At 70.9% G+C, this 87,634-nt stretch carries 73 protein-coding genes, 1 pseudogene and 2 riboswitches (1 of these 76 running past the window's edge); of the genes and pseudogenes, 24 read left to right on the forward strand and 50 right to left on the reverse strand.

What is annotated here, in order from left to right; all coding sequences use genetic code 11:
* The 3 genes from ACZ67T_RS20850 to ACZ67T_RS20860 all read right to left on the reverse strand — a co-directional run.
* Nucleotides 1-216 carry the start of a helix-turn-helix transcriptional regulator gene (locus ACZ67T_RS20850; RefSeq protein ID WP_469985826.1) on the reverse strand. It extends 2,844 nt beyond the left edge of the window, so the window shows 216 of its 3,060 coding nt (coding positions 1-216); it begins with the start codon at nt 214-216; the stop codon falls past the left edge of the window.
* A gap of 200 nt (nt 217-416) precedes the next feature.
* Nucleotides 417-614, reverse strand: a complete 198-nt coding sequence (locus ACZ67T_RS20855) for a hypothetical protein (RefSeq protein WP_469985828.1) — start codon at nt 612-614, stop codon at nt 417-419.
* Nucleotides 615-817: 203 nt separating this feature from the next.
* Nucleotides 818-1,426 (reverse strand): hypothetical protein, encoded by a 609-nt coding sequence (locus ACZ67T_RS20860; RefSeq protein WP_469985830.1) that lies wholly within the window; start codon nt 1,424-1,426, stop codon nt 818-820.
* A 140-nt stretch (nt 1,427-1,566) separates the two neighbouring features.
* Between ACZ67T_RS20860 and ACZ67T_RS20865 the strand changes: the two genes are divergently transcribed.
* Genes ACZ67T_RS20865 through ACZ67T_RS20875 form a run of 3 tightly spaced genes read left to right on the forward strand, consistent with a single transcriptional unit; the run spans nt 1,567 to nt 5,849 of the window.
* On the forward strand, nt 1,567-3,999 hold the full coding sequence (locus ACZ67T_RS20865; protein WP_469985831.1) for an FHA domain-containing protein: 2,433 nt from the start codon (nt 1,567-1,569) through the stop codon (nt 3,997-3,999).
* Nucleotides 4,000-4,023: 24 nt separating this feature from the next.
* A complete protein-coding gene (locus tag ACZ67T_RS20870) occupies nt 4,024-4,848 on the forward strand; it encodes a hypothetical protein (protein WP_469985833.1) in 825 nt (274 codons plus the stop codon).
* Entirely contained in the window at nt 4,848-5,849 is a 1,002-nt protein-coding gene (locus ACZ67T_RS20875; protein WP_469985835.1) for a serine/threonine-protein kinase, read from the forward strand. Before ACZ67T_RS20870 ends, ACZ67T_RS20875 begins: the two co-directional genes overlap by 1 nt.
* Nucleotides 5,850-5,858: 9 nt before the next feature.
* Here the strand turns inward: ACZ67T_RS20875 and ACZ67T_RS20880 are convergent, their stop codons facing one another.
* Complete coding sequence (locus tag ACZ67T_RS20880) at nt 5,859-7,154, reverse strand: streptophobe family protein (RefSeq protein ID WP_469985837.1); 1,296 nt, start codon at nt 7,152-7,154, stop codon at nt 5,859-5,861.
* Between the two features lie 208 nt (nt 7,155-7,362).
* Between ACZ67T_RS20880 and ACZ67T_RS20885 the strand changes: the two genes are divergently transcribed.
* On the forward strand, nt 7,363-8,622 hold the full coding sequence (locus ACZ67T_RS20885) for a DUF6777 domain-containing protein (RefSeq protein WP_469985839.1): 1,260 nt from the start codon (nt 7,363-7,365) through the stop codon (nt 8,620-8,622).
* Between the two features lie 100 nt (nt 8,623-8,722).
* Here ACZ67T_RS20885 and ACZ67T_RS20890 read toward each other — a convergent pair whose 3' ends face one another.
* From ACZ67T_RS20890 to ACZ67T_RS20945, 12 genes are all read right to left on the reverse strand, one after another.
* A complete protein-coding gene (locus ACZ67T_RS20890; RefSeq protein ID WP_469985841.1) occupies nt 8,723-9,271 on the reverse strand; it encodes a GNAT family N-acetyltransferase in 549 nt (182 codons plus the stop codon).
* Nucleotides 9,249-11,522, reverse strand: a complete 2,274-nt coding sequence (locus ACZ67T_RS20895; RefSeq protein WP_469985842.1) for an MMPL family transporter — start codon at nt 11,520-11,522, stop codon at nt 9,249-9,251. The genes ACZ67T_RS20890 and ACZ67T_RS20895 overlap by 23 nt, the downstream gene beginning before the upstream one ends.
* Before the next feature lie 183 nt (nt 11,523-11,705).
* A complete protein-coding gene (locus ACZ67T_RS20900; protein WP_469985843.1) occupies nt 11,706-12,959 on the reverse strand; it encodes an SLC13 family permease in 1,254 nt (417 codons plus the stop codon).
* A 118-nt stretch (nt 12,960-13,077) separates the two neighbouring features.
* A complete protein-coding gene (gene gatB / locus ACZ67T_RS20905) occupies nt 13,078-14,589 on the reverse strand; it encodes an Asp-tRNA(Asn)/Glu-tRNA(Gln) amidotransferase subunit GatB (protein ID WP_469985844.1) in 1,512 nt (503 codons plus the stop codon).
* 16 nt (nt 14,590-14,605) lie between these two features.
* The gene (locus ACZ67T_RS20910) at nt 14,606-14,839 is read right to left on the reverse strand and encodes a hypothetical protein (RefSeq protein WP_469985949.1); all 234 of its coding nucleotides are present in this window, start codon (nt 14,837-14,839) and stop codon (nt 14,606-14,608) included.
* Between the two features lie 5 nt (nt 14,840-14,844).
* Nucleotides 14,845-16,350, reverse strand: a complete 1,506-nt coding sequence (gene gatA / locus ACZ67T_RS20915) for an Asp-tRNA(Asn)/Glu-tRNA(Gln) amidotransferase subunit GatA (RefSeq protein ID WP_469985950.1) — start codon at nt 16,348-16,350, stop codon at nt 14,845-14,847.
* Entirely contained in the window at nt 16,350-16,646 is a 297-nt protein-coding gene (gatC, locus tag ACZ67T_RS20920; RefSeq protein ID WP_016642027.1) for an Asp-tRNA(Asn)/Glu-tRNA(Gln) amidotransferase subunit GatC, read from the reverse strand. The genes gatA and gatC overlap by 1 nt, the downstream gene beginning before the upstream one ends.
* A gap of 274 nt (nt 16,647-16,920) precedes the next feature.
* A complete protein-coding gene (locus ACZ67T_RS20925) occupies nt 16,921-19,167 on the reverse strand; it encodes a putative bifunctional diguanylate cyclase/phosphodiesterase (RefSeq protein WP_469985952.1) in 2,247 nt (748 codons plus the stop codon).
* A 596-nt stretch (nt 19,168-19,763) separates the two neighbouring features.
* Nucleotides 19,764-21,971, reverse strand: coding sequence for an NAD-dependent DNA ligase LigA (gene ligA, locus ACZ67T_RS20930; protein ID WP_469985846.1), 2,208 nt, complete (start codon nt 21,969-21,971; stop codon nt 19,764-19,766).
* 41 nt (nt 21,972-22,012) lie between these two features.
* Complete coding sequence (locus ACZ67T_RS20935) at nt 22,013-23,017, reverse strand: methionine synthase (RefSeq protein ID WP_469985848.1); 1,005 nt, start codon at nt 23,015-23,017, stop codon at nt 22,013-22,015.
* Between the two features lie 65 nt (nt 23,018-23,082).
* Nucleotides 23,083-23,781, reverse strand: coding sequence for an SDR family oxidoreductase (locus ACZ67T_RS20940; RefSeq protein ID WP_469985850.1), 699 nt, complete (start codon nt 23,779-23,781; stop codon nt 23,083-23,085).
* 7 nt (nt 23,782-23,788) lie between these two features.
* Nucleotides 23,789-24,328, reverse strand: a complete 540-nt coding sequence (locus ACZ67T_RS20945; protein ID WP_469985852.1) for an LOG family protein — start codon at nt 24,326-24,328, stop codon at nt 23,789-23,791.
* A 53-nt stretch (nt 24,329-24,381) separates the two neighbouring features.
* On the opposite strand from ACZ67T_RS20945, the gene ACZ67T_RS20950 reads away from it, so the two are divergent.
* Together ACZ67T_RS20950 and ACZ67T_RS20955 are read left to right on the forward strand one after the other, a co-directional pair.
* Entirely contained in the window at nt 24,382-24,705 is a 324-nt protein-coding gene (locus ACZ67T_RS20950; RefSeq protein WP_469985854.1) for a DUF427 domain-containing protein, read from the forward strand.
* A 41-nt stretch (nt 24,706-24,746) separates the two neighbouring features.
* Nucleotides 24,747-25,526, forward strand: coding sequence for an alpha/beta fold hydrolase (locus ACZ67T_RS20955; RefSeq protein ID WP_469985856.1), 780 nt, complete (start codon nt 24,747-24,749; stop codon nt 25,524-25,526).
* 21 nt (nt 25,527-25,547) lie between these two features.
* Here ACZ67T_RS20955 and mnmA read toward each other — a convergent pair whose 3' ends face one another.
* A complete protein-coding gene (gene mnmA, locus ACZ67T_RS20960; protein WP_383090443.1) occupies nt 25,548-26,678 on the reverse strand; it encodes a tRNA 2-thiouridine(34) synthase MnmA in 1,131 nt (376 codons plus the stop codon).
* Nucleotides 26,679-26,762: 84 nt separating this feature from the next.
* On the opposite strand from mnmA, the gene ACZ67T_RS20965 reads away from it, so the two are divergent.
* Nucleotides 26,763-27,467, forward strand: coding sequence for an N-acetylmuramoyl-L-alanine amidase (locus ACZ67T_RS20965; RefSeq protein ID WP_469985858.1), 705 nt, complete (start codon nt 26,763-26,765; stop codon nt 27,465-27,467).
* 40 nt (nt 27,468-27,507) lie between these two features.
* On the opposite strand, the gene ACZ67T_RS20970 is transcribed toward ACZ67T_RS20965, so the two are convergent.
* From ACZ67T_RS20970 to ACZ67T_RS20980, 3 genes are all read right to left on the reverse strand, one after another.
* Entirely contained in the window at nt 27,508-28,677 is a 1,170-nt protein-coding gene (locus ACZ67T_RS20970; RefSeq protein ID WP_469985860.1) for a cysteine desulfurase family protein, read from the reverse strand.
* Between the two features lie 79 nt (nt 28,678-28,756).
* Complete coding sequence (locus ACZ67T_RS20975; RefSeq protein ID WP_469985862.1) at nt 28,757-29,083, reverse strand: DUF4190 domain-containing protein; 327 nt, start codon at nt 29,081-29,083, stop codon at nt 28,757-28,759.
* Between the two features lie 52 nt (nt 29,084-29,135).
* On the reverse strand, nt 29,136-29,297 hold the full coding sequence (locus ACZ67T_RS20980) for a hypothetical protein (RefSeq protein ID WP_165914619.1): 162 nt from the start codon (nt 29,295-29,297) through the stop codon (nt 29,136-29,138).
* Nucleotides 29,298-29,411: 114 nt separating this feature from the next.
* Between ACZ67T_RS20980 and ACZ67T_RS20985 the strand changes: the two genes are divergently transcribed.
* Together ACZ67T_RS20985 and ACZ67T_RS20990 are read left to right on the forward strand one after the other, a co-directional pair.
* Nucleotides 29,412-30,029 carry a TetR family transcriptional regulator gene (locus tag ACZ67T_RS20985; RefSeq protein WP_326773996.1) on the forward strand — a complete coding sequence of 206 codons (618 nt, stop codon included), beginning with the start codon at nt 29,412-29,414 and terminating at the stop codon, nt 30,027-30,029.
* A gap of 80 nt (nt 30,030-30,109) precedes the next feature.
* On the forward strand, nt 30,110-30,967 hold the full coding sequence (locus ACZ67T_RS20990) for an alpha/beta fold hydrolase (protein WP_469985863.1): 858 nt from the start codon (nt 30,110-30,112) through the stop codon (nt 30,965-30,967).
* Nucleotides 30,968-31,067: 100 nt separating this feature from the next.
* Here the strand turns inward: ACZ67T_RS20990 and ACZ67T_RS20995 are convergent, their stop codons facing one another.
* The 11 genes from ACZ67T_RS20995 to ACZ67T_RS21045 form a co-directional block, all read right to left on the reverse strand.
* Nucleotides 31,068-31,922: a thioesterase family protein gene (locus tag ACZ67T_RS20995; RefSeq protein ID WP_469985865.1), complete on the reverse strand. Its 855-nt coding sequence runs from the start codon at nt 31,920-31,922 to the stop codon at nt 31,068-31,070.
* Between the two features lie 66 nt (nt 31,923-31,988).
* The gene (locus ACZ67T_RS21000; protein ID WP_469985866.1) at nt 31,989-32,660 is read right to left on the reverse strand and encodes a trimeric intracellular cation channel family protein; all 672 of its coding nucleotides are present in this window, start codon (nt 32,658-32,660) and stop codon (nt 31,989-31,991) included.
* Nucleotides 32,661-32,713: 53 nt separating this feature from the next.
* Complete coding sequence (locus ACZ67T_RS21005; RefSeq protein WP_469985867.1) at nt 32,714-34,108, reverse strand: M1 family metallopeptidase; 1,395 nt, start codon at nt 34,106-34,108, stop codon at nt 32,714-32,716.
* 95 nt (nt 34,109-34,203) lie between these two features.
* Entirely contained in the window at nt 34,204-35,634 is a 1,431-nt protein-coding gene (locus tag ACZ67T_RS21010; protein WP_469985868.1) for an ABC transporter ATP-binding protein, read from the reverse strand.
* Nucleotides 35,635-35,642: 8 nt separating this feature from the next.
* The gene (locus ACZ67T_RS21015; RefSeq protein ID WP_469985869.1) at nt 35,643-36,743 is read right to left on the reverse strand and encodes an ABC transporter ATP-binding protein; all 1,101 of its coding nucleotides are present in this window, start codon (nt 36,741-36,743) and stop codon (nt 35,643-35,645) included.
* Nucleotides 36,740-37,747 carry an ABC transporter permease gene (locus ACZ67T_RS21020; RefSeq protein WP_469985870.1) on the reverse strand — a complete coding sequence of 336 codons (1,008 nt, stop codon included), beginning with the start codon at nt 37,745-37,747 and terminating at the stop codon, nt 36,740-36,742. Before ACZ67T_RS21020 ends, ACZ67T_RS21015 begins: the two co-directional genes overlap by 4 nt.
* 72 nt (nt 37,748-37,819) lie before the next feature.
* Nucleotides 37,820-39,571, reverse strand: a complete 1,752-nt coding sequence (locus ACZ67T_RS21025; RefSeq protein ID WP_469985871.1) for an ABC transporter substrate-binding protein — start codon at nt 39,569-39,571, stop codon at nt 37,820-37,822.
* A 57-nt stretch (nt 39,572-39,628) separates the two neighbouring features.
* Entirely contained in the window at nt 39,629-40,627 is a 999-nt protein-coding gene (locus ACZ67T_RS21030) for an ABC transporter permease (protein ID WP_469985873.1), read from the reverse strand.
* 432 nt (nt 40,628-41,059) lie between these two features.
* On the reverse strand, nt 41,060-41,860 hold the full coding sequence (locus ACZ67T_RS21035; protein ID WP_383986260.1) for an enhanced serine sensitivity protein SseB C-terminal domain-containing protein: 801 nt from the start codon (nt 41,858-41,860) through the stop codon (nt 41,060-41,062).
* 178 nt (nt 41,861-42,038) lie between these two features.
* Nucleotides 42,039-42,806, reverse strand: a complete 768-nt coding sequence (locus ACZ67T_RS21040) for an enhanced serine sensitivity protein SseB (protein ID WP_469985875.1) — start codon at nt 42,804-42,806, stop codon at nt 42,039-42,041.
* Between the two features lie 106 nt (nt 42,807-42,912).
* Complete coding sequence (locus ACZ67T_RS21045) at nt 42,913-43,530, reverse strand: AAA family ATPase (protein WP_406111111.1); 618 nt, start codon at nt 43,528-43,530, stop codon at nt 42,913-42,915.
* Nucleotides 43,531-43,728: 198 nt separating this feature from the next.
* Nucleotides 43,729-43,832: riboswitch (glycine riboswitch) on the forward strand.
* Nucleotides 43,833-43,944: riboswitch (glycine riboswitch) on the forward strand.
* Between the two features lie 47 nt (nt 43,945-43,991).
* Here ACZ67T_RS21045 and gcvT point away from each other — a divergent pair.
* The 4 genes from gcvT to ACZ67T_RS21065 all read left to right on the forward strand — a co-directional run bounded on the left by gcvT (nt 43,992) and on the right by ACZ67T_RS21065 (nt 48,384).
* On the forward strand, nt 43,992-45,128 hold the full coding sequence (gene gcvT, locus ACZ67T_RS21050; RefSeq protein WP_469985876.1) for a glycine cleavage system aminomethyltransferase GcvT: 1,137 nt from the start codon (nt 43,992-43,994) through the stop codon (nt 45,126-45,128).
* 91 nt (nt 45,129-45,219) lie between these two features.
* Nucleotides 45,220-45,603, forward strand: coding sequence for a glycine cleavage system protein GcvH (gene gcvH, locus ACZ67T_RS21055; protein ID WP_469985878.1), 384 nt, complete (start codon nt 45,220-45,222; stop codon nt 45,601-45,603).
* Between the two features lie 13 nt (nt 45,604-45,616).
* Nucleotides 45,617-46,876: a serine hydroxymethyltransferase gene (gene glyA / locus ACZ67T_RS21060; protein WP_469985880.1), complete on the forward strand. Its 1,260-nt coding sequence runs from the start codon at nt 45,617-45,619 to the stop codon at nt 46,874-46,876.
* A 137-nt stretch (nt 46,877-47,013) separates the two neighbouring features.
* Nucleotides 47,014-48,384, forward strand: coding sequence for an L-serine ammonia-lyase (locus ACZ67T_RS21065; protein ID WP_469985881.1), 1,371 nt, complete (start codon nt 47,014-47,016; stop codon nt 48,382-48,384).
* Nucleotides 48,385-48,412: 28 nt separating this feature from the next.
* Here ACZ67T_RS21065 and ACZ67T_RS21070 read toward each other — a convergent pair whose 3' ends face one another.
* Nucleotides 48,413-49,408: a L,D-transpeptidase gene (locus ACZ67T_RS21070; RefSeq protein WP_469985882.1), complete on the reverse strand. Its 996-nt coding sequence runs from the start codon at nt 49,406-49,408 to the stop codon at nt 48,413-48,415.
* Between the two features lie 244 nt (nt 49,409-49,652).
* On the opposite strand from ACZ67T_RS21070, the gene ACZ67T_RS21075 reads away from it, so the two are divergent.
* Nucleotides 49,653-50,204 (forward strand): glycoside hydrolase family 25 protein, encoded by a 552-nt coding sequence (locus ACZ67T_RS21075; protein ID WP_469985953.1) that lies wholly within the window; start codon nt 49,653-49,655, stop codon nt 50,202-50,204.
* A gap of 21 nt (nt 50,205-50,225) precedes the next feature.
* Here the strand turns inward: ACZ67T_RS21075 and ACZ67T_RS21080 are convergent, their stop codons facing one another.
* Both ACZ67T_RS21080 and ACZ67T_RS21085 read right to left on the reverse strand, forming a co-directional pair.
* Entirely contained in the window at nt 50,226-50,885 is a 660-nt protein-coding gene (locus ACZ67T_RS21080) for an NADPH-dependent F420 reductase (protein WP_469985884.1), read from the reverse strand.
* Between the two features lie 111 nt (nt 50,886-50,996).
* Complete coding sequence (locus ACZ67T_RS21085; RefSeq protein ID WP_469985955.1) at nt 50,997-51,689, reverse strand: FadR/GntR family transcriptional regulator; 693 nt, start codon at nt 51,687-51,689, stop codon at nt 50,997-50,999.
* A gap of 275 nt (nt 51,690-51,964) precedes the next feature.
* Here ACZ67T_RS21085 and ACZ67T_RS21090 point away from each other — a divergent pair, with 275 nt between their 5' ends.
* Nucleotides 51,965-53,689 carry a 2-isopropylmalate synthase gene (locus ACZ67T_RS21090; RefSeq protein ID WP_469985887.1) on the forward strand — a complete coding sequence of 575 codons (1,725 nt, stop codon included), beginning with the start codon at nt 51,965-51,967 and terminating at the stop codon, nt 53,687-53,689.
* 70 nt (nt 53,690-53,759) lie between these two features.
* On the opposite strand, the gene ACZ67T_RS21095 is transcribed toward ACZ67T_RS21090, so the two are convergent.
* The 4 genes from ACZ67T_RS21095 to ACZ67T_RS21110 all read right to left on the reverse strand — a co-directional run bounded on the left by ACZ67T_RS21095 (nt 53,760) and on the right by ACZ67T_RS21110 (nt 58,854).
* A complete protein-coding gene (locus tag ACZ67T_RS21095) occupies nt 53,760-56,444 on the reverse strand; it encodes a M4 family metallopeptidase (RefSeq protein WP_469985889.1) in 2,685 nt (894 codons plus the stop codon).
* 158 nt (nt 56,445-56,602) lie between these two features.
* Nucleotides 56,603-57,562: a helix-turn-helix transcriptional regulator gene (locus tag ACZ67T_RS21100; RefSeq protein ID WP_469985890.1), complete on the reverse strand. Its 960-nt coding sequence runs from the start codon at nt 57,560-57,562 to the stop codon at nt 56,603-56,605.
* Nucleotides 57,563-57,682: 120 nt separating this feature from the next.
* Nucleotides 57,683-57,898, reverse strand: coding sequence for an EF-hand domain-containing protein (locus tag ACZ67T_RS21105; protein WP_127831077.1), 216 nt, complete (start codon nt 57,896-57,898; stop codon nt 57,683-57,685).
* 41 nt (nt 57,899-57,939) lie between these two features.
* Nucleotides 57,940-58,854, reverse strand: a complete 915-nt coding sequence (locus ACZ67T_RS21110; protein WP_469985892.1) for a helix-turn-helix domain-containing protein — start codon at nt 58,852-58,854, stop codon at nt 57,940-57,942.
* A 56-nt stretch (nt 58,855-58,910) separates the two neighbouring features.
* Between ACZ67T_RS21110 and ACZ67T_RS21115 the strand changes: the two genes are divergently transcribed.
* A complete protein-coding gene (locus ACZ67T_RS21115; protein ID WP_469985894.1) occupies nt 58,911-59,561 on the forward strand; it encodes a GNAT family N-acetyltransferase in 651 nt (216 codons plus the stop codon).
* Here the strand turns inward: ACZ67T_RS21115 and ACZ67T_RS21120 are convergent.
* From ACZ67T_RS21120 to ACZ67T_RS21145, 6 genes are all read right to left on the reverse strand, one after another.
* Entirely contained in the window at nt 59,558-60,751 is a 1,194-nt protein-coding gene (locus tag ACZ67T_RS21120; RefSeq protein ID WP_469985896.1) for a YVTN family beta-propeller repeat protein, read from the reverse strand. The genes ACZ67T_RS21115 and ACZ67T_RS21120 overlap by 4 nt on opposite strands.
* Complete coding sequence (locus tag ACZ67T_RS21125) at nt 60,748-61,524, reverse strand: polysaccharide deacetylase family protein (RefSeq protein ID WP_469985897.1); 777 nt, start codon at nt 61,522-61,524, stop codon at nt 60,748-60,750. Before ACZ67T_RS21125 ends, ACZ67T_RS21120 begins: the two co-directional genes overlap by 4 nt.
* 309 nt (nt 61,525-61,833) lie before the next feature.
* Entirely contained in the window at nt 61,834-62,463 is a 630-nt protein-coding gene (locus ACZ67T_RS21130) for an ATP-binding protein (RefSeq protein WP_469985899.1), read from the reverse strand.
* Nucleotides 62,464-62,665: 202 nt separating this feature from the next.
* Entirely contained in the window at nt 62,666-63,433 is a 768-nt protein-coding gene (locus ACZ67T_RS21135; protein WP_469985901.1) for an enoyl-CoA hydratase/isomerase family protein, read from the reverse strand.
* A gap of 104 nt (nt 63,434-63,537) precedes the next feature.
* On the reverse strand, nt 63,538-64,740 hold the full coding sequence (locus ACZ67T_RS21140; RefSeq protein ID WP_469985902.1) for a L,D-transpeptidase: 1,203 nt from the start codon (nt 64,738-64,740) through the stop codon (nt 63,538-63,540).
* A 225-nt stretch (nt 64,741-64,965) separates the two neighbouring features.
* On the reverse strand, nt 64,966-66,159 hold the full coding sequence (locus ACZ67T_RS21145) for a L,D-transpeptidase (protein WP_469985903.1): 1,194 nt from the start codon (nt 66,157-66,159) through the stop codon (nt 64,966-64,968).
* Between the two features lie 175 nt (nt 66,160-66,334).
* On the opposite strand from ACZ67T_RS21145, the gene glgX reads away from it, so the two are divergent.
* A complete protein-coding gene (glgX, locus tag ACZ67T_RS21150; protein ID WP_469985905.1) occupies nt 66,335-68,632 on the forward strand; it encodes a glycogen debranching protein GlgX in 2,298 nt (765 codons plus the stop codon).
* A 4-nt stretch (nt 68,633-68,636) separates the two neighbouring features.
* Here glgX and ACZ67T_RS21155 read toward each other — a convergent pair whose 3' ends face one another.
* Genes ACZ67T_RS21155 through ACZ67T_RS21170 form a run of 4 tightly spaced genes read right to left on the reverse strand, consistent with a single transcriptional unit; the run spans nt 68,637 to nt 72,264 of the window.
* Complete coding sequence (locus ACZ67T_RS21155; protein ID WP_469985906.1) at nt 68,637-69,281, reverse strand: response regulator; 645 nt, start codon at nt 69,279-69,281, stop codon at nt 68,637-68,639.
* Nucleotides 69,271-70,548 carry a histidine kinase gene (locus ACZ67T_RS21160; RefSeq protein ID WP_469985908.1) on the reverse strand — a complete coding sequence of 426 codons (1,278 nt, stop codon included), beginning with the start codon at nt 70,546-70,548 and terminating at the stop codon, nt 69,271-69,273. Before ACZ67T_RS21160 ends, ACZ67T_RS21155 begins: the two co-directional genes overlap by 11 nt.
* A 16-nt stretch (nt 70,549-70,564) precedes the next feature.
* Entirely contained in the window at nt 70,565-71,329 is a 765-nt protein-coding gene (locus ACZ67T_RS21165; RefSeq protein ID WP_469985909.1) for an ABC transporter permease, read from the reverse strand.
* Complete coding sequence (locus ACZ67T_RS21170) at nt 71,326-72,264, reverse strand: ABC transporter ATP-binding protein (RefSeq protein WP_469985910.1); 939 nt, start codon at nt 72,262-72,264, stop codon at nt 71,326-71,328. The genes ACZ67T_RS21165 and ACZ67T_RS21170 overlap by 4 nt, the downstream gene beginning before the upstream one ends.
* 174 nt (nt 72,265-72,438) lie before the next feature.
* Here ACZ67T_RS21170 and ACZ67T_RS21175 point away from each other — a divergent pair, with 174 nt between their 5' ends.
* From ACZ67T_RS21175 to ACZ67T_RS21190, 4 genes are all read left to right on the forward strand, one after another.
* On the forward strand, nt 72,439-74,349 hold the full coding sequence (locus ACZ67T_RS21175; protein ID WP_469985912.1) for an ABC transporter ATP-binding protein: 1,911 nt from the start codon (nt 72,439-72,441) through the stop codon (nt 74,347-74,349).
* Nucleotides 74,346-76,220: an ABC transporter ATP-binding protein gene (locus ACZ67T_RS21180; protein ID WP_469985913.1), complete on the forward strand. Its 1,875-nt coding sequence runs from the start codon at nt 74,346-74,348 to the stop codon at nt 76,218-76,220. Before ACZ67T_RS21175 ends, ACZ67T_RS21180 begins: the two co-directional genes overlap by 4 nt.
* A 365-nt stretch (nt 76,221-76,585) precedes the next feature.
* On the forward strand, nt 76,586-78,643 hold the full coding sequence (locus ACZ67T_RS21185) for a M4 family metallopeptidase (RefSeq protein ID WP_469985914.1): 2,058 nt from the start codon (nt 76,586-76,588) through the stop codon (nt 78,641-78,643).
* 308 nt (nt 78,644-78,951) lie between these two features.
* A complete protein-coding gene (locus ACZ67T_RS21190; RefSeq protein ID WP_469985916.1) occupies nt 78,952-80,535 on the forward strand; it encodes a M4 family metallopeptidase in 1,584 nt (527 codons plus the stop codon).
* Between the two features lie 54 nt (nt 80,536-80,589).
* Here ACZ67T_RS21190 and ACZ67T_RS21195 read toward each other — a convergent pair whose 3' ends face one another.
* Nucleotides 80,590-81,111: a GNAT family N-acetyltransferase gene (locus ACZ67T_RS21195; protein WP_469985917.1), complete on the reverse strand. Its 522-nt coding sequence runs from the start codon at nt 81,109-81,111 to the stop codon at nt 80,590-80,592.
* A gap of 114 nt (nt 81,112-81,225) precedes the next feature.
* Nucleotides 81,226-83,844 (reverse strand): alpha-glucan family phosphorylase, encoded by a 2,619-nt coding sequence (gene glgP / locus ACZ67T_RS21200; RefSeq protein WP_469985919.1) that lies wholly within the window; start codon nt 83,842-83,844, stop codon nt 81,226-81,228.
* 320 nt (nt 83,845-84,164) lie between these two features.
* On the opposite strand from glgP, the pseudogene ACZ67T_RS21205 reads away from it, so the two are divergent.
* The 3 genes and pseudogenes from ACZ67T_RS21205 to ACZ67T_RS21215 all read left to right on the forward strand — a co-directional run.
* Nucleotides 84,165-84,762: pseudogene (locus ACZ67T_RS21205) on the forward strand (S8 family peptidase); the annotation flags it as partial.
* 194 nt (nt 84,763-84,956) lie between these two features.
* Complete coding sequence (locus tag ACZ67T_RS21210) at nt 84,957-87,083, forward strand: alpha-1,4-glucan--maltose-1-phosphate maltosyltransferase (protein WP_469985921.1); 2,127 nt, start codon at nt 84,957-84,959, stop codon at nt 87,081-87,083.
* A partial coding sequence (locus ACZ67T_RS21215) for an alpha-amylase family glycosyl hydrolase (RefSeq protein ID WP_469985922.1) occupies nt 87,080-87,634 on the forward strand: 555 nt, incomplete at its 3' end. The genes ACZ67T_RS21210 and ACZ67T_RS21215, both read left to right, overlap by 4 nt.

Consider the following 87,634-nt stretch of genomic DNA (forward strand, 5'->3'; position numbering starts at 1 on the left):
GCAGCCGCCGAGCGCGACGACGGCGCCCTCGCGGCGTGCGGCGAGCGCGAACTCCTCGACGAGACGGGTCTTGCCGACCCCCGCCTCCCCGCCGAGCAGCATGGCCTGCGGCTCCCCCGTGGTGGCACGGGCGAGCGCCTTGTTGAGTACGCCCAGTTCGCCGGCGCGACCGACGAACACCGGGCTGACGCACCTGGTCTCCACAGGGGGGAGCATCGCACAGGGGTCCGACACCGCGGCACCCGTTATCTCCGCGGGCGGAGTCGGGCGCGGGGCAGTTGCGTCGATATGCCTGTCGGCCGCGTTGAAGTCGGTATGCCTGTCGGCCGCGTTGAAGTCGGTATGCCTGTCGGCCGCGTTGAAGTGGAAAGGGAGGACCACACCCGTGTGGCCCTCCCCCGGCTCCGCCTTCATCGTCAGGCCGCGCGTGCGAAACGGGAGCGGCCTGAGCGCGGACTGTTCACCCGCCCCTCCGTGTCCTGGCCGGCAGAGGCGGCGCGGCGCTCCGCGCGCCGGTTGCGCCGGGCTTCGCGGGCCTCGCGGACCAGGCGGTTGTGCTCGGCCTGGCGGACCAGTTCGGCGGCGCGGATCTGGTGGATCTCGTACTCGTACATCTGGTGCTCCCCGGTGGCGAGTGGGTTTCGGCTTCGCTTTCTGCGATGCCTCAACACTCGTCTCCCAGGGGGGTCCGCCACATCGGGAGAGTGCCGCATGTTCCGGGTGCGGGGTGCCTTAGACGTGACTCTGAGGTCCTCAGAGGTCCTCAGGGGTCCTCGGACCGGCCTGAGGCGGCTCTGAGGTACCCCCGAGGAACGGGTCAGGAAGAGGCCGAAGGGAGCGCCATCAGGATGTCGGTGTACTTCGCCACGGCGAGAAGGAGACCGAGGATGCCGAGGGAGACGCCCGCCCAGGCGACCGACTTGATCCACACGGCCTGCGGCTTGCCCGGGGCGCCGAACGCGGGCCTGGCCAGGACGACCGCGCCGACGATCAGCGCGAGGAGCGCGAAGATTCCGCCGACCAGGGCGGTGGCGTGCCACGCGTCGCCGTAGACCTCGGAGACCTGCTTGGCGACGCTCGCGCTCTGCGAGGTCTGGAGCTGGCCGATCAGGGACTCGCGGGCCGAGGCGACGGTCGCGACCCAGCTGCCGCTGAGCGCGACGACGCCGAGTGCGGCGGAGACGACGGCGCCGGCGCCCTGCCCCGCACCGGAGGAGTCCTCCACGGGCGCGGCGGTCGCGAACAGCTCGTCGTCGAGATCAGCGTCTGTGTCCCCGTCAGTGCCCTCGGCCGCCTCTACGGCAGCGGTGGCTTCAGCCTCCTTGGTGACCTCAATGTCCTCAGGGGTCTCGGAAGCAGCCTCAGCGGCCTCGGCGGTGGTGGCCTCAGCGGTCTCGGCCGTCTCGTCATCAGTCTTCGTAACCATGCTCCGCACCGTACGGACGGAGTCTGAGAGCTCTCTTAACGAGCTGAGTCCGGGCTGAGACCGGGCTGTGCCGGGCCTGTGTGCGGCGGGGGCACTCGCCCGATCAGGCGCACAGCAGTGCACATCGATAGAATTCGGACATGGCAGAGCGGCCAGTCTCGCCGACCGCTCCCGAGCTTGTGCTCGAAACCGAATCCGGACCCACGGTGATGAGCCCGAGCCGGGACTACCACGTCGGCCGCGACCCCCTGAGCGACATCGTCCTCGACGACGTCCGCGTCTCGTGGCACCACGCGGTCCTCCGGCCCGTCGGCGGCCACTGGTCCGTGGAGGACAAGGACAGTACGAACGGGACGTACACCGACGGCAGGCGCGTCCACGAGTCGGGGGTGGGGCCCGGCACGGTCATCCGGTTCGGTCACCCCGCGGACGGACCGCGGGTCGTGCTGGTCGGCCACGAACCACCGCCGCCGGCCAAGCCCGTGACGGAACACCTGGCGGATCACGTACCGGACCGTATCCCGGACCACGTACTGGATTCGGTGGCAGCGGCGCCCCGCGCCGCCGAACGGCCCTCGTCCGTCTCCATGCCGGGCGCGACCGGCACGTTCCGGCAGCCGACGACGGTGCGGCCGCTGCCCGCCCGCACCGTGCGCATCGGCCGCAACGCCGACAACGACCTCGTCGTGGACGACCTGATCGTCTCCCGGCGCCACGCGGAGCTGCGGGCCCAGCCCGACGGCACGTACGAGATCGTGGACCTCGGCTCGCACAACGGCACCTACCTCAACGGCGCGCCGGTCTCCCGCGCCCGGGTCTCGCCCGGGGACATCGTGGGCATCGGCCACTCCGCGTTCTGCCTGGTCGGCGACACGCTGCAGGAGTTCGTCGACACCGGCGAGGTCTCGCTCGACGTCCAGGGCCTTGCGGTCACCGTGGACCGGGGCCGCAAGACCCTGCTGGATCACGTCTCGTTCCCGGTCGGCGAGAAGTGTCTGCTCGGCGTCGTGGGCCCGAGCGGCGCGGGCAAGTCCACACTGCTCAACGCGCTGACCGGGCTGCGCCCCGCCGACGAGGGCACGGTCCTCTACGACGGCCGCGACCTGTACCGCGACTACGCCGAGCTGCGCCAGCGCATCGGGCTCGTGCCGCAGGACGACATCCTGCACTCCCAGCTGACCGTGCGCCGGGCCCTCGGTTACGCGGCCGAACTCCGCTTCCCGCAGGACACCGCACGGTCCGAGCGGCGCGACCGCGTCGACGAGGTCGTCCGCGAGCTGGGCCTCGCACAGCGGGCAGCCCAGCCCATCCACAGCCTCTCCGGCGGTCAGCGCAAGCGCGTGAGCGTAGCCCTCGAACTGCTCACGAAGCCGTCACTGCTCTTCCTCGACGAGCCGACGTCCGGGCTGGACCCGGGCATGGACCGCTCGGTGATGAACATGCTGCGCGGCCTCGCCGACGACGGGCGGACCGTCATCGTCGTCACCCACAGCGTCCTCAGTCTGGAGGTGTGCGACCGGCTGCTGGTCCTCGCACCCGGAGGGAAGATCGCGTTCTACGGGCCGCCGGGGGACGCGCTCGGGTTCTTCGGTTTCGAGGAGTGGCCGGAGGCGTTCGAGGCCTTCGAGAACGACCGGGACCGCAGCTGGGCGGAGGACTACAACGCGTCCCTGTTCCACCGTCAGTACATCGTGAACTCGACGGCGCAGCCCCGGCTGCCGAACGCTCCGTCGGCGGAGGTGGCCCCGCCGCCGAGGACGCGGAGCTGGGGCGCGCAGCTGCGGACGCTCGTACGCCGGTACGCGGCCGCGCTCAGCGCCGACCGGACGTTCCTCGCCATCATGATCGCGCTGCCGTTCGTGATGGGTGCGATGGTGCGTGCGCTGGCCGGCAGCCGCCTCACCCAGGAGTCCGCGATGAACGCGCTGCTCCTCCTGTGTGTGGGCGGTGTACTCACGGGCGCCGCCAACGCCGTGCGCGAGCTGGTGAAGGAGCGGGTGATCTACCAGCGGGAACGTGCCGTCGGGCTCTCCAGATCCGCGTATCTGATGTCCAAGGTCGTCGTCCTCGGCACCATCACGGTGCTCCAGGCCGTCGTCCTGACGCTGGTCGGGCTCGTCGGTGTCGATCTCAACGCGCCGGGCGGCATGGGGGTGCTGATGCCTCCGCTGGTGGAGATCACGCTGACCGTGGCCCTCCTGTCGTTCACGGCGATGATGCTCGGACTGCTCGTGTCCGCCCTGGTGCGCAAGGAGGAGGTCACCATGCCGCTCCTGGTGCTCATCGCGATCATCCAGGTCGTGTTCTGCGGTGCGCTGCTCAAGCTGCACGGGGTGCCCGGAATCGAGCAGTTGTCGTGGCTGGTCCCCTCGCGCTGGGCGCTGGGAGCGATGGCGGGCACGGTCGGCCTGTCCCGGATCGTGCGGGGCGAGCTGACCAGCGACCCCCTGTTCGAACACTCCACCGGGGTGTGGCTGCTCAACATGGGGATGCTGGTCGTGCTCTCGGTCGTCTTCGGAATCGCCGTCGCGCGGCTGCTGCGCCGGCACGAGCCCGCGATCATGCGGAAGTAGCGGAAAGACAGCGGAGAGGCGCCCATGGCGACACCGGAGTTCCGCCCCACCCATGTCGTGCCCCCGGACGGGATGCCCGCCTGGGAGGAGCCGGACGTCTCCCGGCCCACGCAGCCGCTCGACCCGCTGCTCCCGGTCGAACTGGTCGACCGGCGCGCGGACTGGGGCCGGATCGTGTGCGCCAACGGCTGGTCGGCGTGGGTCGACGGGCGCCTGCTCGTCGCTGTGCCGCGCGACCCGCCGGAGGCCGGAAAACCCATGGCCCGCACGGCGGATCCGCAGCCGCTGATGGTGCGCGTCGCGGAGGCGGCGAGCCAGTACCGGCGCGCCGCGCAGGAACTGGCCGAGGGGCGCATCGACGGGGAGACGTTCCGGCACCGCACGCAGGGACTGCGGGTCGGGATGGTCGTCGACGGCGAGGCGGTGTGGCTGTACGACGCCGAGCACGAGCGTTGGGCGTACTGCGACGGCACGCAGCTGAGTACGTACGCGGCGGGGGCGGGACCGGGGCGGCCGAGCGGGGCGACGTCGGCGCCGGCGCGGGCCGCGGATCCGGAACCCACGCGCGTCGTGGACCCGGCGGAGGCCGCCGGCTCGGGGCCGGCCGGGAACGTCGCCAGCACCGGCCCGGACGGCGGCACGACCGACTCCGGCCCGCGCGAGAACGCCACCGAAGCACCCCCGGCCCCCAACCCGACCCCCACCCCCGCCCGCGCCCCGGCCCCGCACCCACACGCCGCCGAGCCGACCCGGATCGTGGACCCGAAAGAGATCGAGGACCCGAAAGAGATGAACCGCCACGACCCCGCCGAACGCGAGCGCAGTGCCCGCACGCCGGGTGAGCCGTGATGGCGGACGATCCGCAGCTGCCCGTCGGCCGGCCCTCCGATCTGCTCGGGCGGCAGATCGCCGGATACCGCGTGGAGAGCGAGATCGGCCGGGGCGGCATGGCGGTCGTCTACCGGGCCTTGGATCTACGCCTCGACCGCACGGTCGCGCTCAAGCTGCTCGCCCCCGAACTCGCCCGTAACGACACCTTCCGCCGACGGTTCACGCACGAGTCGCGCGTCGCCGCCGCGATCGACCATCCCCACATCGTGCCGGTCTTCGAGGCCGGCGAGACCGAGGGCATCCTCTACATCGCCATGCGCTTCGTGGCGGGCCAGGACCTGCGCGCGCTCATCGACCGCGAGGGGCCGCTGCCCGTGGGGACGGCCGTACGGATCGCCTCGCAGGTCGCGTCCGCGCTCGACGCCGCCCATGACCACGACCTGGTGCACCGGGACGTGAAGCCCGGCAACATCCTCGTCGCGGCGGGAACGGACAGCGACCACCCCGAGCACGTCTACCTCACTGACTTCGGCCTGACGAAGAAGTCGCTTTCGCTGACCGGATTCACGTCCGTGGGCCAGTTCGTCGGCACGCTCGACTATGTGGCGCCCGAGCAGATCTCCGGCCGCCCGGTCGACGGCAGGTGCGACGTCTACAGCCTCGCCTGCGTCGTCCAGGAGACCCTGACCGGTCTGCCGCCGTTCCAGCGCGACGATGACATGGCGCTGCTGTGGGCCCACCAGTTCGACGCGCCCCCGCCGCCGACCGGGCTGCGCCCCGAACTCCCGGCGGCGATGAACGACGTACTGGCCAAGGCGCTGGCCAAGAGCCCGGACGACCGCTACGACTCGTGCCTCCAGTTCGTGGCGGCCCTGCGCGCGGCGGCGCGCCGCGGCGTCCGGGACAGCCACCCTCCGACCCAGGTGGACGGCCGCGTCAGCACGTGGTCCCCGACGGCCGAACCCCCGCCCGCCCCGCCGCGATGGGCGCTGCCGGTCTTCACGGGCCTCGCGCACTAGCCGCACGGCTCAACTCCGGTCCGGCTTCGGCGTCTCCACCTCCCCGCGCCGGTGGAGCCGGGACGCGAGGAGGCCGCCGAGGAACCCGGTGACCAGACCCCACAGGACCGCGAGGCCGAGCGCCGTCCACAGTTCCGGGCGCAGCGTCACCTCGCCGGCGAGCGCGCCGCCGATGTCGCCGATGCCGAGGAGCGACAGGCCGTAGTGCGCGGAGATACGGGCGAGAAGGCAGATGACGAGCACGGTCAGGACAAGGGCCACCGCCATGTGGAGGGCGTGCTGGCAGGCCCGCATCCGGGCGGGTGACCGCAGCGCCATGCAGAACGCGGCCGCCAGCGTCAGAATCGCGGCCACCACGACCGACCACCAGATCCGGCCGTCCTGTTCGGCGAGCGTGCAGACGTTGACCGTGGAGATGTCGGGCGTACGGAGCACGACGTCGAGGATGTGCGGCACGGGTAGGCCGAACGGGCCGTCGACCTTGCCGTCCCAGGACGCGCCGAGGCCGATGGTGTAGGCGAACCAGACGAGGTTGGGCAGACCGAGGAGGAGCACGGCGAATGTCTCGGCCGCGTGGCCACGGGTCGCGGCGACCACCAGCCCGATGACGACGCCCAGGGCCACGTACACGAGCAGCAGCGCGACCATCGCGTAGGCGGCAGGGCGCACCGACTCCTGGAAGCGGACGAGGCGGGCGGGGAGCGGGGCGCCGCGCGACACGAGGACGGCGAGGATCATGACGCCCGCGAGCCACAGCAGGCCGAAGAGCAGGGTGAGCGCCATGTCCGTCCGGAATCCGACCTCGGGTGCGCCGTCCAGGACGCCCTCGATGATGCCGCCGGTCGGGTCGGTGACGGGGATGGCGAAGTCCTTCCTGGCCAGGAGCGAGAGGACGATGAGCGCCACCACCCACGGCACGGCCACCCGCCCGGCCCAGCCGAGGAGTTCGCCGCTGCTCGCGATGGCCCGGTGGCGCAGGGGCCGCAGGAAGCCCGCGGCGATCACCAGTGCTCCGGCGAGGGTCACGGAGAGGGGCAGGACCGAGATGTCGGCGTGCGTCTGGGCGAGTTCTCCGGCGTTTCCGGCCAGGTCGACGGAGCCGCCGGCCGCCATCACCACTACGGCGGCGACCACTCGGGGGAAGGCGCTGCCGGGAAGGTCGGTCGCGCCCGCCGCCCACAGACCGAGGGCGGCCGTGACCACCATGGCCACGAGCCCGGCGAGCACGGCCACGAGGGCCGCGGCCCAGCCGTGTTTCGCGCTGCGCCTGGTGCCGGACCGCCTGTCTGATGCCTGTTCACTCACGGGGCCACGCTAGGCAGGCGCCCGGCGGTCCGCCCCTCGGGAGGGCCGACCGCGTCGCCTCGCGGACCGTACGGGTTCGGCTTGCGAGCCGTGCAAGTACGGAGCACACAATGTGGAGGTGACAGGACAAAGGGGACTGGACCGCCGGATCGAGAGGCAGGCCCTCCCCCGGCCCGCCCCATGCCTCCTACGGTGAGAAGAAGCGCCCGTGAGTGACCGACCGACGGAGCCCGGCCGCCCTACCGGCCCCCCATCCGGCCCACTCTCGGGCCCGACCCAGCCTGCGGCGCCCGTACCCCCGCCGCCGCCCGAGCACCCCTCGGAACCGCCGTCCGGCGAAGGCACGGGCTCCGGCCTCGGTTCCGGCTCTGGTTCCGGCTCCGGTTCTGGCTCCGGCGGCACGGGCGGCGGCCCCGGCGGCCCACCGCCCCCGGGCGACACCCCACCCCCGCACCGCCCGCACCCCGACCGTCCCTGGTGGCGGTTCACACCCAAGAAGCTCGCCGGGATCGGCGCTTTGATCGTCGCCGCTGTCGCCCTCGCCATCGTCCTCAGCAGCTCCGGCGGCGACGGTGGCGGCGGCGGAACCGCGGCCGGTGACGAACTCTTCCTCCAGAGCGCCGACTCGTCCGGCCCCGATCCGTTCACCGAGTCGAGCACCCGCAAGGGCGCCACCGCGACGACGCCCACCGCGCTGCCGAGCGCGTCCGGGGAGACCTCTTCACAGAACGCGAACGTGGTCCGGGGCGTCGAGGGTTCCGCCCCCGGTCTGTACGGCGGCACCCGCAACGTCTCCAGCTGCGACGTGGAGAAGCAGGTCCGCGCGCTGGGTGCGGAGCCGGACAAGAACAAGGCGTTCGCCTCGGTACTCGGCATCGATCCGTCGGGTGTCCCCGCCTATCTGCGCTCGCTGACGCCGGTTCAGCTCCGCCTCGACACCCGGGTCACGAATCACGGCTTCCGCGGCGGCGCCCCGACGAAGTTCCAGTCCGTGCTCCAGTCGGGCACGGCCGTGCTCGTGAACGACCGCGGCGAGCCCCGCGTGCGGTGCTCGTGCGGGAATCCGCTGCTCGCGCCGGTGCCTCTGCAGGGCTCGGTGAAGCGTCAGGGCACGGCCTGGTCCGGGTACAAGTCGTCGGACGTGGTGGTCGTTTCGCCGGCGCCGCAGCCGGTGAGCCGTTTCGTGATGTACGACCCGCAGACCAAGGGCTGGTTCACCCGAACCGCGGGCAGCACGGGCGGCAGCGACCAGAAGACGACGGCGCGCACCCCACCCGGGGTCTCCTCCCCGGAAGCCTCGGCCTCCTCGACAACCCCGTCGTCCGAGACCTCTCGGTCCACCGAGCCGTCCCCGTCGTCCGCGTCTTCACAGCCACCGTCGTCCAAGGCCCCCGAAAAGCCGTCGGCCCCGCCGTCGAGCGCGGAGTCCGCCGCCCCCGAGTCACCCGCCTCACAACCGGCGGGCTGAGGCCCTCGGTTCGGACGCCTCAGATACGCGTGCCAGACCCCGCGAGCCCAGCCTGATCCGAACGAGAGGCCCTGGCTGCGGCCCGGCCCGGACAGACGGCCTAACGCGCGCGCCACTCCGGCGCGAGCACCGACCACACCTCGAGATCCTGCTTGACGCCCTGGCGCGAGCCCGCCTCGCGCAGCACCCCGTCGCGCCGCATGCCGAGCCGCCGCGCCACGTTCAGGCTGGGCTCGTTCGCGGAGGAGGCGACCCACTCCACGCGGTGGATGCCGCGTTCGAGGACCGCCCAGTCGATCAGGACGCGCGCGCCGCGCGTGACGAGGCCGCGTCCGGCGGCGGCGGGCTCGAGCCAGCAGCCGATCTCGCAGTTGCCGCCCTGCGCGTCGAAGATCCGGAAGAGCAGGCCGCCGACGAGCGTCCCGTCCAGCCAGAGCCCGTGCAGGCTCCCGCTGTCGGCGGCGCGCTTGTCGGCGTAGGACCTGAGCAGGTCCCGGGCGGAGTCGACGTCCTTGACGTTCGAGCCGAACCCGATGTGCTGCCCGATGAACTCGCGCCCGCGGTCCAGATGGGCGAGGAACTGCTCGGCGTGCCACGTCTCGAGCGGCCGCAGCTCCGCGCCGTCGTCACCCAGGGAGATCGTGTACATCGCGTTCGCGCTCCTCGGCTTCGGCCTTCGCCAGTACGTCCAGCAGCGCGCCGTCCTCGGTCGGGCGCTGTGCAGGCATACTCGCATGCGCCTCGCCGCACTCGGGCGGCTCGATGCTGATGCGGGGCAGCCGGCGGTCGAGCCACTTCGGCAGCCACCAGTTGGCGCCGCCGAGCATGTGCATCAGGGCGGGCACGAGGAGCGTGCGCAGGACGAACGCGTCGAGGGCGACGGCGGCGGCCAGGGCGATGCCGAACATCGCGATGACGCGGTCGCCGCTGAGGACGAAGGCCAGGAAGACCGAAATCATGATCACGGCCGCGGAGTTGATGACGCGGCTGGTCTCGGCGAGCCCGACGCGGACGGCCCGCCGGTTGTCGCGGGTCTCCAGCCACTCCTCGTACATGCGGCTGACCAGGAACACCTGGTAGTCCATGGAGAGTCCGAACAGGACCGACACCATGATCACGGGGAGGAAGGGCTCGATCGGGCCCGCTCTGCCGAGGCCGAGCATCTCGCTGCCCCAGCCCCACTGGAAGATCGCGACGACGACGCCGAAGGCGCTGGCGACGGCCGCGACGTTCATCGCGGCGGCCTTGAGGGGGATGCCGATCGAGCGGAAGGCCAGGAGCAGCAGGACGCAGCCGAGCCCGATGACGACGCCCACGAACAGCGGCAGTTTGCCGACGATGACGTCGGCGAAGTCGTCGTAGCTGGCGGTCACTCCGCCGAGCTGCACGTCGAGGGACGTGCCCTTCTCGGCCGCGGGGATGACGTCACTGCGCAGTCGGTCGACGAGCTCGCTGGTCCTCTGGGACTGCGGCGCGGACTTCGGTACGACGGTCAGGAAGGCGGCGGTGCCGCTGCCGTTGTACGTCGCCGGGGTCACCGATGAGACGCCCTCGGCGGAGCCGATCAGGGACTCCAGGCGGCTCACGGCGACCTGGTCGCCGGCGCCGTCTATGGGTGTGACAAGGGTCAGCGGCCCGTTCACGCCGGGCCCGAATCCGTCGGCCAGGAGGTCGTAGGCCTGCCTGGTCGTGGACGACGACGCGTTGTTGCCCTGGTCGGACGTGCCCAGGTGCAGGAAGAGCGTGGGCACCGAGAGCACCGTGATCACGCCGAGCGCGAGGGCGCCGAGGAGCCGGGGGTGCCGCTCCACGAAGACGGCCCAGCGGGCGGCGAACCCGGTCGGCCGCTCCGGCTCGGGCCCGTGTTCGGCGAGTCTGCGCCGCTGGCGCCTGCTGAGCGCGCGCATGCCGATGAACGACAGGAGCGCGGGCAGCAGTGTGACGGACGCGGCGACGGTGAGGAGCACGGTCAGGGAGGCGGCGATCGCGACGCCGTTGAGGAAGCTGAGGCGCAGGATCAGCATGCCGAGGAGCGCGATGCAGACGGTGGCGCCGGCGAAGACGACCGCGCGCCCGGTGGTGGCGACGGCGCGCTCCGCGGCCTCGTTCACGGGCAGGCCCTGTTTCAGGCCGCGCCGGTGCCGGGTCACGATGAACAGCGCGTAGTCGATGCCGACGCCGAGGCCGACGAGCATGCCGAGCATCGGGGCGAAGTCGGCGACGGTCATCACATGGCCGAGGAGCACGATGCCGGAGGCTGCGGTGCCCACGCTGACCAGGGCCGTGGCGATGGGCAGGGCGCTGGCCGCGAGGGAGCCGAAGGCGAGCAGGAGGACGACGGCGGCGACCACGACGCCGACGATCTCGGCGGCATGTCCCTGGGCGGACTCGGTCAGGGCGACGGCGCTGCCGCCGAGTTCGACCCGCAGTCCGTCGGGGGCGTTCTTCTCGGCGGCCTTGGCCGTGTCCACGAGGCGCTGGGCGTCCGCCTTCGCGATGTCGCCGGACTGCTGGTCGAAGGTGACCGTGGCGTAGGCGGTGCGTCCGTCGGCGCTTATCCGACTCGTGCCCTGCTGCTCGTACGGGCCGGTGACCGCGGCGATGCCGGGCAGGTGCTCGATCCTGTCGAGCGTGCGGGTCATGCGCTCTTTGACGTCGGCGGCGCGGACCATGCTGCCGTCCGTGTGCCAGACGACGGTGTCGCTGTCGCCACCGAGGCCGGGGAAACCGTCGTTGAGGAGCTGGGTGGCGCGCCCCGACTCGGTGCCCGGTGCCTCGTAGTCGTTCGAGTACGAGGAGCCCGCGACGGCCGCCGCGGCGCTCGTGGCACCGAGGGCGAGGAGCCAGAGCAGGACGACTACGAGTCGGTGCCGTGCACACCATCGTGCGAGAGCTGCCACGGACGTGCTCCCAGGGTTTGTGGATCTTCACCGGGAACAGCCCGCAAAGACACATGAGCAATGGCAAGCCACTCTTACAGCAAGAAGTGATCCTTTGTCGCTTTCGTGGCCTTAGTCACAAGATCGCGCGGGAATTCATGGTCACCTTCCGGTCCGATGACGCTGCTCGCCTTCTGTGACCCGTCAGCCGAGGAATTGAAGTCCCGCCCAGAGCGTCACCGTTGACACGACGAGCGTCGCCGGGACCGTGAGCACGCCGAGTCGCGTGAAGTCACCGAGCCCGGGATACACATCGTGGGCGTGGACGATGCGTCGCCACAGGAGCGTGGCCAGTGAGCCCACATAGGTGAGGTTGGGGCCGAGATTGACGCCGATGAGGACGGCGAGGACCGGCCCGGGACCCGCGGGTCCCGCCACGGGGAGCAGCGCGAGAACGGCCGGAAGGTTGTTGATCAGGTTGGCGAGCAGGGCCGCGACGCCGGCGACGGCGAGCAGCGCGGGCAGCGACGAGCCCTCGGGCAGCAGCCGGTCGATGCCGTCCCCGAGCCCGTTGTCGACGACCGCCTTGACCACGATCCCGAGCGCGAGAACGAAGAGGCAGAAGTACGGGTGCGCCGACTTCACCAGGGCGAGCGGGGTCGTGCGCCGCTGCCCGAGCGCCCGTGCCGCGAGGACGGCCGTGCCGACGATCGCCGCCCACAGCGGGTCGATCCCGGCGAACGAGGTGACGACGAAGCCCACGAGGGTCAGGGCAAGGACGGTGAGGGTGAACACCGGCACGCCCGGCGGCTCCTCCGCGTCCGGCTCGTGCGCGGGCGCCGCCAGATCATCGGCGAAGTACCGCCGGAACACCACGTACTCGACGGCGATCGCGCCCAGCCACGGCAGAGCCATGAGCCCCGCGAACCGGGCGAAGGTGAGTCCGCTCGCGGTGAAGGCGAGCAGGTTGGTGAGGTTCGAGACCGGCAGGAGCAGCGAGGCGGAGTTGGCGAGGTGGGCGCTCGCGTAGACGTGCGGGCGCGGCCTCGCGCCGATCCGGCGGGCCGTGGCGAGGACGACCGGCGTGAGCAGCACGACGGTGGCGTCGAGGCTCAGTACGGCCGTGATCACGGCTGCCGCGGCGAAGACCCCGCCGAGCATGCGGCGTGGACTGCCCTTGCAGGCCCGCGCGATCGCGTCGCCCGCGGCCTTGAACAGGCCCTCGTCGGCGCACAGCTGCGCCAGGACCAGGACGGCGGCGAGGAATCCGACGACCGGCAGCAGCTCCCGCGTCTCGGCCCACGCGTGCGCGGGCGACACGGCGCCGACCGCCACGACGATCGCCGCCGCGGGCACGGCGACGACGGCTTCCGGCAACTGCCGGGGACGCACCACGGCGAAGCCGAGAATGAGCAGGAGGAGGGTGACGGAGAGGAGTTCGGCGGGGATGGTGCTCAACGTGCGGCTCCAAGAATTCGTACCCCCAAGGCAAACGCCGGTCGGGCATCTCTACCCGGCCGGCGCTTGAGGTCACAGGGACCGCGGGGTGCGGGGGCGGACCCCCGCAAGAACCGCCTCAGCCCTCGGAGACGCCCAGCTTCTCCAGGATCAGTTCCTTGACGCGCGCCGCGTCGGCCTGACCCCGGGTCGCCTTCATGACGGCACCCACGAGCGCGCCGACGGCGGCGACCTTGCCTCCACGGATCTTGTCGGCGATCCCGGCGTTGCCCGCGATGGCCTCGTCGACGGCCGCGCCGAGCGCGCCCTCGTCCGAGACGACCTTCAGGCCGCGCTTCTCGACGACCGTGTCCGGGTCGCCCTCGCCCGCGAGGACAGCCTCGATGACCTGGCGCGCCAGCTTGTCGTTGAGGTCGCCGGCGGAGACGAGCGCCGCCACCCGGGCCACCTGGGCCGGGGTGATGGGCAGCTCGTCGAGCGCCCTGCCCGACTCGTTGGCGTTACGGGCGAGTTCGCCCATCCACCACTTGCGGGCGGAGACGGAGTCGGCGCCGGCCTCGATCGTGGCGACGATCGGGTCGACCGCGCCCGCGTTGAGGATCGACTGCATGTCGTGCTCGGAGACGCCCCACTCCTCGCGCAGCCGGTTGCGGCGCACACGAGGCATCTCGGGCAGCTCCGAACGCAGCTCCTCCACCCAGGCGCGGGCTGGCGCCACCGGCACCAGGTCCGGCTCGGGGAAGTAGCGGTAGTCCTCGGCGTTGTCCTTGATGCGGCCCGACGTGGTGGAGCCGTCCTCCTCGTGGAAGTGACGGGTCTCCTGCACGATCGTGCCGCCGGACGACAGGACGGCGGCGTGGCGCTGGATCTCGTAACGGGCGGCGCGCTCGACGGAACGCAGCGAGTTGACGTTCTTCGTCTCCGAGCGGGTGCCGAAGGGCGCCTCGGGGCCGGTGCGCAGCGACAGGTTCACGTCGCAGCGCATCTGGCCCTTGTCCATGCGGGCCTCGGAGACGTCGAGCGCCTTGATGACCTCGCGCAGCTCGGCGACGTACGCCTTCGCGACCTCCGGCGCACGCTCCCCGGCGCCCTCGATCGGCTTGGTGACGATCTCGATGAGGGGGATGCCGGCGCGGTTGTAGTCGAGCAGGGAGTGCGAGGCGCCGTGGATACGGCCCGTCGCGCCACCGACGTGCAGCGACTTGCCGGTGTCCTCCTCCATGTGGGCGCGCTCGATCTCCACGCGGAAGATCTCGCCGTCCTCCAGCTGTACGTCGAGGTAGCCGTTGAAGGCGATGGGCTCGTCGTACTGGGAGGTCTGGAAGTTCTTCGGCATGTCCGGATAGAAGTAGTTCTTCCGGGCGAAGCGGCACCAGTCGGCGATCTCGCAGTTGAGCGCGAGGCCGATCTTGATGGCCGACTCGACGCCGATCGCGTTGACGACCGGGAGTGAGCCGGGCAGGCCGAGACAGGTGGGGCAGGTCTGCGAGTTGGGCTCGGCGCCCAGCTCGGTGGAGCACCCGCAGAACATCTTCGTCTTCGTACCCAGCTCGACATGGACCTCGAGGCCCATGACGGGGTCGTACGTCGCGAGTGCCGCGTCGTACGACATCAGTTCAGTGACGGTCACGGTGAGACTTTCCCTCTCAGCCCAGCAGGACGTCGTCGTCGCCCAGGCGCTTCAGCTCCCGGTACAGGATCGCCAGGCCGGTAACGATGGCGGCGGCGGACACCGCGGCGTCGATCAGCCGCAGCATGTCGTTGTCGTTACGAGCCATCCTGGCCTGCTTGGCGACGCTGATCGCGCCGAATGCGGTGGTCGCGATCGATACGTATGCGCCGGTCTTGGACTTCTTGAAGTTCTTGGCCTTCTTTGCCATGGCACTCACAGCGACGGAGCCTCCTCGAGCAGCGGGTGGCCCCACTTTTCCACGAAGGCGGCCTCGACTGCAGCGCCGACCTTGTACAGGCGGTCGTCCTTCATGGCGGGGGCGATGATCTGCAGCCCGACCGGGAGGCCGTCCTCCGGCGCGAGGCCGCACGGCAGGGACATGGCGGCGTTGCCCGCCATGTTGGTCGGGATCGTGCACACGTCGGCCAGGTACATCGCCATCGGGTCGTCGGCGCGCTCGCCGATCGGGAAGGCGGTGGTGGGCGTCGTCGGCGAGACGATCACGTCGACCTGCTCGAAGGCCCGCTCGAACTCCTGGGTGATCAGGGTGCGGACCTTCTGGGCGCTGCCGTAGTACGCGTCGTAGTAGCCGGAGCTGAGCGCGTACGTGCCGAGGATGACGCGGCGCTTGACCTCGTCGCCGAAGCCGGCCTCACGGGTGAGGGCGGTGACGTCCTCGGCCGACTTCGTGCCGTCGTCGCCGACCCGCAGGCCGTAGCGCATGGCGTCGAAGCGGGCCAGGTTGGACGAGCACTCGGACGGCGCGATCAGGTAGTACGCCGACAGGGCCAGGTCGAAGGTCGGGCAGTCCAGCTCGACGATCTCGGCGCCGAGCGACTTGAGCAGCTCGACCGACTCGTTGAAGCGCTGGACGACACCGGCCTGGTAGCCCTCGCCGGAGAACTGCTTGACGACGCCGACGCGCATGCCCCGGACCGAGCCGTTGCGGGCGGCCTCGACGACCGGCGGGACCGGCGCGTCGATGGACGTCGAGTCGAGCGGGTCGTGGCCGGCGATGACCTCGTGCAGGAGCGCCGCGTCCAGGACCGTACGGGCACAGGGGCCGCCCTGGTCGAGGGAGCTGGAGAACGCGACCATGCCGAAGCGCGAGACGCCGCCGTAGGTCGGCTTGACGCCGACGGTGCCGGTGACGGCCGCGGGCTGGCGGATCGAACCGCCGGTGTCCGTGCCGATGGCGAGCGGGGCCTCGTAGGCGGCGAGGGCCGCGGAGGAGCCGCCGCCGGAGCCGCCGGGGATGCGGGTGAGGTCCCACGGGTTGCCGGTCGGGCCGTAGGCGCTGTTCTCGGTGGAGGACCCCATGGCGAACTCGTCCATGTTGGTCTTGCCGAGGATGACGACGTCGGCTTCCTTGAGCTTGCGCGTCAGGGTGGCGTCGTACGGCGGGATCCAGCCTTCGAGGATCTTCGAACCGACCGTGGTCGGGATGCCCTCGGTGGTGAAGATGTCCTTCAGCGCGAGCGGTACGCCGGCCAGCGGGCCGAGCTTCTCGCCCGCGGCGCGCTTGGCGTCGACGGCGCGGGCCTGCGCGAGCGCGCCCTCACGGTCGACGTGCAGGAAGGCGTGCACCTTCTCGTCGACGGCCTCGATCCGCGCCAAGTGGGCCTCGGTGACCTCGACGGCCGTGAGCTCGCCGGCGGCGATCTTCGAGGCGATCTCGGCGGCGGTGAGCTTGATGATGTTGCTGTCCGTCATGGTGATTAGTCCTCCCCCAGGATCTGCGGCACCTTGAAACGCTGCTGCTCCTGGGCCGGGGCGCCGGAGAGCGCCTGCTCGGGGGTGAGCGACGGACGAACCTCGTCCGCCCGCATGACGTTCGTCAGCGGGAGCGGGTGGGAGGTCGGCGGTACGTCTTGGTCGGCGACCTCCGAGACGCGGGCGACCGCGCCGATGATGTCGTCGAGCTGTCCGGCGAAGTGGTCGAGCTCTTCGTCCTTCAGCTCCAGACGCGCCAGCCGTGCGAGGTGTGCGACCTCCTCGCGCGTGATGCCAGGCATGCAGCGATCCTCTGGGGTGAGTGAGTGTGGTTTGGGCCGGGGCCGGTCGTCCCCTTCCCGTCGTCCGCCCGGAGGGCGGGTCGTGCGTCACCCGGTGCGTGCGATCGCAAGGCGCCGGAGCGTCCTCGTGGCGGGGCCACGTGGACGATTCGGCAACGCGGCGAGCGTGCGTGCCGGGCGTCGCACGACAGACGGGAATGGGACGACTGCCCCCAATCCTATGGGGCGCGGTGCTGTGCCTGTTAAACGGTTTCCCGTTCCACCCCTGTACGGCTCAGTTGACCGTCTGTCCCGATGACTGGTCCTCGGCCTCGGCGGCGAGGACGGAGGGCCGCTGCCATCCGCGGGAGCCGCGTGCCCGCAGCCACGCCGTCGTCTCGTCCGGCGGCATCGCGGCGGCGACGAGCCAGCCCTGTACGGCGTCGCACCCGAGGTCGCGCAGGCGCTCCCAGGTCTCGTCGTCCTCGACGCCCTCGGCGACGACGAGCAGTCCGAGCGAATGCGCCAGGTCGACGGTGCAGCGGACGATCTCCGCGTCCTCGTTGTCCACGGCGAGGCGGGCCACGAACGAGCGGTCGATCTTCAGCTCGCTGACCGGGAGGCGACGCAGGTGGACGAGAGAGGAGTAGCCGGTGCCGAAGTCGTCGAGGGACATCTTCACGCCGTGCCCGGTGAGCCCGGCGAGGGTGTCGGCGGCACGCTGGGGGTCCTCCAGCAGGACGTGCTCGGTTATCTCCAGCTGCAGGGCGCCCGGGGGGACGCCGTGCCGGGCGAGCCGCGCGGCGACCGCACCGGCGAATCCCGGGGTGTGCACGTCCCTCGGCGACACGTTCACCGCGACCGGCACGCGCAGGCCCTGCGCCCGCCAGCGGGCGACCTGCGCGAGCGCCGTCTCCAGGACGTACTCGGTCAGATGGGGCATGAGTCCGGACGACTCGGCGATGGCGATGAACTCGTCCGGCGGGACCTTGCCCCGCTCGGGGTGCACCCAGCGCACCAGCGCCTCCAGGCCGGCGACCTGTCCGTCGAAGCGGACCTTCGGCTGGTAGTGCACCTCCACGTCGCCCGCGTCGAGCGCGCGGCGCAGATCGCCGAGCAGGCCGAGGCGGTCGGGGGTGTTGGAATCCCGCTTCGACTCGTAGACCTCGACGCCCGTACGGTCGCGCTTCGCCTGGTACATGGCGACGTCCGCGCGGCGCAGCAGCCCTTCGGCGTCGAGCGCGTGGTCGGGGAAGACGGCGAGTCCGGCGCTGGCCTCCAGGACCAGCGTGAGCCCGTCCAGGTCGAGCGGCGAGCCGAGGGCGGCGACCAGGGTGCGCGCCACTCGGGTGGCGGACGTCGTGGAGTCGGCCACGGGCAGGAGTACGGCGAACTCGTCGCCGCCGAGGCGTGCGGCCTCCGCCCCGCGGGGCAGGGCCATCCGGAGCCGGTCGGCTATCTGGAGCAGGAGCCGGTCGCCCGCGAGGTGGCCGAGGGTGTCGTTGACCGACCGGAAGCGGTCCAGGTCGATCAGCATGAGGGCGCTGCGCGCGCCGATCCGCTCGGCGTCGTCGAGCGCGGTCCACGTCCGCTCCAGGAGCCACTGCCGGTTGGGCAGCCCGGTGAGCGGGTCGCGCAGCTGCTCCTCGGCGCGGGCCCGGGCGATCCACAGCGTCGAGTCGAGCGCGATGAGCGGGACGGCGAACAGCGGCAGCAGCATGGGCAGCGCGATGGCGACCACACAGATCAGCGGGGCGATGCCGAGCAGCGCGACGCCGACGAGGCCCTGCCGGAGAAGGGCGGTGCGCGCGACGGTGGGCAGCCCGGAGGCACGCGGCGCGTGGACGTACCAGAGCAGGCTGCGGGTGACCGCGAGGTAGGCGGCCGCGACGAGCGCCACCTCGGGGGCGTTCAGAACCGTCCAGGTCTCCGGCTTCCAGGGGGACTCCACGGACGGGACCTGGCCGAACACGGCGAGCACGAGGGCGCCCGCGCCGATGCCGATGATGTCGACCGCGCCGTGCAGGATGCCCTGGCGCCAGCGGTGCCGGCGGGCGATGCCGACGAGGACGACGACGGTGAGGCTGACCATGCCGGCGGGCACCCAGCCGTAGAGCAGCAGGACCGCGAGCGTCAGGGCCGCGCCCGAGCCGGTGCCGCCCCACCAGCGGTCGCGGCCGAGCGCGACGAGGTGGCCGACGATGATGCCGGTCAGTACGGCGAGGGACCAGCCGGCGGCGCCGTACGGGAAGAGTGCGTGGCTGCCGGTGAAGGCGCGGTAGAAGCCGGTGCCGAGCACGGCGGAGGCGAGGGCGACGATCGCGAGGGGCAGCATGGGCAGCGCGGCGAGCCAGGAGCGCTCCCGGCCGTCCCCTTCCTCACCGAAGGCTCCGCCGAACGCCCCGTACCCGTGGTTCGGCCAGCCGCCCGCGTCTGCCGCGTCGGCGCCCGTCCACCCGGAACCACCGTCAGCGGCGGCCCCGGTCCAGCCGGTCCCGCCGCTCACCGCCGCTCCGGAGCCGGTCCCGCCGATGGCACCGATGCCCGCCCCGCCGTTCGAACCCGGGGCGGGCCAACCGGACGCGGGCCAGCCGCGTGCGGGCGCCCCGGATCCGGCCGGTGCGCCGGCGGAGCCGCTTCGTCCGCTCTCGCCCCGGGCGCCGGAGCCCGCGCGGCGGCGCGCACGCCACGCACCGCGCCTGGGGCGCCCGTCGCTCCGGTCCGTCTCACCCGTGTCGTTGTCCGTCTCACCGGACGGGTCCGTCTCGTCCGGTCGCGGCACGCTGCGCGCGCCCGGCGCCGGGCTCGCGGTGCCCCGCCACACGCGCCAGCGCGTGCGCAGCCGTGAGTCCGGAGCGGCGCTCTCGGTCGGTTCCATTCCCGTCCCTCTCACAGCCGGCGGTGCCCACGCCACGCGATCCGATGCGGATGACTTCCGTCAGCGGTACCGCGTCCTAGTTCTCTGCCCCGTGCCCGTCGTGGGCACGGGATGCCCCATCCGCGGCCGGGCACGGCAGGCGCACCCCTCAACAGTAGGCCGCAGAAGGCATCCAGGGGCAGCGGTCGACCACGGTTGCCCGAATGCGCCCCGGCCACCCGTATGCATCTGGTATGCGCTGAACGGGTGGCCTTCAACCGCTACTCCTCGGTCGGAAGCGCAGCGTCCGCCGCCGCCTCCGGCCCCTGTTCGAGCAGGACGGCGAACCCGTCCTCGTTCAGAACCGGAACCTTCAACTGCATCGCCTTGTCGTACTTGGAGCCCGGGTTGTCCCCCACTACGACGAAGGAGGTCTTCTTGGAAACGGAGCCCGTCACCTTGGCCCCTCTGCTCTGCAGGGCCTCTTTCGCGCCATCTCGGGTGTGGTGCGCGAGTGTGCCGGTGACGACAACCGTGAGACCTTCGAGCGGGCGCGGGCCCTGGTCCTCGCCGGCGCCCTCCTCCTCCATCCGGACCCCGGCGGCCCGCCACTTGCGCAGGATCTCGCGGTGCCAGTCCTCCGCGAACCACTGCTTGAGCGAGGCGGCGATGATCGGCCCGACGCCGTCGGTGGCGGCGAGCTCCTCCTCGCTGGCCTGCTCGATGCGGTCGATGGAGCGGAACTCACGGGCCAGCGCCTCGGCGGCGACGGGACCGACATGGCGGACGGACAGGCCGGTGATGATGCGGGCGAGGGGCCGCTCCTTGGCCGCCGCGATGTTCTCCAGCATGGACAGGGCGTTCTTGCGGGGCTCGCCCTGCTGGTTGGCGAAGACCGTGGCGATCTTCTCCTCGCCGGTCTTCGGGTCCCGCTTGGGCAGTCCGCTGTCCTGGTCGAGGACGTACGCCCTGATCGGCAGCAGCTGCTCGATGGTGAGGTCGAACAGGTCGCCCTCGTCGGAGAGCACCGGCTCGGACGGCTCCAGGGGCTTGGTGAGGGCGGCGGCCGCCACGTAGCCGAAGTTCTCGATGTCGAGGGACTTGCGGCCCGCGAGGTAGAAGAGCCGCTCGCGCAACTGGGCCGGGCAGGACCGGGCGTTCGGGCAGCGGAGGTCGATGTCGCCCTCCTTCATGGCCCGCAGTGGAGTGCCGCACTCGGGGCACTCGGCGGGCATCACGAACTCCCGCTCGCTGCCGTCGCGCAGGTCGGCGACGGGGCCGAGGATCTCGGGGATGACGTCGCCCGCCTTGCGCAGGACGACGGTGTCGCCGATGAGGACGCCCTTCTTCTTGACGACGTCCTGGTTGTGCAGGGTCGCGAACTCGACCTCCGAGCCGGCCACGGTGACCGGTTCGACCTGCGCGTACGGCGTGACGCGGCCGGTGCGGCCGACGCCCACGCGGATGTTGACCAGCTTGGTGTTGACCTCCTCCGGCGGGTACTTCCAGGCGATGGCCCAGCGCGGCGCGCGCGAGGTGGAGCCGAGGCGGCCCTGGAGGGGGATCTCGTCGAGCTTGACGACGGCGCCGTCGATCTCGTGCTCGACGATGGAGTGGCGGTTCTCCCCGTAGTGGGCGATGAACTCCCGTACGTCCTCGATGCCGTCGACCACCCTGTTGTGCCGGGCGGTGGGCAGACCCCATTCGTGCAGCAGCTCGTAGGCCTGGGAGAGGCGGTCGATGTCGAAGCCCTCGCGGGCGCCGATGCCGTGCACGACCATGTGGAGCGGGCGGGTCGCGGTGACGCGGGGGTCCTTCTGGCGGAGCGAACCCGCCGCCGCGTTGCGGGGGTTGGCGAAGGGCTTGTCCCCGGCCTCGACCAGGCGCGCGTTGAGCTCCTCGAACGCCTCCATGGGGAAGAAGACTTCGCCGCGGATCTCCACGAGCGCCGGGACGCGGTCGCCCTTGAGACGGTCGGGGATCTCGGCGATCGTGCGCACGTTGGGCGTGATGTCCTCGCCGGTGCGGCCGTCGCCGCGGGTGGCTGCGCGGGTGAGCCTGCCGTCCTCGTACGTGAGGTTGACCGCGAGGCCGTCGATCTTGAGTTCGCACAGGAAGTGGTAGTCGGACGCGCCGACGTCCCGGGCGATGCGCTCCGCCCAGGCGGCCAACTCGGCGTCGTCGAAGGCGTTGTCGAGGGAGAGCATGCGTTCGCGGTGCTCGACGGCGGCGAACGTCGTGGACACGGCCGCGTACGAACCCGCGACCTTCTGTGTCGGCGAGTCGGGCGTGCGCAGCTCGGGGTACTGCTCCTCCAGCGCCTCCAGGGAGCGCAGAAGCTGGTCGAACTCGCCGTCGCTGACGACCGGCTGGTCCTTCACGTAGTACCTGAAGCGGTGCTCCTCGATCTGCTCGGCGAGCTGCGCGTGCTGCTCCCGTGCCGTCGTGGGCACCTCTGCGGGCTGTGCGTGCTGCTGTTCGCCGGCCACCGTCTCGTCCTCCCGTTTGTCCCTGTGCGGACCACGACCCGTCACTCTGGGTTGTCCGCGAGTGATCTCGCCGCCCGGACGCAGTGGGCGAGCGCGGCGCGCGCGTACGCGGGAGAGGCCCCCGCGAGACCGCACGACGGAGTGAGCGTGACCGACTCCGCGAGGGAGCCGGGATTCAGCCCCAGCCTGCGCCACAGCGTCCTGACTCCCATGACGCTACCGGCAGGGTCTGACAATGGGCCGTCCGTGCCCGGCACGACACCTGCGAAGAGCCGCGTGCCGACCTCGACGGCCTCACCGATCGCGTCGTCGTCACGTTCGGTGAGCAGCGAGAAGTCGAAGGAGATGGCGCCGGCGCCGGCGCGGCGCAGCAGGGCGAACGGGACGTCGGGGGCACAGGAGTGCACGACGACGGGCCCGTCGTGGACCGAGACGACCTCGCGGAGCGTGCTCTCCACGAGCTGGCGGTCGACGGCGCGGTGGGTGCGGTATCCGCTGGCGGTCCTGACCTGGCCGCGCAGTACGGCGATGAGGGACGGTTCGTCGAGCTGGAGGACGATCTCGGCTCCGGGGACGCGCCGGCGCACGTCGTCGAGGTGGAGGCGCAGGCCCTCGGCGAGCGAGCCGGCGAGGTCCCGGCAGGCGCCCTCGTCGGACAGGGCGACCTCGCCGTTGCGCAGTTCCAGGGCGGCGGCGAGCGTCCAGGGGCCGACCGCCTGCACCTTCAACGGCCCCTGGTAGCCCTGCGTGAACTCCTCGAGGGCGTCCAGGTCCTCGCCCATCCAGGACCGGGCGCGCCGGGTGTCGCGGCCCGGCCGGTCGCCGAGCCGCCAGCCGCTGGGCTCCACGCGCGCGTACAGCTCGACGAGCAGTCCGGCGGTCCGGCCGATCATGTCGGCGCCGGGTCCGCGTGCGGGCAGTTCCGCCAGATACGGGAACTCCTCGACGCTGCCGGTGACCGTCTTGGCCGCCTCGCGCGCGTCGCCGCCGGGCATCGATCCGACACCGGTGGCGGGCCCCGGCCTGAACTTGCTGTTTTCGCTCACCCGCGAAGCGTACGTAACAGGACCGGGGCCGGCTCAGGCGCAGGTGGGCCGAGGCCCAAAAGGCGCTAGCGGCCCGGGCGCACCGTGAGGTCGTTGACCTCGGCGTCGCGCGGCAGGTCGAGCGCCATGACGATCGTCGTGGCGACCGACTCGGGGTCGATCCAGCGGGCGGCGTCGTACGGCTTGCCCTCCTGCTGGTGCACCTTGACCTGCATGGCGCTGGCCGTGCGGCCCGGGTAGACCGACGTGACCCGCACTCCGTTGGCGTGCTCCTCCTGGCGCAGGGAGTCGGCGAGCGCCTTCAGGCCGTGCTTGGAGGCGGCGTACGCGGACCAGTTGGCGTGCGCGCTGAGGCCCGCACCGGAGTTGACGAAGATCAGGTGGCCTTGGGTGACGCGGAGCTGGGGCAGGAAGTGGCGGGTCAGCTCGGCGGGGGCGACCAGGTTCACGTTCAGCTGGTGGCGCCACGACTTGGGGGTGAGCTCGCCGACCGGGCCGAGGTCGACGACGCCCGCGATGTGCAGCAGCGAGTCGACCCGGTCCGGCAGCGACTGGTGCGAGAACGCCCAGGAGAGCTTGTCCGGGTCGGCGAGGTCGCCGACGAGGGTGGCCGCGCCGGGGAACTGGGCCGCGAGTTCCTTCGCGCGGGCCGCGTCGCGCGCATGGAGGACGAGTTGGTCCCCGCGTGCGTGCAGACGGCGCGCCACGGCCGCGCCGATACCTGATCCGGCCCCGGTGATCACATGTGTTGCCATACGGGCCATGCTCGCACTAGAGCGTGCCGACTGATTCCTCCAGGTAGGCCAGCGCGCCGACGGGCTCCTCGGCGAAGAAGACGAGTTCGGTGAGCGGCAGCGGCAGGAACCCCTCGTCGTCCATGCGGTGGAACTGCTGCTTGAGGCCGTCGTAGAAGCCCGCCGAGTTCAGCAGGACGACCGGCTTGTTGTGCTTGCCGTGCTTCTTCAGCTCCATGATCTCGGTGGCCTCGTCGAGCGTGCCCGTGCCGCCCACCATGATCACGACGGCGTCGGCCTTCTTCAGGAGCAGCGCCTTGCGTTCGGCGAGGTCGCGGGCGATGACCATCTCGTCGGCGTTCGCCCGCGCCCGGTCGGCGAGGAAGTCCACGGAGACGCCCATGAGGCGCCCTCCGGCCTCCTGCACGCCGTCCGCGACGACTTTCATGAGACCGCTCTCCGAACCGCCCCACACGAGCGTGTGGCCGCCCTTGCCGAGCAGTTCGGCGAACTCGCGGGCGGGTCGGGTGTAACGGTCGGCGAGGTCGGCGGCGGAGAGGAAGACGCAGATGTTCATGGGTCCCACCGTACGGGGGGAAGAACGGCGGCCTCGCCGGTGCTGTCCCAGGTATGGCTGATGGACACACGATCACGATCGAGCAGGGGACCGGTTCCGTACGCGTAGTCCACGACGGGGTGGTGCTCGCGCAGAGCGCCCGCCCGCTGCTGCTGCGCGAGACGGGCTGTCCCGTGCGTTACTACATCCCGCCGGCGGACGTCCGCACGGACCTGCTGACCCCGTCCGACACACAGACGTACTGCCCCTTCAAGGGAACGGCGTCCTACTGGTCCCTGCCGGACGCCCCCGACCTGGTGTGGGCATATCCGGACCCGAAGCCGGACGTGGCCGAGATCAAGGACCACCTGTGCTTCTACGAGGTGGAATCCGTCTGACCGCGTGATGAGTTCCGCCGGGTGAGGGAGTCCTCACAGACATGGACAAGAAGACGAACTCTCCCGACGGCACGGCCATCGCGTACGAGCGCACCGGCGCGGGCCCGGCGGTCATCCTGGTGAGCGGCGCCCTGGCGGCGGGCTCGTCGATGGAGCCGCTGGCGGCCCGGATGAGCGGCGGACTCTGCGCCGTCCGGTACGACCGCAGGGGCCGCGGCGCGAGCGGTGACACGGCCCCGCACGCCGTCGCCCGTGAGGTGGAGGACATCGCCGCGCTCATCGACGCCGTGGGCGGCAGCGCGGCGCTCTACGGCATGTCGTCGGGCGCGGCGCTGGCCCTGGAGGCGGCGGCGAGCGGACTGCCCGTGACCCGGGTCGCCGTGTACGAACCCCCGTTCGCGGTCGACGAAGGGGGTGGCAAGGAGCGCGCGCAGTACACGCGGCGGCTGTCCGAGCTCCTCGCCGAGGGCCGCGACGGGGACGCGGTGGAGCTGTTCATGTCGCTCACCGGCGCGCCCGCCGAGATGATCGCGGGCGCCCGGCGCTCCCCCTGGTGGCCCGCCATGGAGGCGGTCGCGCCGACCCTGGCCTACGACGATGCCGCGATGGGTGACGGTCGGGTGCCGCGGGAGCGGCTGGCCTCGATCACCGTGCCGGTGCTCGCCGTCGCGGGCGGTGCGAGCCCCTCGTGGATGCGCGAGGCGGCGCGGACGGTGGCCGGGGCGGTCCCAAACGGGACGTACCGCACGCTGGACGGCCAGACCCACGCGGTGGATCCGGACGCACTCGGTCCGCTGCTCACCGACTTCTTCTCGGCGTAGGCCCGCGCACCCCGCAAGCGGCTAGGCAGCCGTCTTCGCGCGCGTGGTCGTCGCGATCGTCGCCGAGCCGACCACGCGCGTGCCGTCGTAGAGCACGATGGCCTGGCCGGGGGCGACGCCGCGTACGGGTTCGTCGAAGGTGACGGTCAGGGTGCCGTCGATCAGCTCCGCCGTCACCGGCGTCTCGTCGCCGTGGGCGCGCAGCTGCGCGGTGTACGTGCCCGGTCCCGAGGGAGCCGTGCCGCACCAGCGGGGCTTGATGGCGGTGAGGGCGGTGACGTCGAGGGAGCCGACGGGGCCGACCGTCACCGTGTTGTTCACCGGCGAGATGTCCAGGACGTAGCGCGGCTTGCCGTCGGGGGCCGGGGTGCCGATGCGCAGGCCCTTGCGCTGGCCGATCGTGAAGCCGTACGCGCCCTCGTGCGTGCCGACCTTACTGCCCGTCTCGTCGACGATGTCGCCCTCCGCCTTGCCCAGGCGTGACGCGAGGAAGCCCTGGGTGTCGCCGTCCGCGATGAAACAGATGTCGTGCGAGTCGGGCTTCTTGGCGACCGCGAGGCCGCGCCGCTCGGCCTCCGCGCGGATCTCGTCCTTCGTCGTGACCGTGTCGCCGAGGGGGAACAGGGCGTGCGCGAGCTGGCGGTCGTCGAGCACTCCGAGGACGTACGACTGGTCCTTGGCCATGTCGGAGGCGCGGTGCAGCTCGCGGGTGCCGTCCGCGTGCTCGACCACCTTCGCGTAGTGGCCCGTGGCGACCGCGTCGAAGCCCAGGGCGAGCGCCTTGTCGAGGAGCGCGGCGAACTTGATCTTCTCGTTGCAGCGCAGGCACGGGTTCGGGGTGCGCCCGGCCTCGTACTCGGCGACGAAGTCGTCGACGACGTCCTCGCGGAAGCGCTCGGCGAGGTCCCAGACGTAGAAGGGGATGCCGATGACGTCGGCGGCCCTGCGGGCGTCACGGGAGTCCTCGACGGTGCAACAGCCGCGGGCTCCGGTGCGGAACGACTGCGGGTTCGCGGAGAGGGCGAGGTGGACGCCCGTCACGTCGTGGCCCGCTTCCGCCGCGCGGGCGGCGGCGACGGCGGAGTCCACGCCGCCCGACATGGCGGCGAGGACGCGAAGGGGGCGGGTGCTCTGCGGGGTCTGCGAAGTCATAGCTCTAACAGGGTACGGGGCCGCGGGAACCGAATCCCGCGAGTATGCGTTGTGGATCTCGTACGACGTGAACGGGGGCGGGTCGTGGGAGCACAGGGGAAGTCTCGGCAGAAGTCCGGGGGGCGCGCGAAACGTGACGGTGACCGGGGGGTCAGCCGGCGGACGCTGCTGATCGGAGGCGCGGCGACAGCCGTCGGTGTGGGCCTGCTCGCCCGCAGCGACCTGGCGCACATGTGGTGGCAGATGCCCGGCATCGACAAGCCGCGCAAGGCCGGCGAGGTCGACTTCAGGGGCGCGGAGTGGGTGGCCGCGGCGGCGGCGAACTGGCGGCGTGCGGACCGCCCCGCCGACTACACGATCGACCGCGTGATCATCCATGTCACACAGGGCAGCTACAAGGGGACGCTGAAGGTCTTCAAGGACCCGTGGCACGGGGCGGCCGCGCACTACGTGGTGCGCAAGGACGGCCACATAGCGCAGATGATCCGCGAGCTGGACGTGGCGTTCCACGCGGGGAACAAGGAATTCAACGAGCGCAGTGTGGGGATCGAGCACGAGGGGTTCGTGGACCGCCCGGCCGACTTCACGGACGCCATGTACGCGTCCTCGGCGCGGCTCACCGCCGGAATATGCAGACGCTACGGGATACCCGTCGACCGGCAGCACATCATCGGGCACGTCGAGGTGCCGGGCACGGACCACACCGATCCGGGCCCGCACTGGGACTGGGACCGGTACATGGGCCTGGTGAAGCGCGCCCACGAAGAGGGGCGCACGGCCAAGGCGTAAGGCGTCCTCGCCCAGCCCGGCCGTCAGCTCAGCCCGGTCGTCAGCTCAGCCCGGCCGTCCTGGCCCGCTCCACCGCCGGTCCGATCGCGTCCGCCACCGCCGCCACGTCCGCCTCGGTCGACGTGTGGCCGAGGGAGAAGCGCAGGGTGCCGCGGGCCAGGTCCGGGTCCGTGCCGGTGGCCAGCAGTACATGGCTGGGCTGCGCCACACCGGCCGTGCACGCCGAGCCGGTGGAGCACTCGATGCCCTGCGCGTCCAGGAGCAGCAGCAGCGAGTCGCCCTCGCACCCGGGGAAGGTGAAGTGGGCGTTGGCGGGCAGCCGGCCGCCGGGGGCCGGGTCGCCGCCGAGGATCGCCTCGGGGACGGCCGCGCGCACGGCGTCGACCAGGTCGTCGCGCAGTCCGCCGATCTCGCGGGCGAACCACTCACGCTGCTCGGCGGCGAGCCGTCCGGCGAAGGCGAAGGCGGCGACGGCCGGCACGTCGAGCGTCCCGGAGCGCACATGCCGCTCCTGGCCGCCGCCGTGGAGCACGGGTACGGGGGTGTACTCGCGGCCCAGGAGGAGCGCCCCGATGCCGTACGGGCCGCCGATCTTGTGGCCGGAGACGGTCATCGCGGCGAGGCCGGACGCGGCGAAGTCGACGGGGATCTGACCGAAGGCCTGAACGGCGTCGGCATGCAGCGGGACGCCGAACTCGGCGGCCACGTCCGCGAGTTCACGTACGGGCTGGATCGTGCCGATCTCGTTGTTCGCCCACATGACGGTGGCGAGGGCCACGTCGTCGGGGTTGCGGGCGATCGCCTCGCGCAGGGCGTCCGGGTGCACGCGCCCGTACGCGTCGACGGGCAGGTATTCGACGGTGGCGCCCTCGTGTTCGCCGAGCCAGTGCACGGCGTCGAGGACGGCGTGGTGTTCGACAGGGCTGGCGAGGACGCGGGTGCGGGCGGGATCCGCATCGCGGCGGGACCAGTACAGGCCCTTCACCGCGAGGTTGTCGGCCTCGGTGCCGCCCGAGGTGAAGACGACCTCACTGGGGCGGGCGCCGAGGGATTCGGCGAGGGTCTCGCGGGACTCCTCGACGGTGCGTCGGGCGCGCCGGCCCGCTGCGTGCAGCGAGGACGCGTTGCCGGTGAGGGCGAGCTGGGCGGTCATCACCTCGACGGCCCCCGGGAGCATCGGAGTGGTCGCGGCGTGGTCGAGGTAAGCCATGGTGGGCTCGATTCTACGAGCCCTTGTCCCGGTGCTCCGCGCCGCGTGGGGTCCCGTCCCACGCAGAGCGTCGAAGAGGTCAGCCCGCGAGGCTCCAGGACAGCGTGTGGTCGGTCGCGACGAACGCCGCGAGGACCGCCAGGTCGGCGATTCCGAGCCCGAGTCCGAGCAGCGCACGGCCACGGCGGGCGGTGCCGCGCATGAGAGCGAGACCGGCGAGCACGATGGCGATCGGGCCGAGGAAGAGGTTGAGGACGAGCAGTCCGAGCAGCCCGAGGACGAACGAGGCGACGGCCATTCCGTCGGCGTCGCGCGCACCGGTGCGGGGCTGCTCCGCAGGGGCCGTCCCGGCCACGGCGTCGGTGTGGGCGCTGGTGCCGGCAGTGGTGTCAGCGGTGATGTTCATGGTGGTACCCCCTCTTGGTTCAGGCGTGATCAGGCGTGATCAGGCTGATGGATCAGTGCTGGTGGCGTCGCCTGGCGGTCCGCTCGCGCACGGCGAAGACGACCAGCCAGATGCCGATGACGGCGGCGGCGACGAGGGTGACGGGAAGAGGCGCGTGGGCCACGGAGCCCAGCGCGACGCCCAGCAGAAGCAGGGCGGCTACGAGGAACAGCATGAGTGCCTCACATGGTCGGGTCGGCGACAGTTGGGATTACAACCGTTCACTGACTCCCGAGTCTAGCGCGCGCACGGCTTCCGAATTACAGAGAACAAGTGTTAACTGCATGGCATGAGTCACACCCTCGGCATCCGGCAGGCCCAGAAGCAGAAGACCCGACAGGCGCTGCTCGACGCGGCGTTGGAGCTGCTCGAGGACCAGAGCCTGTCGAGCCTGGGGCTGCGCGAGGTCACCCGGGCCGTCGGGGTCGCGCCGACCGCCTTCTACCGGCACTTCGACTCGACGGCCGAGCTCGGCGTCGCGCTCGTCGAGGAGGCGCTCGGCAGCCTGCACGAGACGATCACCACGATGCTGACCACGACGGGCAGCAACGAGGAACGCCTGGGCCGGACAGTCGAGTTGATCGCCCGTCTGGTCCGCACGCACCCCTCTCACGTGCGCTTCATCGCGCGTGAGCGGCACGGCGGCGTGCAGCGCGTGCGGGACGCCATCGGCGGGCAGCTCGCGCGGTTCGCCGAAGAGGTGGCCGAGGGTCTGGCCGCGGACCCGGTGTCCGCCGGCTGGAGCCAGGACGACCTGCGGATGCTGGCGTGGCACTACGTCGAGCACATGGTGATGACCGCGTCCGTCTTCCTGGAGACCCCGCCGGAGCGCATGGACGCGGCGATCGACGTCGCCACACGGCAGTTGCGCCTCGTCAACCTCGGCAGGGCGCACTGGCTGGACTGAACGCCGTCGGCCACAGGCCACCACCCGCCGGCGCCCGAAGCCTCGCGCCCCGGGCCGGGACACGCCCTAGCCTGAAGAGCATGACCGCCGACGGGAATCTCGACCGCTCCTATGCCAGTTCGTCCGGCGACGTCGCCTGGGCCGCGCTCGGCCCGGCGGACGCGCCGCCGGTCGTCCTCGTCCACGGCACGCCCTTCTCCTCGTACGTCTGGCGCGGCCCGGCCCGCGCGCTCGCCGCCCGGCATCGCGTCTACGTATGGGATCTGCCCGGGTACGGCGCCTCGGCGAAGCACGCCGGGCAGGACGTCTCCCTCGCCGCCCACGCCCGCGTCCTGACCGAGCTGCTCGGGGACTGGGGCCTGGACCGGCCCGGCGCCGAACCCGCCGTCGTCGCCCATGACTTCGGCGGCTGTGTCGCCCTGCGCGCCCGGCTGCTGCACGGCGCGCGCTACGAACGGCTCGCGCTTGTCGACCCGGTGGCGCTCGCCCCTTGGGGCTCCCCCACGTACCGCCATCTCGGCGCGCACGCCGACGTGTTCGCCCAGCTCCCGTCGGCCCTGCACGAGGCGCTCGTACGCGAGTACATCAGGTCGGCGAGCCACCAGGGCCTGCACCCGGCCACCCTCGACCGGCTGGTCGCCCCCTGGTGCACGCCGGAGGGACAGCCCGCGTTCTACCGTCAGATCGAGCAGAACGACCAGCGCTTCACCGACGAGATCCAGGGCCGGTACGGGGAGCTGGATCTGCCCGTGCTGATCTGCTGGGGCACGCAGGACACCTGGATCCCGGTCGCGCGCGGGCACGAGCTGGCGAAGCTGATCCCCGGCGCCGAACTACGGCTGATCGAGGGCGCGGGGCATCTCGTGCAGGAAGACGCACCGGCCCAACTGACCGGCGCTGTGACGGAGTTCCTGTGGGCGGACCGTACGCGGCGATGATCGCGGCGCCGGAGCGGGCGAGTTCCGCACGGGCGGGCCAACTCGACCCGCCGCGCGTGGCCGCGGCTCCGGGTTCGGCCCACCGGACCCGCCGCCCCGTTCAGCTCAGCTTCGCGCGCGCGAGCTGCCGGGACTGGGCCACCAGGCGGTCCTCGCTGTCCCAGACCTCGGCGTCCTCCTCCAGGAAACCGCCCGCGAGATTGCGGGTGGTGATGGAGACGCGCAGGGGGCCGGGGGCGGGGCGGCAGCGGACGTGAACGGTCAGTTCGACCGTCGGGACCCAACCGGTCAGGCCCATCTCGAACGCGGTCGGCGGCAGCGCGTCCACCGCGAGGAGCAGGGAGAACGGGTCCGCGTCACGCCCGTCCGCGAGGCCGAACCAGGCCCGCATCTCGCCCTTGCCGGAGGGCGAACCGATCGCCCAGCCGAGCGTGGCCGGGTCGAGCTTGAGGGCGAGCCGCTCGGTGATGGCGGAGCTGCCCTTGATCGGCGTGGGGCCGTCCTGTGCGCCGAAGCACTCCTCGACCGGCGGGATGTGCGGGGGCTTCGCGGTGGTACGGACGTCGTCCGGGAGCGCGTCGAGGTCACCGTAGGAGGCGAGGACGCGGATCCGCTCGACCTCGGCGCCCTCGTCGTCGTACTGGAAGAGGGAGGCCTGGCCGGTGGAGAGGGTGCGGCCGGCGCGCACGACGTCGGTCCTGATCACGGCGGGGCCGGGCTGGGACGCGGTCAGATAGTGCGCGGAGATGGTGAACGGGTCGCCGTGCGGCAGCGCGTCGCCGAGGGCGCGGCCGAGCACGGCGAGCAGGTAGCCGCCGTTGACGGCGCTGATGATCGTCCAGCCGGCCGAGAGGTCGATGTCGTACACGCCGGGCTCGCGCCGGGTGACCGCGGTGTCGCGGTCGAACTCGCTGTCGCCGATGACCGCCTGCGCGGCGGACGATACCTGTGCCATGCAGGTACGGTACAACAGGAAACTACTAAGCGGTAGCTTTTGTATGGAAGTGCATGCCAGCCCAGGTCAGGGCGTCTCTTCCGGCACCTCCGTAGCCGACGACCTGCGGTGCCAGGCCCGTGGCGCCCGCCAGTGGTAGCGCATCGCGAGCAGCCGCAGCACGAACGCCGTGATGACCGCGGCGCCGCTGCTGAACGCGGACAGCGCGTCGAAGCGGATGCACAGGACGATGATCGTCGAGCCGACGATCGCCGGTACCGCGTACAGGTCGCGGTCCCAGCGGACCAGGGACGGGACCTCGTTGGCGATGATGTCGCGCAGCACACCGCCGCCCACGGCGGTCGCGAGGCCGAGCGCCGCAGAGGCCGTGAGCCCGAGCCCGTAGTCGTACGCCTTGACCGTGCCGGTGACGCAGAACAGGCCGAGGCCCGCCGCGTCGAAGATGTTCACCGCGACCTGGGTGCGCTCCACCTCCGGGTGCAGGAAGAACACGAGGCCGGCGGCGAACAGCGGGGTCAGGAAGTACCCGAGGTCGGTGAACGCGGCCGGCGGGACGGCACCGATGATCAGGTCGCGGAACAGCCCTCCGCCCAGCGCGGTGACCTCGGCGAGAACGGCGATGCCGAAGACATCGAAGTTCTTGCGGACCGCGAGGAGAGCGCCGGAGATCGCAAAGACGAAGATCCCGATGAGGTCCAGCCAATGCTGGACGGAGGGGGTGAAGAGTTCCAGAAGCACCCGACATTCTTACGCACCGCCGGGTGCCCCCCGAGCCAGGTGCGGCTCGGGGCCTACAGGGCGGGCTTGCCCTTCGTGTAGAGCCACGTCCGGAAGAGGCCGTCGAGGTCCTGCCCGGAGACCTTCTCGGCGAGGCGGATGAAGTCGGCGGTCTGCGCGTTGCCGTAGCGGTGTGTGGAGGTCCAGGTGCGGAGGAGCTTGAAGAAGTCCTTGTCGCCGATGCGCTCGCGAAGGACCTGGAGGGTCATCGCGCCGCGGTTGTAGACGGCGCTGTTGAACATGGTGTCGCGCTGCGGGTCGGCGATGACGCTCTGCCAGAAGGACGAGGTGGCGGGGACGGAGTTGTATGCGGCAAGGAAGGAGTCGTGGGCGGTGGTACGCCCCTTGTGCTCGTTCCACAGCCAGGGGCCGTAGCTCGCGAAGCCCTCGTTGAGCCAGATGTCCTTCCACTGGCGCACCGAGACGGAGTCGCCGAACCACTGGTGGGCCAGTTCATGCACGATCGTGCCCTCGGAGCGCACGGCGGAGTAGCTCGGCTTGGACTGGGTCTCCAGCGAGAAGCCCGCCTCCGGCATGTCGTCGACGACGGCGCCGGTCTCCTCGAACGGGTAGGGGCCGAAGACCTGCGACCAGTAGTCGGTGACCTCGGCCGTGACGCCGTACACGTCGACGTTGTTGCTGTTCTTCAGGACCGGGTCGATGGCGACGTAGATCGGGATGCCCGAGGGAGTCCGGCCGGTCTTGACGTCGAACTTCCCGATGGAGGCGGTCGCGAGATAGGTCGCCATCGGCCGGGACTCGCGCCAGTGGTGCACGGTATGCCCGCCCCCGACGTCGTACGTGTCGACGAGCCGGCCGTTGGAGACACCCGTCAGGCCCTTGGGCGCCTTGATGCGGATGTCGTACGTCGCCTTGTCGGAGGGGTGGTCGCTGGAGGGGAACCAGGTGGAGGCGGCGTTGGGTTCGCAGGCGACGAAGACGCCGTCGTCGGTCTTCATCCAGCCGTAGTCGGAGCCGAAGACGATGGGGCCGTTGAGCGCCTCCGGGACGCCGCCGTAGGTGACCGTGACGGAGAAGGTGCGGTGATCGCGGATCGCGTCGCGCGGGGTGACGCGTATCTCGTCACCGGAGCGCGTGAAGTCGGCGCGTCTGCCGTTCACTTCGACCGAGGTGACGGTCAGCTTCTGGAGGTCCAGGTCGAAGGAGGAGAGGTTCTGGGTGGCGCGCGCGGTGACGGTGGTGACGCCGTCGAGGCGGTCGGTCGCGGGGTCGTAGGCCACGTTCAGGTCGTAGTGGGTGGCGTCGAAGCCACCGTTGCCCAGCTGCGGGAAGTAGGGGTCGCCGATGCCGTCCGAGCCGGGGGTGGGGGCCGGGGCCGCAGCGATCAGACAGAAAGAGGCGGCCGCTGTCGCGACCGCCGCCAGACGTGCCGAACGGGAGAGTGCCATGAGTCGTCCCTTCGCGCGTGTTCCGATGTAACGGACACGCAGACTCTGCACTCTCCCGTCAGGGCGTGTACATGACCTGCTCGGTCAAATCCCCGCTATGTGTCGGACGACCCCTGCGCCTCGTCCGTCCCGTCCGTGTCACCCGCGTCGTCCGACGGCTGCACGTCACGGTCGTCACCGGCGTCGGAAGCCGCCTCGGGAGCATCGGCGGACTCCTCCGCCGGCTCCTCGCCCGGACCGGCAGCCGCCTTTTCCACCGAACCGGCAGCCGCCTTCTCGGCCGGCTCCTCAACCGAATCCGCGGCAGACTTCTCGGCCGGCACCGCAGCCGGCTTCTCAGCCGCCGCCTCGGCCGGCGCCTCGGACACGTCGTCGGCGTCATCCGCCTCGGTCCGCGCCAGCGTCACCACCTCGATCGCCTCCTTGGCGACCGCGAGCAGCTTGGTGTCGTCCGGGGCCTGGTCCTCGGCGTTCTCCGGGTGGTGGCAGGCCACTTGGCGCCCGGGGGCGAGCTGGATCAGCGGCGGTTCGGCCGTCTTGCAGATCTCCGTCGCCTTCCAGCACCGCGTGTGGAAGCGGCAGCCGCTCGGCGGCGAGATCGGCGAGGGCACGTCGCCCTTGAGCAGGATCCGCTCGCTCTTGGCGCCCCGGCGCTTGGGGTCCGGGACGGGCACGGCCGACATCAGGGCCTTGGTGTACGGGTGCATCGGCGACTCGTACAGCGAGGTGCGGTCGGCGAGTTCGACGACCTTGCCGAGGTACATCACCGCGATGCGGTCCGAGACATGACGGACGACGGAGAGGTCATGCGCGATGATCACGTACGTCAGGCCCAGCTCGGACTGCAGGTCGTCCATGAGGTTGACGACCTGCGCCTGGATCGACACGTCGAGCGCGGAGACCGGCTCGTCCGCCACGACCAGCTTCGGCTTGAGCGCGAGCGCGCGGGCGATGCCGATGCGCTGGCGCTGGCCGCCGGAGAACTCGTGCGGGTAGCGGTTGAAGTGCTCCGGGCTGAGGCCCACCAGTTCCAGGAGGCGCTGGACCTCCTTCTTCACCCCGCCCTCGGGCTCCACGCCCTGGAGCCGGAAAGGCGCCGAGACGATCGAGCCGATGGTGTGCCGGGGGTTCAGGGAGCCGTACGGGTCCTGGAAGATCATCTGGATGTCCCGGCGCAGCGGGCGCATGCCCCCCGTGCCGAGGCGCGTGATGTCCCGGCCCTCGAACTCGATCTTGCCGGCGGTGGGTTCGATCAGCTTCGTGATGACCCGGCCCATGGTCGACTTGCCGCAGCCGGACTCGCCGACGACGCCCAGGGTCTCGCCCTTGCGGACCTCGAAGTCGATCCCGTCGACGGCCTTCACCGCCGCGACCTGCCGCTGGAGGATCCCCTTCTTGATCGGGAAGTGCTTGACCAGGCCCTCGACCTTGAGCAGCACCTCGCGGTCCTCGGGGGACGCCGCCTGCGCGGGAACCGTGGCCGCCTTGGTGGCCGCCCCGGTGTCCGCCTTCTTCGTCTCGCTCACGGGCTCACTCACAGCTTCGGCGCAATCTCTTCGGTCCAGATCCGCGTACGGTCCTCCGGGCTGAGGTGGCAGGCGGAGAAGTGGTCGCTGCCGACCTCGTGCAGCTCGGGCCGCTGGGTGCGGGTGATGCCGCCCTTGGGCAGGTCCGCGTACGGGCAGCGCGGGTGGAAGGCGCAGCCCGAGGGGACGTTGATGAGGGACGGCGGCTGGCCCTTGACGGGGATGAGCCGCTCGGTCTGCTCACGGTCGATGCGCGGCATCGATCCGAGCAGGCCCCAGGTGTACGGGTGCTGCGGCTCGGCGAAGATCTTGTCGACGGGACCGCGCTCCACGCAGCGACCGCCGTACATGACCAGGACCTGGTCGGCGATCTCGGCGACGACACCCAGGTCGTGGGTGATGAGGACGACCGCGGACTCGAACTCCTTCTGCAGGTCCCGGATCAGGTCGAGGATCTGCGCCTGGACGGTGACGTCGAGGGCGGTGGTCGGCTCGTCCGCGATGAGCAGCTGCGGGTTGTTCGCCAGCGACATCGCGATCATCGCGCGCTGGCGCATACCGCCGGAGAACTCGTGCGGGTAGCTGTCGACGCGCTTGGCCGGCTCGGGGATGCCCACGCGGTCGAGCAGTTCGACGGCCCGCTTGCGCGCGACCTTCTTGTTCACGTCGTTGTGGACGCGGTACGCCTCCACGATCTGGTTGCCGACCGTGTAGTACGGGTGCATCGCGGACAGCGGATCCTGGAAGATCATCGCCATCTCGCGGCCGCGCAGCCGGCGCACGTCGTCCGGGGCGGCCTCGATCAGCTCCTTGCCGTCGAGCCAGACCTCGCCAGACATCCGCACGTTCTTGCCGCGCGCGCCGAGCCGGTGCAGGCCCATGATCGCCAGCGAGGTCACGGACTTGCCGGACCCGGACTCGCCCACGATGGACAGGGTCTGGCCCTTCTCCAGCTTGAAGCTGAGCCCGTCGACGGACTTGACCAGGCCGTCGTCGGTCGGGAAGTGCACCTTGAGGTCGCGCACTTCGAGGAAGGCGGTCGGGGGCTCGGCCGGGCCCGCGGCCACCGGCTCGCCCACGGCGGCACCGGTTTTGGACAGTTCGGTCACGAGAGCCTCACCCGCGGGTCGGCGGCGGCGTAGAGAAGGTCCACCAGGAGATTGCAGAAGACGACGAAGAACGCGGCGAGCAGGGTCACGCCGAGCACCTTGGGCAGGTCGTTGTCGGTGATGCCCTGTACCGCGTACTCACCGATGCCGTGCAGCGAGAACACGTTCTCGGTGATCACGGCGCCGCCGAGCAGCAGACCGACGTCCATGCCGAACACGGTGACGATCGGGGTGAGTGCGGCGCGCAGGCCGTGCCGGCCCACCACCGTGCGCTCGCGCAGCCCCTTGGCGCGCGCGGTGCGGATGAAGTCCTCGTTCATCGTCTCCAGCATCCCCGAGCGGGTCAGTCTGGCGTAGATGGCGGAGTACAGCAGAGCGAGTGAACACCAGGCCGGGAAGAGGGTGTTGGCCCACTGCGCCGGATTTTCCGTGAACGGTACGTATGTTCGCCCGAAGATCGGAATCTGATAGGTGAAGACGAGCAGCGCCAGCTGGCCCGTGAAGAAGATGGGCAGCGAGACACCGGCGAGGGCGACACCCATGAAGGCACGGTCGAAGAACGATCCGGGCTTGAGTGCCGAGATCACACCCACCGTGACGCCGGACACCAGCCAGATGACGGCGGCGCCCGCGGCGAGTGACAGGGTGATGGGCAGCCGGTCGGTCAGCTCGGGCCACACCGCGACGTGGTTCTTGAAGGAGTAGCCGAAGCACGGCGCGTTGCAGTGGACCGTGGTGGGGCCGAGGTCGTAGGTGGACCCCGCGAAGATCCCCTTGATGAAGTGCCAGTACTGGATGTAGACGGGCTCGTCCAGGCCGAGGTTGTGCTTGACCGCCGCGATGTCCGAGGCCGAGGGACTCTTGCCGATGTACTGCTGCGCGAGCTGGTCGGCGGACTGGCCGGCGATTCTCGGCAGCAGGAAAAAGATACAGAACGTGACCGCGGTGACGACCAGCAACAGGATCACTGCCGCGATCAGCCGGCGGATGATGTACGAGATCACGGGGACCGGCGCTGGTGCCCGCGGACCGTGCGGCCCGCGGGCACCAATGCCTTCACCTGCCTTCCGGGGCTGCTACTTCTTCGTGGTGCCGATGTTGAGGTAGTCGTACTGCCCGCTGAAGGCGGCCGTGGACACCAGGTTGGTGGCGTACGGCGAGCGGTACATCAGGACCTTGAAGTACGTCAGCGGGACGAGCGCCGCGTCATCCATGGCCTGCTTGTCGATCTGCGCGTACAGCTTGTTGCGCGTGGCCTCGTCGGGCGCCGCGATGGCCTCGGCGAGCATCGAGTCGACCTTCTTGTCCTCGAGCTGCGACAGGGCGGTGTTGCCGGAGTCGCCGATCGCCTTGCTGTTCAGGATCTGCTGCAGGAAGCCGTAGCCGGACGGCCAGTCGGCGCCCCACTGCATCATCATGATGCCGACGTTGTTCTTCTGGTTGAACTTCGGGACACCGGCGTAGTCGGTGAAGTACTTGCCCGACGGGTACTGCTTCAGGCTGGCGTTGATGCCGACCTTCTTCAGCGACTCGATGAGCGCCTGGGCGCCGGAGACTTCCTCGTCACGGTCGCTGCGCGCCGTGATCGTGGTGTTGATCGTCTTCTCGCCACAGGCCTTCAGGGCGTCCTTGGCCTTGGCGACGTCACCCTTGTTGCCGCTGGTGGCGTAGACGTCTTCCTTGGCGTAGCCCGTGATGTCCGGGGGCAGGACCGTCGTGGCGACGTCGCCGCGGATGGGGCCGCCCTGAGCGGTCTGCACCGAGACCTTGTCGATCGCGTACTCGACGGCCTTGCGGCAGTCGACGTTCGTGAACGGCTTCAGCTTGGTGTTGATCGCCGCGTAGACGAGACGGCCGCCGTAGGCGTTGTCCGTGTTCCCCATCTTCGACTTGTCGTTGACCAGCTGCGCCTGCGTCTGGGTGTCGACGCCCTTGCCCTGCATGTCGATCAGGGTGTCGCCGGACTGCAGGTCCTTGTCGATCGTCTGCTGGTTGACCTTCAGGTTGACGACGATCTTGTCCGGGTACTGCTTGCGCAGCGGGTCCGTCTTCGGGTCGAAGTTCTTGTTGCGGACCAGGACGGCCTGCTTGCCCTCCTGGTAGCTCTGGAACTGGTACGAGCCCGAGGAGACGATGTGCTTGACGTAGTCGATGCCGTCGTCCTTGGCCTGCGGCACCGGCGCGGTCTGCGGCGTGGCGACCAGGTAGTCGAACTCCTGGAAGGCCTGGTTCAGGTGGAAGACGATGGTGGTGTCGTCCGGCGTCTCGATGGACTTGAGGCCCTCGGCGCTCTTGTCCTTGTACGGACCCTTGTACTTCTCGCCGCCCTTGAGGAACTGCTGGAAGTAGTTCGGGCCGAGGGAGAGCACGTCACGCGCGAAGTTCGAGCGCTCGACGGCGTACTTGACGTCCTTGGACGTGATCGGCGATCCGTCCTGGTACTTGAGACCCTTGCGGATCGTGTACGTCCAGGTCTTGCCGCCGTCGCTCTGCTTGCCGGGCGCGGAGGCCAGGTCGGGCACGAGCGTGTTGCCCTTCTCGCCGGCGTCCGGCTTGAAGGTCATCAGCGGGCGCGCGTAGAGCCGGCTGAAGTTGTACATGTAGGCGTAGTACGTGTTACCCGGGTCGAACGAGTCGGGGACGTCCGACATCGCGTAGGTGACCGTGCCGCCCTTCTTCGTCGAGGCGTTGACGACATCCTTCGTGGCGGCGTTCGCACCGGCCGACTTGTTGCCGCCGTCCGAGCCGTCGTCGGCCTTGCTGCAGCCGGCGAGCAACATGCTCACGCTGCCGATGGCCGCAACAGCGGCAAGTGATGACCTTCGCATGATGGTCGGAATCCCCTCCATTGTCGGAAACTTGTGGAGCTCTCTGTGCGGCCTGAGTCAGCGACTGCGCGGGTCGAGAGCGTCGCGGAGACCGTCACCGAGCAGGTTGAACGCGAGCACGGTGACGAAGATGGCGAGGCCCGGAACGATCATGTACTGCGGATCGACCTGGAAGTAGTCGACGGCCTGGTTGAGCATGCCGCCCCAGGAGGCCTGCGGCGGCTGGATGCCCACGCCCAGGAAGCTGAGCGACGCCTCGAAGATGATGTTCGTCGGGATCAGCAGGGTCGAGTAGACGATGATCGGCGCGACGAGGTTGGGCATCAGTTCCCGGAACAGGATGTACGGGCCTCGCGCGCCCATCCCGCGGGCCGCGTCCACGAACTCCCGCTCGCGCAGCGCCAGGGTCTGGCCGCGCACGATGCGGCCCAGGTAGGGCCAGTTGAAGAAGCCGATCACGAAGATCAGCACGCAGATGTGCAGCGGCAGCCCGTTCAGACCGAACGCTCCGCCCTGGAGGGTCGCGGAGATCGAGATCGCGAACAGCAGCAGCGGGAACGCCAGGAAGGTGTCCATCATGCGGCTGATGACCGAGTCGACCCGGCCTCCGTAGTACCCGGCGACGACGCCGAGGATCGCCCCGATCACGTTCGACAGGACGGTCGCGCCGAAGGCGACGACGAGTGAGACCCAGGACCCTTCGAGGATGCGCGCGAAGATGTCACGGCCGAACTTCGGTTCCACACCGAGGGGATGGTCGCCGCTCATGCCGCCGAAATCGCCCTTGGGGAGCGAGCTGCTGGGGTCGATCAGGTCCTGGTGGAACGTGTTCGGGTCGAGGCCGAAGAGGTGCTGGAGGGGCCGCGCCAAGGCGGCGATGAGGATCAGCAGGATGACGACGACGCCGCCGGCGACGGCGATCTTGTCCTTCTTGAAGCGGTTCCAGGCGATACGCCCGAGGGAGCGCCCCTCGATCTGCTGCCCCTTGGTGCCGGCGAGTACAGCCTCGGGCTGCACCTCGGCCTGGGCCCCAGTGGTCTCGATCGGTGCGGTCACGGTGTGGTTGACCCCTCTCGGCCGACGGTGGCCGGCCCACGCCCGCCGCGGTAGCGGCTTGATCCTGTTTCACACGCTGGACAGTCCGGGGGCATGGCCTCGTTGTTGACTGTTCAGCTCGTACACAGAGTCGAAACCCCGTGTCTGCAGGGAGTCTTCAATGCGCCCGTGACCAGCCGCCAGCCCTCACCGTGAAAGGTTGCGCAACCGTGATGAGGCGGCAGGCGTGCAGTATGCGGACGTGGGAACCGGCTGAGCGGACAATTCACTCCGGCCCGACAGGGCTTCGTCGAGTCCGGAATGCGACACGGTGACCGATGTGGCGAGAATGCCCGGGTGGCGCGCCAACTCGCCCTGAAACGGAGCGAAATGGGGCCGGGTCAACCCTGATATTTCCGGCGGCAGTTGGAGCGAGGCCCGCGGTGAACGGTTTCAGTACGTCCCGTGCGGCGGCGGGTACCCGTACCCCGCGACGGGGGCGGCCGCGGGCGGGGCCGCGTGGGCCTCGCGGTCGTAGAACGGGCGGGCGTTGGCGCGCAGCCACATGGCGACGGGGTCGTGTTCGTCGGACATCGCGACCGTGGAGACGGGCAGCCCGTCGGGCACGGCGACGACCGACTGCTGCATCATCGCGCGCACCGCGTCCACGGACACCGGCGACGTGTCGTACACATCGAGGCCGATCGCCAGATAGGGCGCGCCGAGCGTCGGCTGGACCCAGGCGCGGCGCAGCGAGCGGATCGCGGTGGTGCGGTGCGCGTTCTGCGTGAGCAGGGCGTAGAACTGGGGGATCTCGATGGCGGGGTCGCTCAGGCGCAGCGGCCCGGCGGGCTGGCGGTCGAGGCCGCCCGCGATGCGGCGCAGGTCGAGCCACGGGATGCCGACGCCGCCGCCGGGCGCATGCGGGTTGAGCCAGAGGCCGTAGTGGTCGGGGTAGAGCGTGCGGGCCGCGTCGACCCCGCCGACGACCTCGTACGCGCGACTCCAGCCGGAGGCGGACAGCTCCTGGGCGGAGGTGACGCAGGGGGCGTACGAGAAGCCGTCGACCTCCATGTTCCCGTACTGCGCGTCGGGGGAACCGGCCTGGCCGTGCCAGAGCAGCATCCACACCTGACCGGCGCCCGGGTCCGCGAGCGCGTTGAGCAGCGCCTCGTAGGCGTCGTAACGCCCCGGCGTCACCTGGCGCAGCATGTGCTCGACCTGACCGGCCGCGGCCGTGCCCGACGCACTCACCCGTAACCGCCCCTTCGCGACGTACCCGACGATTTCGACCCGCCCCCCGTGGCGGGATCGCCCAGACAGGTCATGAAACCAGCTTAAGCGGCGATCCTGGCAGCGACTTGACGTACGCGCGGTCGACCAATTTCCCGAGTTTCCCGAGTTTCCCCGAACGGGGATCGGCGCGGGGCTTTCAGTGACCGTGCGTGTAGAACGGCCGCAGCGTGGCGCGCATCCAGTCACCGACCGGGTCCTGGGTGATGTCGAGCAGGACGAGGTTCACCGGCCAGGGCGCGGGAGCCCGGCCGAGGGCGCGACCCAGGGCGTCCATGGGCAGGTTGCGCGCAGGGCCCTCCCACTGCGACAGCTCGACGCCGACGAAGAGGAGGGGGTCGCCGCCCTCGACGCTGGCGAGGCAGCGGCGGGCGGTCAGGACGACGCCGGACGCCTCGAACTCCTCGCGCACGGCGGCCAGGAAGTCGACCGGGTCGTCCTGCCAGTCGGGCTCGTAGAGGCTGACCCGGCCGCCCGTGGCGGGCCCGTCCAGCGGCGTACGGCCGGACTTGCACAGCTCGGCGACGGCGGGCGGGGGCAGCGGGACGCCGACGGCGCCGTCCGGATTCACCGCGATGCCGACCTGCGGGGGCAGCCCGCGCGCGAACTCGACGGCCGGCGCGACCGTGCAGCCCATCCGGTCGCCGACGACCGCGAGGAACTGCTCCTCGGAGCTGAAGACGGGCACATAGGCCTGGCCCTCGATCTCCAGCGTCGGCAGGTCGAGGTTCGGGCTGCCGGGTCCGCCGCCCTGGGGCAGCGGTATCCACACCTGGCTGCGCCCGAGGACCTCGACGATCCGGCCGCCCGCCGAGTCGACCCCGAGGGAGGCGGCGAGCACCTCCTCGAGCTCGTTGGCCGGCCACCCGCCGTACGGATGTGCGTGAGCCTGCGCCGGAATGTCCATGTGCCTACCACCCGCTCTGGAACCGCTCTGTCTGCGGCCGAACCCTAGCGCGTACGACTGACAGAACACCCTCCGCGTCCGCATGAATACAGAGGGTCGCCGCCGGTCAACTCCCCTCGAACCCGATCCCGTTCAGCACATCCGTCGCGTCCCGGTCCAGCAGCACCGCGGACGCGCAGCCCCACGGCAGGTCACCGCGCTCGGCGGACTCCACCAGGCCCGCGACCGCGCGGCGGTGCCGGGCGAACGCGTAGCGCGAGACCCCGCGGCCGCGGTCCCGCTGGCCCGCGAGCGCCGTGTCCGCGTCGACGTCGAGCAGCATCAGATGCAGGTCCGCGCCGCGCCGCCCGGCCTCCTTGGCCAGCCAGCGCCGCACCCAGCGCTGCGTGCCGCAGTCGTGCAGGACGACGCTGCCTCCCGAGCGCAGGGCCCGCCGCAGCCCGGCGAAGTGCGCGAGCCGCACGAGCGGGCGGTACACGGCGTACGGGAGCAGCCGCGGCAGCCGGGCCGCCCAGCGGTCACGCGTGTCCTGCGAGTCGATGCGCACGGCTCCCCCGGCACCGACCACGCGGCGCATCAGCGTGGACTTGCCACTGCCCGGGAGCCCCGAGACCACGATCAGGTCACCCCGCGCGAAGCCGAGGCGCCTCGGCGTGCGGCCGCCTCTGCCACGCAGATCCCTGACGACCGGACCGCGCCCTGTCACCGCCCCGGGGCGGGGCACAGCGCGCTGCCCGACCCCTGCCGCCGCGTACGCGCCCGCCGCTGCCTTGTGCACCGTGATCGTCCTCCCCGTTCCGGTCACGCCACCCTTGCCCGTCAAGTGTAAAGAGACGGTAATGCCCTACAAGTGGTTTCCCCGTGCGGTCGGCATGCAATGATGTGCGCGCCAAGAGCACGAACCAACTGCATACCGGCCGCTTGAATCCGCGCGGGAGAGCTCCCCGGACGCCTACGCGTCCCCGGGGGCGCCGAAGGAGCAAGTTCCTCCCTTGAATCTCTCAGGCCCCGTACCGCGCGGGCGAGGCATATCTGAAAAGCGGGCGGCCCTCGGCCGCTCCACCCAAGGTGCAAGCCGCGACCACCTCTACGTGTGGCGCCGGCGAACCTCTCAGGTTCCGATGACAGATGGGGAGGGAGACCATCGCCCTCGTCTGTCATGCCTGGGATCCTGGAGCACCACTCATGAGCAACATTTCCCGTAAGACCGCGCTCGACGCCCTGCACCGCTCGCTGGGCGCGACGATGACCGACTTCGCGGGCTGGGACATGCCGCTGCGCTACGGCAGCGAGCGCGACGAGCACATCGCGGTCCGCACCAAGGCGGGCCTCTTCGACCTCTCGCACATGGGCGAGATCACCGTCACCGGGCCGCAGGCCGTCGATCTCCTCGACTACGCCCTCGTCGGCAACATGTCCACGATCGGCCCCGGCCGCGCCCGCTACACCATGATCTGCCAGGAGGACGGCGGGATCGTCGACGACCTGATCGTCTACCGCCTGGGCGACGAGGGCGGCCTTCCCCGGTACATGGTCGTCGCCAACGCGGGCAACGCGCAGATCGTCCTCGACGCGATCACCGAGCGCGCCGCCGGCTTCGACGCCGAGGTCCGTGACGACCGTGACGCCTACGCGCTGATCGCCGTCCAGGGCCCCGAGTCCCCCGGCATCCTGAAGTCCCTCACGGACGCCGACCTCGACGGCCTCAAGTACTACGCGGGCCTGCCCGGCACCGTCGCCGGCGTCCCGGCCCTCATCGCCCGCACCGGCTACACCGGCGAGGACGGCTTCGAGCTGTTCGTCGCCCCGGAGCACGCCGAGAAGCTGTGGCAGGCACTGACCGACGCGGGCGCGCCGGCCGGGCTCGTCCCCGCCGGCCTCTCCTGCCGCGACACGCTGCGCCTGGAGGCCGGCATGCCGCTGTACGGGCACGAGCTGACGACGGCGCTGACCCCCTTCGACGCCGGTCTCGGCCGCGTCGTGAAGTTCGAGAAGACGGGCAACGAGGGCCGCTTCGTGGGCCGCGAGGCGCTCGAGGCCGCCGCCGAGCGCGCCGAGACCGCCCCGCCGCGCAAGCTCGTCGGCCTGATCGCCGAGGGCCGCCGCGTACCGCGCGCCGGGATGTCCGTGGTCGCCGGCGGCCAGGTGATCGGCGAGGTCACCTCCGGCGCCCCCTCCCCCACGCTCGGCAAGCCGATCGCCATCGCCTACGTGGACGCGTCGCACGCCGCCCCCGGCACCGAGGGCGTCGGCGTCGACATCCGCGGCGCCCACGAGCCGTACGAGGTCGTGGCGCTGCCGTTCTACAAGCGCCAGAAGTAACCCGACCGGTCCTCACGGGGCCGCCGGAAGTAACCCAGCGCACACCCCCCTCGTTCCGCAGCACCCACCCGCGTACAGGAGAATTCAGATCATGAGCAACCCCCAGCAGCTGCGCTACAGCAAGGAGCACGAGTGGCTGTCGGGCGCCGAGGACGGCGTCTCGACGGTCGGCATCACCGAGTTCGCGGCCAACGCGCTCGGCGATGTCGTCTACGCCCAGCTCCCCGAGGTCGGTGACACGGTGACCGCGGGCGAGACCTGCGGCGAGCTCGAGTCGACCAAGTCCGTCAGCGACCTGTACTCCCCGGTAACCGGCGAGGTCGTCGAGGCGAACCAGGACGTCGTGGACGACCCGTCGCTGGTGAACTCCGCCCCGTTCGAGGGCGGCTGGCTGTTCAAGGTCCGCATCTCGGATGAGCCGAAGGACCTGCTCTCCGCGGACGAGTACGACGCGTTCTCCGGCTCCGGCAACTAGGGACACCACTTCCATGTCGCTCATGAACACCCCGCTGCACGAGCTCGACCCGGACGTCGCCGCCGCGCTCGACGCCGAGCTGCTCCGCCAGCAGTCCACCCTCGAGATGATCGCGTCGGAGAACTTCGCTCCGGTCGCCGTCATGGAGGCCCAGGGCTCGGTCCTGACCAACAAGTACGCCGAGGGCTACCCCGGCCGGCGCTACTACGGCGGCTGCGAGCACGTCGACGTCACCGAGCAGATCGCCATCGACCGGGTCAAGGACCTCTTCGGCGCCGAGTACGCCAACGTCCAGCCCCACTCCGGCGCCTCCGCCAACCAGGCCGCCCTCTTCGCGCTCGCCAAGCCCGGCGACACGATCCTCGGCCTGGACCTCGCCCACGGCGGCCACCTCACCCACGGCATGCGCCTGAACTTCTCCGGCAAGCAGTTCGACGTGGTCGCGTACCACGTCGACGAGGCCGGTCTCGTGGACATGGCCGAGGTCGAGCGCCTCGCCAAGGAGCACCGCCCCAAGGTGATCATCGCGGGCTGGTCCGCCTACCCGCGCCAGCTGGACTTCGCCGCCTTCCGTCGCATCGCGGACGAGACCGGCGCCTACCTGTGGGTCGACATGGCCCACTTCGCCGGACTCGTCGCGGCCGGGCTGCACCCCAACCCGGTCGAGTACGCGGACGTGGTCACCTCCACCACGCACAAGACGCTCGGCGGGCCGCGCGGCGGGATCATCCTCGCGAAGAAGGACTTCGCGAAGAAGCTGAACTCGTCCGTCTTCCCCGGCTTCCAGGGCGGCCCCCTGGAGCACGTGATCGCCGCCAAGGCCGTCTCCTTCAAGGTCGCCGCGAGCGAGGACTTCAAGGAGCGCCAGCAGCGCACCGTCGAGGGCGCCCAGATCCTTGCCGCCCGTCTGACCTCGGACGACGCCCGCGCCACCGGCGTGAACGTGCTGTCCGGCGGCACCGACGTGCACCTGGTCCTGGTCGACCTGCGCGAGTCCGATCTGGACGGCCAGCAGGCCGAGGACCGGCTCCACGAGGTCGGCATCACGGTCAACCGCAACGCCGTCCCGAACGACCCGCGTCCCCCGATGGTCACCTCGGGCCTGCGGATCGGCACCCCGGCCCTGGCCACCCGTGGCTTCCAGGCCGAGGACTTCACCGAGGTCGCCGACATCATCGCCGAGGCGCTGAAGCCGGAATACGACGCGGCGTCCCTCAAGGCCCGCGTCACGGCGCTCGCCGACAAGTACCCCCTGTACCCCGGCCTGAAGTAGTTTCGTACGCATTTGTACGTATGAAATTTCGGGGCACCGCGCACACTGGACAGTGAGAGCGGTGCCCCGCCCCGTTCAGCCCCTGCGCACGACCCGGCAGACAACGGCGTCCGCCGAAACCCACCTAGGAGTTCCCCGTGGCCATCTCGGTCTTCGACCTGTTCTCGATCGGCATCGGCCCGTCCAGCTCCCACACGGTCGGCCCGATGCGGGCGGCCCGCATGTTCGCGCGCCGCCTGAAGAACGAGGGCCTGCTCGCCCACACCGCCGCGATACGCGCCGAGCTCTACGGGTCCCTCGGCGCCACCGGACACGGCCACGGCACCCCCAAGGCGGTCCTGCTCGGCCTGGAGGGCGACTCGCCCCGCACCGTCGACGTGGAGAAGGCCGACGACCGCGTCGAGGCGATCAAGGCTTCCGGGAAGCTCAGCCTGCTCGGCGTCCACGAGATCCCGTTCAGCTTCGACGACGATCTGGTCCTGCACCGCCGCAAGGCACTCCCGTACCACGCCAACGGCATGACGATCTTCGCCTACGACCACGAGGGCGCCCTCGTCCTGGAGAAGACGTACTACTCGGTGGGCGGCGGCTTCGTCGTCGACGAGGACGCCGTGGCCGGCGAGAACCCGATCGTGCCCGACGACACGGTCCTCAAGTACCCCTTCCGCACCGGCGACGAGCTGCTCCGCCTCACCGAGGAGACCGGCCTGTCCATCTCCGCGCTGATGCTGGAGAACGAGAAGGCCTGGCGCACCGAGGACGAGATCCGCTCCGGACTCCTCGACATCTGGCGCGTCATGCAGGCCTGCGTCTCGCGCGGCATGTCCCGCGAGGGCATCCTGCCCGGCGGCCTCAAGGTCCGCCGCCGTGCCGCGAACTCGGCGCGCCAGCTGCGCGCCGAGGGCGACCCGATGGCCCGCGCCATGGAGTGGATCACCCTCTACGCGATGGCCGTCAACGAGGAGAACGCCGCGGGCGGCCGTGTCGTGACCGCGCCCACCAACGGCGCCGCGGGCATCATCCCCGCGGTCCTGCACTACTACGTCAACTTCGTGCCCGGCGCCGACGAAGAGGGCGTCGTCCGCTTCATGCTCTCCGCGGGCGCCATCGGCATGCTCTTCAAGGAGAACGCCTCCATCTCCGGCGCGGAGGTCGGCTGCCAGGGCGAGGTCGGCTCCGCCTGCTCGATGGCCGCGGGCGCGCTCGCCGAGGTCCTCGGCGGCACCCCCGAGCAGGTCGAGAACGCCGCCGAGATCGGCATGGAGCACAACCTCGGCCTGACCTGCGACCCCGTCGGCGGCCTCGTCCAGATCCCCTGCATCGAGCGCAACGGCATGGCCGCCGCGAAGGCCGTCACCGCGGCCCGTATGGCCCTGCGCGGCGACGGCCGCCACCATGTCTCCCTCGACAAGGTCATCAAGACCATGAAGGAGACCGGCGCCGACATGTCCGTCAAGTACAAGGAGACGGCGCGGGGCGGCCTCGCCGTCAACATCATCGAGTGCTGACGATCAGCGGGGCTGAGGGCGGCGGCAGTCACAGGGTCGCCGTCGTGCCCTCCCCCGCCCCGCTTCCCGCGAGCCACTGGTCCCAGCTCAGGTTGAACGCCGCGTAGCCGTTGTCGGCCGGAGCCTTGGCACGCGGCGAGCCCGTGATCGTGACGGGGTCGCCCTGCTTGACCTGGCGGTAGAACCACTTGGCGTCGGACAGCGACAGGTGGACGCAGCCGTGCGAGCCACGGGCCGAGCCGCTGCCCGGGTTCGGGTCACCGGTCGAGTAGTGGACGTACGTGCCCGACTGCGTGAGGTGGACGTCCCAGGGCAGCGTCAGGTCGTAGTAGTTGGCGCTGCCCTTGTCGCAGCTGATGCCGACGCTGCAGGAGGTCATGTGGACCTTCTCCTGCTTGTCGATGACGGCCATCGTGCCGTTCCAGGTCGGGTACTCGGCGCTGCCCGCGTTGATCGACAGCGTGCGCACGGCCTGGCCGTTCTTGGTGACCTTCATGGTGTGACCGCTGACGGAGACGTCGGCCCGGACGTCGTCGCCGACCGTGAAGGAGTGCGTGTAACCGTGCACGCCGTAGCGGCCGTTGCCGTTGCTGACGCCCTTCATGTCGGCGTCGATCTTCACCTTCGTACCGGAGGGCCAGTACGTCTTCGGGCGCCAGTCCGCGCGCTTGTCCCCGAACCAGTGCCAGGCGCCGGCCACCGGCTGCGACGTGCTGACCTTCATGTGCTGCTCGACGGATGCGCGCGCCTTGGCGGCCACGGGGTTGGTGAAGACCACCGAAATCGGCATCGCCACACCGACCTTGGCGTCGCTCAGCGGAGTGATCGTCTCCAGGAGCATCGGCGGACCCTTGGGCTTCGCCGGCGAGGGCGAGGCGCTCGCGCCCGGCTTACGCGCCTCCTTCCCGTCGTTCCCGCCCGCCGCCTTGCCGCCACCGCCGCCACTGCCGCCGCAGGCGCTCGCGCCCACCAGCGCCGCGACCGTCACGAGCGCGATCCTTATTCCGCCCTTGCGCCGTCCCACGACCTGCCCCACTCTCCGATTCACCCATGCCCCCCAACGGGCCCAACTCACTGTCAGACAGTGACAGGGCTCCGGCAGTTGCAGGGACCCATGTAAAGCGTGTTCCAAGACTGCGGCCACCGAAACGTCCTGGCAGCGCCTCACCGCACGGGCGGATCAACGTGGGGAAAGGGGTGCCCCGACGGGATCGGATCGGGGACGATGGATGTTCGACCTCGTCGCCCCACCGACCAGGAGGCCCGGCATGCTGCGCGGCATCGACGTCAGTTCGTACCAGTCCACGTTCGACACGGAAGGCCTGTCGTTCGTCTTCATCAAAGCAACGGAGGGGCGCTCGTACGTCAATCCACGGCTCACCGCCCAGACGAAGCTGGCGCGTGACGGCGGCTGCGTCGTCGGCTTCTACCACTTCCTGTGGCCGGGCAACCTCACGGCGCAGGCCGAGTACTTCGTGAGCAAGGCCCCGGAGAAGGCGGGGGACTTGCTCGCCGTCGACTGGGAGACGACCGGGGAGGGCACCCACGCGAGCAACGCGGAGAAGGACCGCTTCATCCGCGAGGTGAAGCGCCTGCGCCCCCACCACCGGGTACTGCTCTACACGAACCGCAATTTCTGGCTGAATGTGGATACGACGTCGTACGCCGGTGACGGGCTCTGGATCGCCGACTACACGACGACCGGCAAGCCCCGTATCAAGGCGTCCTGGAAGTTCCATCAGTACACGGACAGTCCGCTCGACAAGGACGTCGCCCAGTTCACCAGCAAGGGCGCGCTGCGGGACTGGGCCACCCCGTGACACGCCCCCGCACCCGGTGACTCAGGCGCGCCACTCCGCCGTGCGCTCCGGGGACGCCTCGGCCAGGGCCTTGCGGACGGTGTCCGTGTCCGCCGCGAGGCCGTAGACGGGCGTGCCGGGCTGCTGACGCCAGGACTCGTCGAGGCTGCCCGTGTCCACGGAGTCGAAGCCGATCCCGTCGAGCAGCTCGCGTACGACCGCCTTGGCCGCCTCGTCGTCGCCGGCGACGGGCAGGGCGATGCGCTCGGGGTCGCCCTTGGGGCGCGGCTTGTCGAGGAGTTCGTGGGCGTAGGTGCCGTTGAAGACCTTGACGACGGGGTGGCCGATCTGGAGCTCGGTCCAGCGGCTCTCGGGCAGGCCCTCCTCGATGGCGGCGATGCGGCCGTCGCGCTGCTGCGGGTAGTAGTTGCCGGTGTCGATGACGGTGACGCCTTCCGGCGCGTCGTCGAGGAGGCCGTCGGGCAGGCCGGGGACGGCCTTCATGGGGACGGTCACCACGACGACCTCGGCGCCGCGGGCGGCCTCGGCGACGGTCACCGGCGTGGCACCGGTCTCCTCGGCGAGGTCGCGCAGGGTCTCGGGGCCGCGCGAGTTGGCCACGGACACGTCGTGGCCGGCCGCGGTGAACCGGCGGGTGAGGTTGCCGCCGATGTTGCCGGCGCCGATGATGCCGATCTTCATGTCGAGCCCTTCCGGAGGAGCGTGTGCGGTACGCGCGTGGTCACGTACCTCCGGGCCGGGCGGGCCATGCCGGTCTCGCGCGGGTTCCACACGAACGGGGTCGCACCTGCCTCAGTCCCGGCGCGCCAGTGCGCCCCGCATCACGGCCAGCTCCTCCCTCGCCTCGCGTTCCGCGGCGTCCTCGTCGCCCGACGCGACGGCGTCCACGAGCGCGGCGTGCGCCGCGTCGCCGTGGCCGGCCTCGGCGGCGCGTACGTCGACGAGGTCGAGCAGGTCGATGAGGCCCTGGCGCAGGGCGGGCGCGAACTCGGCGAAGAGATCGGTGAGTACGGGGTTGTGGGCGGCGGCCACGACCGCCGCGTGGAGCGCGATGTCGGCGTCGACGAACGCGGCGCCGCCCGCCTGCGCCGTCGCTCTGCGCGCGTCGAGGGCCGCACGCATCACGGTGACGTCCTCGGGGGTGCGGCGGCGTGCGGCGAGACGCGCGGCCTGGACCTCCAACAGGACGCGGACCTCGTAGACGTCGGCGACGGCGGCGGCGCGCAGCCGCGCGGGCCAGTCCTCGACGGGCCGGTCGGCGGTCACGAAGACGCCCGCCCCCTGCCGGGCGCGGACCAGACCGGCCCCGGCGAGCGCGCGCAGGGCCTCGCGGACCGTGGAGCGGCCGACACCGAGTTCCCTGGCGAGGGTCGTCTCGCCGGGCAGCTTGGTGCCGACCGGCCAGTGCCCCGACGCGATCTGCTCGCGCAGCCGCTCGGCGGCCTGTTCGACCAGAGGGCTGGGACGGAGCGCGCCGAGCGCCATGGGAATCACCTGCTCTTCTTGAACACCGCTGTGGAACACCGCTGCTCGTCCTGAACACCGCGTGAACCCGGAGACTTTATCCCCCTGCCGACCGGACCCCTTATTTTTCCCCGACAACTTGTCTGAGGACCTGAGCTGTGACTAGCCTACTGCTCGTGATCTTCCGCGGTCTGCTTCTTCTCGGCTGCCGCGGCGGGGCCTGACGCGACCGGCACCCCGCCGCGGGATGCCGTGCTGCCGGTCCTCGTCCGACCGAGCCGAAGGACACGTCACCCATGACCACCGCCCACGACTGGAACCCGCAGCAGCCGGGCCCCATGCCGTACCACCGCTACCGCCCGCACCACGACCGCGTCGACGTCCCCGTGCGGGACCGGAGCTGGCCGGGCGCCCGGATCGAGCGGTCGCCCCTGTGGGTCCCCGTCGACCTGCGCGACGGCAACCAGGCGCTCGCCGAACCGATGGACACCGGCCGCAAGCGCCGCTTCTTCGACCTGCTCGTCCGCACGGGGTTCAAGGAGATCGAGGTCGGCTACCCGTCGGCGAGCCGCACCGACTTCGACTTCGTACGCCACCTGGTGACGTCGGGAGCCGTCCCCGACGACGTCACGCCCGTCGTCTTCACGCCCGCACGGCGCGATCTGATCGAGCGCACCTTCGCCTCGATCGAGGGCCTGCCGCGCGCGGTCGTCCATCTGTACATCCCGACCTCCCGCGTCTGGCGCGACGTCGTGCTCGGCCGCGACCGCGCGCAGGTGTGGGAGTCCGTGCGGGACGCCGCCGCGCACATGGCGCGGCTCTCGGACGCCCGGCCCGGCGCGCACATCCGCTTCCAGTTCGCCCCGGAGACCTTCAACGTCACCGAGCCGGACTTCGTCCTGGAGATCTGCGACGGCCTGACCGAGCTGTGGGACGCGAGCCCCGACCGGCCGGTCACACACAACCTCCCGGCGACGGTGGAGATCGCGACGCCGAACGTGTACGCCGACCAGATCGAGTACATGCACAAGAACCTGTCCCGCCGCGACGCGGTGATCCTGTCCGTGCACCCGCACAACGACCGCGGCACGGGCGTCGCCTGCGCCGAACTCGCCGTCCTCGCGGGCGCCCAGCGCGTCGAGGGCTGCCTCTTCGGCAACGGCGAGCGCACCGGCAACGTCGACCTGGTCACGCTGGCCATGAACCTGTACGCGCAGGGCATCGACCCGATGGTCGACTTCTCCGACATCGACGCCGTACGGGAGGTGGTCGAGCAGTGCAACCGGCTGCCCGTGCACCCGCGCCACCCCTACGGCGGCGACCTCGTCTACACGGCCTTCTCCGGGACGCACCAGGACGCGATCAGCAAGGGCCTCGCGCATCACGCAGCGGCGGCAGCGGCGGCCGGGATCCCGGCGCAGCAGGCCCGCTGGGAGGTGCCGTACCTGCCGATCGACCCGGCGGACGTGGGCCGCAGTTACGAGGCCGTGATCCGCGTCAACTCGCAGTCGGGCAAGGGCGGAACGGCGTATCTGCTCGCCACGTACCACGGCGTCGACCTGCCGGCGCGGATGCGGCCCGAGTTCGCGCGGGTGGTCCAGGAGGCCACGGACGACAGCGGGCAGGAGGCGACCCCGAAGGATCTGTACGAGCTGTTCGGCTCGACCTACCTGGAACCGGGGCGCGGCGCCGGCCACGTGTGCCTGACGGCGTGGTCGACGGACAGAGACGGGCAGGCGCACCGGTTCGTGTGCACCCTCCAAGTGGGCGATCGCACGGGCGACTTCGAGGGGCGGGGCGGCGGAACCCTGTCCGCGTTCGTGGACGCGCTCGCGGCGGCCGGGGTCGGCGTCGACATCGTCGACTTCACCGAGGACGCGCACGGCGAGGAGGCCACGGCGTACGCGCAGTGCCGGGTCGACGGCGTGACGGCGTGGGGCGCGGGCCGTGCCCCTTCACCGCTGGCGGCGTCGGTCCAGGCGGTCCTGGCGGCCGTGAACCGGGCGGTGGCGGCGCGATAGAAGCGCGGCGCGAAGCGAGGGGGCGCCCACCGGAGTCCGGTGGGCGCCCCCTCGGGGACGGTCGGGCGGACTAGTCGCAGGTGCCCGCGAACGTGTTCCGGGTCACGACGTCGGTCGTCGCGGCGGTCGTGTCCAGCCAGACGGCGCGCCGACCGTCACCGAGGGACGGGGCCAGCTGGGCGCCGGAGGAGCAGGAGACCCGGCTGAAGGCACCGGTCCCCGCGACCACGTCGGCCGTGCCGGCCGCCATGACCTTGACCTTCTCCGGTCCGCTCCAGGAACCGAGGCCGCTCCAGGCGTCGTACGTGGAGTACGCGAAGTAGTCGTCGGTGACGGAGAACTGGGCGAAGTAGGTGCTCGTCGGGAGGCTCACCTTCGCCGCCTCGGTCAGGTCGTCGACGGGCGCGGACCGGAAGGTGGTGCTGCCGAACAGGCTGCTGTTCTCCCGCCAGAAGATGCGGTCCGCGGCGAGCTGGATGTCACCGACGGAGTTGAAGAGGAAGCCGCCGATCCGCTTGCTCTGGGTGGTGCCGGTGGCGATGTCGTAGAGGCGTACGTAGGTGTGGTCGGCGCCGCCGGCCCAGGCGATCTGCCCGTGCTTCATCGCCAGTCGGCCCGCCTTCGTGCCTGCCTCGGGCGTCACGTTGACCGTGGTGCCGTCGGCCTTGCGCAGGATGACGTCCTGTTCGCCGTCGGCGGTGGTGCGGATGTAGGCGAGCGCGCCGTTCTCGGTGACCGGCTCGGTCTCGTCGGCGTCCGGGGTGTCGACCAGCTTCCTGATCGCCCCCTGGCCCTTGTCACCGGCCTGGTAGATGCCGATGCCGTCGGCGGAGATCCGGGTGAAGACGACGCGCTCGTCGTCGAGGGACGGGTCCATCAGGTAGGCGTCCCGCTGCGCCAGCTCGTGCTGGTGATGCTTGCCGAAGCGGCCGACCGTGATGCCGAAGGCGGCGCCGCCCTCGCCCCAGGCGACGGCGTCGCCATGGCCGATGGCGTAGACATCGCCGCTGATCTGCGCGGCCTGCTCGTCGAGGCCGGAGTAGACCTCGTAGGCGGGCAGGACGTCGGCGCCGATGGTGGTGCCGTCGTGGGTGCCGGCCTTCTGCTCCCAGCCCTGCTCGATGCCGTGGTCGTCGAAGGCCTTCGCGATGACGGCCAGATCGGTCTTGGAGACCTTCAGGGACTTGGCGGCGAGGGTGACCGCGTTGCGCATGTCGGTGAAGCCCGACAGCGGGGTGAGGTAGTTCTGGGCCGCCCGGTAGGTGATCCGGTCGGCGAGGCCGGCACCGAGACTCTTGCGCATGTCCCACAGCGCGCCACCGACGATGGTGGAGTTGGCGTGCACACCGCCGTTGTCGAAGTCGAGCGTCATGGGCTGGTAGTCCCGCTGCGCGTTGCGGCCGTCGTTGAGGTCGCGCAGGGCGCACTCGTCGAGCGGCTTGGTGCCGTTGCAGAGGTATTCGCCGATGAGGCCGGAGGTGGGGTCGCTCATGGGGATGCCCTTGTCGGCGGTCTCCATGGCGTTGCCGAAGTAGTCGGATATCGCCTCGTTGAGGGCGCCCGACTGGTTGAGGTAGACGAGTCCGGCGGAGTGTTCCGTGACGCCGTGCGTCATCTCGTGGCCCACGACGTCGAGGCCCACGGACAGCGGCACGCCGTTCATGTGGCCGTAGACCATCTTGTCGCCGTCCCAGAACGCGTTGGCGTAGTCCTTGCCGTTGGCGGCGACATTGACGACGGAGTAGATGCTGCCGCCCTTGCCGTCGATGCCGTCGCGCCCGATCTCGTCCTTGTAGTACTCGTAGACCTTGGCGGCGTTGAGGTGGGCCTCGACCGCGCCCGACGACGTGTTCGCCCCGTCGAAGCGGTCGGTCGCGGACTTCACCAGCGGGATGTCGTCCGCCACGGGGCCGCCCGCGACGACCGTGTAGTTCTCGCGCTGCGCGTCGTAGGTGCGGATCTGCCCGCCGGTCCGCGCGTACATGGCGCGCTCCGAGTCGACGAGCGTGTACGAGCCGTCCGCCTCCTTGTTGACGTTCAGCTTCGCCTCGCTGCCGTCGACGCGTACGCCCGTCCCCTGCGCGGGCGACGCGTCGGCGGCGTCGACGTTGTTGTACGAGAGCGCGATGCCGCCCACACGCGCGTCGACGTACACCTCCTGGCGCACGGGGCTGCCGTCGGACCGGGCGCCCGTCACGGTGAAGTGCCACGCCAGCTTGCCGCCGGTGGCGTCGGGCAGGACCGTCAGGCCGTGCCCGGCGGTCTTCGCGCCCTCGACGCGGGACAGGTCGCGGTCGAGCGTGAACATCCGCCGCTCCGCGGCCGCCTGCGTCACCGTCGGGGTGGTGGAGACCGTGAGGTGGGTGTAGAGGGTGCCGGTCGCGGAGGTGACGCGCCGGCCGCCGTCGGCCGCCTCGCTCTGCACCGCGTACTCGGCGCCGAACACCGGCACGCCGTTGTGCTGCTGGCGGAAACGGACGGAGGACTGCTTGCCGGACGTGGTGGTCCCGAGCGTCTTCAGGTCGGAGACCGGGACCTTGTACGTGTCCTTGTGGGCCTTGAGATGGGCGCGAGCGGCCTCGGCGGGCGTGCCCACGCGCGCCGCGTCGTCCAGGCCCTGCGTCACCGCGGGCGCGACCGGCACCGGCTCCGCCACCGTGGTGGCCGGGGGCGCGGTGGTGTCGCCGTCCGCCCACGCCGGCGCGGCCAGCAGCGCCGACCCCGTGGCGGCGACGACCACACCGGTCGCCAGCATCCGCCGGATCCTCGTTCGTCTCACAGAGCCCTCCCCATCACACACCTGCATGCGGAACGCGTGCGCCCCGCTCGCTTGACGGGGTCGATGCTTCGGTATGGCGGGTGAAGCGACCAGAGGGTGATGCTGGCGCGAACATGCCGTGGCGTAAATACGCCTCAGGAGCCCTGTGGTGAAGGGGAGTTGGCGTTTCTCTCAGCCAGCCAGCCCGCGCGGCCCGCGTGCACGCCGAGCTGGAAGCGGGTCACGGCGCCGGCCTCGTCCATGAGGGCGCGCAGCCGCCGCTGCACGGTGCGGTGGCCCATGCCGAGCTGCCGGGCGATGGCCGCGTCGGTGAGGCCGATGTGCAGCAGAGCGACGATCTGCCGGTCGGTGGCGTCGAGTTCGTGTCCGCAGCCGGAGCCCTCGGCGCTCTGCGCGCCCAGCCGCCTGCCCTTGGCGAAGTGCTGCTCGAAGAGCGACTGCAGACCGGCGAGCAGGCCGCTGCGGTGCACGACAAGGGCGACGGGTTCGGCCTCGTCACGCTCGGGGTCGAGCGGCAGCAGGGCGACCCTGCGGTCCACGAGGACCATCTTGATCGGCAGCTCTTCGACGACGGCGATCTGCTGGCCGTGCGCGATGACGTCGGCCAGCGGCTGTGCGGTGCCCGGCTGTTCGAGACAGCCGCGCTCCACGACGGCGCGCAGGATGACACCGCGGCCCATCGCCTCGCGCTCGGCCTCTTCGAGGTTGTCCTGGAAGGTGATCACCGGGGGCACCCGCATCGTGGGCACGAAGGAGCACACCTCGTGCTGCGCCTGGTGCTGCATGGCGAGGAGCCTGCGCCGGATCACCGCGGCGCCGGAGAGCACTTCCACGGGCGCGTACGTCTGTGCCGAGCGGTGCCGTTCCGCCAGGTCGCCGACGAGCGACTCGACCCGGTGCAGTGCGGCACGGCGGGATTCGAGGAGCGGCCCGAGGGCGAGGACGGGCGGGGCGGCGCGGTAGCGGACGGTGCCGTCGCGGTGTTCGGCGCTGGCGAGGCCGCGGTCCACGAGGAGGCCGAGGGCGCGGTCGATGCCGTCCGGTCCGGCCCCGGAGCCGGCCAGGGCGGCCGGGTCACTGTCGGGCCGGTCCACCAGGAGCCGGTAGACGGCGTCCTCCTCGGGGCCGAGTCCGAGGAGCGTGAGCAGCGAAGCGTCCGCGAGTCCCGGCGCCTCGGGCTCCGGGACTCGCGGACGCGGCTGGGGTCTCAGCGCTCAGGCCTTGTTCAGGTTCGCCCAGAACTCGTCGAACGAGAGGACCTTGTCCCCGTTGGCGTCCTGCCGGGCGATGAGCGCCTCGGCGACCGACTCGGTGACGTTGAAGTCGCCCATCTGAGCCATCGCGCTCTTGTACTCGGCCGCTGTGATGAAGCCGTCGCCGTCCGCGTCGAACCGCTGGAACGCCTTGCGTGCTTCCTCGATGTCCGCCACCGGGTCCACCCCTTCTTGCTGTAACACTGACGCGGGTCAGATTAACCGGCTGTACGAGCGCGCAGTGCGGCGACCACCCACGCGAACTCCTCGTTGTGCCGGGGCGGCGTCTCCATGCCCCGCACCAGGGACACCAGGTCACGGAACCGTGCCACGTCGTTGTTGGCCGCGGCCTCCATGCGCTCCAGTACGGCGGCCGGGTCGGCGTTGCCGAGCAGGCCCCGCAGCACCTCCTCCGCCTCGGGCGACTCGGGCGCGACGCCGCGCTCGCGCGCCTGCCGGGCGAGCTGCACCAGGCGGCTCATGAACCACAGCGAGCTGCCCGGCGGCACCTCGGGCCCTCGGTCGGCCGCGTTGAACTCGATCATGCGGCGCATGTGCGCCCGGAAGTCCGGGTCCTGCATCAGCTCGGCCAGCTCGACCCACGCGTCGACCTGCTCGGTCGTCGGGTCGTCCGGCAGGTCGGGGACCATGACCCGCATGCGGGTGCGGATGTCCGGGTCGGCGGCGTCCAGGCCGCCGAAGGTCTGCTCCATGAAGTCGTCGATGATGTGTTTGCGCTCGGCGGCGCTCAGCCGTGCCAGCTTGTTCATCAGGGCCATCTCTTCTGTGCTTGAGTTCCTCTTGGCGACGGTCGACAGGACGGCCCGGTTCAGCCGCAGCGAGCGGATCCGCGCGTCGAGCGCCGCCACGTGCGCGGCGGCCACGGACGCGATGTCCGTCTCCCCGTCCACCACCCGTCGTACGTCGTCCAGGCCGAGGCCCAACTCACGTAGGGTGCGGATGAGTTCGAGCCGGGCGAGGGACTGCGCGTCGTACAGGCGGTAGCCGCCCTGGCTGCGTTCGACGGGCGGCAGGGCGCCCGCGTCGGACCAGTAGCGGATGGTGCGCACCGACAGGCCGGTGCGCCGGGACAACTGCCCGATGGTGAGCAGCCGGGGGCCGTCGTCGTTCATGTCGAGGAGTCTGGACCTTCCAGTGGGTGGAGACTCAAGAGCCGAGGGGAAACGTCGTGCCGGGCACTGTGCGGGACATTCTGGATGCCGCGGCGCGAGGGGTCTTCCCTCCGCCGGACGGGGGCACGACGGTGGTGCCGCAGGCGGACCACCGGGACGCGGGGGTGCTGGCCTTCACCGCCCACTCGGTGGTGTTCACGGACGAGGATCCGCAGTGGGTGCACGCGACGCTGCGCGGCCTGGACTGCGACCCGCTGGCGGCGACGATGAATCCGCGGTTCCTCGGGGCGCTCATGGAGCGGACGGGGCGCCGCCATGACACGACGGACCTGCTCACCGTGGCCCCGGCGCTGCCCGGCGAGCCGCCGCTGGCACTGAAGGAGATCGCGGACCCGGACCATCCGCGGGTGGTGCGGGCGCGGGTGCGCCGCGACGACGTGCGGATGTGGGCGGCGGACGGCGGGGTGCTCGTCCTGGGGCGCGGCGTCGCGGGGCGCTGGGAGACGGCGATCGAGGTCGACGAGGAGGCGCGGCACCGGGGCCTCGGCCGGCTCCTCGCGGTGGCCGCCCGGCATCTGGTGCCGGACGGCGGGCCGGTGTGGTCCCAGCAGTCACCCGGGAACGCCCGCAGTGTGCGGGCGTTCCAGGCGGCCGGATACCGTCCCGTCGGCGCGGAGGCGCTGTTCGTCGCACCCTGCCGGCGCTAGCGGAAGATGCCGGTGTGGCCGAGGGAGTAGCGGCCGGGCTGCGGGTACACGGCCAGGCCGTGCGGGCCGTCGCCGACGGGGATGCGGGCGATCTGCTTCCCCGTACGGGTGTCGATGGCGTACACCTCGGAGTTGTAACGGCCGGACAGCCACAGGATCTTGCCGTCGGAGGAGACACCGCCCATGTCGGGGCTGCCGCCGTCGGGCAGCTTCCACTTCTTCGTCAGCTTGTTCTTGGCGAAGTCGAAGATGGAGATGGTGCCCTCGCCGCGGTTGGAGATGTACATCTCGCGGGAGTCGCGGCTGACGTAGAGGCCGTGGGCGCCCTTGCCGGTGGGCAGGAGCTCGGGGGTGGTGAAGTTCTTGCCGTCCAGGACCCACATGCCGTTGGCCACCATGTCGGCGATGTAGAACGTCTTGCCGTCCGGGGAGATCTTGACGTCCTGCGGCATCGCGCCCTTGAAGGGCAGCCGCTCCTGGCCGATGACCTTCATCTTCGCGGTGTCGACCTTGAGGACTTCGCCGCTGAACTCGCAGGAGACGATGAAGTACCGGCCGTCGGCCGAGAAGTCGGCGTGGTTGACGCCGTAGCAGCTGACGGGCACGGTCTTGAGCGTCTTCATGGTGTACGGATCGCGGAAGACCAGCTCACGGTCGAGCGAGGCCATCACGATGGCGTACTTGCCGTCGGGCGTGAAGTAGAGGTTGTACGGGTCGTGCACGTCGACCGTCCGGCCGGCCTTGCCGGTCTTCGGGTCGATGGGCGTGAGCGTGTTGCCCTTGTCGTTGTTGACCCAGAGCGTCTTCATGTCCCAGGACGGCACGACGTGCTGCGGCTGCCTGCCGACGGCGATCGTCTCGATGACCTTGTACGTCTTGGGGTCGATGACGGAGACGGTGTCGGACTCGGTGTTGGGCACATAGATCCGGGACGGGAAGTCCTTGACGACCGGCGACAGGTTGCCGGGGCGGTCGGCTGCGTAGACGTCCTGGGGGTCGAGGACGGGCGGCATGCCCGGCAGGCTCTGCGCGACCGGCTTCGGCTTCGGTTCGGCGGCCTTGACGCCGTGCGTGCCGAGCGCTTCGTCGGCCCGGTGCGCCTTGGGCTCGGCGCCGCAGCCCGCGAGGGCCGCGAGAACGGTGGCGGCGGCGATCAGTGCTGCGGTGGTGCGGGTGCGGCGCGGTGTCATGTCAGCAGCTCCGTGGTGGTCACCGCGGCCAGACCGCGGCGGTCGAGGTCTTCCAGGAGGGCGGGCAGCGCGGCGACCGTGTCCGCATATCCGAAGTGCAGGCTCACGACGGAGCCTTCGCGGATCTCCGAGGTGACTTTGCGGGTCACCTCGGCGGCGCCCGGCGAGGTGAAGTCGAGGGAGTCGACGTCGTACGACAGGACGTGCGGGTAGCCGGCCGCGGCGGCCAGTCTCTCGACGAGCGGGGTCGCCCGCTGGGTGCGCGAGGGCCGGAACCAGGTGCCGATGGAGCCGGTGAGGCGGCGGATCCGGTCGGCGCAGCCGGTGATCTCCGCGCGTGCCTCGGCCTCGGACATCGTGTTGATGTCTCGGTGGTGCAGCGTGTGGTTGCCCAGGTCGTGGCCGCCGTCGAGGATGCGTCGCGCCACCGCGGGGTGCTCGTCGAGCCAGGTGCCGACGGCCAGGACGGTCACCTTGGCGTGGGCCCGCTCGGCCTCCTTGAGGAGCGCGTACGCGACGGCGGGGTCACCCTGGCCGTGGAAGGTGAGGGCGACGCGGGGGCGGTCGCGGGGGCCGTGGTCGATCTGGGCGGGCTGCCCGGGGAAGCGGCGGGGGGCCGGTGCCTGCGGGGCGGCACGGGCGGGGTGGGCCGGGCTCGGCGAGTGCGCGGCGGCCACCGGGTCGGGGGCCGAGTCGGAGCAGCCGGTGGTGAGGGCGGCGGCGGTGAGTCCGGCGCCGAAGCGGAGGGCTCCGCGGCGGTCGGTCGTGGTCACCGCCCCATTTAAGGTCAATAAGAGACAAGTAGAACTTACCGACCCGAGGGTCTTAATGAATACTGGATGGCGTCGTTAATAAATCTTCATTTGCCAGGCTCGTGGCCCATGTCACCGAGGATTCATTTGGCCTCATGGGCCGGGGTCTGCCATAGTCGGAAGCACGACCCCCATTGACCCGGGCTCGGTCGTCGACAGCGGCCGTGGATAACACCCCAAGCATCCACGGCGCTCCACAAAAGCCCCCGCGGCGCCCCACAAGGCGAAAACGGGGGCTTTCGTGTGCCCCCACCGCCCCGACACCCGCACTCAGCGGTCGGCGACCCGCATCTCGAACCAGGTGGTCTTGCCGCGCGGCAGGAGATCCACGCCCCAGCGGTCGGAGAGCTTGTCGACCAGACAGAGTCCGCGCCCGCTGATGTCGAGCTCGTGGACGGGCATCAGACAGGGGAGCCCGCGCGAGGGATCACGCACCTCGACCCTGATCCAGCCGCGCCTGCGGACCATACGTAACCCGAAGATCCTGGCCCCCGTGTGCCGCACCGCGTTGCCGACGAGCTCGGAGACGAGCAGCACGACGTCCTCGGTCATCTTCGGGGAGAGCCCCCAGTGCCTCAGGACGACCACCTGGGCGAGCCTGCGCGCGGTCGCCGCCGACTCGGGCCGCGACGGCAGCGGCACCTCCGCCTCGGCCGGGTTCCCGAACAACTCCAGTGCTTTCAGAGCCCGTTCGTCCTCGACCGCAGGCGACCAGCGCGCCGCGGTCGCACTCCCGTGCCTCCGCGGCTGTTCGAAACCCTCCAGCCCCGCCATGCCCCCATCATGGCTGCCCAGAGCGGGTTCCGGGGCCGTTCCTGCCGAATAAGCCCCCCGGAACCTTCCGTTCCGGGGGGCCGGTTTGGCATATGTCACTGGCAGATAAACCCTTGCCGCATACATGCTGAGCTGCAACGATCGCGCGATTCGGCCCGATCGACAACCTCGGCGGCCCGAACGTCCTTAAGGTTCTCTTAAGGCTGCGATAATCCGCTCCAACGAGGGACAACGGTGGGACACCCCGTCAACTCCAAGTGGATCAGGGGAAGTTGATACAGGTGTCTGCGCGCGGTCCACGAGCCGGCGAACCGGCGAAACTGGCCGCCTAGAGGAACTTGGCCCTGCCCGGGCCCTCTTCGACGAAGCTCCGCATCCCGCGCTCGCGGTCCTCGGTGGCGAACAGGCCCGCGAACCAGTTCCGCTCGACCGCGAGACCGGTGTCGATGTCCGTCTCCAGGCCCACGTCGATGGACTCCTTCGCGGCGCGCAGCGCGAGCGCCGGCCCCTGCGCCAGCTTCGCGGCCCAGGCGTGCGCCTGCTCGTAGACCTCGGCGGCGGGCACGACGCGGTCCACCAGGCCGATGGCGAGGGCCTCTTCGGCCTTCACATGGCGGCCGGTGAAGATGAGGTCCTTCGCCTTGGAGGGGCCGACCAGGCGCGCGAGGCGCTGCGTGCCGCCCGCGCCGGGGATCAGGGCGAGGAGGATCTCGGGCTGGCCGAGCTTCGCGTTGTCCGCGGCGATGCGGAAGTCGGCGCACAGGGCGAGTTCGCAGCCGCCGCCGAGCGCGTAGCCGGTGACCGCGGCGACGACCGGCTTGGGGATGCGCGCGACGGCCGTGAACGAGTCCTGCAGGGCGCGGGAGCGCACGATCATGGCCGCGTGGTCCATGGCCTGCATCTCTTTGATGTCCGCACCCGCGGCGAACGCCTTGTCGCTGCCGCGGACGACCACGGCGCGCACGTCGTCGCGGCGCGAGGCCTCCTCGGCCAGCTCCTTGATGCGGTCCTGGGTGGCGATGTCCAGAGCGTTCATCGGCGGCCGGTCGAGCCGGATCGTGCCGACGCCTTCGGCGACTTCGAGGTAGGCAGTCATGGACAGCAGGTTAGTGCGCGTTAACGCGAGAGGCCCGGTGCACTTGGTCACAGTGCACCGGGCCTCTTCGCGTGGAGACGGAAGCGGTCAGGGACGGAAGGGCGTCAGGCCTTCCACTTCTCCCAGGACATGTTCCAGCCGTTCAGGCCGTTGTCCGGGGCCACCGTCCGGTCCTGCGAGTGCTTCACCTCGACCACGTCACCGATCATCGAGCTGTTGAAGAACCAGGCCGCCGGCACCTTGCTGTCGTAGCCGCCGCGCACGTCGCGCAGGCCCACGCATCCGTGGCTGGCGTTGTAGTTGCCGAATGCGCCGCCGCCCCAGTAGTTGCCGTGGATGAACGTCCCGGACGTCGTCAGGCGCATGGCGTGCGGCACGTCCTTGATGTCGTACTCGCCGCCGTAGCCCACCGTTTCGCCGTTCATACGGGTCACCGTGAGCTTCTCGCTGATGACCATCCGGCCGTTCCACGTGGAGTAGCCCGGCTTGCCCGTGGTGATCGGGACCTTCTTGATCGTCTTGCCGTCGCGCTTCACGGTCATCATGTGCGTCTTGGCGTCGACCGTGGAGACCTGGCTGCGGCCGATCGTGAACTTCACGGTCTTGGCCTGCTTGCCGTAGACGCCCGGCCGGCCCTCGACGCCGTCGAGGTTGAGCTTGACGGTCACCTCGGTGCCGGCGGCCCAGTACTTCTCGGGGCGGAAGTCGAGGCGGTCGTTGCCGAACCAGTGGCCCTCGACGGGCACGGACGGCTCCGTCTTGATCTCGATGGCCTTCTCCACGTCCTCCGGGTGCGTGATGCCCCGCGTGAAGTGGACCGAGAACGGCATGCCGACGCCGACCTTCGAACCGTCCTCCGGCGTGAACTGACCGATGAACGTGTTCTTCGGGACCAGCGTCGTGAACGCCACGTCCTTCGCGGACGCGCGGCCCTCGGAGTCCTTGGCGACCGCGTGGACCTTGTACTTGGTGGAGGCGGCCAGGTGATGCGCGGGGGTCCAGCCGGCGCCCCCGTCCACGATCTTGCCCTCGACCGGGTTGCCCTTGGTGTCGGCGACCTTCACCTCGGTCAACTTGCCCTTGTCGGCGGTGATCCGGAGGTCTCCGCTGGTGGCCACGCCGTCCGCGCCGTCCTTCGGGGCGATGGTGACGACGGCCTGGGACGGCTTGTTGGTGTCCGCCTTGCCCGAGTCGCCGCCCTTGCCGTCATTCCCCGCACCGGAGCCGCCGCCCCCTCCGCCGCAGGCCGTGGCCAGCAGCAGAGCGGCCCCCAGCAGAGCCCCCGATATCGGTCGTCGCCCGTTCACGATCTTGTCTCCCCTCGTGCAAGGCCGGTCAGGCCCCCACCCCAGCGCGTCCTAGCACGCACTGCGACAGATAACCACACGACCTGCAGTTATGGATCCCCAGCTATGTCACCGTTCAGTCCCAACTGGCCCGGCTTTGACGGAGCGTGAGGCGGGGCGTGGGGTGAGGTGTGGGGCAGGGCGTGGGGCGGGGCAAGGGCCTGGCCGGCCGGCCGCGCTCGGGGCTCAGTGCGTGGCCGTGCCCGCCTTCCAGTCCTTCCAGTTCATGTTCCATCCACTGAGGCCGTTGTCGGGTGCGACCACCTTGTCCTTGCTGTTGACCACTTCGATGACGTCGCCGACAAGGGTGCGGTCGAAGAAGTGACCCGCGGGCGAGTCCGGGCTGCCGCCCCTGTCATCGGCCAGCCCGATACAGCCGTGGCTGATGTTGCGATCGCCGAAGGCGTCCGATGTCCAGTAGTTGCCGTGCAGGAACGTTCCGGATGTCGTCAGCCGGATGGCGTGCGGCACGTCGGGGACGTTGTACTCGCCCCCGAACCCGACGGTGCGGCTGTCCATCCGGGTCATCTCGAGCATCTCGCTGACGACCATCTTCCCGTTGTACGTGGGAGTCTTGTCCGCCCCGGCGGTGATGGGGATGGTGTCCACGAGTTCGCCGTCGCGGCGCACCTCCATGGTGTCGTCGTCCGCGTCCACCAGGCTGGTCTGGCTGCGACCGATGGTGAAGGCGAGCTTCTTGTGCTGCACGCCGTACACACCGGGTGACGACTCCACGTCACGCAGCCCGAGGTCGACGGTGACCTCCGTGCCCGGCTTCCAGTACTCGCGCGGCCGGAAGTCGAGGCGGGACTTGCCGAACCAGTGCGGGGCGATGTCCACGGCGGGCTTCGCCGTGATGTGGATGGCGCGTTGGACGGCGGCACGGTTCTCGATGTCCCTGTTGAACTCGAGGGAGACGATCATGCCGGTACCGACGGTCGACCGGTCCTCCGGCGTGACGTAACCGACGAACCGCTTGGCGGGGACGGACGTGGCGAAGGTGGTGTGGCGGGCGGCGCGGTGACCGTCCTCGTCGAGCGCGACCACGTCCACGGTGTACTTGGCGGCGCGCGCGAGCCGCCGTTCGCCGGTCGGCCGCCATCGCGTGCCGTTCTCGTCGATCCGGCCCTGGACCGGAACCTCCTCTGCGTCCTGGAACTTCATGACCTTGACCGACTCCAGGTGCCCGTCCGGCACCGTCACCTCGATCTGCCGGTCGGCCTGTACGTTCTTGGTCCCGTCTGCCGGGACGACCTTGATCGCGTCTTCGGGGGAGCGCGACTTGCCGAGCAGATCTTCCGCGGCGGTGCATCCGGTGACTCCGGTCAGCACCACCGCCCAGGTCAGCACGGCGGCCAGCGTGGCCCCTGCGTTTCTCACAGCTGTTCTCACGCGGGGCCCAACGACCGTCACCCCGCCGGGGAAACGTGAGTGCGACCCAAGCTCTGGGCAGAACACTGGAGAGGACGACGCGACGGGGAGCCGCGGCCGGGACGCCGCACGCCCTTCCCCTGCCGGTGGCGCCGCCCCGACCGAGCCGCGGGAGGCATGACAGGTGGCGAGCGCACCCGAGCAGGAGGCACCACAGGATGCCCTGGTGGAACGGCCCGCGGGGCTTCCGCAGGCGCGCTCCGCACCCGGAAGGAACGGCCGCCGCACGAGAGAGCGGCCGCCGCCCGTCGAGCCGGTCTGGCCGGGCGCCCCGACCCCGCTGGGCGCACGCTTCCGGGTCGGGCCCGACGGCACGGCGGGCACCAACTTCGCACTCTGGGCGGGCGGCGCGGAGTCGGTCGACCTCTGTCTCTTCGACGAGGCGGGCCGCGAGCGGCGCGCCCCGCTGACCGAGCTGACGCACGAGATCTGGCACGGCTTCGTACCGGACGTGCTGCCGGGACAGCGGTACGGGTTCCGGGTGCACGGCCGCTGGGACCCGTGGACCGGCGCCCGCTGGAACCCGGCGAAGCTGCTCCTCGACCCGTACGCGCGCGCCGTGGGCGGCGACTTCGGGCTGCCGCCTGAGGTCTACGGCCATGTGCGCGACTGGCCCGAGCAGCATGTGGCCGACACCGTGCGCGACGACCGGGACTCGGCGCCGTACGTCCCCAAGGGGGTGGTCGTCCACGACGACGCGCCCGACGACGAGTGGGCGGACGACCGCCGTCCGAAGACGCCGTGGGCGGACTCGGTGATCTACGAGCTGCATGTGAAGGGGTTCACCGCGCTGCATCCGGGGATCCCTCAGGAGCTGCGGGGGACGTACGCGGGGCTGGCGCATCCCGCGGCGGTGGAGCACCTGGTGAAGCTGGGGGTGACGGCGGTCGAGCTGCTGCCCGTGCACCAGTTCGCCCACGAGGACCACCTGCTGCGACGGGGACTGCGCAACTACTGGGGCTACAACTCGATCGGCTACTTCGCCCCGCACGCGGCGTACGCGGCGTCCGGGACGGGCGGGCAGCAGGTCGGCGAGTTCAAGCGGATGGTGCGGGCGCTGCACGAGGCGGGTATCGAGGTCATCCTCGACGTGGTCTACAACCACACGGCGGAGGCCGGCGAGCTGGGCCCGACGCTGTCCCTGAAGGGCATCGACAACCGCGGCTACTACCGCCTCCAGGGCGACGCGCGCCGGTACGCGGACTACACGGGCTGCGGCAACACCCTGCACGTCGTGCAGCCGCACGTGCTGCGCCTGCTCACCGACTCCCTGCGCTACTGGGTGACGGAGATGGGTGTGGACGGCTTCCGCTTCGACCTGGCGGCGGCGCTCGCCCGCTCGATGCACGACGTGGACATGCTGTCGCCGTTCCTCGCGGTGATCGCGCAGGACCCGGTCCTGCGCCGGGTGAAGCTGATCGCGGAGCCGTGGGACGTGGGCTCGGGCGGCTACCAGGTCGGTGCCTTCCCGCCCCTGTGGACGGAGTGGAACGACCGCTACCGCAATGCTGTACGGGACTTCTGGCGCGGCGCCCTGCCCGATGTGCGTGACCTGGGCTACCGGCTGTCCGGGTCGAGCGACCTGTACGCGTGGGGCGGGCGGCGCCCGTACGCGTCGGTCAACTTCGTCACCGCCCACGACGGGTTCACGCTGCGCGACCTGGTCTCGTACGGCCGCAAGCACAACGAGGCCAACGGCGAGGGCAACCGCGACGGCACCGACGACAACCGTGCCTGGAACTGCGGCGCGGAGGGTGAGACCTCGGACGAGGACGTACTCGCCCTGCGCAGGCGGCAGTTGAGGAATCTGCTGACGACGCTGCTGCTGTCCACCGGGGTGCCGATGCTCGTCGCCGGTGATGAGCTGGGGCGCACGCAGCGCGGCAACAACAACGCGTACTGCCAGGACAACGAGATCAGCTGGGTGGACTGGTCGCTCCTGGAGGAGCCGGGCTGGCGGGCCCTGTTCGACCTCACCTCGCGGCTCATCGCGCTGCGGCACGCGCATCCGGTGCTGCGGCGGCGCGCGTTCTTCTCCGGGCGCGCGCACTCGGCGGACGGGCTGCGGGACCTCGCGTGGTTCACGGCCCGCGGCACGGAGATGACGGAGCGGGACTGGTACGCGCCGGCGGCGACGCTCGGGATGTACCTCTCCGGGCGCGACATCCCGGGCCGCGACGCGGTGGGCGCACCCGTGACGGACGACAGTTTCCTCGCGGTCCTGCACGCCGGGGACGGTCCGGAGAGCTATGTCCTGCCCGGCGGGCGGTGGGCACGTACGTACGAGGTCGTGGTGGACACGTCGCTGGAGCGGCAGGAGGACGCGCCGGCGGTGACGCACGCGGCGGGGTCGGTCGTCACCGTGCCGGGGCGGACGGCGCTGCTGCTGCGGGTCCTCCCCCCGGACAGTGGGGAGGGCTGACCCTCTAGCCGAGAATCTTCCGGTCGTACGCCACGGCGACCGCCGCCGCGCGGTCCTTCACGCCCAACTTGCCGTAGACGTGGGTGAGGTGGGTCTTCACGGTCGCCTCGCTGATGAACAGGACGCGGGCGATCTCCTTGTTCGACGTGCCCTTGGCGACCAGGGCGAGTACCTCGCGCTCGCGGGCCGAGAGGGGCTCGCCGGCGGGGGCGGCCGGCGTGCGCACCGCGGTGACCAGGCGGGAGGCGACCGCCGGGGAGAGCACGGTGCGGCCGTCGGCTGCGGCGCGTACGGCCGTGAACAGCTCCTCGCGCGGGGCGTCCTTGAGGAGGTAGCCGGTGGCGCCCGCCTCGATCGCCGGCAGCGTGTCCGAGTCCGTGTCGTACGTGGTGAGGACGAGGACGCGGGAGCGAGCACCCCGGCGGGTGAGTTCCCTGATGGCGTCCACTCCGTTCCCGCCGGGCATGCGCAGGTCCATGAGGACGACGTCCGGGTCGAGGCGGGCGGCGAGTTCGACGGCCTCGACGCCGTTCGACGCCTCGCCGAGGACCGCGAAGTCCCCGGCCGACTCGAACATGCCGCGCAGGCCGTCCCGTACGACGGGGTGGTCGTCGACGATCAGCAGGGAGATGACGGAGTCACTGGTCATGGCGCACCAACGGTACGCGAGCCGAGACGGCCGTGCCGCCGCCCGGCTCGGACTCCACCGTCAGTGCGCCCGCGATGCGTTCGGCGCGGGCCCGCATCCCGTCGAGGCCGAAACCGCCGGCGCCGGTGCGGGCGGGCAGCTCCAGGGGGTCGAAGCCGCGGCCGTCGTCGCGCACGTCGAGGGTGACCTCGCCCGCCATGTAGGAGAGCGTCACGCCGAGCCGCCCGGCGTGGGCGTGCCGGGCCGCGTTCGACAGGGCCTCCTCGGCGATGCGCAGGAGGGTCGCCTCGATCTCGTCGTGCAGCTGCTCCGTGGTGCCGGTGACGGTGAACTCGGCGCGTACGCCGGTGCGCCGGGACCACTCGGCGACGGTCTTCTTCAGCGCCTCGGACAGGGAGTCGTTCTCCAGGGCCGCCGGGGAGAGGTTGTGCACGGAGCGGCGGGCCTCGCCGAGGCTGTGCCGGGCGAGGTCGGCGGCCCGGTCGAGGTGCTGGCGGGCCTGTTCCGGGTCGGCGGTGCCCGCGACGACCTGGAGCTGGGCGATGATCCCGGTCAGGCCCTGCGCGATGGTGTCGTGGATCTCGGCGGCGAGGCGGCGGCGCTCGTCGGCGACACCCGCTTCTCTGGCCTGGACGAGGAGCTGGGCGTGCAGCTGGGCGTTCTCGTCCATGGCGTCCTGGAGCGCCTTGTTGGTGCGCTCCAGTTCGGCGATGGTCTCGTCCTGGAGGCGGTTGCGCTCCTCCTCCTTGACGTTGATGTGCATCATCAGGGAGACCAGAGACACGTTCACGGCGAGCAGCGCCCCGAAGACGGCCCAGGTGACCGAGCCCTTCAGCGGGAACCCGCCGGCCTCGGAACCCGCCATGACGACGGCCGTCGCGAACAGTCCCGTACGCACGAAGCGGCGGGGCAGCAGCCGGTCGGCGCTGAAGTAGCCGATGACGGCGTAGAACACGAAGAACGGGTTGAGCCACGTCAGGGCGAAGGCGATGGTCCAGCGCACCGTGTAGTAGCCGGCGCCCGTCGCGGAGGATCCTGGACGGCGTAGCGCCCGCCTGCCCCACGTGCTCTCCAGGAGCAGGGCCGCCGCGACGAGGCCGCCGGCGAGATACCACTGGACCCGGTCGCGGCCCATGCCGGCGATGTCCGAGGTGGCCAGGACCAGGGGGATGCTGAAGACCAGCAGGGCGCAGGGGCCGTAGCGGTGGAAAGCCTCCCACCGCTGCCGGATGGTGCCGTCCACGACACCCGCGCGCTCCCTGTCCATGGCTCCAGTCTGCACGTCACTCCCAGCGGAACCAGCGCGAGGCGCCGGCCGACAGGAGCACGGTCCACGCGGCGAGGACGCCCAGGTGGGACCAGGCCGGCCAGTCGCCCGAAGCGGCCTGGCCGAGGGCCTGGGCGGCGGCGCCGAACGGCGTGTACTCGACGATGTGCGCGAGGGCGTCGGGCATCGCCTGGACGGGCAGCCACACGCCCGCGCAGAACATCATCGGGAAGAAGACGACCGAGCCGATCGCGTTGGAGATCTTCGTCGTGCGCGACAGGGCCGACACGAGCGCGCCGAGCGCCAGCGCGACGAGCACCGCGAGCACGAGGGCGAGCAGATAGCCGGCGGCCTGCTTCGGCAGCGGTACGTCGTAGGCGATCCGGCCCACGGCGAGGGAGAGGACCGCCGAGCAGAGTGCGGCGATGCCGTGAATGCCCATCTGGGCGCCGAGCAGCGCCGCGGGGCGGACCGGCGTCGTCGACATGCGGCGCAGGATGCCGCGCTCGCGGTAGCCGGTGATGACGGGCGGCATGGACTGCAGGCCCGACATGATCATGGAGAGCAGCACGGTCACGGGGACGTACGCGTCGATGAGACGGATGCCGCCGAGGGACTTGTCGGCCTCACGGAAGGAGGGGATGGAGCCGAGGATGACGAGCAGGACCGTCGGGAAGGCGACGATCCAGAAGAGGCCGGCGGGCTCGCGCCGGAAGAGCCGGGCCTCGGTCCGCAGGACGGCCCGGTTGGGCGACGTACGGGTCAGGGTCGCTGTGCTCATGACTGGGTGGCTCCCGTCAGATCCAGGAACGCGTCGTCCAACGTGGCGTCGGACACGCGGAGTTGATGGGCCGTGATGTGGTTGCGGGCGAGCAGCGTGATGACGGCGTTGACCGTCTCGTCGGTGCCGCCCAGGGTGACGCGGCCGTCCCGGTGCTCCACGGACACGAGCGCGGGCAGGCCCCGCAGCGCCTCTTCGTCGAGGGGCGCGGACGGGGTGAACGACATGACGGTGGACGCCGAGGACCTGCTGATGAGGCCCGCCGGGGTGTCGAGCGCGGCGATCCGGCCCTTGTCGATCACGGCGATCCGGTCGCAGAGGCGCTGGGCCTCCTCCATGAAGTGCGTGACGAGCAGCACGGTGACGCCGCTGTCGCGGACGTCCTCGATGAGCTGCCAGGTGTCGCGGCGGGCGCGCGGGTCGAGGCCGGTGGTCAGCTCGTCGAGGACGACGACCCGAGGGTTCCCGATGAGCGCGAGCGCGATGAACAGGCGCTGTTTCTGGCCGCCGCTGAGTTTCGCGAACCGGGTGCCGAGCTTGTCCGTGAGACGCAGGCGCTCGGCCAGGGGCCGCCAGTCGGCCGGGTTCGGGTAGAACGCCGCGTACAGTTCGAGCGCCTCGCGGACGGTGAGTTTCGCCTGGAGTTCGCTCTCCTGGAGCTGGGCACCGAGGATCTCGGTGACGCGGTCGTGGTCGGCGACGGGGTCGAGGCCCGCCACACGGACGCGTCCGGCGTCGGGGACACGCAGCCCCTCGACGCACTCGACCGCGGTGGTCTTGCCGGCGCCGTTCGGGCCGAGGATGCCGAAGATCTCGCCCTCCCCGACGGTGAACGAGAGGTCGTCGACGACGGCCCGTCCGGCGTAGACCTTGCGGAGCCCGGCGACCTCGATCAGGGGCCTGTCGCCCCGTGCTGCGCTGTGTGTCGTCGTCATGCCCCGAGAATCCAGGACCGAGGCACTCGCGGGCATCGCCCATCGCGCTCGAAAGGGCATCAGCCGATCGGTTGATACGGCGCTACGACCTCTGCGGGGCGAGCCGTGGCGCGAGCGCGGGATCGCCGGAAACCCGGTGGGCGTTGTCAGTGCCGGTCCGTAGTCTCCCTCCTGATGCCCACTACACATGCAACGGCCACGGACCCCGACCGACTCGCCCCGGCGGCGGAGCAGTCCGCCGCGCGCACGCTGCTGCGCCTGTGGCCGTACGTACGGCCGGTGCGGGCGCGCTGGGCGGGGGCGGCGACGGTCGCCGTGGTCGCCTCCTGTCTGTCGCTCGTCTTCCCCGTCGTCCTGAAGTGGATCGTGGACGGGCCGGTCACGGACCACGACCCGGGCGGGGTGTGGCTGGGCGCGGGCATGCTGCTGGCGCTCGGCATCGCCGAGGCGCTGCTCTTCGGGCTGAGACGGTGGCTGGTGGCGCGGCCGCTGGCGAGCGTCGAGGCGGCCATGCGGGCGGATCTGTACCGGCATCTGCAGCGGCTGCCCGTCGCGTTCCACGACCGCTGGGCCTCGGGGCAGTTGCTGTCCCGCGGGACGACCGACCTCATGGTCGTCCGCATGTTCCTGGCCTTTCCGCTGACGTTCCTGATCGTCAACGGCGTGACGATCGTCGCCGGCTTCGTGCTGCTCGTCGCGCAGGACTGGGGGCTCGGACTCGTCCTGCTCGCGCCCGCCCCGCCGCTGATGGTGCTCTGCTACCGCTTCGAGTCGAAGTACGCGTCGGCCGCGCGCCGCGCCCAGGACCAGGTCGGGGATCTGACCACCGTGGTCGAGGAGTCCGTGCTCGGGATCCGGATCATCAAGGGGTTCGGGCGGCACCGCAGCCAGGCGCGGGCCTTCCGTGATCTGTCGCGCACGCTGCGCGGGACCGAGCTGGCCAAGGCGCGGCTGCTCGCGGGGATCCTCGGGGTGATCACGCTGCTGCCGGAGGTGGCGCTCGGGGCGGCACTGGTGCTCGGCTCCGTGCAGGTCGCGGACGGGAAGCTGTCCGCGGGGACCCTGGTGGCCTTCCTGTCGACGGCGCTCGCGCTGCGCTGGCCGATCGACTCGATCGGGTTCCTGCTCGCCATGAGCCAGGAGGCGGCGACGGCGACCCGGCGGTTCTTCGAGGTGATGGACGAGCCGGAGGAGAGCGAGGAGGTCTCGGCGGCGGGCGCCCCCACGACAAAGGACGGTGCGGGCGGGCTGCGGTTCGAGGGGGTCCGCTTCCGCTACCCGGACGCCCCCGACGCGTCCGAGCCCGTCCTGGAGCGCATCGATCTGCAGGTGCGGTCCGGGGAGACCATGGCCCTCGTCGGGGCGACCGGCAGCGGCAAGACGACCCTGACCGCGCTGGTGCCCCGCCTGCACGAGCTCACCGGCGGGCGGATCACGCTCGACGGGCGGGACATCGCGTCGATGGAGCGCGAGGAGCTGCGCACCCTCGTCTCGGTGGCCTTCGAGGAACCCACCCTGTTCTCGGCGTCCGTCGCGGAGAACGTGCTGATGGGCGCGGGCGAAGCGGACGCCTCGAAGCTCGACCGGGCGCTCGGCGTCGCGCAGGCCGGATTCGTGAAGTCGCTGCCGGACGGGGCCGGTACGCAGGTCGGCGAGCAGGGGCTCAGCCTCTCCGGCGGGCAGCGGCAGCGGCTCGCGCTCGCCCGTGCCGTCGTGGGGAGCCCGCGCTTCCTCGTGCTCGACGATCCGCTGTCCGCGCTCGACGTCCACACGGAGGCGCTGGTGGAGGCGGCCCTGCGGGAGGTGCTCGCCGCGAGCACGGCGCTCGTCGTCGCGCACCGGCCCTCGACGGTGCTGCTCGCCGACCGCGTCGCGCTCCTGTCGGGCGGCCGGATCACCGCCGTGGGCACGCACCAGGAGCTGCTGCGCGCGAACGCCGAGTACCGGCACCTCATGTCGGGAGCGGACCTGGAGACCGAAGAGGGCCTGGCGATCGACGACGACCCGGACATCGACGAGGCCGCGGAGACCGACAAGGACCCGGACATCGACGAGCACGGGCCAGAGGGGAAGGGCACACGATGACCACGACGGCCAAGCCGGACCGCACGCCGCAGGATCCGGCCGCCGAGGACGGCGAGGAACTGCGGCTCCCCTCCCCCGGGGACCCGTTCGACCAGGACGACCTGCCCACTCCCAAGGGTGCGACCGGCGCGCTCCTGCGCTCCCTGCTCGCGCCGCACCGGCGCACGGTGTGGCTGGCCGTGCTCTGTCTGCTGGTCCAGCAGGCCGCCGTGCAGGCGGGGCCGCTCCTCGTCGCGTACGCCATCGACAGCGCGGTGCCCGCCTTCCGCGCGAGCGAGCACGGCCCGCTGATCGCGGTGGCGGTCGGCTATCTCCTGGCGGCGTGCTGCTCCAGCCTCTTCCAGTTCGCGTTCGTGCAGGTGTCGGCGCGGGTGAACCAGAACGTGCTGCTCGACCTGCGCGGCCGCATCTTCCGGCACGCGCAGGCCCTCAGCGTCGACTTCCACGACCGCTACACGTCCGGGCGGCTCATCTCCCGGGCGACGACGGACGTCGAGTCTCTGCGCGAGCTGCTCTCCGAAGGGCTCCAGGAACTCATCAACATCATCCTGGCGTCCGTGTACATCACGGCCATGCTGCTCTGGCTCGACGTCGGCATCGGCACCGTGGCCGCCCTGTCCTTCCTGCCGCTCGCCGTCCTGATCCAGCTGTACCGGCGGCGCGCGGCCCGGGTGTACGCGGAGCGGTCCTCCGCGATCGCGCGCGTCATCGTGAAGTTCGCCGAGACGATGAACGGGATCAGGCCCGTGCGCGCCTTCCGCCGCGAGCGCGCCAACGACGCGGACTTCGCCGGGCTGAACCACCGCCACGAGCGGGTCAACGGTGACGCGCTGCTGGAGATGGCGCGCTACGTCGTCGGCTCCCGCCTCCTCGCGAACACCGCGGTTGCCGGAATGGTCCTGTGGGGTGCCTACCGCGTCGCCGACGGCACGCTCGAACTGGGTGTCCTGGCGGCTGCCGTGCTGTTCATCCGCCGTCTGTACGACCCCATCGACCGGCTCGCGATGTTCCTCAACTCCTATGAGTCCGCGGCCGCTTCGCTCCGCAAGATCGCCGGCCTGCTGCACCAGACGCCGACCGTGCCGGAGCCGTCGTCGCCGCGCGGTCTGCCCGAGCTCGCCGGCGACCGTCCCGGCCGCGAGGTCGTCTTCGACCAGGTCTCGTTCGGCTACCGCACCGGCGGCGAGGTGCTCCCCCGCTTCGATCTCACGCTGCCCGCGGGACAGACGGTCGCCGTCGTCGGCTCGACGGGCGCCGGGAAGTCGACCCTCGCCAAGCTCCTGGCCCGCTTCTACGACCCCTCGGCGGGCCGGGTCCTGCTCGACGGCGTCGACCTGCGCGACCTCGGCACGGCCGAGCTGCGGCGGGGGGTCGTGATGGTGACGCAGGAGGCGTTCCTGTTCTCCGGCACGGTCGCCGAGAACATCGCGATCGGGCGGCCCGAGGCGAGCCGAGAGGAGATCGAGCGCGCGGCGAAGGCGATCGGCGCGCACGACTTCATCACGGCGCTCCCGGACGGCTACGACACGGATGTGCGCAAACGCGGGGGTCGAATTTCGGCCGGGCAGCGGCAGTTGGTGGCGTTCGCACGCGCGCTGCTCGCCGACCCGGCGGTCCTGATCCTCGACGAGGCGACGAGCTCCCTCGACATCCCCGGCGAGCGGGCGGTGCAGCGCGCGATGCACACGGTGCTGCGCGGCCGTACCGCGGTCGTCATCGCGCACCGGCTGTCGACGGTGGAGATCGCCGACCGCGTTCTGGTCATGGAACACGGGCGGATCGCCGAGGACGGCACACCGGACCAACTGATCTGCGGTACAGGAGCGTTCGCGGATCTGCATCGTGCCTGGCGGGAGAGCGTGGTCGGCTGAGCCACGGACCGGACGCGCCCCCTCCGCGCCCGGGCCACAGCTCCGTATATCGAACGTGAACAACCGGGCAACGAACCATTTCCGGCCAACCTAATGACGCGCTCCTGACAGACAACGCTCTCTGCTGCCACTCTTCCCTCGGCCTCGCACAGCTGCCCCACAGCCGAACTGGCGAGTCCCGTTCGTGAACTGCAGCACGACCTGTTGTGCCCAGATGTGCCCAGTTGTGCCCGGCTTCGCAGTTCCACCTCGTACCGCCCTGCACCGCCTTGTTCTGCCTTGTTCTGCCTTGTTCTGCCCGGACGGTCATTCGCCGTCCGGTCTTCCCCGGCCGTGCGATCCGCGGCCCGCAGAAGGAGTCAGCCTTGAGAACGTCCGACACCTCCCACAGATCCGCCTCCCGCAGGAGGGCGACCGCCTACGGCGCGCTCGCCGCGGTCACCGCCCTGCTCGCCGCCGCCGTCCAGGCGGGCGGCATGGCCTCGGCGGACGTCAAGCCGGCCGCGGCGGCCGCCCAGGCCGTCGCGAAGGGCGCCGACCCCGGCGCCCTCCCCGCGAAGCTCTCCCCCGCCAAGCGCGCGGAGCTGCTGCGCGAGGCCAACTCCACCAAGGCGGACACCGCCAAGGACCTCGGCCTCGGCGCCAAGGAGAAGCTCGTCGTCCGCGACGTCCTCCAGGACCGTGACGGCACGACGCACACCCGCTACGAGCGCACCTACGACGGGCTGCCCGTCCTCGGCGGTGACCTCGTCGTCGACACGGCCAAGTCGGGGAAGACCGAGGGCGTGACGCGCGCCACGAAGTCGACGCTCAAGGACGTCGCCACCACCGCCGCGGTCAAGCCGGCCACGGCGGAGCGGCAGGCGGTCAAGGCCGCGGCGGCCGACGGATCGAAGAAGGCCGAGGCGGACCGCGCGCCGCGCAAGGTCGTGTGGATGGCGCAGGGCAAGCCGACCCTCGCCTACGAGACCGTGGTCGGCGGCCTCCAGGACGACGGCACCCCGAACCAGCTGCACGTCGTCACGGACGCGGCGACCGGCAAGAAGCTGTACGAGTGGCAGGGCATCGAGACCGGCACGGGCAACACGCAGTACAGCGGCACCGTGACGCTCGGCACGGCCCAGTCCGGATCGTCGTACACGCTCAACGACACCGGCCGCGGCGGGCACAAGACGTACAACCTGAACCACGGCTCGTCCGGGACCGGGACGCTCTACTCGGGCGCGGACGACGTGTGGGGCAACGGCAGCGCCTCGAACACCGAGACCGCGGCCGCGGACGCGCACTACGGCGCGGCGGAGACCTGGGACTACTACAAGAACGTGCAGGGCCGCACCGGTATCCGCGGTGACGGTGTCGCCGCGTACTCCCGGGTCCACTACGGCAACGCGTACGTCAACGCGTTCTGGGACGACAGCTGCTTCTGCATGACGTACGGCGACGGCTCGGGCAACCTCAAGCCCCTCACCGCGATCGACGTGGCGGGCCACGAGATGACCCACGGCGTCACCGCCGCGACGGCCGGTCTCAACTACAGCGGCGAGTCCGGCGGTCTGAACGAGGCCACGTCCGACATCTTCGGCACCGCGGTCGAGTTCTACGCCAACAACGCCAGTGACGTGGGCGACTACCTCATCGGCGAGAAGATCGACATCAACGGCGACGGCTCCCCGCTGCGCTACATGGACAAGCCGAGCAAGGACGGCGCGTCCAAGGACTCCTGGTACTCCGGCCTCGGCAACCTCGACGTGCACTACTCGTCGGGTCCCGCCAACCACTTCTTCTACCTGCTCAGCGAGGGCAGCGGCGCCAAGGTCATCAACGGCGTCAGCTACAACTCGCCGACCGCGGACGGCCTTCCGGTCACCGGCATAGGCCGCGCCAAGGCCGAGCTGATCTGGTTCAAGGCGCTCACCACGAAGTTCACCTCGACCACGAACTACGCGGCCGCGCGCACCGGCACGCTCGCGGTGGCCGGTGAGCTCTACGGCACCACGAGCGCCGAGTACAAGGCCGTGCAGGACGCCTGGGCCGGCATAGCCGTCGGTTCGCGCTCCGGTGGCGGCGGTGGCGGTACGTCGTTCGAGAACACGACCGACGTCGCGATACCGGACGCCGGCGCCGCGGTCACCTCGTCGATCGCCGTGACCGGCCGTACGGGCAACGCGCCGAGCAACCTCTCGGTCGCGGTGGACATCGTGCACACCTGGCGCGGTGACCTGGTCGTCGACCTGGTGGCCCCGGACGGGTCCACGTACCGCCTGAAGAACTCCAGCGGCAGTGACTCGGCGGACAACGTCCAGGCGACCTACACGGTCAACGCGTCCTCCGAGGTGGCCAACGGCACCTGGAAGCTGAAGGTCCAGGACGTGGCCGCGCAGGACACCGGCTACATCAACAGCTGGAAGCTCACCTTCCCGTAGACCGCACGCAGCGGTGACTACCGGCCGATCGAGAGCTGTTCGGCCCGCACGGTCTGGGCGCGTCGCCCCGGGTGAGTGAACTCCCCGGGACGGCGCGCCCGTTCATGTTCCGTTCGCAATACGTACAAGGGACATCGCTCAACGGACGATTTCCGGCCAACCTGTGATCGCCCTCCTGACATGTACAAGCCTCAACTGGCACGCTTCCCCCCACGCACCACACGCAACACGCAGCTAAGCACCAGTCAGTTCAGCACCACACAGCTCAGCACCACACAGCTCTCTTACCCCACACACAAGGAGCTTGCGTGACCCCCCACATATCGCGCTTCACCAAGAAGCGTTCGACTCTGGCCATAGCCACCGCTGTTGCCGCCGGAGCCCTGCTGACCGCCGGAATGACCACCGGCGCGGCAGCTCAGCCCGTGGCCGACGCGACGCCCGGCGCCGCGCCGATGAAGCTCTCGGGCGCCGCCCGCGCCGGCCTCCTCCGGGACGCCGACGCGAAGAAGGCCGAGACGGCCGAGGAGCTGAAGCTCGACTCCAAGGAGAAGCTCGTCGTCCGCGACGTGGTCAAGGACCGCGACGGCACGACGCACACCCGCTACGAGCGCACCTACGACGGACTCCCGGTCCTCGGCGGCGACCTGGTCGTCCACGAGTCCAAGGCCGGCAAGTCCGAGGGCGTCACCCGCGCGACCTCGAAGAGAATCGCCGTGACGACGGCCTCCGCCTCCCTCAAGGCCGCCCCCGAGGGCGCCCGCAAGGTGGTCTGGGCGGCGTCGGGCACCCCGCGCCTCGCCTACGAGAAGGTCGTCACCGGCACGCAGAAGGACGGCACGCCGCGCAAGCTGCACGTCGTCACGGACGCCGCGACCGGCAAGAAGATCTTCGAGTGGGACGCGATCCGCACCGGTGCCGGCGAGAGCCAGTACAGCGGCAGCGTGACGGTCGGTTCCACCAAGTCCGGCTCCTCGTACGCCCTCACGGACGCGGAGCGCGGCGGCCACAGCACGTACGACCTCAAGCACGGGTCGTCCGGCAAGGGCACGCTGTTCACCGACGCCGACGACAAGTGGGGCGACGGCACCACCAACGACGCGGCCACGGCCGCGGTCGACGCCGCCTACGGCGCCCAGGTCACGTGGGACTACTACAAGGACGTGCAAGGCCGCAGCGGCATCAACGGCGACGGCAAGGGCGCGTACTCGCGGGTCCACTACGGCAACGCGTACGTCAACGCGTTCTGGGACGACAGCTGCTTCTGCATGACGTACGGCGACGGCGAGGGCAACAAGAAGCCCCTGACGTCGATCGACGTGGCGGGCCACGAGATGTCGCACGGTGTCACGGCGGCGACCGCGGGCCTCGTCTACAGCGGTGAGTCCGGCGGTCTGAACGAGGCCACCTCCGACATCTTCGGCACCGCAGTCGAGTTCCACGCGAACAACGCCAAGGACGTCGGCGACTACCTCATCGGCGAGAAGATCGACATCAACGGCGACGGCTCCCCGCTGCGCTACATGGACAAGCCGAGCAAGGACGGCGCGTCCCTCGACAACTGGAAGGCCGGCGCGGGCAACGTCGACGTCCACTACTCGTCGGGCATCGCCAACCACTTCTTCTACCTGCTGTCGGAGGGCAGCGGGAAGAAGGAGATCAACGGGGTCTCGTACGACTCCCCGACCGCGGACGGCCAGCCGGCCGCGGGCATCGGCCGCGACAAGGCCGAGAAGATCTGGTTCAAGGCCCTGACGTCGTACTTCACGACGAACACGGACTACGCGGGCGCGCGCAAGGGCACGCTGAGCGCGGCGTCCGACCTGTACGGCGCCGACTCGGCGGAGTACAAGGCGGTCGACCGGGCGTGGGCCGCGGTCAACGTCAAGTGACGTAGGGCGCGAGCGAATCGGGGGCGGCACCGCGGGGTGCCGCCCCTTCGCGCGTCAGGCCTCGTACTCCGTGAGGTCGATCTCGTGCACCTGGAGCGCGAAGCCGTGCTTCGGGTGTGTGAACTCGCGTCCCTCCGCCATGCCCAGCTTGCGGGCGACGTTCTCCGAGCCCGTGTCGCCGGGGCGGATCAGGGCGACGACCCGGTCGACGCCGCGGTCCTGGAGGGCGAACTCCAGGGTGGCCTGGGCGGCCTCGGAGGCGTAGCCCTGGCCCCAGAACTGGCGGCCGAGCCACCAGGTGATCTCGATGCCGGGCTGGAGTTCGGACACCGAGAGGCCGACGACACCGGCCAGCTCGCCGGAGGCGAGGAGCTCGACGGCGAACAGGCCGAAGCCCTCCTCGTCCCACTCCTCCTCCCAGCGCTCGATGTCCTCGGCCGTCCGCTCCAGGTCGCGCGGGCCGCCGTCACCGACCCGGCGCATGACGTCCGGGTCCGCCTGGATCTCGGACAGGGGCACGAGGTCGTCGTCGGACCAGCGGCGGAGCAGGAGGCGGGGCGTCTGGATCTCGGTCATGGGTCCATCTTCGCCGAGACCCGCGACGCCGCCGACCGCCCGGCCGTCCTCAGCACATCCTCAGCTCCCTCAGCTCCGTCAGCTCCGTCAGCTCCGTCAGCTCCGTCAGCTCCGTCAGCGCAGGAGCACCCCCGCCGCCTCCGCAGCCGTCTCCGCGGGGACGGTCACCAGTCCCGTCTCCGCCGGCGAGGCGAGCAGCCGGTGGGCGGGCAGGATGCGGACCGTGTAGCCGTAGGGGCCCGTACGGTCGAGGGAGAGCGGGCCCTCGTACGCCCAGCGGCCGTCCAGGTCCGGGCCGCCGGCCGGCTTGAGGGCCACCGTCGTCGCGTCGGTGATGCGGTCGTCGGAGCCGACGCGGCCGGCCACCGCCTGGACCTCGACGTCCTCGGGGCCGAGTTCGTCGAGCGCCACCCGCACGCGCAGCACCAGCGTCGCGCCGAGCTCGGCCGTGGCCGTGGACGCCTCCACATGGTCGACGGCCACCCGGGGCCAGGACGCGCGGACCCGGGACTTCCACCGGGCGAGCTCGCGCGCCGCGTCGGGGGTGAGGGCGCGGCCCGAGCGGGCCGCGGGGGCGTACAGCTTCTCGACGTACTCGCGGACCATGCGCCCGGCGAGGACCTTCGGGCCCAGGTGGGTGAGGGTGCGGCGGACCATCTCGATCCAGCGGTCGGGCAGTCCTTCGGATCCGCGCTCGTAGAAGCGGGGGGCGACCCTGCGCTCGACGAGGTCGTAGAGGGCCGCGGCCTCCAGGTCGTCGCGCCGCTGCTCGTCGGTCGCCGCGCCGTCCGCGGTGGGGATCGCCCAGCCGAAGTCGGGCGAGAACCACTCGTCCCACCAGCCGTCGAGGACGGAGAGGTTGAGACAGCCGTTCAGGGCGGCCTTCATACCGGACGTACCGCAGGCCTCCAGGGGGCGCAGCGGGTTGTTGAGCCAGATGTCGCAGCCCGGATAGAGCTTCTGCGCCATGGCCATGCCGTAGTCCGGCAGGAACACGATGCGATGGCGCACGCGCGGGTCGTCGGTGAAACGCACCAGCTCCTGCACGAGGCGCTTGCCGCCGTCGTCCGCCGGGTGTGCCTTGCCCGCGACCACGATCTGGACGGGCCGATCCGGGTCGAGGAGGAGGCGCCTCAGGCGGTCCGGGTCGCGCAGCATCAGGGTGAGCCGCTTGTAGGAGGGGACGCGGCGGGCGAAGCCGATGGTGAGGATGTCGGGGTCGAGCACCCCGTCGATCCAGCCCAGTTCCGCCGCGCCCGCGCCGCGCTGCCGCCAGGACGCGGCGAGGCGTTCGCGGACCTCGTCCACCAGGCGGCCGCGCAGCTCACGGCGCAGCTCCCAGATGTCCCGGTCGGCGATGTCGGCGACGGCGTCCCAGCGGTCGGATCCTCCGGCGGCGAGCGCGTCCAGGGTGCGCTGTTCGCCGATGTGACGGGCGCCGAGCCGCAGGACCTCGGGAGCCACCCAGGTCGGGGCGTGCACGCCGTTCGTGACGGAGGTGATGGGGACCTCCTCCGGGTCGAAGCCCGGCCACAGGCCCGAGAACATCTCGCGGCTGACCCTGCCGTGCAGGGTGGAGACGCCGTTGGCGCGCTGGGCGAGGCGCAGGCCCATCACGGCCATGTTGAAGACGTTCGGGTTGCCTCCCGCGTACGTCTCCGTGCCGAGACCGAGGATGCGTGCGGCGTCGATGCCGGGAAGTTCGGCGCCGGGGCCGAAGTGGCGGGCGACGAGTTCCCGGTCGAAGCGGTCGATGCCCGCGGGGACGGGGGTGTGCGTGGTGAAGACGGTCCCGGCGCGTACGGCTTCGATGGCGGCGTCGAAGTCCACCCCGAGTCCGGCGAGCTCGTGGATCCGCTCGACCCCGAGGAAGCCGGCGTGTCCCTCGTTCGTGTGGAACACCTCGGGCTCGGGATGGCCGGTGAGGCGGCAGTACTCGCGCACGGCCCGCACCCCGCCGATGCCGAGCAGCATCTCCTGGAGGAGCCGGTGCTCGCTGCCGCCGCCGTAGAGCCGGTCGGTGACGTTGCGTTCGCCGGGGCCGTTCTCCTCGACGTCCGAGTCGAGCAGCAGCAGCGGCACGCGCCCGACCTGCGCCTGCCAGACACGGGCGAGCAGCCGGCCGCCGCCGGGCAGGGCGAGCGCGACACGGCAGTCGGTGCCGTCGCGTTCGCGGAGCGGGGTCAGCGGCAGCTCGTGCGGGTCGAGGACGGGATAGTGCTCCTGCTGCCAGCCGTCCCTGGACAGGGACTGCCGGAAGTAGCCGTGCCGGTAGAGGAGTCCTACGCCGATCAGCGGTACCCCGAGGTCGCTGGCCGCCTTGAGGTGGTCGCCGGCGAGGATGCCGAGGCCGCCCGAGTACTGGGGCAGGGCGGCGGTGATGCCGAACTCGGGCGAGAAGTATCCGACGGCGGCGGGCAGACCGCCGCTCCGCATCTGTGTCTGGTACCAGCGGTCGCCCTCCACATAGGACCTGAGGTCGTCCGCGGCCTCGCCGAGCAGGCGCAGGAACCCCTCGTCGGCCGCGAGTTCGGCGAGCCGCGCGTGCGGCACGGCGCCGAGCAGTCTCACCGGGTCCCCGTCGGACGCGGCCCAGCGCCCGGGGTCCACGGCCTGGAAGAGGTCGCGCGTCCCGGAGTGCCAGGACCAGCGCAGGTTGCGGGCCAGCTCGTGGAGGGGGGCGAGGGGCTCGGGCAGGACGGGACGGACGGTGAATCGACGGATGGCCTTCACGTTCTCACCTCTGTAGGGGGACGCGGCGGGCATACGCGCACACGTGCGAGGGGGACGCGCTCCGTCGCGCGACCCCCGGCTGTCACCTCCGACGGTACGGCCACCGGGCTCCGGCTACCACGGCGCACGGGGTCGCGTCGGCACGTGTTTCACGGGCATCCCGCCGCATCGCGGGGGTCCTTGCCGAGGAACCGGCCGGTGCGCCGGCCGTACGCCGTGAGGATGACCCGGTACGTCGCGCGGCTCCCGGTCGCGCCGCACCACCGCCCGCGTACCGGCCGGAGGAAGTCCGGTTTTCGCCGCGGCCTTCGCCGGATCCGGACGGCAACGGCCACGGCACGCATGTGGCCGCAACCGTCGCCGGCACGGGCCACGGCGTCGCGAAGAAGGCCGACGTGGTCGCGGTCCGCGTGCTCGACGACGCGGGCTCCGGGACGACCGCCCAGGTCATCGCGGGCATCGACCGGGTGACGAAGAGCGCGCGCAAACCGGCCGTCGCTGATCTGAGCCTCGGCGGCTACGCCAACGCCCAGCGGGACGCGGCGGTGCGGCAACGACGGCCTCCCGGCGGGCCTGTACTCGCCGGCCCGTGTGAAGGAGGCCATCACGGTCGGCGCGAGTGACCGCTCGGACCGGCGCGCCGACTTCTCGAACCGGGGCACCCGGCTCGACCTGTTCGCCCCTGGCGTCGACATCACCTCGGCGGGGTACACGAGCGACAAGGGGAAGGCGACCTTCTCCGGTACGTCGATGGCGTCGCCGCACGTGGCGGGCGCCGCCGCGCCGTACCTGGCCGACCACGCCTCGGCCACCCCGGCCGAGGTGAGCCGGGCGCCGACGGGGCGCGCGGCGACGGGCCGGATCACGGACCCGCTGCCCGGCTCGCCGGACAAGCTGCTCCAGGTCAACAACCCGTAATGGAAGGGTGAGTTCATGGTCCGGTCCCGTCGTTCGCGGCGGGGCCGGACTTGTCTGTGTGCTTACGCGCGAGTAGTTAACAAAGCACCGGATTGCCCGCCCTGCGACCGTGGAAGGCTCCCCCGGTACACACTGCACGACCCTCTTCGTCACCCCCGTTTCCGTAAGCCGAACCCCCGCGGTCAGGAGCGGTCATGCCCGCACAGAGTCCCTCGCCGAAGCCGCACACGGACCCGGCGCAGCAGTCGGCCAGAAGCGCGAAATCACAGAAACCACCGGGCCGGCGGCGCCCGTCGGCCACCTCCGACACCACACTCGGACGGATCCCCGTCCTGGACGTCCAGCCCCTCGTGGACCACGGCCGCAGGCCGGCCAAGGCGGTGACGGGCGAGTCCTTCCAGGTCAGCGCGACGGTCTTCCGCGAGGGCCACGACGCGGTCGCCGCGAACGTGGTGCTGCGCTCGCCGCGCGGCCGCACGGGTCCGTGGACCCCGATGCGCGAGCTGGCCCCCGGCACCGACCGCTGGGGCGCGCAGGTCACGCCCACGTCGGAGGGCCGCTGGACCTACTTCGTCGAGGCCTGGGGCGACCCGGTCACCACCTGGCGCCGCCACGCGCAGATCAAGGTCCCGGCGGGCATCGACACTGAACTCGTCCTGGAGGAGGGGGCGTTGCTGTACGAGCGCGCCGCCGAGGGCGTGCCGCAGCGCAAGGGGCAGCGCGAGACGGTGCTGCGCGCCGCCGCCGCGCTCCGGGACACCGCGCGCCCCGCTGCGGCCCGTCTGGCCGCCGCGCTCACCCCGCAGGTCGACGAGGTCCTGGCCCGCCACCCGCTGCGCGAGCTGGTGACCGGCTCCGACCCGCTGCCGCTCCGCGTGGAGCGCGAACGGGCGCTGTACGGGGCGTGGTACGAGTTCTTCCCGCGCTCGGAGGGCGCGATCGTGCGCGAGGGGGAACCGCCGGTCTCCGGCACGTTCCACACCGCGGCGAAGCGCCTCACGGCCATCGCGGCGATGGGCTTCGACGTGCTGTACCTGCCACCGATCCACCCCATCGGCACCACGTACCGCAAGGGCCCGGACAACTCGCTCTCCCCGGGGCCGCACGACGTGGGTGTCCCCTGGGCGATCGGCTCTCCGGACGGCGGTCACGACGCGATCCACCCGGATCTCGGCACGCTCGACGACTTCGACGCGTTCGTGCGCCGGGCCGCGGACCTGGGCCTGGAGATCGCGCTGGACTTCGCGCTCCAGTGCTCGCCCGACCACCCATGGGTGGACAAGTACCCCGAGTGGTTCCACCACCGGCCGGACGGCACGATCGCGTACGCGGAGAACCCGCCGAAGAAGTACCAGGACATCTACCCGATCGCCTTCGACAAGGACATGCCGGGACTGATCGCGGAGACGACCCGCGTCCTGCGCTTCTGGATGGACCACGGCGTGCGCATCTTCCGCGTCGACAACCCGCACACCAAGCCCGTCGTCTTCTGGGAGCGGGTCATCAAGGGGATCAACCGCACCGACCCCGACGTGATCTTCCTGGCCGAGGCGTTCACGCGCCCCGCGATGATGCGCACCCTCGCGCAGGCCGGTTTCCAGCAGTCGTACACCTATTTCACCTGGCGCAACTCGAAGCAGGAACTCACCGAGTACGCCACGGAGCTCTCCCGGGACACGGCCGCGTACATGCGTCCCAACTTCTTCGTGAACACGCCGGACATCCTGCACGCCTACCTCCAGAACGGCGGGCGGCCCGCGTTCGAGGCGCGCGCGGTCCTGGCCGCCACGCTCTCCCCCACCTGGGGCGTCTACAGCGGCTACGAACTGTGCGAAAACGCCCCGCTACGCCCCGGTAGCGAGGAGTATCTCCATTCGGAGAAGTACGAACTGCGGCCGCGCGACTGGGAGTCGGCCGAGCGCGAGGGGCGTTCGATCGCGCCCCTCATCACCCGGCTCAACGACATCAGGCGCCGCAGCCCCGCCCTGCGCCGGCTGCGTGACGTGCACTTCCACCACACCGACAAGGACACGGTGATCGCGTACTCCAAGTCGGCCGAAGGCCCGCACGGCTCGAACACGGTTCTGGTGGTCGCCAACCTCGACCCCCACCACACCCAGGAGGCGACGGTGTCGTTGGACATGCCGCAACTGGGACTCGGCTGGCACGAGTCCGCGCCGGTGCGCGACGAGCTCACCGGCGAGACCTATCACTGGGGCAGGGCCAACTATGTGCGCCTCGAGCCGGGCCGTACGCCCGCGCACATCCTCACCGTCCTGCGACCGTCCTCACCGTTGACCGGAGGGTCACCCACACCATGACCGTCAATGAACCCGTCCCGGACACCTTCGAGGACACCCCCGCCAAGGACCGGGATCCCGACTGGTTCAAACGTGCCGTCTTCTACGAGGTCCTCGTCCGCTCCTTCCAGGACAGCAACGGCGACGGAGTCGGCGACCTCAAGGGCATCACCGCGAAACTGGACTATCTCCAGTGGCTCGGCGTGGACTGCCTCTGGCTGCCGCCGTTCTTCAAGTCCCCACTACGGGACGGTGGTTACGACGTGTCCGACTACACGGCGGTCCTGCCCGAGTTCGGTGACCTGGCCGACTTCGTGGAGTTCGTCGACGCCGCGCACCAGCGCGGGATGCGCGTGATCATCGACTTCGTCATGAACCACACGAGCGATCAGCACGAGTGGTTCCAGGAGTCCCGCAAGGACCCCACCGGCCCCTACGGCGACTACTACGTCTGGGCCGACGACGACAAGCAGTACGAGGACGCGCGGATCATCTTCGTCGACACGGAGGCGTCGAACTGGACCTTCGACCCCGTGCGCAAGCAGTACTACTGGCACCGCTTCTTCTCCCAC

It is taken from the genome of Streptomyces sp. NPDC107517 (assembly GCF_055582645.1).

Excerpts from the sequence above, each read along its gene's own strand:
- ACZ67T_RS20855 (WP_469985828.1), bottom strand. The coding sequence starts at position 614 with ATGTACGAGTACGAGATCCACCAGATCCGCGCCGCCGAACTGGTCCGC.
- ACZ67T_RS20860 (WP_469985830.1), bottom strand. The coding sequence starts at position 1,426 with ATGGTTACGAAGACTGATGACGAGACGGCCGAGACCGCTGAGGCCACC.
- ACZ67T_RS20865 (WP_469985831.1), top strand. The coding sequence starts at position 1,567 with ATGGCAGAGCGGCCAGTCTCGCCGACCGCTCCCGAGCTTGTGCTCGAA.
- ACZ67T_RS20870 (WP_469985833.1), top strand. The coding sequence starts at position 4,024 with ATGGCGACACCGGAGTTCCGCCCCACCCATGTCGTGCCCCCGGACGGG.
- ACZ67T_RS20875 (WP_469985835.1), top strand. The coding sequence starts at position 4,848 with ATGGCGGACGATCCGCAGCTGCCCGTCGGCCGGCCCTCCGATCTGCTC.
- ACZ67T_RS20890 (WP_469985841.1), bottom strand. The coding sequence starts at position 9,271 with ATGTACACGATCTCCCTGGGTGACGACGGCGCGGAGCTGCGGCCGCTC.
- ACZ67T_RS20910 (WP_469985949.1), bottom strand. The coding sequence starts at position 14,839 with ATGGCAAAGAAGGCCAAGAACTTCAAGAAGTCCAAGACCGGCGCATAC.
- gatC (WP_016642027.1), bottom strand. The coding sequence starts at position 16,646 with ATGCCTGGCATCACGCGCGAGGAGGTCGCACACCTCGCACGGCTGGCG.
- ACZ67T_RS20940 (WP_469985850.1), bottom strand. The coding sequence starts at position 23,781 with ATGGCCCGTATGGCAACACATGTGATCACCGGGGCCGGATCAGGTATC.
- ACZ67T_RS20945 (WP_469985852.1), bottom strand. The coding sequence starts at position 24,328 with ATGAACATCTGCGTCTTCCTCTCCGCCGCCGACCTCGCCGACCGTTAC.
- ACZ67T_RS20950 (WP_469985854.1), top strand. The coding sequence starts at position 24,382 with ATGGCTGATGGACACACGATCACGATCGAGCAGGGGACCGGTTCCGTA.
- ACZ67T_RS20955 (WP_469985856.1), top strand. The coding sequence starts at position 24,747 with ATGGACAAGAAGACGAACTCTCCCGACGGCACGGCCATCGCGTACGAG.
- mnmA (WP_383090443.1), bottom strand. The coding sequence starts at position 26,678 with ATGACTTCGCAGACCCCGCAGAGCACCCGCCCCCTTCGCGTCCTCGCC.
- ACZ67T_RS20970 (WP_469985860.1), bottom strand. The coding sequence starts at position 28,677 with ATGGCTTACCTCGACCACGCCGCGACCACTCCGATGCTCCCGGGGGCC.
- ACZ67T_RS20975 (WP_469985862.1), bottom strand. The coding sequence starts at position 29,083 with ATGAACATCACCGCTGACACCACTGCCGGCACCAGCGCCCACACCGAC.
- ACZ67T_RS20980 (WP_165914619.1), bottom strand. The coding sequence starts at position 29,297 with ATGCTGTTCCTCGTAGCCGCCCTGCTTCTGCTGGGCGTCGCGCTGGGC.
- ACZ67T_RS20985 (WP_326773996.1), top strand. The coding sequence starts at position 29,412 with ATGAGTCACACCCTCGGCATCCGGCAGGCCCAGAAGCAGAAGACCCGA.
- ACZ67T_RS20990 (WP_469985863.1), top strand. The coding sequence starts at position 30,110 with ATGACCGCCGACGGGAATCTCGACCGCTCCTATGCCAGTTCGTCCGGC.
- ACZ67T_RS20995 (WP_469985865.1), bottom strand. The coding sequence starts at position 31,922 with ATGGCACAGGTATCGTCCGCCGCGCAGGCGGTCATCGGCGACAGCGAG.
- ACZ67T_RS21005 (WP_469985867.1), bottom strand. The coding sequence starts at position 34,108 with ATGGCACTCTCCCGTTCGGCACGTCTGGCGGCGGTCGCGACAGCGGCC.
- ACZ67T_RS21025 (WP_469985871.1), bottom strand. The coding sequence starts at position 39,571 with ATGCGAAGGTCATCACTTGCCGCTGTTGCGGCCATCGGCAGCGTGAGC.
- ACZ67T_RS21040 (WP_469985875.1), bottom strand. The coding sequence starts at position 42,806 with ATGGACATTCCGGCGCAGGCTCACGCACATCCGTACGGCGGGTGGCCG.
- gcvT (WP_469985876.1), top strand. The coding sequence starts at position 43,992 with ATGAGCAACATTTCCCGTAAGACCGCGCTCGACGCCCTGCACCGCTCG.
- gcvH (WP_469985878.1), top strand. The coding sequence starts at position 45,220 with ATGAGCAACCCCCAGCAGCTGCGCTACAGCAAGGAGCACGAGTGGCTG.
- glyA (WP_469985880.1), top strand. The coding sequence starts at position 45,617 with ATGTCGCTCATGAACACCCCGCTGCACGAGCTCGACCCGGACGTCGCC.
- ACZ67T_RS21075 (WP_469985953.1), top strand. The coding sequence starts at position 49,653 with ATGCTGCGCGGCATCGACGTCAGTTCGTACCAGTCCACGTTCGACACG.
- ACZ67T_RS21080 (WP_469985884.1), bottom strand. The coding sequence starts at position 50,885 with ATGAAGATCGGCATCATCGGCGCCGGCAACATCGGCGGCAACCTCACC.
- ACZ67T_RS21085 (WP_469985955.1), bottom strand. The coding sequence starts at position 51,689 with ATGGCGCTCGGCGCGCTCCGTCCCAGCCCTCTGGTCGAACAGGCCGCC.
- ACZ67T_RS21090 (WP_469985887.1), top strand. The coding sequence starts at position 51,965 with ATGACCACCGCCCACGACTGGAACCCGCAGCAGCCGGGCCCCATGCCG.
- ACZ67T_RS21095 (WP_469985889.1), bottom strand. The coding sequence starts at position 56,444 with ATGCTGGCGACCGGTGTGGTCGTCGCCGCCACGGGGTCGGCGCTGCTG.
- ACZ67T_RS21110 (WP_469985892.1), bottom strand. The coding sequence starts at position 58,854 with ATGAACGACGACGGCCCCCGGCTGCTCACCATCGGGCAGTTGTCCCGG.
- ACZ67T_RS21120 (WP_469985896.1), bottom strand. The coding sequence starts at position 60,751 with ATGACACCGCGCCGCACCCGCACCACCGCAGCACTGATCGCCGCCGCC.
- ACZ67T_RS21130 (WP_469985899.1), bottom strand. The coding sequence starts at position 62,463 with ATGTATGCGGCAAGGGTTTATCTGCCAGTGACATATGCCAAACCGGCC.
- ACZ67T_RS21135 (WP_469985901.1), bottom strand. The coding sequence starts at position 63,433 with ATGACTGCCTACCTCGAAGTCGCCGAAGGCGTCGGCACGATCCGGCTC.
- ACZ67T_RS21155 (WP_469985906.1), bottom strand. The coding sequence starts at position 69,281 with ATGACCAGTGACTCCGTCATCTCCCTGCTGATCGTCGACGACCACCCC.
- ACZ67T_RS21160 (WP_469985908.1), bottom strand. The coding sequence starts at position 70,548 with ATGGACAGGGAGCGCGCGGGTGTCGTGGACGGCACCATCCGGCAGCGG.
- ACZ67T_RS21165 (WP_469985909.1), bottom strand. The coding sequence starts at position 71,329 with ATGAGCACAGCGACCCTGACCCGTACGTCGCCCAACCGGGCCGTCCTG.
- ACZ67T_RS21170 (WP_469985910.1), bottom strand. The coding sequence starts at position 72,264 with ATGACGACGACACACAGCGCAGCACGGGGCGACAGGCCCCTGATCGAG.
- ACZ67T_RS21175 (WP_469985912.1), top strand. The coding sequence starts at position 72,439 with ATGCCCACTACACATGCAACGGCCACGGACCCCGACCGACTCGCCCCG.
- ACZ67T_RS21180 (WP_469985913.1), top strand. The coding sequence starts at position 74,346 with ATGACCACGACGGCCAAGCCGGACCGCACGCCGCAGGATCCGGCCGCC.
- ACZ67T_RS21195 (WP_469985917.1), bottom strand. The coding sequence starts at position 81,111 with ATGACCGAGATCCAGACGCCCCGCCTCCTGCTCCGCCGCTGGTCCGAC.
- ACZ67T_RS21210 (WP_469985921.1), top strand. The coding sequence starts at position 84,957 with ATGCCCGCACAGAGTCCCTCGCCGAAGCCGCACACGGACCCGGCGCAG.